109 protein-coding genes, 1 tRNA gene and 3 pseudogenes are annotated in these 112,845 nt (G+C 39.0%); 61 read left to right on the top strand and 52 right to left on the bottom strand.

All coding sequences use genetic code 11. From position 1 onward, the window contains the following. Positions 1–93: 93 nt before the first annotated feature. Positions 94–789, top strand: coding sequence for a TrkA family potassium uptake protein (locus A9Y75_RS22915; protein WP_071191833.1), 696 nt, complete (start codon positions 94–96; stop codon positions 787–789). A 135-nt stretch (positions 790–924) separates the two neighbouring features. On the opposite strand, the gene A9Y75_RS22910 is transcribed toward A9Y75_RS22915, so the two are convergent. The 3 genes from A9Y75_RS22910 to A9Y75_RS30290 all read right to left on the bottom strand — a co-directional run bounded on the left by A9Y75_RS22910 (position 925) and on the right by A9Y75_RS30290 (position 3,712). Next, the gene (locus tag A9Y75_RS22910) at positions 925–2,028 is read right to left on the bottom strand and encodes a tetratricopeptide repeat protein (protein ID WP_071191847.1); all 1,104 of its coding nucleotides are present in this window, start codon (positions 2,026–2,028) and stop codon (positions 925–927) included. A gap of 255 nt (positions 2,029–2,283) precedes the next feature. Beyond that, entirely contained in the window at positions 2,284–3,402 is a 1,119-nt protein-coding gene (queA, locus tag A9Y75_RS22905; protein WP_071191846.1) for a tRNA preQ1(34) S-adenosylmethionine ribosyltransferase-isomerase QueA, read from the bottom strand. 184 nt (positions 3,403–3,586) lie between these two features. Beyond that, positions 3,587–3,712, bottom strand: a complete 126-nt coding sequence (locus A9Y75_RS30290; RefSeq protein ID WP_269086329.1) for a hypothetical protein — start codon at positions 3,710–3,712, stop codon at positions 3,587–3,589. 143 nt (positions 3,713–3,855) lie between these two features. On the opposite strand from A9Y75_RS30290, the gene A9Y75_RS22900 reads away from it, so the two are divergent. Both A9Y75_RS22900 and A9Y75_RS22895 read left to right on the top strand, forming a co-directional pair. Next, positions 3,856–5,079 carry a bifunctional sterol desaturase/short chain dehydrogenase gene (locus A9Y75_RS22900; protein WP_071191832.1) on the top strand — a complete coding sequence of 408 codons (1,224 nt, stop codon included), beginning with the start codon at positions 3,856–3,858 and terminating at the stop codon, positions 5,077–5,079. A 266-nt stretch (positions 5,080–5,345) separates the two neighbouring features. Then, the gene (locus A9Y75_RS22895) at positions 5,346–5,750 is read left to right on the top strand and encodes a hypothetical protein (protein WP_071191831.1); all 405 of its coding nucleotides are present in this window, start codon (positions 5,346–5,348) and stop codon (positions 5,748–5,750) included. Between the two features lie 261 nt (positions 5,751–6,011). Here the strand turns inward: A9Y75_RS22895 and A9Y75_RS22890 are convergent, their stop codons facing one another. Further along, entirely contained in the window at positions 6,012–6,287 is a 276-nt protein-coding gene (locus tag A9Y75_RS22890) for a hypothetical protein (RefSeq protein WP_071191830.1), read from the bottom strand. Positions 6,288–6,390: 103 nt separating this feature from the next. On the opposite strand from A9Y75_RS22890, the gene A9Y75_RS22885 reads away from it, so the two are divergent. Next, positions 6,391–7,164, top strand: coding sequence for a hypothetical protein (locus A9Y75_RS22885; protein WP_071191829.1), 774 nt, complete (start codon positions 6,391–6,393; stop codon positions 7,162–7,164). A 7-nt stretch (positions 7,165–7,171) separates the two neighbouring features. Here the strand turns inward: A9Y75_RS22885 and A9Y75_RS22880 are convergent, their stop codons facing one another. Then, positions 7,172–8,524, bottom strand: a complete 1,353-nt coding sequence (locus A9Y75_RS22880; protein WP_071191828.1) for an N-acetylmuramoyl-L-alanine amidase — start codon at positions 8,522–8,524, stop codon at positions 7,172–7,174. Between the two features lie 15 nt (positions 8,525–8,539). Between A9Y75_RS22880 and A9Y75_RS29885 the strand changes: the two genes are divergently transcribed. Next, the gene (locus A9Y75_RS29885) at positions 8,540–9,205 is read left to right on the top strand and encodes a hypothetical protein (RefSeq protein ID WP_236721501.1); all 666 of its coding nucleotides are present in this window, start codon (positions 8,540–8,542) and stop codon (positions 9,203–9,205) included. Between the two features lie 3 nt (positions 9,206–9,208). Continuing rightward, positions 9,209–11,116, top strand: a complete 1,908-nt coding sequence (dnaG, locus tag A9Y75_RS22870) for a DNA primase (RefSeq protein ID WP_071191827.1) — start codon at positions 9,209–9,211, stop codon at positions 11,114–11,116. 272 nt (positions 11,117–11,388) lie between these two features. On the opposite strand, the gene ureG is transcribed toward dnaG, so the two are convergent. From ureG to A9Y75_RS22835, 7 genes are all read right to left on the bottom strand, one after another. After that, complete coding sequence (gene ureG, locus A9Y75_RS22865) at positions 11,389–11,985, bottom strand: urease accessory protein UreG (RefSeq protein WP_071191844.1); 597 nt, start codon at positions 11,983–11,985, stop codon at positions 11,389–11,391. Between the two features lie 116 nt (positions 11,986–12,101). Next, the gene (locus A9Y75_RS22860; RefSeq protein WP_071191826.1) at positions 12,102–12,785 is read right to left on the bottom strand and encodes an urease accessory protein UreF; all 684 of its coding nucleotides are present in this window, start codon (positions 12,783–12,785) and stop codon (positions 12,102–12,104) included. Continuing rightward, complete coding sequence (gene ureE / locus A9Y75_RS22855) at positions 12,766–13,203, bottom strand: urease accessory protein UreE (RefSeq protein ID WP_071191825.1); 438 nt, start codon at positions 13,201–13,203, stop codon at positions 12,766–12,768. The genes A9Y75_RS22860 and ureE overlap by 20 nt, the downstream gene beginning before the upstream one ends. A 240-nt stretch (positions 13,204–13,443) precedes the next feature. Beyond that, entirely contained in the window at positions 13,444–13,785 is a 342-nt protein-coding gene (locus tag A9Y75_RS22850; protein WP_071191824.1) for a cupin domain-containing protein, read from the bottom strand. 214 nt (positions 13,786–13,999) lie between these two features. Then, positions 14,000–14,392: a hypothetical protein gene (locus A9Y75_RS22845; RefSeq protein ID WP_071191823.1), complete on the bottom strand. Its 393-nt coding sequence runs from the start codon at positions 14,390–14,392 to the stop codon at positions 14,000–14,002. A gap of 94 nt (positions 14,393–14,486) precedes the next feature. Continuing rightward, a complete protein-coding gene (locus A9Y75_RS22840) occupies positions 14,487–15,593 on the bottom strand; it encodes a DJ-1/PfpI/YhbO family deglycase/protease (RefSeq protein ID WP_071191822.1) in 1,107 nt (368 codons plus the stop codon). 101 nt (positions 15,594–15,694) lie between these two features. After that, positions 15,695–16,072 (bottom strand): DUF2267 domain-containing protein, encoded by a 378-nt coding sequence (locus A9Y75_RS22835; RefSeq protein ID WP_071191821.1) that lies wholly within the window; start codon positions 16,070–16,072, stop codon positions 15,695–15,697. An 852-nt stretch (positions 16,073–16,924) separates the two neighbouring features. Between A9Y75_RS22835 and A9Y75_RS22830 the strand changes: the two genes are divergently transcribed. Continuing rightward, positions 16,925–17,146: a hypothetical protein gene (locus tag A9Y75_RS22830; RefSeq protein WP_071191820.1), complete on the top strand. Its 222-nt coding sequence runs from the start codon at positions 16,925–16,927 to the stop codon at positions 17,144–17,146. A gap of 320 nt (positions 17,147–17,466) precedes the next feature. On the opposite strand, the gene shc is transcribed toward A9Y75_RS22830, so the two are convergent. Then, entirely contained in the window at positions 17,467–19,377 is a 1,911-nt protein-coding gene (gene shc / locus A9Y75_RS22825) for a squalene--hopene cyclase (protein ID WP_071191819.1), read from the bottom strand. Between the two features lie 143 nt (positions 19,378–19,520). Between shc and A9Y75_RS22820 the strand changes: the two genes are divergently transcribed. Then, positions 19,521–20,702 (top strand): glycosyltransferase, encoded by a 1,182-nt coding sequence (locus A9Y75_RS22820; protein WP_071191818.1) that lies wholly within the window; start codon positions 19,521–19,523, stop codon positions 20,700–20,702. Here the strand turns inward: A9Y75_RS22820 and A9Y75_RS30285 are convergent. The 3 genes from A9Y75_RS30285 to A9Y75_RS22810 all read right to left on the bottom strand — a co-directional run bounded on the left by A9Y75_RS30285 (position 20,693) and on the right by A9Y75_RS22810 (position 21,847). After that, complete coding sequence (locus tag A9Y75_RS30285; protein WP_269086328.1) at positions 20,693–20,818, bottom strand: hypothetical protein; 126 nt, start codon at positions 20,816–20,818, stop codon at positions 20,693–20,695. The two genes, A9Y75_RS22820 and A9Y75_RS30285, sit on opposite strands and share 10 nt — an antisense overlap. A 63-nt stretch (positions 20,819–20,881) precedes the next feature. After that, positions 20,882–21,574 carry a phosphorylase gene (locus tag A9Y75_RS22815; RefSeq protein WP_071191817.1) on the bottom strand — a complete coding sequence of 231 codons (693 nt, stop codon included), beginning with the start codon at positions 21,572–21,574 and terminating at the stop codon, positions 20,882–20,884. Between the two features lie 39 nt (positions 21,575–21,613). Next, complete coding sequence (locus A9Y75_RS22810; RefSeq protein WP_071191816.1) at positions 21,614–21,847, bottom strand: hypothetical protein; 234 nt, start codon at positions 21,845–21,847, stop codon at positions 21,614–21,616. Positions 21,848–22,267: 420 nt separating this feature from the next. Here A9Y75_RS22810 and A9Y75_RS22805 point away from each other — a divergent pair, with 420 nt between their 5' ends. The 4 genes from A9Y75_RS22805 to A9Y75_RS22785 all read left to right on the top strand — a co-directional run bounded on the left by A9Y75_RS22805 (position 22,268) and on the right by A9Y75_RS22785 (position 28,402). Next, positions 22,268–25,066, top strand: a complete 2,799-nt coding sequence (locus A9Y75_RS22805; RefSeq protein WP_071191815.1) for an efflux RND transporter permease subunit — start codon at positions 22,268–22,270, stop codon at positions 25,064–25,066. Between the two features lie 549 nt (positions 25,067–25,615). After that, on the top strand, positions 25,616–26,599 hold the full coding sequence (hpnA, locus tag A9Y75_RS22795; RefSeq protein ID WP_071191813.1) for a hopanoid-associated sugar epimerase: 984 nt from the start codon (positions 25,616–25,618) through the stop codon (positions 26,597–26,599). 124 nt (positions 26,600–26,723) lie between these two features. Next, positions 26,724–27,743 (top strand): adenosyl-hopene transferase HpnH, encoded by a 1,020-nt coding sequence (gene hpnH / locus A9Y75_RS22790; RefSeq protein WP_071191812.1) that lies wholly within the window; start codon positions 26,724–26,726, stop codon positions 27,741–27,743. A 221-nt stretch (positions 27,744–27,964) separates the two neighbouring features. Then, positions 27,965–28,402, top strand: a complete 438-nt coding sequence (locus tag A9Y75_RS22785) for a DUF29 domain-containing protein (protein ID WP_071191811.1) — start codon at positions 27,965–27,967, stop codon at positions 28,400–28,402. 46 nt (positions 28,403–28,448) lie between these two features. Here the strand turns inward: A9Y75_RS22785 and A9Y75_RS22780 are convergent, their stop codons facing one another. Then, complete coding sequence (locus A9Y75_RS22780) at positions 28,449–30,932, bottom strand: DEAD/DEAH box helicase family protein (RefSeq protein WP_071191810.1); 2,484 nt, start codon at positions 30,930–30,932, stop codon at positions 28,449–28,451. A gap of 217 nt (positions 30,933–31,149) precedes the next feature. On the opposite strand from A9Y75_RS22780, the gene A9Y75_RS22775 reads away from it, so the two are divergent. Continuing rightward, positions 31,150–31,368 carry a hypothetical protein gene (locus A9Y75_RS22775; protein WP_071191809.1) on the top strand — a complete coding sequence of 73 codons (219 nt, stop codon included), beginning with the start codon at positions 31,150–31,152 and terminating at the stop codon, positions 31,366–31,368. Next, a complete protein-coding gene (locus tag A9Y75_RS22770; protein WP_083389713.1) occupies positions 31,361–31,630 on the top strand; it encodes a type II toxin-antitoxin system mRNA interferase toxin, RelE/StbE family in 270 nt (89 codons plus the stop codon). Before A9Y75_RS22775 ends, A9Y75_RS22770 begins: the two co-directional genes overlap by 8 nt. Before the next feature lie 12 nt (positions 31,631–31,642). Here A9Y75_RS22770 and A9Y75_RS22765 read toward each other — a convergent pair whose 3' ends face one another. Further along, the gene (locus A9Y75_RS22765) at positions 31,643–32,119 is read right to left on the bottom strand and encodes a GNAT family N-acetyltransferase (protein WP_071191808.1); all 477 of its coding nucleotides are present in this window, start codon (positions 32,117–32,119) and stop codon (positions 31,643–31,645) included. Next, the gene (locus A9Y75_RS22760) at positions 32,116–32,940 is read right to left on the bottom strand and encodes an FAD-binding domain-containing protein (protein ID WP_071191807.1); all 825 of its coding nucleotides are present in this window, start codon (positions 32,938–32,940) and stop codon (positions 32,116–32,118) included. Before A9Y75_RS22760 ends, A9Y75_RS22765 begins: the two co-directional genes overlap by 4 nt. Before the next feature lie 177 nt (positions 32,941–33,117). On the opposite strand from A9Y75_RS22760, the gene bcp reads away from it, so the two are divergent. Beyond that, entirely contained in the window at positions 33,118–33,594 is a 477-nt protein-coding gene (gene bcp / locus A9Y75_RS22755) for a thioredoxin-dependent thiol peroxidase (RefSeq protein ID WP_071191806.1), read from the top strand. Positions 33,595–33,696: 102 nt separating this feature from the next. Here the strand turns inward: bcp and A9Y75_RS22750 are convergent, their stop codons facing one another. Next, positions 33,697–33,933, bottom strand: a complete 237-nt coding sequence (locus A9Y75_RS22750) for an SPOR domain-containing protein (protein WP_071191805.1) — start codon at positions 33,931–33,933, stop codon at positions 33,697–33,699. 325 nt (positions 33,934–34,258) lie between these two features. Between A9Y75_RS22750 and A9Y75_RS22745 the strand changes: the two genes are divergently transcribed. Further along, complete coding sequence (locus tag A9Y75_RS22745; RefSeq protein ID WP_071191804.1) at positions 34,259–35,245, top strand: cyanophycin synthetase; 987 nt, start codon at positions 34,259–34,261, stop codon at positions 35,243–35,245. A gap of 128 nt (positions 35,246–35,373) precedes the next feature. Here A9Y75_RS22745 and A9Y75_RS22740 read toward each other — a convergent pair whose 3' ends face one another. Both A9Y75_RS22740 and glsA read right to left on the bottom strand, forming a co-directional pair. Further along, a complete protein-coding gene (locus tag A9Y75_RS22740) occupies positions 35,374–35,724 on the bottom strand; it encodes a hypothetical protein (RefSeq protein WP_071191803.1) in 351 nt (116 codons plus the stop codon). A gap of 412 nt (positions 35,725–36,136) precedes the next feature. Continuing rightward, positions 36,137–37,105 (bottom strand): glutaminase A, encoded by a 969-nt coding sequence (gene glsA / locus A9Y75_RS22735; RefSeq protein ID WP_071191802.1) that lies wholly within the window; start codon positions 37,103–37,105, stop codon positions 36,137–36,139. 823 nt (positions 37,106–37,928) lie between these two features. Between glsA and A9Y75_RS22730 the strand changes: the two genes are divergently transcribed. The 8 genes from A9Y75_RS22730 (at position 37,929) to A9Y75_RS29880 (ending at position 45,745) form a co-directional block, all read left to right on the top strand. Then, the gene (locus A9Y75_RS22730; protein ID WP_071191801.1) at positions 37,929–39,026 is read left to right on the top strand and encodes a septal ring lytic transglycosylase RlpA family protein; all 1,098 of its coding nucleotides are present in this window, start codon (positions 37,929–37,931) and stop codon (positions 39,024–39,026) included. A gap of 129 nt (positions 39,027–39,155) precedes the next feature. Then, entirely contained in the window at positions 39,156–40,832 is a 1,677-nt protein-coding gene (locus A9Y75_RS22725) for a bifunctional pantoate--beta-alanine ligase/(d)CMP kinase (RefSeq protein WP_071191800.1), read from the top strand. Between the two features lie 222 nt (positions 40,833–41,054). Further along, positions 41,055–41,216 (top strand): hypothetical protein, encoded by a 162-nt coding sequence (locus tag A9Y75_RS28810; protein WP_177176274.1) that lies wholly within the window; start codon positions 41,055–41,057, stop codon positions 41,214–41,216. A 710-nt stretch (positions 41,217–41,926) separates the two neighbouring features. Next, positions 41,927–42,526: a superoxide dismutase gene (locus tag A9Y75_RS22720; RefSeq protein WP_071191799.1), complete on the top strand. Its 600-nt coding sequence runs from the start codon at positions 41,927–41,929 to the stop codon at positions 42,524–42,526. Positions 42,527–42,874: 348 nt separating this feature from the next. Next, positions 42,875–43,081: a hypothetical protein gene (locus A9Y75_RS22715; RefSeq protein WP_071191798.1), complete on the top strand. Its 207-nt coding sequence runs from the start codon at positions 42,875–42,877 to the stop codon at positions 43,079–43,081. Between the two features lie 72 nt (positions 43,082–43,153). Next, positions 43,154–44,188, top strand: coding sequence for a phosphoribosylformylglycinamidine cyclo-ligase (purM, locus tag A9Y75_RS22710; RefSeq protein ID WP_071191797.1), 1,035 nt, complete (start codon positions 43,154–43,156; stop codon positions 44,186–44,188). A 348-nt stretch (positions 44,189–44,536) separates the two neighbouring features. Then, a complete protein-coding gene (locus A9Y75_RS22705; RefSeq protein ID WP_071191796.1) occupies positions 44,537–45,223 on the top strand; it encodes a PHP domain-containing protein in 687 nt (228 codons plus the stop codon). Between the two features lie 135 nt (positions 45,224–45,358). Next, positions 45,359–45,745 (top strand): hypothetical protein, encoded by a 387-nt coding sequence (locus A9Y75_RS29880; protein ID WP_236721500.1) that lies wholly within the window; start codon positions 45,359–45,361, stop codon positions 45,743–45,745. Here A9Y75_RS29880 and A9Y75_RS22700 read toward each other — a convergent pair. Beyond that, positions 45,713–46,252, bottom strand: coding sequence for a retropepsin-like aspartic protease (locus A9Y75_RS22700; RefSeq protein ID WP_071191795.1), 540 nt, complete (start codon positions 46,250–46,252; stop codon positions 45,713–45,715). The two genes, A9Y75_RS29880 and A9Y75_RS22700, sit on opposite strands and share 33 nt — an antisense overlap. 459 nt (positions 46,253–46,711) lie before the next feature. Continuing rightward, positions 46,712–47,101: a hypothetical protein gene (locus A9Y75_RS22695; RefSeq protein WP_071191794.1), complete on the bottom strand. Its 390-nt coding sequence runs from the start codon at positions 47,099–47,101 to the stop codon at positions 46,712–46,714. 257 nt (positions 47,102–47,358) lie between these two features. Here A9Y75_RS22695 and A9Y75_RS28805 point away from each other — a divergent pair, with 257 nt between their 5' ends. Further along, the gene (locus A9Y75_RS28805) at positions 47,359–47,532 is read left to right on the top strand and encodes a hypothetical protein (RefSeq protein WP_177176273.1); all 174 of its coding nucleotides are present in this window, start codon (positions 47,359–47,361) and stop codon (positions 47,530–47,532) included. A gap of 211 nt (positions 47,533–47,743) precedes the next feature. Next, positions 47,744–48,706: a diguanylate cyclase gene (locus A9Y75_RS22690; protein WP_071191793.1), complete on the top strand. Its 963-nt coding sequence runs from the start codon at positions 47,744–47,746 to the stop codon at positions 48,704–48,706. Between the two features lie 172 nt (positions 48,707–48,878). On the opposite strand, the gene A9Y75_RS22685 is transcribed toward A9Y75_RS22690, so the two are convergent. From A9Y75_RS22685 to A9Y75_RS22670, 4 genes are all read right to left on the bottom strand, one after another. Then, a complete protein-coding gene (locus A9Y75_RS22685) occupies positions 48,879–52,178 on the bottom strand; it encodes a PAS domain S-box protein (RefSeq protein WP_071191792.1) in 3,300 nt (1,099 codons plus the stop codon). Positions 52,179–52,406: 228 nt separating this feature from the next. Beyond that, positions 52,407–54,131, bottom strand: a complete 1,725-nt coding sequence (locus tag A9Y75_RS22680; protein ID WP_071191791.1) for an ABC transporter ATP-binding protein — start codon at positions 54,129–54,131, stop codon at positions 52,407–52,409. Beyond that, a complete protein-coding gene (locus tag A9Y75_RS22675) occupies positions 54,115–54,366 on the bottom strand; it encodes a hypothetical protein (RefSeq protein WP_071191790.1) in 252 nt (83 codons plus the stop codon). The genes A9Y75_RS22680 and A9Y75_RS22675 overlap by 17 nt, the downstream gene beginning before the upstream one ends. Next, entirely contained in the window at positions 54,338–54,961 is a 624-nt protein-coding gene (locus A9Y75_RS22670) for an exopolysaccharide biosynthesis protein (protein WP_071191789.1), read from the bottom strand. Before A9Y75_RS22670 ends, A9Y75_RS22675 begins: the two co-directional genes overlap by 29 nt. Before the next feature lie 250 nt (positions 54,962–55,211). Between A9Y75_RS22670 and A9Y75_RS22665 the strand changes: the two genes are divergently transcribed. Continuing rightward, a complete protein-coding gene (locus A9Y75_RS22665) occupies positions 55,212–55,994 on the top strand; it encodes an ABC transporter permease (protein ID WP_071191788.1) in 783 nt (260 codons plus the stop codon). A 110-nt stretch (positions 55,995–56,104) separates the two neighbouring features. Here the strand turns inward: A9Y75_RS22665 and A9Y75_RS22660 are convergent, their stop codons facing one another. Beyond that, positions 56,105–56,902 (bottom strand): Uma2 family endonuclease, encoded by a 798-nt coding sequence (locus A9Y75_RS22660; protein ID WP_236721499.1) that lies wholly within the window; start codon positions 56,900–56,902, stop codon positions 56,105–56,107. A gap of 257 nt (positions 56,903–57,159) precedes the next feature. Between A9Y75_RS22660 and A9Y75_RS22655 the strand changes: the two genes are divergently transcribed. From A9Y75_RS22655 to A9Y75_RS22645, 3 genes are all read left to right on the top strand, one after another. Continuing rightward, the gene (locus A9Y75_RS22655; protein ID WP_071191787.1) at positions 57,160–58,089 is read left to right on the top strand and encodes a hypothetical protein; all 930 of its coding nucleotides are present in this window, start codon (positions 57,160–57,162) and stop codon (positions 58,087–58,089) included. A 461-nt stretch (positions 58,090–58,550) separates the two neighbouring features. Then, positions 58,551–58,844: a hypothetical protein gene (locus A9Y75_RS22650; RefSeq protein WP_071191786.1), complete on the top strand. Its 294-nt coding sequence runs from the start codon at positions 58,551–58,553 to the stop codon at positions 58,842–58,844. Between the two features lie 287 nt (positions 58,845–59,131). Then, on the top strand, positions 59,132–59,374 hold the full coding sequence (locus A9Y75_RS22645; RefSeq protein WP_071191785.1) for a hypothetical protein: 243 nt from the start codon (positions 59,132–59,134) through the stop codon (positions 59,372–59,374). Positions 59,375–59,398: 24 nt separating this feature from the next. On the opposite strand, the gene A9Y75_RS22640 is transcribed toward A9Y75_RS22645, so the two are convergent. Beyond that, entirely contained in the window at positions 59,399–60,037 is a 639-nt protein-coding gene (locus A9Y75_RS22640) for a Uma2 family endonuclease (protein WP_071191784.1), read from the bottom strand. Positions 60,038–60,179: 142 nt separating this feature from the next. Here A9Y75_RS22640 and A9Y75_RS22635 point away from each other — a divergent pair, with 142 nt between their 5' ends. The 4 genes from A9Y75_RS22635 to A9Y75_RS22620 all read left to right on the top strand — a co-directional run bounded on the left by A9Y75_RS22635 (position 60,180) and on the right by A9Y75_RS22620 (position 63,201). Continuing rightward, on the top strand, positions 60,180–60,905 hold the full coding sequence (locus tag A9Y75_RS22635; RefSeq protein WP_071191783.1) for a pyridoxine 5'-phosphate synthase: 726 nt from the start codon (positions 60,180–60,182) through the stop codon (positions 60,903–60,905). Positions 60,906–60,998: 93 nt separating this feature from the next. After that, a complete protein-coding gene (locus A9Y75_RS22630) occupies positions 60,999–61,718 on the top strand; it encodes a SnoaL-like polyketide cyclase (RefSeq protein WP_071191782.1) in 720 nt (239 codons plus the stop codon). 64 nt (positions 61,719–61,782) lie between these two features. Then, positions 61,783–62,112, top strand: coding sequence for an MgPME-cyclase complex family protein (locus tag A9Y75_RS22625; protein WP_071191781.1), 330 nt, complete (start codon positions 61,783–61,785; stop codon positions 62,110–62,112). Positions 62,113–62,502: 390 nt separating this feature from the next. Further along, positions 62,503–63,201 (top strand): hypothetical protein, encoded by a 699-nt coding sequence (locus A9Y75_RS22620; protein WP_071191780.1) that lies wholly within the window; start codon positions 62,503–62,505, stop codon positions 63,199–63,201. A 79-nt stretch (positions 63,202–63,280) separates the two neighbouring features. Here A9Y75_RS22620 and A9Y75_RS22615 read toward each other — a convergent pair whose 3' ends face one another. From A9Y75_RS22615 to folD, 3 genes are all read right to left on the bottom strand, one after another. Further along, on the bottom strand, positions 63,281–63,736 hold the full coding sequence (locus A9Y75_RS22615) for a divergent PAP2 family protein (protein ID WP_071191779.1): 456 nt from the start codon (positions 63,734–63,736) through the stop codon (positions 63,281–63,283). Between the two features lie 173 nt (positions 63,737–63,909). Then, entirely contained in the window at positions 63,910–64,839 is a 930-nt protein-coding gene (gene crtE, locus A9Y75_RS22610; protein ID WP_071191778.1) for a geranylgeranyl diphosphate synthase CrtE, read from the bottom strand. Positions 64,840–65,027: 188 nt separating this feature from the next. Next, positions 65,028–65,906: a bifunctional methylenetetrahydrofolate dehydrogenase/methenyltetrahydrofolate cyclohydrolase FolD gene (gene folD, locus A9Y75_RS22605; RefSeq protein ID WP_071191777.1), complete on the bottom strand. Its 879-nt coding sequence runs from the start codon at positions 65,904–65,906 to the stop codon at positions 65,028–65,030. Between the two features lie 139 nt (positions 65,907–66,045). Here folD and A9Y75_RS22600 point away from each other — a divergent pair, with 139 nt between their 5' ends. From A9Y75_RS22600 to A9Y75_RS22580, 5 genes are all read left to right on the top strand, one after another. After that, complete coding sequence (locus tag A9Y75_RS22600) at positions 66,046–66,465, top strand: hypothetical protein (RefSeq protein WP_071191776.1); 420 nt, start codon at positions 66,046–66,048, stop codon at positions 66,463–66,465. Positions 66,466–66,467: 2 nt separating this feature from the next. After that, on the top strand, positions 66,468–66,911 hold the full coding sequence (locus A9Y75_RS22595) for an NUDIX hydrolase (RefSeq protein ID WP_071191775.1): 444 nt from the start codon (positions 66,468–66,470) through the stop codon (positions 66,909–66,911). Between the two features lie 107 nt (positions 66,912–67,018). Continuing rightward, entirely contained in the window at positions 67,019–68,113 is a 1,095-nt protein-coding gene (locus tag A9Y75_RS22590; protein ID WP_071191774.1) for an AI-2E family transporter, read from the top strand. A gap of 66 nt (positions 68,114–68,179) precedes the next feature. Continuing rightward, positions 68,180–69,451: an ATP-binding protein gene (locus A9Y75_RS22585; protein ID WP_071191773.1), complete on the top strand. Its 1,272-nt coding sequence runs from the start codon at positions 68,180–68,182 to the stop codon at positions 69,449–69,451. A gap of 8 nt (positions 69,452–69,459) precedes the next feature. Beyond that, complete coding sequence (locus A9Y75_RS22580; RefSeq protein ID WP_071191772.1) at positions 69,460–69,972, top strand: hypothetical protein; 513 nt, start codon at positions 69,460–69,462, stop codon at positions 69,970–69,972. A gap of 91 nt (positions 69,973–70,063) precedes the next feature. On the opposite strand, the gene A9Y75_RS29875 is transcribed toward A9Y75_RS22580, so the two are convergent. Next, complete coding sequence (locus tag A9Y75_RS29875) at positions 70,064–70,213, bottom strand: hypothetical protein (protein WP_236721498.1); 150 nt, start codon at positions 70,211–70,213, stop codon at positions 70,064–70,066. 10 nt (positions 70,214–70,223) lie between these two features. Between A9Y75_RS29875 and mutS the strand changes: the two genes are divergently transcribed. The 4 genes from mutS (at position 70,224) to A9Y75_RS22555 (ending at position 81,054) form a co-directional block, all read left to right on the top strand. After that, on the top strand, positions 70,224–72,713 hold the full coding sequence (gene mutS, locus A9Y75_RS22575; RefSeq protein ID WP_236721497.1) for a DNA mismatch repair protein MutS: 2,490 nt from the start codon (positions 70,224–70,226) through the stop codon (positions 72,711–72,713). A 944-nt stretch (positions 72,714–73,657) separates the two neighbouring features. Further along, positions 73,658–77,779 (top strand): non-ribosomal peptide synthetase, encoded by a 4,122-nt coding sequence (locus A9Y75_RS22565; protein ID WP_071191769.1) that lies wholly within the window; start codon positions 73,658–73,660, stop codon positions 77,777–77,779. Positions 77,780–78,032: 253 nt separating this feature from the next. After that, on the top strand, positions 78,033–79,505 hold the full coding sequence (locus A9Y75_RS22560; protein ID WP_071191768.1) for a TldD/PmbA family protein: 1,473 nt from the start codon (positions 78,033–78,035) through the stop codon (positions 79,503–79,505). A gap of 208 nt (positions 79,506–79,713) precedes the next feature. After that, positions 79,714–81,054, top strand: a complete 1,341-nt coding sequence (locus A9Y75_RS22555) for a TldD/PmbA family protein (RefSeq protein WP_071191767.1) — start codon at positions 79,714–79,716, stop codon at positions 81,052–81,054. A gap of 159 nt (positions 81,055–81,213) precedes the next feature. Here the strand turns inward: A9Y75_RS22555 and A9Y75_RS22550 are convergent, their stop codons facing one another. The 4 genes and pseudogenes from A9Y75_RS22550 to A9Y75_RS22535 form a co-directional block, all read right to left on the bottom strand. Continuing rightward, positions 81,214–82,206: a pentapeptide repeat-containing protein gene (locus A9Y75_RS22550; protein WP_071191766.1), complete on the bottom strand. Its 993-nt coding sequence runs from the start codon at positions 82,204–82,206 to the stop codon at positions 81,214–81,216. Positions 82,207–82,262: 56 nt separating this feature from the next. Continuing rightward, positions 82,263–83,174, bottom strand: coding sequence for a hypothetical protein (locus tag A9Y75_RS22545; RefSeq protein WP_071191765.1), 912 nt, complete (start codon positions 83,172–83,174; stop codon positions 82,263–82,265). A 327-nt stretch (positions 83,175–83,501) separates the two neighbouring features. Then, positions 83,502–83,795: pseudogene (locus A9Y75_RS27915) on the bottom strand (poly(A) polymerase); the annotation flags it as partial. Between the two features lie 188 nt (positions 83,796–83,983). Next, a complete protein-coding gene (locus A9Y75_RS22535) occupies positions 83,984–86,677 on the bottom strand; it encodes a CBS domain-containing protein (RefSeq protein ID WP_071191763.1) in 2,694 nt (897 codons plus the stop codon). A gap of 290 nt (positions 86,678–86,967) precedes the next feature. On the opposite strand from A9Y75_RS22535, the gene psbZ reads away from it, so the two are divergent. The 7 genes from psbZ to A9Y75_RS22500 all read left to right on the top strand — a co-directional run bounded on the left by psbZ (position 86,968) and on the right by A9Y75_RS22500 (position 92,965). After that, positions 86,968–87,156 (top strand): photosystem II reaction center protein PsbZ, encoded by a 189-nt coding sequence (psbZ, locus tag A9Y75_RS22530; protein WP_071191762.1) that lies wholly within the window; start codon positions 86,968–86,970, stop codon positions 87,154–87,156. A 198-nt stretch (positions 87,157–87,354) separates the two neighbouring features. Continuing rightward, positions 87,355–87,912, top strand: a complete 558-nt coding sequence (gene ribH / locus A9Y75_RS22525; RefSeq protein ID WP_071191761.1) for a 6,7-dimethyl-8-ribityllumazine synthase — start codon at positions 87,355–87,357, stop codon at positions 87,910–87,912. 476 nt (positions 87,913–88,388) lie between these two features. Further along, positions 88,389–88,460 (top strand) — tRNA-Gly (locus A9Y75_RS22520). Positions 88,461–88,980: 520 nt separating this feature from the next. After that, positions 88,981–89,388: a hypothetical protein gene (locus A9Y75_RS22515; protein ID WP_071191760.1), complete on the top strand. Its 408-nt coding sequence runs from the start codon at positions 88,981–88,983 to the stop codon at positions 89,386–89,388. A gap of 4 nt (positions 89,389–89,392) precedes the next feature. Beyond that, positions 89,393–90,658 carry a glutamate-5-semialdehyde dehydrogenase gene (locus A9Y75_RS22510; RefSeq protein ID WP_071191759.1) on the top strand — a complete coding sequence of 422 codons (1,266 nt, stop codon included), beginning with the start codon at positions 89,393–89,395 and terminating at the stop codon, positions 90,656–90,658. Between the two features lie 109 nt (positions 90,659–90,767). Beyond that, a complete protein-coding gene (locus tag A9Y75_RS22505; protein ID WP_071191758.1) occupies positions 90,768–90,950 on the top strand; it encodes a hypothetical protein in 183 nt (60 codons plus the stop codon). Positions 90,951–91,174: 224 nt separating this feature from the next. Then, positions 91,175–92,965 (top strand): DUF262 domain-containing protein, encoded by a 1,791-nt coding sequence (locus A9Y75_RS22500; RefSeq protein ID WP_071191757.1) that lies wholly within the window; start codon positions 91,175–91,177, stop codon positions 92,963–92,965. Positions 92,966–93,075: 110 nt separating this feature from the next. On the opposite strand, the gene A9Y75_RS22495 is transcribed toward A9Y75_RS22500, so the two are convergent. The 7 genes and pseudogenes from A9Y75_RS22495 to A9Y75_RS22465 all read right to left on the bottom strand — a co-directional run bounded on the left by A9Y75_RS22495 (position 93,076) and on the right by A9Y75_RS22465 (position 97,730). Then, a complete protein-coding gene (locus A9Y75_RS22495) occupies positions 93,076–93,990 on the bottom strand; it encodes a methylenetetrahydrofolate reductase (RefSeq protein WP_071191841.1) in 915 nt (304 codons plus the stop codon). A gap of 59 nt (positions 93,991–94,049) precedes the next feature. Then, positions 94,050–95,057 (bottom strand): tryptophan--tRNA ligase, encoded by a 1,008-nt coding sequence (gene trpS, locus A9Y75_RS22490; RefSeq protein ID WP_071191756.1) that lies wholly within the window; start codon positions 95,055–95,057, stop codon positions 94,050–94,052. Positions 95,058–95,254: 197 nt separating this feature from the next. After that, positions 95,255–95,428 (bottom strand): annotated as a pseudogene (locus A9Y75_RS22485) (tryptophan--tRNA ligase); the annotation flags it as partial. Positions 95,429–95,731: 303 nt separating this feature from the next. Beyond that, positions 95,732–96,088 carry a tetratricopeptide repeat protein gene (locus tag A9Y75_RS22480; protein WP_071191754.1) on the bottom strand — a complete coding sequence of 119 codons (357 nt, stop codon included), beginning with the start codon at positions 96,086–96,088 and terminating at the stop codon, positions 95,732–95,734. A gap of 220 nt (positions 96,089–96,308) precedes the next feature. Beyond that, positions 96,309–96,920: a tetratricopeptide repeat protein gene (locus tag A9Y75_RS22475; RefSeq protein ID WP_071191753.1), complete on the bottom strand. Its 612-nt coding sequence runs from the start codon at positions 96,918–96,920 to the stop codon at positions 96,309–96,311. Positions 96,921–96,927: 7 nt separating this feature from the next. Next, positions 96,928–97,329, bottom strand: a complete 402-nt coding sequence (locus tag A9Y75_RS22470; RefSeq protein WP_071191752.1) for a serine protease — start codon at positions 97,327–97,329, stop codon at positions 96,928–96,930. A 5-nt stretch (positions 97,330–97,334) separates the two neighbouring features. Further along, a complete protein-coding gene (locus A9Y75_RS22465; protein ID WP_143046482.1) occupies positions 97,335–97,730 on the bottom strand; it encodes a hypothetical protein in 396 nt (131 codons plus the stop codon). Between the two features lie 102 nt (positions 97,731–97,832). Here A9Y75_RS22465 and A9Y75_RS22460 point away from each other — a divergent pair, with 102 nt between their 5' ends. After that, a complete protein-coding gene (locus tag A9Y75_RS22460) occupies positions 97,833–98,417 on the top strand; it encodes a molybdenum cofactor guanylyltransferase (RefSeq protein ID WP_071191750.1) in 585 nt (194 codons plus the stop codon). Positions 98,418–98,506: 89 nt separating this feature from the next. Further along, positions 98,507–99,370 carry an ABC transporter substrate-binding protein gene (locus A9Y75_RS22455; RefSeq protein WP_071191749.1) on the top strand — a complete coding sequence of 288 codons (864 nt, stop codon included), beginning with the start codon at positions 98,507–98,509 and terminating at the stop codon, positions 99,368–99,370. 78 nt (positions 99,371–99,448) lie between these two features. Here A9Y75_RS22455 and A9Y75_RS22450 read toward each other — a convergent pair whose 3' ends face one another. Next, complete coding sequence (locus A9Y75_RS22450) at positions 99,449–99,883, bottom strand: ferritin-like domain-containing protein (RefSeq protein WP_071191748.1); 435 nt, start codon at positions 99,881–99,883, stop codon at positions 99,449–99,451. Positions 99,884–100,063: 180 nt separating this feature from the next. Continuing rightward, a pseudogene (locus A9Y75_RS29870) lies at positions 100,064–100,402 on the bottom strand (helix-hairpin-helix domain-containing protein); the annotation flags it as partial. Between the two features lie 345 nt (positions 100,403–100,747). On the opposite strand from A9Y75_RS29870, the gene A9Y75_RS22445 reads away from it, so the two are divergent. The 4 genes from A9Y75_RS22445 to A9Y75_RS22430 all read left to right on the top strand — a co-directional run bounded on the left by A9Y75_RS22445 (position 100,748) and on the right by A9Y75_RS22430 (position 103,499). Further along, the gene (locus tag A9Y75_RS22445) at positions 100,748–101,521 is read left to right on the top strand and encodes an energy-coupling factor ABC transporter permease (protein ID WP_177176271.1); all 774 of its coding nucleotides are present in this window, start codon (positions 100,748–100,750) and stop codon (positions 101,519–101,521) included. Then, a complete protein-coding gene (locus A9Y75_RS22440; protein WP_071191747.1) occupies positions 101,508–101,810 on the top strand; it encodes an energy-coupling factor ABC transporter substrate-binding protein in 303 nt (100 codons plus the stop codon). The genes A9Y75_RS22445 and A9Y75_RS22440 overlap by 14 nt, the downstream gene beginning before the upstream one ends. A gap of 64 nt (positions 101,811–101,874) precedes the next feature. Further along, a complete protein-coding gene (gene cbiQ / locus A9Y75_RS22435) occupies positions 101,875–102,660 on the top strand; it encodes a cobalt ECF transporter T component CbiQ (RefSeq protein WP_071191746.1) in 786 nt (261 codons plus the stop codon). Further along, positions 102,657–103,499, top strand: coding sequence for an energy-coupling factor ABC transporter ATP-binding protein (locus A9Y75_RS22430; RefSeq protein ID WP_236721496.1), 843 nt, complete (start codon positions 102,657–102,659; stop codon positions 103,497–103,499). The genes cbiQ and A9Y75_RS22430 overlap by 4 nt, the downstream gene beginning before the upstream one ends. Before the next feature lie 44 nt (positions 103,500–103,543). On the opposite strand, the gene A9Y75_RS22425 is transcribed toward A9Y75_RS22430, so the two are convergent. Further along, on the bottom strand, positions 103,544–105,190 hold the full coding sequence (locus A9Y75_RS22425) for a glycosyltransferase family 39 protein (protein WP_071191744.1): 1,647 nt from the start codon (positions 105,188–105,190) through the stop codon (positions 103,544–103,546). Positions 105,191–105,515: 325 nt separating this feature from the next. Between A9Y75_RS22425 and A9Y75_RS22420 the strand changes: the two genes are divergently transcribed. From A9Y75_RS22420 to A9Y75_RS22410, 3 genes are all read left to right on the top strand, one after another. Further along, complete coding sequence (locus A9Y75_RS22420) at positions 105,516–106,202, top strand: class I SAM-dependent methyltransferase (RefSeq protein ID WP_071191743.1); 687 nt, start codon at positions 105,516–105,518, stop codon at positions 106,200–106,202. A gap of 182 nt (positions 106,203–106,384) precedes the next feature. Beyond that, entirely contained in the window at positions 106,385–106,894 is a 510-nt protein-coding gene (locus A9Y75_RS22415) for a hypothetical protein (protein WP_071191742.1), read from the top strand. A gap of 47 nt (positions 106,895–106,941) precedes the next feature. Continuing rightward, positions 106,942–107,829: a hypothetical protein gene (locus tag A9Y75_RS22410; protein ID WP_071191741.1), complete on the top strand. Its 888-nt coding sequence runs from the start codon at positions 106,942–106,944 to the stop codon at positions 107,827–107,829. Positions 107,830–108,025: 196 nt separating this feature from the next. On the opposite strand, the gene rpsU is transcribed toward A9Y75_RS22410, so the two are convergent. The 3 genes from rpsU to A9Y75_RS22395 all read right to left on the bottom strand — a co-directional run bounded on the left by rpsU (position 108,026) and on the right by A9Y75_RS22395 (position 110,306). Further along, the gene (gene rpsU, locus A9Y75_RS22405; RefSeq protein WP_013192888.1) at positions 108,026–108,220 is read right to left on the bottom strand and encodes a 30S ribosomal protein S21; all 195 of its coding nucleotides are present in this window, start codon (positions 108,218–108,220) and stop codon (positions 108,026–108,028) included. Between the two features lie 582 nt (positions 108,221–108,802). Then, positions 108,803–109,072, bottom strand: coding sequence for an RNA-binding protein (locus A9Y75_RS22400; protein WP_071191740.1), 270 nt, complete (start codon positions 109,070–109,072; stop codon positions 108,803–108,805). 388 nt (positions 109,073–109,460) lie between these two features. Continuing rightward, positions 109,461–110,306 (bottom strand): 3'(2'),5'-bisphosphate nucleotidase CysQ, encoded by an 846-nt coding sequence (locus A9Y75_RS22395; RefSeq protein WP_071191739.1) that lies wholly within the window; start codon positions 110,304–110,306, stop codon positions 109,461–109,463. 29 nt (positions 110,307–110,335) lie between these two features. On the opposite strand from A9Y75_RS22395, the gene A9Y75_RS22390 reads away from it, so the two are divergent. Then, a complete protein-coding gene (locus tag A9Y75_RS22390) occupies positions 110,336–110,971 on the top strand; it encodes a YdcF family protein (protein ID WP_071191738.1) in 636 nt (211 codons plus the stop codon). A gap of 106 nt (positions 110,972–111,077) precedes the next feature. Here the strand turns inward: A9Y75_RS22390 and A9Y75_RS22385 are convergent, their stop codons facing one another. Continuing rightward, a complete protein-coding gene (locus A9Y75_RS22385) occupies positions 111,078–111,935 on the bottom strand; it encodes a sugar kinase (RefSeq protein WP_071191737.1) in 858 nt (285 codons plus the stop codon). Positions 111,936–112,161: 226 nt separating this feature from the next. Here A9Y75_RS22385 and rsmI point away from each other — a divergent pair. Further along, positions 112,162–112,845, top strand: a 684-nt coding sequence (gene rsmI, locus A9Y75_RS22380) for a 16S rRNA (cytidine(1402)-2'-O)-methyltransferase (RefSeq protein ID WP_071191736.1), incomplete at its 3' end; no start/stop codon positions are given.

Here is a 112,845-nt window from a genome sequence, read left to right as displayed (position 1 = left end):
GACGCGGAGAAAATGAAGAATAACTTAATTATCTATTCCCAATGACCAATTACCAATTACCAATTACCAATTACCAATTACCAATCACCAATTATGAATCTTTCATCATTAAAGTTTTTTCGCAGTTTACGTCAAGATAACCACCAATTTGCGGTAATTGGGTTAGGTCGTTTTGGTCGTTCTGTATGTTCAACATTACATAATTTAGGTTATCAAGTTCTGGCTACAGATATCGATGAGAAGCGGGTTTCAGAAGCATTAACTGAGGAAATAGTTAGCCATGCTGTGCAATTAGACTCAACTGAATCTGCCGCACTCAAAGAAGCTGGTATTCTTGAATTTGATACAGTAATTGTGGCAATTGGTAACTATATCCAGGAAAGTATTATCACGACTCTCAATGTCAAAGAAGCTGGTGTACCTCATGTAGTTGCTAAAGCTTCTAGTGAAGTTCACCGCAAGCTGTTAAAGCGAGTGGGAGCAGATCATGTAGTTTTCCCAGAATATGAAGCAGGTTGTGCTTTAGCAAGGACACTGACTAAACCATCTATTCTAGACCGATTTGATCTCGACCCAGATCATAGTATTGTTGAGTTGATTGTCCCTGATGAATTTCACGGCAAAACTGTTGCAGAAATCCAACTTCGTAATCGTTATGGTTTAAATTTGTTGGCAGTGAGTCAGGATGGTAAATTTAAGATTAATCCTGACACCACCAAGCGTTTAGAACGTGGTTCCGCAATGGTAGTTATTGGCTGCAATAAAGATATTAACCGCTTGCCAATTTGAGGAAGCAGGGTGCAGGGGGCAGGTTGCAGGGGGCAGGTTGCAGGGTGCAGTAGATCATTATTTCTCCGCGTCACCCCATCTCCCCATCTCCCCATCTCCCCATCTCTTCATCTCCCCATCCCCGCGTCCCCGTCATCACCTCGGCTGTTGTTCAACAGTCTTAGGCACTTCAGTGGGGTTTACTGGCATTGCTTGCTCAGGTGCTGGTAGTACTACATCACTGTTAGAAGTAGGAGTTGGGGTTGCTGTTTGACTAACTTCAGGTTTTTTTGTTGTTAAATATTGGGCAATTTGCTGTGTCATCTGGTCAATTTTTGCGAATTGCTCAGTATTGCCTTGTTGAGAATATTCTTGACGAGCGCGTTTTAATGCTTGATAAGCTTGTTTGAAATTGCCTTGATTATATAAAGTTACCCCTAAGTTATAGTAAGCTAAAGCATTTTTGGGATTTTGGCGAATAGCTTGTTGGTAAATGGTAATAGCTTGGGAGGGTTGACCCTGAATTACCATGAGACTACCCAAATTGTTGTAAGCTACGGTATTGTTGGGATTTAGCTTTAAGGCTTGACGATAGGCTGTGATGGCTTGTTCTACTTGACCTTCTTGTTGAGATGCGATCGCTAAATTAAAGTAAGCATTAGAATTGCTACCATCTAAATTAATTGCTTGTTGAAAAGCTGCGATCGCTTCTTGTCGCCGTTCTTGTTCGTATAATACTAAACCTAAATTATACTGTGCCGCCGCCATTGTCGGACTTGTTACCAACGCTTGACGGTAAGCTGTAATTGCTGCTTCTTTTTGTCCTTGTTTTTGTAAAGCTAACCCCAAATTGTAATAAGCATCACCTAAATTGGGATTCAGTCTAATCGCTTCTCCATATTCTTGGACAGCTAAATCTAGGCGATTTTGCTCCAAAAATATATTACCTAAATAATTTCGCGCCATGCCAATGTTAGGATCTCGCTGCAAAGCTTGACGAAATGCAGATTCTGCACCTTGTAAATCTTGGCGCTGATAACGTGTCACTCCCAGTTGATACAAGATAGCTGCGTCTAAATCCTGAGAAACGGCCTTTTGTGCCAACAACTTACTACCAGGTAAATCAGTAATTGTCGGTAATCCCAACAACAGAAATGCCGAAGAAGCTAATACGATTCCTAATTGCTGTGCATAATTTTTGGAAAATGATGCTTTAAACAGCCTGTGTAAGCACGGTGTACTCTGAATTGTTTTAGACATGAATTGTAACCCTGTATTCATATATTCTCACTCAATCAGAGTACCCATAACTAAATCAAAAATTCACAATTCACAATTCGTAATTCGTAAACAGGGAACAGGGAACAGGGAACAGGGAACAGGGTGCAGGGAACAGGGAACAGGGAACAGGGTGCAGTAGGTAATTATTTCTCCGCGTCCCCGCGTCTCCCTATCTCCGCGTCTCCCTATCTCCGCGTCAGTCTAAATGATCGTGCGATTCAACTGGACATGATATTACTCAGCACTCAGAGTTCCTTCAGGCAAAATCAGCATGGCATCACCAAAAGAATAAAAACGATATTGAGAGGCGATCGCTTGTTGATAAATCTTCAATAACCTCTGTCTACCAATTAAAGCACTTACCAACATCAATAAACTCGAACGCGGCAGGTGAAAATTAGTAATTAGACCTTCTACTACCCGCCATTGATAGCCAGGATAAATAAACAAGTTTATTTTGCCTACATAGGGTTGCAAATCCCCAAATTGAGCCAAACCCTCTAAAGTACGAACTACCGTGGTGCCGACGGCAATAATGCGCCCCCCAGCGGCTTTAGTAGCCCGGATTTGCTCAATTGTCGTAGCACTGACTTCAATCCATTCTTCATGCATTTGGTGAGTAGTTACATCTTCGACTTCCACAGGACGAAAAGTCCCGACACCAACGTGCAGCGTGACAAAAGCTTGATTAATGCCGCGATCGCGCAATTTATCCAACAGTTCTGGTGTAAAGTGTAATCCTGCCGTTGGGGCTGCGATCGCTCCTTGTTGTTGAGCATACACCGTTTGATACTGTTCATCAGCAGCCGTAGAAGCCGTGATATAAGGAGGCAGCGGTATTTCCCCAAATTGCTCTAACACTTGCACCAAAGAAATATTCTCTGGTAAATCAAATTGTAATAACCGTCCTCCTGTTGCCGCATCCGTCTCCAAAACTGTTGCCGTGAGTTCAGTGCTGAGTGATAATTTGTTTCCATCAAAAATAATTTGAGTTCCAATTTTAAAGTGTTTTCCTGGCTTCACCAAAGCCAACCAACAATTATGCTGTCTTTCTTCCAACAGCAAAACTTCCACTTTGGCCCCCGTTGACTTGCGTCCATACAAACGTGCTGGCATGACTTTAGTATTATTCATCACCAACAAATCACCAGGTTGTAGTAGTTCAGGCAAATCCCGGAAAATGTGATTTAGGGCTAACGTTTCCTGTCCCGCACTGGGAGAATTAACCACCAGTAAACGCGAACTATCCCTTGGAACAGCCGGATTTTGGGCAATCAGTTCACTTGGTAGTTCATAGTCATACCCAGACAATGAACGGTCTAAATTAATATTTTGTATCTCTAAGTCAGACATTTCCTTAAAAGGTCGGTTAGAAACCGCATATACAAAGCAAAAACCCACCTATATATTTTGAAATCGTTAATTTTCCATGTTTGTTCAATAAATAAGGGTTTAGCAATACTAAACCCTTACTTGATTATAGTTAATCATGTTTATTTTATGATAGTTCTTCCTTATCAGTTTCATGATAACAAATCTAAAATCCGTTGTCAACCCCCCAATACTCATTCGCCAGTTTTACTCCTGAATTCTGACTCCTGACTCCTGACTCCTGACTCCTGACTCCTGCTGTATATAGGACTCCTATTTGATTATTGAACAAGACTCAGTACATACTGAAACCGATGAAGTTGATTAGAATGCGTGTGGCGGTTAAAGCGGTGAAGCTACTGTTCAAGGAACTGGTTTTGGCAAGAAAAGTTCTAGACTGAATAATTAAGAATAAATGGTGTCAACAAAAACGTGATGAGACTGGCTGAAAGCTTAACAATTGATTGGGTTTTAGTAAACACCTGCGTGCAGTTTGCAGCTTGGGGGTTATTCTCCCTATTACTCGCAGAAATATTAAGGGACAGCTACCATGCTTTGTGTCACCAGGTTACTTGGCTGGCTAAATGGCACAATAAGCACCATGTGGCTTATCGTCGGGATTTATCGTTAGTTTCCCAGAAAGCTTATCTAGATTCCCAGCTTTACCACGACATATTAGAGTCGAGTTTACTGGTAGTCATATTAACAGCACTTGCCTTACTCGCCCAGCAATGGGGGTTATGGTTGGGAGTCGTCTATGCTGTAACTTTTTTGTATGGTGCATCTGGGCGCTATTTCCAAGGGACAATTGATACAGACTACAACCACCTACCTGGACCTTTAGAGACAATTCCTTCCGTTTGGTTCGTGAATAGAACTTATCATTGGCGACATCATTTTGATGATGTTAACGCTTATTACAGTGGTGTCTTTCCTTTAGTAGATAAAATTTTGGGAACAGGACTTTCTGTCAAAGGTAAAACCGTGGCTTTAACGGGTGCGTCTGGTGCTTTAGGACAAGCATTAGTGGCGGAGTTACTGAAGCACAATGCTACAGTTGTGGCATTAAGCACCAATCCCGACAAAATACAGCCGCAAGCTGGAGTGAAAGTGCTGGCTTGGGAATTGGGTAATGAAGCGAAACTACAAGCCAGATTAGAGAAAGTGGATATTCTAATTATCAATCATGGCGTGAATGTTTATAGCGATCGCACTTCGGCAGCAATTCAAAATTCCTATGAAGTGAACACTTTTTCGGCGTTGCGGTTGATAGATATATTTTCTGCAACTGTTAGAGGCCCATTCGCTAAAGCTACCAAGGAAATTTGGGTTAACACTTCGGAAGCGGAGGTTTCCCCAGCCTTGAGTCCCCTTTATGAACTTAGTAAAAGAGCCTTAGGGGATATTATTACTCTCAAGCAACTAGATCGAGTTTGTGTAATTCGCAAGTTAATCTTGGGACCTTTTAAAAGTCAACTAAATCCTTATGGTGTGATGTCAGCAACCCAAGTAGCGCGAGGGATTTTGTTTTTAGCCAAGCGGGATTTTAGGAATATTATTGTCACGGTAAATCCGCTGACATATGTGCTGTTTCCCATCAAGGAATTTACAACTTGGTTATATTATCGCCTTTTTAGTAAAGCCTTAAAAACTGACTGATTTTACAGCAATTAGGATTTTAATCAGCCATCTTGTAGAGACATTTACTAATAGACATCTGGTGGTAAATATTGTAGAGACGTTCCATGGAACGTCTCTACAAGGGTTTTAGGTCACGCATATTTAAAGAAAGGTCGATGTCTAATTTCTACATGGTGGTATGGCGATTCTCAATGAGTCATGAACACATATTTTATAGTGGATGTTGGGTTACGACGCGGTTTTTTATCGTCTTGATCATCAAATTTTACAATTCTTAGAAGAATATGGTGCGCTTGTTTTTGACAGTGATTTTAGTTTTTTTAACTTCATGTAGTAGTATTGTATTGCTACCGACTTATGATTTAGTCCAAAAAGCGATCGCACTCCAGGTAGAACAAACCCAACAACAACTTAGCCAAAAGCTAGATTTAGACTTCCAAGCATTTGACATCCAGGGACTTTCAATTACTCAACAAAAACCCCTAACGATTGAAAATTTACCCGCTTACCGTGTGCGGGGAACCTATAATCTCATAGTCAAATTACCAAAACGCAGCTTTACCCAAGCGCAAAAACCCTTTGAACTTTATTTGCAAATTCAGAAAGAAGGTAAAAGCTGGAGGTTGCTGCTTCCAGACAAAAATAGTCAAAATACTCACCCAATTTGGCGTAGTTATCTGATTCTTTAGATCAATTCACTTAATTAAAGCTACAAATGAATCTCCGCGTCTCTCCGTCCCCGCGTCCCCGCGTCTGTCCATTTGTATCAACCTTAAAGTGAAACGGTATTAGTTGGTGTGTGCTACTGCAAAAACTATCACAAGTCAACAAGCTAAAAACTCAAGTTCAAAATCCCAAATTTTTATACAGCAGGAGTCAGGAGGGGCGAACGGCCGTTCGCCCGTACAGTAGTCAGGAGTCAGTAGTGAAACTGGCTTGGTGTCTAGGTTTCAAGTTTGATTTTGTACCTCATTGATCTGCAATCTGCTGTAACTAAGTACCCACGCAAAATTAATTGTACATATTGATTGAAAATAAAAATGTCTGTATTCCTTACCTGTTCCCTGTTCCCTGTTCCCTGTTCCCTGTTCCCTGTTCCCTGTTCCCTGTTCCCTGTTCCCTGTTCCCTGTTCCCTGTTCCCTGTTCCCTGTTCCCTGTTCCCTGTTCCCTGTTCCCTGTTCCCTGTTCCCTGTTCCCTCTCGTAACTATAAAATTTATTTTGCACGACTACTTACCATGTGCTATTAGAAAAACCAGCACATAGACAGAAGTATAACAGCTAACCTATAGCCATGATGGGGATAACTGTTTTACCGAAGATAAAAAATATGTATTTCAACTTTTTTATCAGTTCTATTGTGGGAATTGTTGTCACAGTATTACTAGCTTTTGGGGTTTTGCAATGGTTACATATCCCTGCTGGTAATTTTCTCGATTGGGTGATTGGTGGTGCAAGTTTTTGGTGGTTATTAGTAATTGTCACAGTTCCTTGGAATGTGCATTTTCAAGCTAAAGAAGTTTTAGCAGAAGCCGCAGAATCAATTGAAAAAAACATTCCTGTAGATGAAAAACAAATTAATTATGTAAAAGCTTTAGCCAAGCGCTCCTTCTGGCTGGCAATTGGTTTACACTTAATCTCAGCCGTTGGTCTTTATATCTTAGCGGCTACTGGTATTAGTGCTGTAGGATATATCAGTTCTGGTGCAGCTTTGTTATTAACTTTACTGCGTCCAGCTATCAGCGCTTATGAATATTTATATGCTCGGTTGAGAATGATTCGCCAAGCATTTACTTATCCTCGTGAAGATATTTTGGAACTTCGTAACCGCTTTTATGAACTTGAACAAAAAATCCAATCTTTAGAAGATCAACTCAATCCAGAACAGTCTTATTCTTTAGTAGCTAATCAACAACGTTTTTCTGAAGAAACCCGCCGAGAACTAGCGCGAATTATGGCTAATTTAGAGGAATTGCGGGCTACAAATCAATCAGAACATGAACGTCTATCGAGAGAAGCTAGAAATGCGATCGCCCAACTTTCTAGTGATGGACAATTTCTCGATAATGTTCGGGAAATTATCAGATTCTTTAAATCAGCATAATCATAAATCAAAGTAATCCGGCTGATTCATAAAGTCGTTTAAATAAGGCTTTAATTTTTGTACCATAATCTAAATCTGCTGACCATCTTCCTGATAGTTTATCAACTGATGGAGCAATACCCCTGGTAACAAATCTAAACCGAGGATCTACTTCTTGTTGTACTAAAGGTTCTAAACTGGCGTAGGCTTTCAAATGTTGAATATGCGCTCTGACACCAATTCTGGCACTAGGAAAAGATGCTGCTTGTGCGCCACCACCTATTGCTCCTAAACCAGCAAAGTTATTTTGCTGAGGTTTAACATCGCCACCAAAACGTAAGAATCCAGTTTCTAAACACATTTGACAAAAGGCAATATCATGGTTTACTCCTTCGAGAGCAGCTTCTTCTCGATAAAGTTTCGGCACATCAGGAAACTGGATTAGGGCGTTTTCATTGTTGTTCTTTAAAAAGATTTGTAGCTGTATTTCTGAGGTATTGCCATTGGAAATAATTTTGTCAATTTGTCCTGGACAAACTGTTAAAATCGAGCGTAACTTGAGAGTACTAGTTGCACCATCCCAGGCAATAGAAATATTAAAATCCCGAAGTTCGATGGCTTTGATGTAAACTATGCGGCGATAGGTAACACGGTTAACATTAGGTGATTTTGATAAATCAAGCCCTAGCCGATCTACTAAATCAATGGGGATGTAAGAGTTGCCATTAATCAGTACTCCTTGCTCTGCGTAATTTTGGCCATTGATATTGATATTAATTGGTGGATAATTGGGTTCTACGGGACTTCCAGGATTCGGATCAATTACTCGACTCCAAGCTATTAATCCATCAACAATTCCTAAAGCAAAATCACGGCGACGAGTTTGTAGTAAAGTTCGATCATCTGGACTGCTAATAAAACCTACTTGTAGTAATAATGCTGCGATCGCAGTCTGACGACAAAATCTTAAACTACCTAAGCCACTATCTGTATCAGGTTTAACGCCACGATTCGGTAATTGAGGCACACGGCGCAACAATCCCATCAGCAACATCTCTGCATTTTGCTTACGGATATTGTTGTTGGCAATATAGAAAACACTAGCTCCCCGGACACTAGGACTACTAGCCGCATCAGAATGAATTTCTACCGTCACATCAGTGGAACGAGCGCGAGAATTAATCCAGGTGATAGTTTGAGCAGCACTCAAATCATCAGGAACAGCTAACACTTCCACAGTCCGGGATCTCAGTTCTGTAACAATCAAATCCCGTAAAAGAATCATTTCTTTCGCTTCAGTAGTACCACCTGCGATCGCACCAGAATCAATTCCGCCCGCTTCTTTGCCCCCATGCGCCGCCGAAATAAATATACGTCCCATTTTTGATGTTTCCCGTTGTTAAGCTTCAGCTTATGCAATTTTATCGATTATTCGGGTTCTGGGAACAAGAATTATAATAGTCATTGGTCATTAGTCATTGGTCATTGGTCATTAGTCATTGGTCATTGGTCATTAGTCATTGGTCATTGGTCATTAGTCATTGGTCATTGGTCATTAGTCATTGGTCATTGGTCATTAGTCATTGGTCATTGGTCATTAGTCATTGGTCATTGGTCATTAGTCATTGGTCATTGGTCATTAGTCATTGGTCATTGGTCATTAGTCATTGGTCATTGGTCATTAGTCATTGGTCATTGGTCATTAGTCATTGGTCATTGGTCATTAGTCATTGGTCATTGGTCATTAGTCATTGGTCATTGGTCATTAGTCATTGGTCATTGGTCATTAGTCATTGGTCATTGGTCATTAGTCATTGGTCATTGGTCATTAGTCATTGGTCATTGGTCATTAGTCATTGGTCATTGGTCATTAGTCATTGGTCATTGGTCATTAGTCATTGGTCATTGGTCATTAGTCATTGGTCATTGGTCATTAGTCATTGGTCATTGGTCATTAGTCATTGGTCATTGGTCATTAGTCATTGGTCATTCCTCCCCGTCTCCATCTCCATCTCCGTCTCCCTCTCCGCGTCCCCGCGTCCCCATTCCCCCCATTACCTAAAAAATGCAAATCCCCCGCTTACATCCAGACACAGTTGAAGAAGTCAAACTCCGGGCTGATATTGTTGATGTTGTTTCGGAGTATGTAGTCTTACGGAAGCGCGGAAAAGATTTTGTTGGTTTATGCCCTTTTCATGATGAGAAAAGCCCCAGTTTCACCGTCAGCCCAAACAAGCAAATGTATTATTGCTTCGGTTGTCAAGCTGGAGGTAACGCCATTAAGTTTGTGATGGATTTGAGTAAACGCCACTTTACGGAAGTGGTACTAGACTTAGCACGGCGTTACCAAGTCCCTGTACAAACCTTAGAACCAGAGCAAAGGCAAGAATTACAGCGCCAGTTATCTCTGCGTGAGCAGTTGTATGAGGTTTTGGCTTCCACAGCCCAATTTTATCAACACGCCCTCAGACACACGCAGCAACAAAAGGTAATGCAGTATTTACAGGAGAGTCGCCAACTTAAAGAAGAGACAATTCAACAATTTGGTTTAGGTTATGCGCCTTCTGGTTGGGAAACCCTGCATCGGTATTTGGTGGAAGATAAACGCTACCCAGTGCAATTGGTGGAAAAGGCGGGTTTGATTAAACCGAGGAAAGAAGGAGGTGGATATTATGATGTATTTCGGGATAGGTTGATGATTCCTATTCGTGACGTACAAGGGCGAGTAATTGCTTTTGGTGGGAGAACTTTGACAGATGAACAACCCAAATATTTAAATTCCCCAGAAACAGAACTTTTTAGTAAAGGTAAAACCTTATTTGCTCTAGATCAAGCTAAAGACGGAATTGCTAAACTAGATCAAGCTGTGGTAGTTGAGGGATACTTTGATGCGATCGCTCTCCATGCTGCGGGAATTAATAACGCCGTCGCTTCTCTGGGAACAGCTTTAAGCATAGAACAAGTCCGTCTACTCTTGCGTTACACCGATTCTAAACAACTAGTACTCAACTTTGATGCTGATAAAGCTGGAACCAACGCGGCCGAAAGAGCGATTGGTGAAATTGCAACTTTAGCATATCAAGGCGAAGTGCAATTAAAAATTCTTAACTTACCCAACGGTAAAGATGCTGATGAATACTTGCATAGTCATACAGCCGCAGATTATCAGCAACTATTAACCAACGCTCCATTATGGTTAAATTGGCAGATTCAGCAAATTATTAAAGATAGAGATTTAAGACAAGCTACCGATTTTCAGCAAGTCACGCAACAAATAGTAAAACTCTTGCAAAATATAGTTAATAGTGATACTCTTAATTACTACATTTCCTACTGTGCAGAAATACTCAGCTTAGGGGACGCTAGACTTACTCCTCTAAGAACTGAGAACTTACTAACTCAAATTGCTCCTACTAAGGTACAAAGCCCAAGTGCAAGAGTACGCAAACAGGAGCCTAAAACGCCAAAGCTATCTCTAGTAAATACTGAACGTAGTCTACTAGAACGAGCCGAGGCGTTATTATTACAAATTTATCTCCATTGTCCAGAACAACGTCAAGTAATAATTAACGAATTAGAAGAGCGAAATTTAGAATTGAGCCTTTCTCATCACCGGTTTTTATGGTTACAGATTTCCGAATTAACAGACGAAGCTGATTTAATTTCCAGTTTGCAAAATCGATATTTAGAATTATCAGAAGAATTAGTATTAGTTGCTCATTTATTCCATTTAAATGAGAAAACCAATAAAGAAATATTGCGTACTCCCCAAGTAGTTCAAGCAACGCTGGCTTGTATGGAAATAGTCTTGAGAGAAAAGCGTTGTCGTCACTTTATGGAACTATGGGAGAACATAGATATCCAAGCAGAACCTGAGAAATATAAATATTATGCAGACGCTATGTATGCTGAAAAAACGCGACTACAAGAACTAGACAAACTACGACAATTTTCGATTACAGAATTATTGTAATATCACAGAGAATAGGGTTGAAACTATAAACGGTGTTAGTCGTATAGCTCACCAAAACCCGCTTACGGTGGGCAATGCCCACCCTACTTATATTTCAAAAATCGAATAGGATTGCTATATGAAATATGGTTCGTTAAAAAAACTTTAACAAAGAGTAATACAGCACTTCCCGATGTTATGAGGTACAAGAACCCCACCCCCAACCCCCTCCCCGCAAGCGATGAGGGGGCTAAGATGTACCTCATAAGAGCGGAAACCGCTGTAGCCTTATTTTAGCAAATGTGTTTGGTAACAAATTTAATAACATCTGCTAAACCGGCTTGAGTTTTCAAATTCGTAAAAATGAAAGGTTTTTGATCGCGCATTTTTTTTGCATCTCGTTCCATCACACCTAAATCAGCACCAACATAGGGTGCAAGGTCAGTTTTATTAATAACTAATAAATCAGATTTAGTAATACCTGGGCCACCTTTGCGGGGAATTTTATCACCAGCAGCCACATCAATCACATAGATTGTTAAATCAACTAATTCAGGACTAAAAGTAGCAGCTAAATTATCACCACCACTTTCTAAAAAGACCAAATCTAAATCTGTAAATTTTTCTTCTAATTGTTCAATTGCGGCTAAATTCATCGAAGCATCTTCGCGGATAGCAGTATGGGGACAACCTCCTGTTTCTACACCCAAAATGCGATCGCTCTCCAACGCCTGAGAACGCACCAAAAACTGGGCATCCTCTTGAGTATATATATCATTCGTCACTACTGCTAAGTTATATTGTGCGCGTAAAGCCTTACACAAAGCATCAACTAAAGCCGTTTTCCCCGAACCCACTGGCCCTGCTACCCCAACTCGAAATGTATTCATAAAATTAGTCATTAGTTATTAGTCATTAGTCATTGGTCATTGGTTATTTGTGAAATTATCAAATATTCCCTATTCCCTATTCCCTATTCCCTGTCACCTGTCACCTGTTCCCTGATTTAACTTCTAAACAACCTAGTATACTGGATTTCATGCTGCATACTAGCCAAAGATAACCCCCAACTACAACAAGCCAAATCATCATCCTCCAAAGCCAGAATTTCCACCATTGCAGCAATTAATAATTCTTGTAACCCAAGTAATAATTCTTGTCCAGCAGTTTGACCTAGGGGAATAAGTTTAACTCCCGCAGTAATTAAATTATTTGCCCAACTATGGAGATATGCTAATGATGCAGCGTCTGTGCTGATTTGCCAATGAGCGCCAGCAATCCCAAAAGCGATCGCATAATTGCAAGGATAACCCACAGATGTAGCTAATGGTAAAGTTGCCGGTGCGAGTTTACCTAATAATTGTAAGAGCGATCGCCCCATTTGCCAACTAGAAGCGCGTAACTCTTCGGTATCTCTCACCGCAGATAACCACAAATTCCATCGACGTAAAGCTTCTACATCATCCAGATTAGCAGCATTTAACGCTCTTACCATTACAGCGGTATCTAGCCGAATTGACCCATAACGTAACTCAGCTTCTAACCAATGTTTGAGATTTTCCACATTAGTAATAGTGCCATTTTCCACCAACATTTCCAAACCTTCTGAATAGCTATAAGCTCCCACCGGTAAAGCTGGACTAGCTAATTGTAAAATAGATAAAAAATTACTATGAGTGAGAATGTCCATAAGCTCCTAATTCTGGTTGAAAAGGTACAACCTCTTCCTTAATTTCTAAACCCAATTGTGTCAACATAGCCTGTAAAACTGCATCTGGCGACAAGCGTAAATAAGTTGGAGTAATTTCTACAGGTACATGACGATTTCCCAAATGATATGCAGCCCTTAATAGTAAAGGTGTGGCGGCAAACACAGTCAAAACAGGTTCAGGTTTAGCAATAATTCTGATTAAATTACTTTGACTTTCATCAGCGAGAATGTCACCATCATGTAAAACTGTACCTCTTGGTAAACGCAAAAACACAACTTTACCATCCTCCAATGTAAATCGGTGACGGCTGCGGGCGCGTTCTTCTGCGGTGAGTGCGAGAGTTAAATTAACTACAACATTGGAGTCAGTTCGTTGATATTGCGTCAAAGTTAGCATAATTGATTCATCAATACATATCTTGATGAATTTTAAACCTTTCTTGTCCCACAAAACTATAAATCCATAAAAGCCCCCTTACTTATTAAGTAAAGAGGCTAGTAATTAGATATTTAAACTATTTACAGCAGATTGCAGATCAATGAGGTACAGAATCAAAATTGAAACCTAGATACCAAGCCAGTTTTACTCCTGACTCCTGACTCCTGACTCCTGCTATATTTAAACTATTTAAACAGTTTAATGTTCATCTCTTGCATGAATGTGAGCCGGCGGACTAGTCGCCTCAATTGCTGTAAATGGTTCCAGAATGTTATAAGAATGCATCGCACCCTTTGGTACTACCCAGGAACTTCCCCTTTCCAACAAAATTTTTTGTCCCTCAATATCCAATTCCGCGCGACCATTAATAACAAAACCAACAGTTTCATATTCTCTTTGAGTTGGCTGCTTATCATTTTCTGGTTGTTCGTCTTCCCACAAACGCATGGAAACATTTTTACCAGATGCAAGATATTTTTGTCCGAGTTGACCTTTTGGAGAGTAGGCAGAATCTACTTTTTTAACACTGGTATCACTCATATTTTTACCGCCAAAATTATTAAATGTGAATTCATAAATATGCCAGAAAGTTGTTAGCCAATACTGTTCGGTTAAGAGTTTTCGTAGGTTGGGTTAAGCGATAGCGCAACTCAACAAAAGCCTATCAATGTTGGGTTTCCTAACGTCAAACCAACCTACATAATTATATTTTTTGGGCTTAACAGAAAAGTATTGAGTTGTTAGCTACTTATTGTTATTTTGATTTTTCCGGAATAGTTTCTTGATAAAAACCGCGTCGAGTACCCGTAATTGGCTCTACAGTTTTTTCAACATTTGTTTTTACATCTTCTAAAAACTCTTTGGTCGCATCAGGAACTGGTTCATCAAGATTTAGTTTTTCTTTGATGTTTTCTGCTGTCTCTTTCAGTATTTTCGGAGCGTTTTCTACTGGCTTGTCATTTCTGATTTTTGCCGTGTCGGGAGTACCTTTGTAATAGATACCTTCTGGAGTTTTCACAGTCTCAGCTTGCGCCAGAGAATTACTATAATTCAAAGCAGGGAAACCGAAAAAAGTAAAAGCCATCAGAGAAATTATTACAATTGGACGGAAAATTTTTCTTTGGAGAAAATTCAAAATCTGATTCATAAAAAACCTCAAATGTATGCTATTTTGACTCAACATTTAACTTGACCACATATCGAAATTTTGGATGTTTTTATTACTATCCAAAATCTCAAATCTAAGCTTGAGTAACAGCCGCCCCAGAAGTGGGTTTAGGAGGCTTAATACCAGCAGCAATCCGCGCCCGATAAAGTTCTATTAATTGCTGTTCATCTTTACCTAAATCGTTGTGAATTTCTTTGAAAATTGCTGTGGCTACGGGGTCAGTATACATTGCCGACAAATTGCTAAGATCACCAATACCTGTTTGGATATCACCTAATGCACAACGTATTTGATAGATATCATCACTACCAGTTAAGGCTGTTTTTAATTGGGCATATTGATTAGCGATATTAGCAGCCAAAGATGGTTTTTCGTGCAATCTATTCAGATAGGTTTCCAGCTTTTTAATGTGGTGCTGTTTATTCAAAATCATTTCTTGAAACAGAGCGCTTACTTCCTGATCAGATTCTTTTTCTAAATAATGTTCTAAAGCTTCCATCGAATAACGTTCACCAGCTAAAGCCGTATTCAAACCTTTCAGAATTTCATTCTTTGTTGAACCACCCCAAGCATCAGCTAATTTCCACCATTCAGCACTTGTGTCTTTTTCATCAGGTAATCCAGCATCTTTCCCACCATAACCCAAACGATTTAATAGTGCTGTTGTAAAAATTGCCAAGTCACCAGGTTCACGGGATGTAATTAAATTACCGTCTACAACTACTGGTTCATCTATATAATTTGCTCCAGCATTGCTGATGTCTTTGCGAATAGCAGTAAATCCTGTTATTTGTTTACCTTTGAGTAAATCACCTTCAATTAAAACTTGTGGTCCATGACATACAGCAGCTATCAATTTACCTTGCTTCATCGCTTCTCTGACAAAGCAAACTGTATTACAATTAAGCCGCATTTTATCAGGAGCCATACCACCAGGAATTACTACCGCCGCGAATTCATCAACTATGGCTTCTGTTGTGGTTGCATCAGCTTGTTTGCTCAGTTTTCCTCGTTTACCTTTATATTTTTCATTCATCCGAGAACCAAGGACTACTACCTCGATTCCGGCTTGTTTTAATCCATTATAAGGTACTATAAATTCTAGATCTTCTACTCCTTGTTCAATGAGAATAGCGACTTTCTTATTAGCAGAATTACTCGAATTATTATTGTGTGTCATGGATTTATCCCTGGTTATTTGTAAGGATGAGTTGAAAAAATGGTTATTGAATACCAACAATATTTGATAATCTTTGATGAAATTTATTGCTATCTACGTAGTTAAATAGCAAATAATTCTTCGTAATCATGTGAGAAAGAAGTATGAAATTTCAGGAAATTTTCCGGTGTAATAGCATTTTGTAGCACTGCAAAAACCGCACGTACATGAATAGCAGCTGTAGTGGGGTCTATATTTTCTTTTTGACTTGCACGCTCAATAAATTCTTGCAAATGAAATGATTGATTAGCTTCTGTCTCGCTCTCACGTAAATATTGACCTAATGCTTCTGGTAGTTGTGCCGCTAATTCTTGTATTTCATCATTAGGAATAAGTTCCTTAATGGTTGCTAATGTAGCTTGAGTAGCACGTTCAGCCTCTTCACGAGAATTAGATTGGGTTAGACTTTGTACATGAGTAATAAACTCTGTATATTCCATTTTTCACCTCCGTTGATAAAAACTAATCATCTAAATGACGTAAGTTGCTCGTTAGGGAAAAGATGACTTTTCACAGAAAACAAAGGATTTAAATAATCTTCTTACCCACTTAGCAATTACTAACTGAATTAAAAACAAATTTAACTAAGAGATAAACACAGAGTAAACACTATGCTTGTTACTCTGTGGTTGCGGTTGTGATGATTGGGGCAGCTGCACCCTTAAATCCTTACGCCACGCCCTTTGCTTCTTATTGATTAGTTTACGTTTATTTATATTTATCTTCATCTGTCTTACGACTGGTTTAAATATGCTAGTTTGTAAATGACAAATCTATCTTTTTATAGTGTTTTTATAATCTACTACTTACTAATAGTAATGAAGTAATGGAGACATTTGTAAGTGTTGATTTTTGGACATGGCAAATTCTCAAATTACCACTGCTGCTGGGGGGTTTAAATTTCCGTTACAACCATTCATTACCAATAATTTGAAGTAATATGGCGTAATTCAACTTTAGATAGAGCTAATTCCCAACCAATTCCCTACTACGAGAGAGGTTTTATATTTAAGGCTCTACCGTATTTGTTATTTAATGGGTATTAATTTAAAAATACTCTCCTCTGCTATAGGACTAATATAGGACTCCTATATCTGGGCTTACTAAGACTTAAACTATATCTCGATGAAAATCCCTGTCTAAATAATAGCTAAGTTTTGAGAGTATTTATAATTATATAAAACTGTGTTGCTTCTAGTTGCATATCATATTGACTTACTGTGATGAGTTTTTCTACTATTTAAATTAAACGCGGCTTTAGCAGTTCTAATAAAAGTAAGGATACTTCTACAATGTCTAATCTATTATTCACCAATTTACCTGTTGAACAACAAGAAATTATAGTGGGTGGTTCTGATTCTGATAGCGGTATAAACTCTGTTACGGGCAATACCAACACAATTCCTGATGCTGTGAACAGCAGCTTATCCAACTTGTTTGACGTGAACAATTTTTTAGGTAGTATGGATGGATTATTAACTAATTTTATCCCAAATTCAGTTCCGTTGGTTTAACGCAAAGAAACCCAAAATTAGAATTATTAAAGCTGTTGTTGGGTTGCGCTGTCGCTTAACCCAACCTACATTGCTAGACAGCTTTTTGTTGAGATACAATATACAGCGGATTCCTTTGTTATAAGGTACATCATAGCCCCCTCATCGCTTGCTCTTAGGGGGTTGGGGGTGGGGTTCTTGTACCTCATGACACTGGGAAGTGCTGTATATAGTTAGCAGTTTTATGAATCAATGAGAACGAAGAAAATGTAAAGACTTTTCATGAAAAATCTCTACAGTTTTCCTCTTTTCTGTCACCTGTTAACTCTATTTCTTAATAGTTAACTCATAATTGCTTGATATCGCCCCAACGCAATTAAAGGAAAATACTGTTGATAGAGGTGATACTTCAAATAAAAATGACAAGGAAAACCCGTTCCTGTAAAGTATGATTCATCCCAAGTACCATCAGATTTTTGAGTTGTTAATAGGTAGTTAATTCCTTTTTCAAGGCTATCAGTAGCTAATTTACCCGTTGCTTCACCTGCGGCTATTAAACCAATTAACGCCCAAGCTGTTTGGGAAGCTGTGCTGTCTCCTTTTCCTTTCAGGTGGGAATTGTTGTAACTAAAACAAGTTTCCCCCCAACCACCATCATTATTTTGAACTTTGACTAACCAAGCTGCACCTCTTTCTATATTGTCTTCATATTTTTGAGGATTTATCAAAGCTAAAGCTGATAAAACGCCACTAGTTCCATAAATGTAATTTACTCCCCAACGTCCAAACCAACAACCTTCTGATTCTTGTTCATCTAATAGATAAGTTAGGGACTTTTCCAAGTTATCTGGTTTAATTGATAAATTACAAGCCCCCAACATTTCTAATACTCTAGCAGTGACATCTGCTGTATTGGGATCAATCATGGCTTTCAAATCACCATAAGGAACAGAATTAAGCCAATCTTGATTATTATCTACATCAAAAGCCGCCCAACCTCCTGGTTGACATTGCATTGATACTATCCAATTTAAAGCACGATTAATAGCTTGTTTTTTCAGTTCTTCATTTGGCAATTTTGTCTGATGTAAAGCCATGACTACCACAGCCGAATCATCAACATCGGGATAGAAGCGATTGTCAAATTCAAACGCCCATGCGCCGGGTTTTCCTTGATGATTTTTTACCGCCCAATCACCATAATCTAAAATTTGTTTTTCTATTAACCATTCTCCAGCTTTCACGATGGTAGGATGATCTGGTGCAAAACCTGAATCAATTAAGGCGCGAATCGCCCAAGCTGTATCCCATACAGGTGAAACACAAGGCTGAACGCAATAATTATTTTCTGTTTCTATGACAAAATTATCAACTGCTTTTAAACCCCGATATATAATTGGGTCGTTAGCATCGTAATCTAAACACTTTAAAGCTAATAAGGAATTCAACATGGCGGGAATAATTCCTCCCCAATCTCCTGTAGCTTCTTGACGTTCTAAAATCCATTTTTCTGCGGCTTTAATTCCTTCATTTCTAAAAGGTACAAAATTCAAGCTTTCTGCTAATTTAAAACCATCATCGAGGATGTTGAATATATCTGACCAATCGCCATTTTGGGGTAATTCCCATTTGACGTTATTCACACCTTCTGTATATAATTCATCTAAATTGATTGGGTTGTCAATTTGAAAGATAGGTTTACGATCAAAGACAATTAATAATGGTACTGTACTAGAACGCGCCCAACTAGAAAGTTCATAAATATTAAATGGGAAATTATTTGGTAACAACATTACCCAAGAAGGTAAAGAAGGAAGTCCGCGCCAATTGTAACAGCCAATTAATGCCAGATGTAACTTGGTAAAAATGCGAGTTTTGCTGATTCCACCTTTTTCTAGAATCAGAGATTTCGCTTTCACCATTGCGGGATCATTTGCGGGTACACCTAACAACCTCAACGCCATATAAGCTTCTACGGTTGTACTGAGTTCCCCACCATCACCATAAAACAGTTCCCAACCGCCATGTTCTCGTTGTTGCGATCGCAGATATGATTCAACTTTGTGTAAAGGTCTGGTTTTGTCTGTTCCCCAAATCTTGTGCAGCAGAACGGTTTCAGAGGTAATGGTAACATTAGATTCTAATTCCGCCCACCAGTAACCATCTGGATTTTGAATTGAAAGCAGATGTTTTTGACTCGCTGCTATCGCTTCAGTAACTTGCTTGACTTTCACCCTGTCTTGTGTATACATAAAATACTCGCCTCAGCACCAAATAATAATAACGTAACCCTGTAGGGGCGTATTGCAATACGCCCCTACCAATACCAAACATTCTTTCCTAAAATCATTAGACATAGTATTCTGTCTGAGTCACTGAGAATTTGCAATAGGTCATGGCGGCAATTGTATTGGGGTTGATGCTTTTATCCTTGGCAATTTGGTTATTTTTACTGTTGTTTTGGGGGCAGTTTTGGCGAGTAGATCAACAGTTAGAGACAAGAAAAGAGGTTACACAAACAGCCTTACCGACGGTGTGTGTGGTAATTCCAGCGCGGAATGAAGCTGATGTCATCCCGATTAGTTTGCGATCGCTCCTCCTCCAAGACTATGGTGGTAATTTCCAGATATTTTTGGTAGATGATCAGAGTACAGATGGTACAGCCAACTTTGCCCAAGGAGTAGTCTATGCCGTCAACAAACCCCAGCAATTGCATATTGTCTCTAGTCAAGATTTACCTCCTGGTTGGACTGGTAAACTCTGGGCTATGGAACAAGGTGTACAAGCCGCTATAAAGACTTTTCAGGAAACATCCCTACAATTACCCGATTATTTTTTACTTACTGATGCAGATATAGAACATGATCCTAGCAACCTGCGGCGATTAATTACCAAAGCCGAACAAGACAACTTAGACTTAGTATCTGTCATGGTGCGACTGCGTTGTCAAAGCTTTTGGGAACAATTGTTAATTCCTGCTTTCGTCTTCTTCTTCCAAAAACTCTACCCATTTCGCTGGGTAAATAACCCCAAAAAAGCGATCGCAGCCGCTGCGGGAGGATGTATATTAATTCGTCCAGAAGCTTTAAACAGAATTGGTGGGTTGCAAATAATTCGCCAAGCCTTAATAGATGATTGTTCTTTAGCACAAGCCGTCAAATCCAGTCAAGGGCGCATTTGGCTAGGATTGAGTGCTGTAACTCACAGCTTACGCCCTTATGATTCCCTGAAAACGATTTGGGATATGGTAGCCCGTAGTGCCTATACTCAACTCAATTATTCTCCCTTTCTGCTCATTGGCAGTGTGTTGGGAATGATTTTAGTTTATTTATTGCCACCTCTAGGAATTATCCTTGGTTTAATATTAGGCAATTGGGCTATTACCCTCACCGCCTTCACAGTATATTTATTGATGACTTTTGCTTATTTCCCGATTATCCGCTTTTATAAATGTATCCCTTGGTTCGCCTTCAGCTTACCAATAATTGCCCTTTTCTATACCTTAATGACCGTAGATTCCGCCATCCGTCACTGGCAAGGGCGAGGTGGTGCTTGGAAAGGCAGAGTTTATCCGTAATTCGTAAACAGGGAACAGGGAACAGGGAACAGGGAATAGGGAACAGGGAACAGGGAATTCTTATTTTTCCCCGCGTCTCCGCGTCTCCCCATCTCCGCGTCTCCCCATCTCCCCATCTCCCCATCTCCGCGTCACTGCGTCACCGCGTCACTGCGTTACCGCGTCACCGCGTCACTGCGTCACCGCGTCCCCTCATCTCCGCGTCCCCTCAGGGCTGAATCAGCAAAAAGTAATTGAGTAATTTTCGTTAAAACTTTGAGTCCTTTTAAAGATCCACGAATGAGTCGAGTAGCAGCTATAGGTTGACACAGTAGCTGCCAAGCTAGAGGTAAAACTCGCAATGAACCATCAGGACTAATAGCTGATGTCAGATTAGGTATATCGTCAGCAGCATCATCACTAACTACACGCAGTATAGCCACAGATACCCCAATTTGCTGGAAAAATTCCAAGGCTGTAAATCCTTCCATATCTACGACATCAGCCCCTGATATTTTACCCAAATCACGCTTTTCTGCTGCTGACCAAATCACGCGATCGCTCGTTAAGCCTTTGACAAAAGACACATGATCCCCTATTTGGGTATGTATATCTGCGGTGAACGAGCGATCGCACTCTTGCAGATTTTCTTGAAAAAGGCATTTTTGATATAAAACAATATCTCCAACCGTGTAGCGCTGATTTAAACTGCCACACAAACCCATCATCAGCACTCGATTTTCTGGATCATGGGGAATATTTTCTAAGTATTGTCGCAGTGGCTGCATACCCACGGGAATTGCTAAGACTTGTGGTTGGGAACGAGTGACGCGACTTAAACCACGACACACAGCTTTGTATTCTGCACCCTGTGGGACTAAAATTGTGTGCATAAGCACTAATCACATTAAAAAGTTTTAAACTTCGGGCAATTATTGTAGCATGACCCTAGCTCGTGTTCCTGCTCCCCGACTATTGGCGCAAGCAGAACCAGGACAACTACCAGAACCAGGAAAGCTACCGGGACCAGGAGGAACGAACATAAAAGACCAAAGTAATTTCTCCTCTGCTGTGGCTTGAGCCGCTTTAGCTGCTTCATCATCTTCAATTCCTATTCCCAATCCGTTAAATGATTCGCGGGATGTCGCTAAGAAACTGGAAGCCATCGAGAGAAAGTGTCTACAGTAGAAACTGTGTTTACTGCTGTGGCTTCTCGTGAAGGTGAGCCGAATCAGGTACGCTGTATATCAAGCTGAAAAAAGAACGACAAATTACAACATCTGCACTCCCAGATCAACTGCGTTCTGATTTGCCTCTCGTTACCTGGTGTTACTACAAGTGTAGAGGATAGTTAAATTTATTGAACATCGGTTTTACGAACACTAGTACATAACGGCGTAAATTAACCAACCATTAAAAATTCTCAAAAAGCTTGTGTCGTCTGCTTTTTTAATTTTTAATTATTAATTTTTAATTCCGCCCTGCGGTACTAGAATGTAGCCATTGGGAAAACTGACCAAAATGTGGGTCATTAATGTAGCATGACTAAATGATTGTGTCAGCGGTAGAATGATTGATTTTCCAAGATGGTACAGACTAATAACTCAAAATCCGCACGCGAAGTTTTTAATATCTCCAGATGGGCAATTAAATTTTCGTGGTTGACGGTATGTTTTTGGATAGCGGTGACAGTAGCGGGTATTCTCGCTTTCGGTTCTCTCAAATACGCTTTGTTTCCAGATATTACTTTTCCCGTGGTGGTGGTAAATGCTCAAGCACCCCTAACTTCTGCGTTAGAAACAGAAGCTAAGTTAACAAAACCACTGGAAGAAAGCCTCAAGTCCCTAGAAGGAATTGATAATATCCGTTCCTCAACTTATCCGGGGCAAAGTGCGGTAAGCCTGTTGTTTGCAGTTGGTACAGATTTAGAAACTTCTACTAACAAAACGAAGAGCGCACTGAAGGAGTTAAAACTCCCGGAAGGAGCTAATTATAAGATTATTCCTTTAAACCTGAATGAGTCATCAGTCATTAGTTATGCCATTGAGAGTCAGTCAGGAAATTTGGGTGATTTGCAGAAATTAGCCAATGAGAAGATTTTACCAGCGATCGCTAAATTGCCAGGAGTTCTCAAAGTCTCACTTTTGGGCGCTCCACCAAAATCACCTCCTCTCAATCCTAGCAATGCCACTGCGGCTTTAACAGGGGGAGCAAATTTAGTCAGATTTAATGGTCAAGATGTACTAGCATTTCAAGTTATCAAACGTGGTGATGCTAACACTTTAGAAGTAGTCAGTCGAGTCGAACAGGAAGTACAAAACCTGCGTTCTACCCTGAAAGATGTCAAACTCACCCTAGCCGCTACCCAAGCTGAATATATCCGCCAAGCCACCCAGTCAACTATAGATGCGTTGATAGAAGCTATCATTTTGGCAGTTGTCGTAATTTTCCCATTTTTATGGAATTGGCGAGCCACTTTGATTTCTGCTTTGGCAATTCCCACATCTTTGTTAGCGACGTTTATCGTCATGGCAATTTTCGGCTTCAACCTAGAAACGATTACGTTGTTGGCTTTGGCTTTAGTGATTGGTAGTGTCATTGATGATGCCATCATTGATGTAGAAAACATCTTGCGGCACATCGAAGAAGGGCAAAGTCCCCGCGAAGCTGCACACTTAGCTACCGATGAAATTGGTTTAACAGTCGTCGCTACAACTGCCACAGCCGTAGCCGTATTCTTACCTATTGGTTTAATGGGTGGAGTAGTCGGGCAGTTTTTCGAGCCATTCGGAATCACGGTTTCTGCTTCCTATATTGCTTCTACATTGGTAGCTCGGACTTTATCACCGGTTTTATCTATTTACTGGCTCAAACCTGTTAAGAAAAATTCCCAGAACGGAGAATTGAACCACGTTCTGCGAAGCAGTTCCCGAAGGGTAGAACACGAAGAACGCGAAGACAAGAGTGTATCCAAGAGTTCTTGGGTAAGTCTTGCAAATATTGGAGTTTATTTTACCGATGCTTATCGCAATTTACTCTCTTGGTCTTTAAACCACCGCAAAATAGTTATTGCCTTAGCTGTACTCAGTTTTATTGCTGGAATTGCCCTAGTTCCTTTTATTCCCAAGGGTTTTATTCCCAAATTAGATCGCGGTGAATTTAACATTACTTACACTGCACCTCTGCCTAAAATACCTGATTTAGCAGCTTTGCAGCAATTAGGAGATAGGAGGCAGGGAGAAAGAACTTTTTCCCAGTCCCCAATCCCCAATCCCCAATCCCAAATACCTATTCCTAACCCTCTGAATGACTCTTTAGAGGTGGCGAAAAAACTAGAAGCAGAGGTGAGAAAATCCCCAGATGTGGAAACAGTTTTTACTACTGTCGGTTCTCGTGGAGGTGAGCCAAATAAGGGAACTCTCTATGTCAAGCTGAAGGAAGATCGCACGATTAAAACGGCAGAGTTACAAGATCAATTACGGCAAACTTTGCCTAAACTTCCTGGTGTAAATACCAGTGTAGAAGATATTCAATTTGTGGATACTGGTGGAGAAAAACCTTTACAGATAGCACTTCGCGGTAATGATCTCAAAGCTTTGAATCAAGCGGCTAAGTCTATTAAAGACCGCATTACCAAAATCCCAGGATTTGCTGATGTCACAGTTACAGGAGACACAAATAATGCAGATCAGGTTTTTCAAATTGAACGACTGAATCAGGAACGGGTTGCATATATCAGTGCTAATTTGGGTCAGGGTTTAACTTTGGGTGATGCTACAGATAAAATTGTTGCAGAAGCAAAAGGAGTTTTACCTGCTGATATCACTTTAGGTTTAGGTGGAGATTCTGCCCGACAAAATGAAGTTTTTGGTAGTTTTATTTCAACTTTGATTTTATCGGCTTTGTGTATCATTGTTGTGTTAATTTTACTGTTCAAAAGCTGGGTAGATCCGTTAGTGATTGGCGTTTCTTTACCTTTAGCTGTGGTGGGAGCGATGTTAGCTTTACTCTTTACCAAAAGTGATTTTGGCATGATTTCTTTGATTGGTTTTGTGTTTTTATTAGGACTGGCAAATAAAAACGCTATTGTTTTGGTAGATTACATTAATCAGTTACGCCGATCAGGTTTGGAACGCACGGAAGCTATTCTCAAAGCTGGACCAGTCAGACTTAGACCAATTATGATGACTACTGTCTCTACTCTTTTAGGGATGTTACCTATTGCTTTGGGTTTTGGTGCGGGTTCAGAATTGCGATCGCCTATGGCTGTAGCTATTGCTGGCGGTTTGGTAAGTTCTACTATCCTTAGTTTAATTGTTGTCCCGGTTGTCTATACAATTTTAGATGATTGGTTTCCCAGGAAGAAGATGACAGTTGACAGGTGACAGTTTGAGATCCCCGACTTCTAAAACTTCCATCTTGGTAAATGAGAAGATTGATCACAGAAGTCGGGGATCTGATATCGTCTGAATCAGGATTTATAGGATGTTTGTTTGTGTTATAATTTTTTTGTCTGATAGCGTAGCCATATCAGGATGTCCAGGATTAAAGGATTTACAAGATTTTAGTTCCTTCAATTTCTTAAAACATCAAAAAAATTCAAAAATTCAAAAAAAAATTTCGTTTTTTTGGGGTTTAACCCCGTTGACTTTTTCCGCTGGAAGTGATATTTTTATAATGGGAATGCGTGCCTAAATAAAAATTTTACTTACACTCCATTATATTAATAAGACTATCTTACCACATTGACCCCGACTGCGACCCCTAAAAAAAGGAATTTTTTTGAAGAAAAACTTATTTTAAATTTATTATTTAATAATAAAAACTTATTAATAGTGTAAAAGCTCAGTTTTTTGATAAATCCTGTAAATCCTTTAATCCTGTAAATCCTGATTCTGACAATAATGAAATATTGAGGAGTGAGAGGTCATTGAATGCGGGCTTTTGTGACTGGTGGTACAGGATTTGTAGGTTCTCATGTAGTGCGATCGCTGTTGGAGTCAGGATACAAAGTTACAGCTTCGGTGCGTGGGAGTAGTAACTTGGGCAATTTACAGGGTTTAGCAGTAGATATCGTCAAAAGTGATTTAAATGATCCGCATATCTGGAAACAGATGCAGGGTTGTAACTACCTGTTTCATGTCGCTGCTCATTATTCTCTCTGGCAAAAAGACCGCGATTTACTGTATCGTCATAATGTGGAAGGAACGCGCAATCTTTTAGCAGCAGCGCAAAAAGCGGGAATTGAACGCACAGTTTATACCAGTTCTGTCGCAGCTATTGGTGTGGGGAAATCTGGTCAAGTGGTTGATGAAACCTATCAGAGTCCTGTAGAGAAGTTGGTAGGAGACTATAAAAAGTCTAAATTCCTAGCTGAACAAGTGGCGATCGCAGCAGCAAAACAAGGTCAAGATATTGTGATAGTTAATCCTAGCAGTCCGATTGGATCTATGGATATTAAACCCACACCCACCGGAGATATTATCCTGCGGTTTTTGCGACGACAAATGCCGGCTTATGTAGATACTGGTTTGAACTTTATTGACGTAAGAGACGTTGCTAGAGGACATTTGCTGGCTTTAGAAAAAGGAAAAGGGGGCGATCGCTATATCTTAGGACATCAAAATCTTAGCCTCAAACAACTGCTAGAAATACTATCTGACATCACAGGATTAAAAGCACCGCAAATATCCGTCCCAGCTTTTTTACCATTAAGCGTTGCTTGGATAGAAGAAAAAATACTCGCACCTTTAGGAAAAACACCCACAGTTCCCATAGATGGAGTCCGCATGGCAATGCAACCAATGTATTATGATGCTTCCAAGGCCGTCCGCGAACTAGGTCTACCTCAGTCCCCTCTGAATGTAGCACTCAAGGATGCTGTTGACTGGTTTACTGCTAATGGTTATGTGAAATGAAAAACCTCACCCCTCACCCCTCTCCTACAAGGAGAGGGGAAAAAGCCCCCTTCCATCTTAGGGAAGGGGGTTGGGGGTTAGGTCTTCAACTTAAGTGGTGTTATCAAGAGAGGAGAATAGTTAAATGGCGATTAATCTACAACAAGCAATTGATATCGGAAAGTATTTAGTTACACAACGTCTGTTAGGGCGTAAACGCTTTCCTCTCGTATTGATGTTAGAACCTTTGTTTCGGTGCAACTTAGCTTGTACCGGATGTGGAAAAATCCAACATCCCACAGAAGTTCTCAAACAAAATCTCACCCCAGAACAGTGTTTTGCGGCTGTGGAAGAATGCGGCGCACCTGTTGTTTCTATTCCTGGAGGAGAACCCTTATTACACCCGCAAATTGATGAAATTGTTAAAGGTTTAGTAGAACGCAAGAAATATGTTTACTTGTGTACCAATGGTTTGTTATTAGAAAAGAGTCTCCATAAATTTCAACCTTCTCCTTATCTGAGTTTTAGCGTTCACCTCGATGGAATGCGGGAATGGCATGATAAATGTGTGGACAGAAAAGGCGTTTTTGATACTGCTGTTCAAGCAATTCGCGCTGCTAAAGCTAAAGGTTTTCGTGTCACTACTAACACGACTATTTTTGAAGGTTGCGATGTCAAAGAAATGCAGGAGTTTTTCGACTTTCTGGAAACTCTAGGAACTGATGGAATGATGATTTCTCCTGGTTACGGTTACGCATGGGCCCCAGATCAGGATCATTTTCTGCAAAGAGAACAAACCCGCGCTTTATTCCGAGAAATTCTCACACCTTACACTTCTGGTAAGAAAAATTGGAATTTTAATCACAACCCGCTATTTTTAGATTTTCTCATTGGTGAGAAAGACTATGAATGTACTCCTTGGGGTAGTCCTAGTTATAGTGTTCTTGGTTGGCAAAAACCTTGTTATCTCTTGAATGAAGGATACTATACAAGTTTCAAACAGTTGTTGGATGAGACTGATTGGAGTCAATACGGACGCGCTAGTGGTAATCCTAAATGTGCTGATTGTATGGTTCATTGTGGTTATGAACCAACCGCAGCGATGGATGCTATGCAACCGCAAAATATAGTCCGTTCTATGGGGACTGTGTTTGGTAGAGGGTAATCTGAAAAGTGTCTGAATCAGGATTACCAGGATTAATGGATGTACAGGATAAAATAATAGTTGAATCACATTTAATCATGTTTATCCTCAAATCTAGTAAATTCTGATTCAGATTATGAAAAATTTTTGAATCAAAAGGATAAAAATGATAAAATAGTAGTTGAGAGATGGATTCTTAGTAATAATTCCTAGTCTGCTTTATAAAATAGGAGATGAGAATGATGACATCAAAACTTTATGAAACAGATTTTTATGCTTGGACATTAGAACAAGCAAAATTATTAAAACAAGGTCAACTAAATCAACTTGATATTTTAAATTTAATAGAGGAAATTGAATCTTTGGGTAAGCGAGAAAAGCAAGAGTTGAGAAATAGACTTGGGATTTTGATTGGACATCTTCTGAAATGGCAGTATCAAAGCAATAAACGCAGTAATAGTTGGAAAGCAACAATTAGAGAACAACGTCGTCGCATTAAAGAACTTCTTGAAGAAAACCCCAGTCTGAAATCTTATTTATCGGCAGCAATTGTTTCTGCTTACCAAGATGGTATAGATTTAGCAATTCAGGAAACTAATTTACCTGATACGACTTTTCCTGTTAATAATCCCTATAGTATTAACCAAATTCTCGATCCAGATTTTTTGGTTAATGAATAGGAATAATAAGCGTCGTTTTGAACTACTTATTTCATGTAATCGCCGTTCATTTAAAGCTAGTAGTATAATGCTCGCAAAATTTATCAGCTGTCAGATTGTATTGTACCAATCTCTCCCTAATAGCTTTATCGTCATTAATTTTGTTTTCTACACATAATGACTTGATGAAATCAGATGTATTTTTACACAATAGAGCTAACTTTTCTCTATTAATAATTCTTGTTTTCTCTGTAAGTCTGGCAGCATACCCAAGTTTAACTGATGGATGAACCATTATCGGAGTAAATTTGCAAGTTTTATCATAATTATTAGTAAACCAAACGCCTGATCCATTTAGTTGATCGCAGTCACCTTTACTAATAGTATCCGTAATCGCTCCATTTTTGCACTCAATCACAAAGTATGATAGGTTTCCGAGTTCCCAAAAGACATCTGAACCTTCCCCATATTGTGCTTCTGGACGCTGACTATTAAACCCAATATACTGAGCAATCGTTTTAAATGATTCTTCAAATATATCTGCTGTCTCTGGTTTAAATATCAATGATTCTAACAATCCATTCATCTCAACAATGATTTTATTTGGATTATCAAATTTTTGTTTTAAATAATCCCCACATATTCTTGCTTGATCCATAGCTTTCGATTCTAGCTTATGATATGCAATGCCTCCCATTGGCTTAGTTACTCTTGAGTTATCACTGGCGGCTGACATCAAAGCTTTTTGTGCCTCTGCCGGATCATACAAGTTAATGTATTCTGCCAAGCATTGTTTTAGGTACGATTTAAGAGGTTTCTCATCTACTTTATTTACAACTTCTCTAAGCTCATTCACTGCGGCATTATAGTTTTTTATAGAAGCAAAATCATACGCTTTCCTTTGTGCAATTGTTATCAAATCAGGTGTACTAATTTCCTCGTATGAAAGTGCTGCCAAAGCTCCTTTGCTTTTAGATACCCAATCTTGGTTTCTATGTAAGCAATACATAGTCGCTTCTCGTATCGCAGACAAGTCTTCTCCTTTAATCTGCTCAGAAATCTTTTCCGACAAGTCTATTTGTGCCTTAGTTGCTGGAGAAAATCTATTTATTGCATCTTCAGCATATAATTGGCTAGTAAGATTACGCCCCATTAAAAATACAACACAGTAATCGTCGCTGGATCTAACCCCGCGCCCCATTCCTTGCTCTATTTTTTGAACTAGTTGAGTAGCTTTTCTTGAACTTCCCATTAGGATGACTTGTTCAACTTTATCAATTAGCCGTCGAGCAACTGGCAATCCATCAATGACAAGAAATCTACAAGCATCCTTCGGTAAGTCTATTCCATCGTAGCGATTAACTAATATAGTCAGACCAACTTTTTCCTTTTTTAAGCGAGTTATTCCTTCATACAGATTATCCTTATTCAAAATTTGATCGGCCTGATCTTGCCAGTATTTAGAGCGTTCCTCTGACGGAACGATAACCACAACATTCACATCTTGTGAAATCGACTTACAAAACTGCTTGATTTCATCATCAGTTAGTTTAGTGTTAATTACTTGTGGAAGGAGAATCATCCTATCACCAATATCACCTGCTGTGTCAGGTATAACAGCTTTATTGATAGACTCCTCTGTAATACCAAAATGGCTGGACAAAATACTATCATCTACTAAAGTCGCTGTCATAAATATCTTTCTACGAGCATTAGTAATACTCGGAATCATATCAATTGGTATACAGTGCGGTGATATCTCTATTTTATCCGAGCTAACAACGCACCTTGATATAGCTAGTGATTCCTTTATCAATGGCCATACAAACTTTAGCCATTCAGCTTCTTTGTTTTTAATTAATATTTGTGATATTTCTGGTATCTTACTTTGCCAACTCCAAAAAGGAACTTGCATAAAAACATCACGTTCACGATTATTAATCTCAGATTCCTTTACTAAACATTGATCACGAAGTGATTCTTTAAAGCATCTATAAATTTCTTTATATGCAGTATTTCGGCTATCAATTGTTAACATAAATTGGTCTTCTACTGTGTCAAGACAAGCGTGTGCATCATCAATAATAATGCTACCAATGCTGATTTTGATACCTTCATCACCAACACCAAAAACTGATTTTCCATTAACTAGCTTGTATATATTAACAACTAAAATAGCTTTGCCTGAACGAAATCTATGAGAATTAGTGTCGTCGGTAACTTCAATTCCTAGGTCTTGTGCTTCACAAGTAACTTGTTTTACTAAATAGTTGTCAGGAACTACATAAACTGCCGGACCTTTACCTTCATTTAAGCAACTCTTGAGGATAAGTAATCCGACTACGGTTTTGCCGCTACCAGTATTCATTTTGACAACTAAATCCTTTTCATTCCTCCTTGAAAACCAATGATCCCAAACCTGTGTTTGAACGTCTCTACGATATTCAAACTTGCCTTCTTTCTTACCTGGAAGAGCAGTAAATATTTCTCTAGGATGGAGAGATGTATCACTTGTATTTCCGGTATTAATTTTCCCCAAGTCAATAGGCATAATATCTCCTGTATTATTCAAGCGGAGCTATATAGACTGAATAGCGTAGCCTATAATTTATTTTATACCATAAATACCTGTCGAGAGAATTCCACCTGCTTATCCAGCGCTTGTAAGGCTCCGCGATCGCACTATCCTACCCGAAAAGCTGGTTAGGAAGGTTATGGATGTGATCGTGTTAATCTAAAAATACTGCAACTTTATAACTTACCCAGCCATGAAAACATCAACTCAGGTAAATGATATTTTGCAAGCTATATCTGATCTAGCTTTTGAAGATCAATCATTTATCGCTGAAATTCTCGCCAAAAGGATGATCGAATTGAGAAGAAGTCAAATTGCCTCAAGAGCTAAAGAAGCTGAGGAGAATTATAGATTGGGTAATGTTCATACTGGTACTGTTGAAGATTTGATGATGGCTTCGAGTGATGATTGAGATTATTTGGGATGAGCCATTCCTACGAATATTGAAAAAATGGCGCAAGAAGCATCCTGAACTCGTTGAAAGATTTCAGCAAAAAATCTCTCTTTTTATCAACGATCCATTTCATTCATCATTGAAAACACATAGTTTAAGCGGAAATCTGGAAGGTTATTGGGAGTTGAGTATCACCTATGAATATCGGCTTGTTTTCCAATTTATCTCTGACAGCAAAGTTTTACTAATTGATATTGGAACTCACGATGAGGTTTATTAGCACTTCCTCTTTTCATCCTTCATTTAAATTCATCATCATCTCGTAAGTTGCCACATTAAATCCATTAGCTTCAAATAACTGCTTTGCAAATTCATTTTGTGCAGCGACTTGAAGTATCAATACTTGTGAACCTAACTTTTTTGCTGCATCTATTGAAGCATTTAACAGCAATTTTCCTGCTCCCATTCCCCGCACCGATTCATCAATGTAAATGTCATGAAGCCATACTGCTTCTGGTGCAATATCAACCAAACTGCTTTCTTCTAACCTTGTAAATGAATAACCAACAATTTCATTTTCTACTTCCACAACTAACACAACTGCTTTTGGGTTAACAATCTCTTCGGCAAAAAAATCAAAAAGCTGTTGTTCATGATTTTCAAATTCAACAAATCTTAAAGGATTGAAATTGTGATGTTGATGAACAAGTTTGAGGGCGTACTTCAGCACAGCTTGATGATCATTTATGGTTGCTTGTCTAATTATCATTTCTGCCAAGTTCGACTATTTGTTTGTTTACTAAATTGTCCTTTCGGAAAAAGTCGCTGTTCTAATTCTTCATAACTGCCTTCAAAATCACATTTTCCATAAAGTGGACATTGACGACAATAAATGCCTTTAGTGTAACGTTCTAAATTCTCACGATTGAAGAAATAGGGTTTGTGGCTAAATGTACTTGCTACCCACTGCCATGACATATTATTACTGGCTGGATCACCATCAAGCAAGTGCTGTAAAAACCATTTTGCGCCAGCTTGCCATTGAATACGTCGCCAATGGACAATATAAGCGGCTAACCACATTCTGATGTGATTGTGCAGGTAGCCAGTTTCCTGTAACTCTCGGCTAAAGCTGTCAATGCAAACGCTACCAGTAGTTCCTGTTGTAATATCTTGGGGTAAGGCTTCTGCGTAGTCTGCTAATTTGTAGCCGGTTTTGTATTCTTCTTGATTTTGCCAAATACCTTTTCCTAGTTTGATGTATAATCTTTGCCAATAATCACGCCAAGCTAATTCCGTAATTAGTTTAGTTGCTTCGTCGGAATTCTGGACTTTATCAAGAATGTAATCTCGAATTTCCCGCAAACTCAAAACGCCATAACGAATATAAGGTGATAGTCTTGTGACTGCACCCGTTAAAAAATTACGTGTTTTTGCGTATGATACTGGGTCTATTTTATCTAATATTTGTTTGGCAGCTTTCCGTCCCCCCACAGTCATGCTGATGTGATCATCTCGCTCGGCGGCTTGGGGAAATTGTTCGCGCAGATACGCTACTAATTCTTCACGACTGGTAAAATCACGTAACATAAAATTATTAGTTTAGACTTAATTGTAGTGCCAATCTCGATTAGCAACGGTTTAAATGTTAATACCCATTTTAAACATGATTGCGTCAAGTGGAACGTCTCTAGCGTTGACAATCTAAAATCTAAAATCTCATCAAAAATTTCAATCCTGATTTTTGCAATTTATCTAAATCCCATCATGACCAACATTCCCCAAACTGGACAACTAGCACCCGACTTCACCACTCCAGATCAAAACGACAAACCAGTTAGCCTTGCTGACTTCAGTGAATGGATAGTCCTTTATTTCTACCCCAAAGACGACACTCCAGGATGCACCACAGAAGCAAAAGACTTCACCGATTTATCTCCACAATTCACTGCACTGGGAGCTAAAATCATCGGTGTCAGTCCAGATTCAGGTAAAGCACATTGCAAATTTATCGACAAACATCAATTATCAATTACCCTATTAAGTGACCCAGAACATCAATTAATAGAAGCCTATGGTGCTTGGAGATTAAAGAAGTTTATGGGTAAAGAATATATGGGTGTGGCTCGGTCAACTTTTTTGATTTCACCTGATAAAACCATCGCCTATGCTTGGCCAAATGTCAAAACTAAAGGTCATGCTCTAGCAGTGTTAACAAAATTGCAGGAATTAGCAGCCGTTTAAGAGGATGTTTGTTAAGTATCAGGTTTGAGGTTTTGATACATCAGTGATGACTTTGAAAACATCCTCTCAATTAACTCAACTGCGATCGCCTAGTCTCAAAGCTTAAATCACCACTTCTTCCCGCTGACAATCAAAAACAAGCTCAAAAGAAGCATCCGGTGTCAGCTGGCGTAAGTGTTGCATATAACCATCAGCGTTGGAACGGCTGCGGAATCGCCCGACAATCACCCGTTCCTGATTTGCAACCACACGAGCGATCGCCCAACCATTCAGGCGATTTCTGTAAGCAAGTGCTTGATTTTCTGACTTTGTATCTTTGTAATCAGTATTTTGTGGCATGATTATATTAACCGTATGAAATTTAGTGAACAGCGTTAGTGTGTCTCTAAGGGGGGATACACTAGCGCCTTTAATTGATGATGCCACCTTGTTATTACATAATTTTAAAATTGTCAATACTTAGTGTGACAATATAGCTTCTACTCAGCACAAAAACTGAGGTGAATTGAGTTTGCATATTTTTAAAGATACACAAACCAAGTTCACAAAAATACTGCTGAATGCTGAGTCAAGTCGCTTCGCTCCAATTAAAAAAAGTCAATAAAGCACCACCTTTTTTGCTAAAATGTTGACAACATACCTAAGTATCAATTAATCAAGAGATATGAGATTCATGACATCAATATTCAAAAAAGTAGCTACAGAAATGGGAGCTACTGTTTTAATCGAACCTGAATATGAATTAATTGGACATATTACCTTTAAAAACGGTAAAAAATCAGTTTTTGATAATACTAGACTAAATGTTAATGGTTTTGGTTCTGCATATTTAGCTAAAGATAAAGCTTTCTCTAATTATTTTTTGCAACAGTTTGGTTATAAAGTTACAGAGGGAAAAACATTTTTTAATGAAAAAATTTGTGCAACAATACCCAATCCTAGAAATATACATGATGGCTGGAATTATGTTCAAGAATTAGGATTACCAGTAATTGTCAAACCCTTAAATTTGAGTTTAGGAATCTTAGTCACGAAGGTTTACGAAAAATCAGAGTACTATGATGTCGCCGAGAAAATTTTTAATATTCACCCAGGATTAATTGTTGAAAGATTCTATACAGGAAATGACTATAGAATTCTCGCTTTTAATGATGAAGTACTTGCTGCTTATCAAAGAATTCCTTTATCCGTAACTGGTGATGGTAATTCTACTATTTTGCAATTAATCCAAATCAAACGGGAAAAGTTGATACAAACTGGCGAAAAAATATTAATTGATCTAGAAGATTTTCGCATAATTAAAAAATTGCAACAACAAAATCTCACACTTGAAAGTGTAATTGCCAAAGATAATATAGTCTATCTTTTAGATAATGCCAATTTATCTACTGGTGGTGATTCAGTAGATTTTACCGATAGTATTCATCCTGATTTCCAGCAACTAGCGATTAATATAACTAAAGATATGGGGCTGAAATTAGCAGGTGTAGATATACTAACCAGTGATATTACTAAACCACTAGTAGATTATACCCTCTTGGAAGTTAATGCCGCTCCAGGTTTAGCTCACTATGCATCTCTTGGTAAGAGGCAAACCCAGAAAGTAGAAGATTTATGTTACAAAATTATGCAAGCACTAGAAACAGAATAAATTAGACATCGACCGAATTTCAATGTATATCTTCTAGAATCCTTGTAGAGACATTTCTCCTCTAGGTATTTTCAGATATACATTATTTATCGGTGATGCCTATTAGATCCTGTTCAATAAAAATGAATTCACCAATTTTTACGAAGTAGTGATTCAAATTCAGCTTGCAAAGCTTGTATTTCTGCCACTCTTGCTACTAGTAAATTATCTCTTCCGGCATCTTGTAACCTGGATTTCCAATATTGAATACTCTCCGAGTTATTCCACCAAAATTGAATCACCGTATCTACAACTTGATCTAGATTCCAATCCAACTTTGGTAGAACAGATTCCACAGATTCTAGAAACCCATCGAGTGTACAAGTATGGGTTCCCAGATATTCCACACCAGGAGGCTGAGGTTTTTGCCAACTCTGCTGTTGGTGATTAAAAAAGTACAAAACTGGAGATACTCCTACAATATCGAAAGTAAATCTCATTCCAGTCCTCCCAATCTATTTAATCAATTCCAAATCAACCTAGTGTTTTGGCAAAAAATGGCTGAAAAAATAGTCAACTCCAGCTAGAAAAAGTAGGATTTTTGCCTAGTCCATAGGTTTGAAAATTTAGTCGAGAATTAGCACTTGTTAGCCGAGAGTGCTAATTTTTATTCAATTGTCTAATGTCTTATTAAAGAGTTTCCAGCATTAATTAAGGAATACATGTTATTTTTAATAATTTCTTAATTATTGCTGCCACTCAGGGACTTCCAGATCAAAAATATCCCATCTTTTTTAGGGCTGGGAGCTGCGGAGGAAAAGTCGTTTTGATGCTGTGAAATGGGATAATTTATTGTTTGGAGTTCCCTAATGAGGTGGATTATCAGTAGTTGGACAAAATTAAATAAAAAAATTAAATTGATTCCTGGCGCGAACAATCAAACAGATGTAAACCCAACCGTTGAGACAGTTGCTCACACACCTTCACCCCACGCACACTGTTACCCCGAACATCTAGCAGAGGTGAAAACACTCCAATTCCCATTTGGTTAGGAACAACGGCGATAATTCCCCCACAAACGCCGCTTTTTGCCGGAATTCCCACATTATAAGCCCATTCACCCGCAAAGTTATACATCCCGCAGGTGTACATCACGCTCAATATATCTTTGATATAGCGGTTATCTACCGCTTTTTCCTTGGTAATGGGGTTAATACCTTTGTTAGCCAGAGTTGCTGCCATCACCGCCAAGTCTCGACAATTAACCATTACAGAACATTGTTGAAAATATAAATCCAACGCTTCCTCAATATTTTGGTCAATCATGCCAAAATTTAGCATCAGGTGTGCTGTAGCGCGGTTGCGATGTCCCGTACTGCGTTCTGAGGTAAACACAGAAATATCCACAAATACATCCCGCCCAATATAGCGCCGATACATATCTAGCAATCGATTTAGGCGTTCAGTTGGACCAGAACCCTTGATTAAGCTGGTGGTAGCGATAGCCCCGGCGTTCACCATAGGATTATAAGGTCGCTTTGATTGCTCATCCAGAATAATTGCATTAAATGCTTCTCCTGTCGGTTCCACTCCTACCCTAGTCAAAATATAATCCCGTCCATGATCTTCTAACGCCTGTCCATAGACAAAGACCTTAGAAATCGACTGAATAGTAAATAGTTGTTGATAATCACCGACTTCATAAATCTGGCCATCTACAGTAGCAATGCAGATACTAAATAAGTTGGGGTTGACTTTTGCCAGTTCGGGAATGTAGTTAGCTACCACACCTTCTTGCAGAGATTTGTACTGAGAATGCAAATCTTTAAGCACTTCTGGAAATGGTGATGGCACTATTTCTAAATTTTCTGGGTTTCCCATGTGGCTAATAGCTTGTTATTAAGCGTTAAATTGGATTTACTAGTTTGGGTATGCAAGAGTTTGCGTAAATGACGAGTAATTTTTGCTACACTTAAAATTTATCTCCACAAGCTCACACCCCTTTTTTCATTGTCTCATTATTACTTTTTTTTGCATGAGAAAAATACTTACTGGAGTAGTAACTGATTTTTTATCAGTATATTTTTTTGAGAAATTTTATTTAATTTATACTAGTTAATATAAAATCATTACGTATATAAACTTAAAATTTTTGTATTATATGTATCTGGATTTTTGCTAAATTTAAATTTTTCTAATAGGTAATTATTAGGTTTTTCTGCTTGCTCAATGATAGTTTTATCTAACTTTAAGCAAATAAACTATGTAAGTATTTAACATGAGTTTTTGAATTTAAAGACAGAAATCTTGACAAAAATCAAATTTTCTAGTTGGTTAAATATAATACAAAAATCTGAAAAAGAGCTTTTAACAGATTCAAGATCCTACTTGCTTCATTTAAGAACAACCTAATATTAACTTTTCATAAGAAATTCTTGACGATCAGAAAAAAAAGGTTACATAGCCAAAATCCGCAGTTGAACAAGGTTCTGCCCTAGAAACCAGAATTTAAATTTGGCTAAATGACCAAAACCTACGCTAAATCCCTGATCCCCAAGCCAAAAGGTTCATGTTAATGTGTTGCAGTTATAAACAAAAAGTGAAATCGGAACGAGTTCGAGTTTTAGGGAGTATCACTATTCACTGGTGAAAAACCAAAGAAATTATAAGACTTAAGTTCTACAGTCGCTTTAAAATCGGACGCATGAATCAAAGACATTTGTTGACTATTGTCGCCCTGTTTCTGGGTGTTTTGGGTTTACCCTCAGTCGGTAGTACTCAAACCATCAAGGGAACCTCTCCAGTGAACCAAGCATTACCAACAGGTGATGTGGTGAAAGTAGGAGAGTACCAATCCTCTGGGCAGAAACCTACTTCTAATACTGTGAATGCAGAAATTCATCCTCACAGCATTGGAGGCCGTCAGGCGGCAACTCTTTACATCAAGAATATTCCCGTTCTCACCTTTTTGAGTTCTGCCCCAATTGCTAGTACGGAAACAAAAATCGGCGCAATTGGAAATAGTGAGGGACTAAAATATTCTGCCCTTGTATCTACTAACTCCAAAAAGGTCGCTAGTTTCGGGAATGTGATAGATGTGAGCAACCAAATTAGCTCCATTGACAATGACCCCGTGAAGAGAGCTAGTGTAGTAGCTTCTAGAATCAACCAACTGATTCAGGAGAACGTGGACGCGAGTCAAATTACCGTCAGTTGGAAAACAGAAGACCAATCTCTAGTCAATAATAAAGCCCAAAACAAAGGCAACTCTGTTCGACAGGCAGATCGTTACTCGATCAAAGTAAATGATCAAGAATTGGTAGAAATTAATCAAGGCATCCAATTAGCAGACAGCACCAAGAATCTAGCTAAAGATGCTTTACAAGCGACCAATCGCCTACGCAGACTCATCGGCAATGCATCTCCCATCACTGAGATTGCTAACTTACCAGTAACGCCAGTATCCCTACAAAAGCTACCACAACAGATTGCCATTGGTGGATTAAAAATCAACTTCAAGGGCATAGCTTCTTGGTACGGCTATGATTGGTCTGGTAATAAAACTGCCAGTGGGGAAAGATTTAATCCCGAAGCATTCACAGCTGCCCATCGCAGTTTACCCATGGGTACAAAAGTTCGTGTTACTAACACCCGCAATGGTCGCTCTGTGGTTGTGCGAATTAATGACCGGGGTCCCTACATCGGGGGTCGAATTATTGACCTTTCTGTCGGTGCTGCTCGAATTTTAGGCATGATTAGCAGTGGCATTGCTCCAGTGCAAATTGAGGTTTTGGGAAGATAACCAACTTCCTACTCTCTACTCTTTTCTCGCTCTTCACTATTGCTGAATTCCCCTAGTTGATTCATCCCTGACTCCGTTTTCAGATATAAACTAACGGGGGAGAGGATCGAGAAGAACTAGGGGTATTTTGTGCGCTTGCTGACAACAGTTGCAGCTTTACGCTGCTATTTAAATCAACGTCGCTGCCTAGCGGCAAGGCTTGCGTCTACAGAAAGCAATCTCATGCTTTCTGAGGAGCTATTATTTGATGATCAGACTATTTGGGATCAGACAGAAATCGGGTTGGTGCCAACGATGGGAGGGCTGCATAAAGGTCATCTCAGCCTCATTGAACGAGCGCGGCAGGAAAATTCTACGGTTGTTGTGAGTATTTTTGTCAATCCCCTGCAATTTGGACCTAATGAGGATTTTCAACGCTATCCCCGAACGTTGGAGCTAGACCGAGAATTTTGTGAACAAGCAGGAGTAGATGCGATTTTTGCCCCTACTCCGGAAGAAATTGGAGTACCGCAGAATAGTATACAGGAATCTCAGGTTACACAAGTGATCCCTCCATCTGCTATGATATCAGGCTTGTGTAGTCTTTCTCGGCCAGGACACTTTCAAGGTGTGGCAACGATTGTGACCAAGCTTTTCAACTTGGTCCAACCTGACCGAGCCTACTTCGGTCAAAAAGATGGTCAGCAACTGGCAATTATTAAACGGCTAGTGGCTGATTTAAATTTGCCGATAGAGATTGTTGCTTGTCCAACGGTGCGGGAAGTGTCGGGCTTGGCCTTGAGTTCTCGCAATCAATATTTGACTGCAACGGAAAAAGAGCAAGCTACAGTGTTATTTAAAGGTTTGCGCCAAGCTGAAGCGGCATTTCGTGCTGGGGTTCGTAACAGCAGCGAACTGATAGCGTTGGCGCGGCAAGAAATAGCAAAAGTCAACACTATCTTCGTGGAATATATTGAATTGGTTGAACCGAGTACGTTGATGTTTTTAGAAAAAGTTGAGGAGGAAGGAATGCTGGCGATCGCAGCACGTCTAGGTTCTACACGGTTGATCGACAATACTATCTTGTGCGATGTCTACGACGGGCTACGTCAACGCCAAGCGATCATCGCCATTGATGGCCCAGCTGGTGCTGGTAAATCTACAGTAGCTCGCCAAGTGGCAAACCAGCTAGGTCTAGTGTATTTAGATACGGGAGCTATGTACCGAGCTATCACTTGGCTAGTGCTGAAAAATGGCATTGTTTTAGATGATGAATGTGCGATCGCAGAAGATGCGCGTTGCGCTATCGCTGAATTAGCTCATCAGTGTAAAATTGAACTTACTCCCAGCCCTAACCTCCAATCTCCCGTAGGTGTATCGATTAATGGTACTGATGTTACCCAAGAAATTCGCACAATTGAGGTAACTTCAAAAGTATCTGCGATCGCAGCCCAAAGCGAAGTGCGAAAAGCACTGGTAAAACAACAGCAAAGCTGGGGTAAACGCGGTGGCTTAGTGGCTGAAGGCCGGGACATTGGTACTCATGTGTTCCCCGATGCTGAAGTGAAAATCTTCTTAACTGCTTCTGTTGGTGAACGCGCCCGTCGCCGTCTGCAAGACTTTAGAAAACAAGGTCAACCCGAAGTTACTTTAGAGCAGCTGGAACGGGATATTGCTGAACGAGACCAAAAAGATAGCACTCGCAAGGTTTCTCCCTTGAAAAAAGCAGCGGATGCAGTGGAAGTTCAAACTGATGGTTTAAGCGCCTCTGAAGTGGCTGCACAAATTGTTGACTGCTATCAAAAGCGGTTATCTGATGAGTGGTAATCACTGTGGCTTCTGATGAGTGGTAATCACTGTGGCTTGTCTTATATCTTGTAGTTAAAAATGGTGGTGGGTGATTATCAACTCACCATCAACAAAAATCAAAAATCGTCTTATATATAGCGGTTCCCATATTCGTGAGGTACAGCTTTTAAATATTTAACCGCAGATAGAAGAGAATGTATACATCCGTAGGGTGGCTTCTCGAACTCGAAAATTACGCAAATGGAAGCAGATAATTTTCTACATCAACAGACTAGTACCGCAGGGCGGAAGTCAAAAGTCAAAAGTCAAAAGTCAAAACGAAGACAGCATAAGATTGTTGGAGATTTAGAATGGTTGGTTTATTTACGCCGTGCTGTACTAGTACCGCTTTCTTGGAATTAAAAATTCAAATTAAAAATGAAAAAAGCAGATCACACAAACTTTTCAATAATTGTTCGTGGTCTGCTTGCTTATTTGCGCCTTTCTGTACAAAGCAGATTACATAAACTTTTCGAGAGTTTTTCATGGTCTGCTTATTTGCGCCTTGCTGTACTAGGAAACACTAAATCTTTATTTACAAGCCGAGTATTATAAACAATAAATTAAAGTAATATTAGGGTTTGTTCATCTATCCATAGGTAGACTTTTAAAAGTTTCGTTAGCAAGAAAAACTCAAGACCATTTGCACAGACTGCTTTTTGAATTTGCCATTATCTAGAGAGATTGACAGAAGAGTAGATAATTGCTTTGTGGAGGAAGAATATTTCCATGAAAAAAGAATGCGATCCATAGACAGAAACAAAGACTCACAAAAGTGATGATTGATGTGTAGAATGAATTTATGAAATCCTTATGAGACATATTTCCTGTAAATTGCTCATTGGACTTTGGCGATGAAGTATTAGCCATTTTTATTCATAGTTCAAAATCCATAGAGATTTGCCTTATAGGAAAACTACTTGGTCTGAATGTTCACTTTGGTAGTAAAATAAAATTGTTAAGTTTTATATCCTAGAATTAAGGATATAAAACATTTAAACACAAAACCTATAATTTCCTAAGCTCCTGCAATAGCTTTCCACGGAAAACCGATCAAGAGAGGATTTCACAAAATGGCATTTACACAAGCTCCCCTACCCTTCGACTTTAATGCACTAGAGCCATATGGCATGAAAGGTGAAACTTTCGAGTATCACTATGGCAAGCATCACAAAGCTTATGCAGACAACCTGAATAAGCTCACTGACGGGACAGAACTTGCTGATAAGTCCCTGGAAGAGGTAATCCAAATCTCCTTCAAAGACTCCTCTAAAGTTGGCATCTTTAACAACGCCGCGCAAGTTTGGAACCACACCTTCTTCTGGAATTCTTTAAAACCAGCAGGCGGTGGCGCACCTACAGGCGCATTAGCTGCTAAGATTGACCAAGATTTTGGTAGCTTTGACAAATTCAAAGAAGAATTTTCTAACGCGGCTGCTACTCAGTTCGGTAGTGGCTGGGCTTGGTTGATTGATGATGGTGGTACACTCAAGGTAATCAAAACCCCAAACGCAGAAAACCCTCTAGCACATGGCAAAAAGGCACTTCTCACTTTAGATGTTTGGGAACACGCTTACTACATTGATTACAGAAATGCTCGTCCTGCATTCATCAAGAATTTCTTAGATCAATTGGTTAACTGGGAATTTGCAGCAGCAAATTTTGCTGCTTAATCAACTGCAAAAAATAATTAGTTAATTTACAAGAATTTTGCAGTCATGATTATGATCGTGACTGCTTTTTGATTTATCAGTCTTTCCCATATTATCAACTATACCCTTCATGCTATTTAAGTTTTTAGAAAGTCCTAAATCTCCTATTGCCCAGAAAAGAGTAACTCCTAGTTGGTGTATGACTTATGGAAAATTAAATAAGTGCGCTGGTTTTGTCTGTGTGGCCGTGACCGAAGAGGACGCTCCAGAGTGGGAGACGCGGTGACGCGGAGAGATTATCCCCGTGTCCCCGTGTCCCCGCGTCTTCTTCAATTGCAGCCGCTTGGTACTATAAAAATCTCAAATCCTATGGATAGCAAAACACTCGCTCAATACCTAGAAGCTACAGATGGCATCTCCAAACCTTGGCTACTGGTACAACTACGCCTGAAAAAACTACAAGAACGGCGAGATACCATCTCATCAACAGCCTACGCCGAAGAACTCGCAGATATTCATCAAGATTTGATGAATTTGGGCGAATGGTGGCGAGGAATTGAAGATCAAGTTTTTTAATGCAGATAGCGCCTAAATTGTGTGATGATAATAGCCTATATTTGTAGCGGATTGATAACGGTGTAACTAGGCATGGATTATCGGGATGCAGGCGTTGATGTTGAAGCGGGTAGAGCTTTTGTAGACCAAATTCGCAATTTGGTTCACAGCACCTTTAGACCGGAAGTTTTAGGTGGACTGGGTGGCTTTGGTGGCTGCTTTCAACTACCCACAGGTTACAAAGAACCCGTTTTGGTTTCTGGGACAGATGGTGTAGGTACAAAGCTGAAAATAGCCCAAATTCTCAACCGCCATGACACCGTTGGTATTGATTTGGTGGGGATGTGTGTTAACGATGTGTTGACATCCGGCGCAGAACCGTTGTTTTTTCTAGATTATGTAGCTACAGGTAAGCTAGATAAAGACCAGTTAACTCAAGTTGTGGCAGGAATAGCTACTGGTTGTAAGTTGGCTGGTTCTGCTTTATTGGGGGGAGAAACGGCGGAAATGCCAGGTTTTTACCAAGTTGGTGAATATGACTTGGCTGGTTTTTGTGTGGGAATTGTGGAAAAAAGCCTCATGTTGAATGGTTCCCAGGTACAAGTTGGAGATGTGGCTGTAGGTTTAGCTAGTGCTGGTGTTCACAGTAATGGTTTAAGTTTAGTGAGAAAGATTGTTAGTGATGGTGGTTTTTCCTGGAATGACACCCCAGCATTATTAAATGGAGAATCTATCGGCGAAACTTTCCTTACACCTACCCGCATTTATGTTAAACCTGTTTTGGCAGCGTTGAAAGCAGGGTTAGAAATTCATGGAATGGCGCATATCACTGGTGGAGGTTTACCAGAGAATTTACCTAGAAGTTTAGGAAAAGATCAGTCAATCAAAATTAACCCCAGTAGTTGGAATATTCCCCCCGTGTTTCAGTGGTTAGCTGAGGCTGGTTCTGTCGGTGCTGAAGCTATGTATAATACCTTCAATATGGGGATTGGATTTGTAGTGCTGGTTCCACCCCATCAAGCAGAAGAAGTTATTACCCATTTTCAGTTGCAAGATATTCCCGCTTATGCGATTGGTGAAGTCGTGACAGGTGCAGGTAAATTAGAGGGTTTATGGAAGATGGGGTGATGGGGTGACGCGGGGACGCGGAGATAGGGAGAAATAATGATCTACTGCACCCTGCACCCTACCTATTTATTCCCTATTTCCCATTCCTTATCGTCTTCAGCAAACCATAAATATCAGTATTTATGGCAACTTAGGCAAAATTTTAGACTCTCTTTATAGAAGTAATCAAAAATACTCATGACCATCAGCGTTTAGATTTGCTAACGTAGTCGTAACAAATCTAAAAAAATCATTGAAGTAGCCGAGAGAGTAGCAGACAAAACTAGTTTGCTGTATTAGCGATTTCTAGTTTCTCAATCTAGTGTGTGATTGTATTAAAAATTACGTATTTTCTGTTCAGAGGGGGTTATGGTTATAGATTTTGCCCGGACTACTGCTTCTACAGAACTTTTAAAACAAGTATTCCAGAGCATTGATGCCCAAAGTTGTCCAAGTTTATACAACTTTCATATGCACACAGTCCACTCAGATGGAAGGTTGCAGCCGATTGGGTTAATGGAACAAGCGATCGCTATTGGCTTAAAAGGAATGGCGATTACAGATCATCATACAATTACTGGCTATCAAGCCGCACACGCTTGGTTAGAAGATTGGAAGTGGAATCATCCAGATATATACAGTCCTTATCTATGGAGTGGTGTAGAAATTAATGCCAATCTGTTGGATGTAGAAGTTCACATTTTGGCTTATGGTTTTGAGCCAGAAAACTCTAGTCTAAAACCGTATTTGCAAAGAAAAGCGACTACAGGCCAAGACTATGAAATAGCCAATGTCATTACCGCTATTCATGACGCTGGAGGAATAGCAGTACTGGCTCATCCAGCACGTTACAAGCGATCGCTCTTTGACTTGATTCCCGCTGCGGTAGAACAAGGTATTGATGGTGTTGAAGCTTTCTATGCTTACAAAAATCCCAACCCCTGGAAACCCTGCGCGGTGGAATCAGAACAAGTGCAGAATTTAGCTGATGAATTCGGTTTATTTAACACCTGTGGGACAGATACCCACGGTTTAAATCTACTACAACGCTTGTAAAGCACAAGTAAATCGCTTAGGCGCAAATTAAAAAAATCTCAATTTTAACTAAATTCTGGGGTTTTAAGTCCTCCGCTTCTACAAGCGACAAGTATATTAGGCGAAATCTAAATCTCCATCACAATACTTAATTACGTGTCCCTAGCGGGACCGGAGGCATTATTACGAATTACGAATTACGAATTACGAATTACGAATTACGAATTACGAATTACGAATTACGAATTACGAATTACGAATTACGAATTACGAATTACGAATTACGAATTACGAATTACGAATTACGAATTACGAATTACGAATTACGAATTACGAATTACGAATTACGAATTACGAATTACGAATTACGAATTACGAATTACGAATTACGAATTACGAATTACGAATTACGAATTACGAATTACGAATTACGAATTACGAATTACGAATTACGAATTACGAATTACGAATTACGAATTACGAATTACGAATTACGAATTACGAATTATTTTAACGCTGTTGAAATTCAACTTCTTTTTCTAAAATTTTGACATCATAGTTGCCAAAAAAATCGTGTCCAAGTAGCCCAATTCTCGCTTTGGGAGCGATCGCCACTGTGGCATTATTAACTACAGCACCACTAACGGCAATTGTTGGCATTTTACCAGTTTTGAACTCTACCACGCTACCATCTGCGATCATGGCGTTTATCTTTCCCGAAGGTTGAACTTTCAGGGCTGTGGCCATTCCTTGAGTAATGAGAATACCACTCGCACCAGTATCAACAATCATCTCAAACACTTGATTACCATTAAAATTAACATCTATAATCGGAGTCCTGCCGCTACGACGCTTAATGGGGACTCGAAACACTCTGGTACTTGGTTGATTTAGTTGATTTACCCCGCATAGTTGCCCTAAACTCACAGTTTTACCTGATGATGTCACCATAAAACAAGCACCAGGATCATTAGCTTTTGCTACGTAGGGTACTGTTAAAAACGTCATCCCAAATATAGATGCAATTCCTATCCTCTCAACTGCTTTCATTGTTTATGGTTTCTGTAAACTGCTTAAAAATCCTCTAAATCTAGAATAATCGAAAATCTTGACTATACCTACAACAAAGATTTTCCGAGTCACTGATCGAGTCACTGAAATTCCCAGAGGATATCTGAAAGCTCAAAAAAGCCACCGTCTTGACAAGAAGTTGTGCGAATAATCACCACTCTCAGCGGCTTTCTTTCTAGCAGTTAAATGTTGAGTTGATCAGAAATTAAAGGATTTAATACCTCATACCCTACAGAAACACAAGAGGTTCGGTCTACACCTAGCTTGCATTACCCTTGTCTAAGCAAGCTACAGATTCTTATTTAAACCTCGGCTGTATGTCTTACGTAGGCCTTTGGCTCTATTTTGTAGGCGTAAGCCTCACCGTTAGGCTATTTGGAATTTTGAATTGTTTTATCATCTTGTAAAAACTTGATCATAATTGATCATAAATCGAGATTAAGCTAGTGTTTCTGGACAATAGCCCAAACCCCGGACAAACTGTTGCCGGAAAGCCTCAATTTCTTCTCTCTCCGGATTACCATGAGAGACAATTGCTACTTGATAACGGCGCATCACATCCACAGGAAACTGTCCCGCTTCTAAACTCCAAAGTGCCATTTGCACTCTCATGGGTGGTTCGTAGCTGATTCCTAATTCATTGAGAAAAGCTCGAAAATCACCATCGTCTTGAGGTGAAAGTGGATCTCTGAGTTTGATCCTCACTACCCAACCATCAATCTGATGAATTACGGTGATGAAGGAAATTGGGTTTTGGGGTCTGCCATGCAGATGTTGAACAACCCTAAGAGTTAAACTGGCATTTGCTAGGTAATATAAATATTCCATGATGGCGCTTGGGATCGAAGCTAATCCTACTTCTCTATCTTCGTAAATAAAGCATAGTTCCCGGTAGGGTAAAAGCACCCGTTTTTATATGGGGAGGTTTACCCAATTTTGGGAAATTGTCATTAGTCATTAGCAATAGGTGTAGCGAACAGCTAATCAGGCAAGAGGTGGTAGCTGCTAACCAAATCCAGGATTATAGGTTAGGTAAACTAGAGGCATCATGGAATCCTATTGATAAATAATCTTAATAGAGATGGATGGACTTTCATCAAGCTGGTACAGTAGATTTTCAAAAAGCTAGATTTACAGCAGAATTCAGGAGTCAGGAGTCAGGAGTCAGGATTGAAGAAGACACTCTTAGACGGGGATACCCCATGTCTAAAGCCAGGGGATTCCAGCAAGGAATGTCTTTTTTATTCTCCACGACTTAAGTCGGGGGCTTGAAACCATTTGCGTCGAACGTCGGACACAGACGACTCTCCGCGTCGCCGCGTCTCCCACTCTCCGCGTCCTCTTCGGTTCAGGAGTCAGGAGTAAAACTGGCGAGTGTGTCTAGGTTTCAATTTTGATTTTGTACCTCATTGATCTGCAATCTGCTGTATTATCTGCTTTTCAAGCTTATTTTCACACTATCAGAATATTATGACATTATTTAATCCAGAAGATTGTTTAATTTTAGTAGTCGATGATGTCAAACTAAATTTGCGAATTATAGCCAATATTTTAGATAAAGTTGGTTATGAATATACGTTAGTTTCCAATGGAAATCAGGCTTTAGAACGGGTCAACTCTGCTCGTCCAGACTTAATTTTATTAGACTTGATGATGCCAGAGATGGATGGTTTAGAGGTATGTGAAAAAATTCAAACTAATCCCGAATTATCAGAAATTCCGATTATTTTTATTTCTGCTAGTAAAGAGCAAGATCATTTACTTAAAGCTTTTGAAAAAGGAGCAGTTGATTATATTATAAAACCGTTCTATGCAGCGGAACTTTTAGCTCGTGTGAGAATGCATTTAGAACTAAAATATTCACGGCAAGAATTGAAAAAATTATTACATGAACAAGGAGAATTAGTCAAAAAATTAGAAACATTAGCCAATACAGATTCATTAACTGGAGTTTGGAACCGCCGTTATCTTTTAATGATAGCAGAACAAGAAATAAAGCGTAGTCAAAGATATTATCTTCCTTTTGCTGTGCTTTTAATAGACATTGACTTTTTTAAACGAATTAATGATACATTTGGACATAATATAGGAGATGAAGTCATTATATTTATGACCAAAACCGTCCTAAGTTATTTGCGTCAAGTAGATTCTTTTGGTAGATTTGGGGGTGAAGAATTTGTCGTATTATTACCAGAAACAGATATCAATGCAGCGATAACAGTAGCTGAACGTATTCGAGAAAAAATTGAAACTCAATATATTTTTGTTGGGAGTAAAAAAGTATCAATTACGGTGAGTATTGGGGTGTCTAGCTATAAATTTGGAGATAAAACTATTGATCCTATTATTCAACGAGCCGATAAGGCACTTTATCAAGCCAAAAATCAAGGACGCAACCGCGTAATTGCTGATACAGCAGGGAATAAGGAATAGAATAAGATTATAGAGATTTTTATTTATTAGAAAAAATGTCTAATTAATTTTGTTGAGGTACTTAATTAGAGTTTGCTGAAAATTATTTATGGGGATGTTAATTTTTAATTTTTAATTTTTAATTCTTAATTCTTAATTCTTAATTCTTAATTCCTCCTAGGGGTTGACTTCTTTAAATCAAAGTTTCTAGTGCTTGTCGTATAGATGGAAATTGCTCAATTATTAAAGGTAGTTGATCCATATTAAAAGCATCCAAGTTACTGTGTAGAGAATTAGCATAATCCACTAATAATTGACAGTCATACTCTTGTCCCCATGCCTCTAATCGTTGAATAAACTGCTTTATTTGCCGAATTTTAAGAGTTTTACGTAAAGTATTCCAGACCATTTGTTCTTCTTGTTCTAATTTGATTAATAATTCTGATAAATTTATTGGAACTGTTAATAAATTAAAACTCGGAATATTGGTAAAAAAGCTATCTAATTGATTCTGATTTTCAACTATACTCAGCGGTTGTAAATGTTTTCTAAGTTCTGTGACAAGTTGGATGCGACTAACAGGTTTGGATAAAAATCCCTGACAGATTTGCTCAAGTTCATACTGCTCTTGGGGCTGAGATGAAGCAGTGATTATCACTATAGGAATTTCTTGCGTTTGTTCATCCTGTTTGAGATATTTTGCGGTTTCTTTTCCATCCCTGTTGGGCATTTTTATATCCAGCAAAATCAAATCAGGTTGGTGTAATTGAGCTAAATCAATGGCTTGTTGTCCATCTTCTGCAAGCAGAACCTGATGATGAGTTTTATCAAAATATTCCTTGATTAATTCCCGATTTGAATCTACATCATCCACAACTAAAATTGTACTAGGCTTAAATTGGTTCAAATGTTCATCTTGGTAAGATTCTGTAACTATTTGTGTCAACTCAATCGCAGGTGAAACTGTGGGAAAAACGAAAGTGAAAATACTACCTATTCCCAATTCACTTTGGACTGTCACCATGCCCCCCATCATGTTAATTAATCGTTGAGTGATTGCTAGTCCTAAACCTGTACCTCCATATTTGCGGTTGCTTTGTCCGACACTTTGAACAAACGCCTCAAAAATACTTTGTTGTTGATGACGGTCAATACCAATACCTGTATCTTCAACAGAAATTTCTAACCAGATTTTTTCTTCATTATTTGTAAAATAGGAATGAGCGCGAATAGATATTTGAATTTCTCCTTTTTCTGTGAACTTCAAAGCATTGCCGACAACATTAAAAAGTATTTGACGCAAACGAATTTCATCAATATAAATAGATTGAGGTAATGTGTCCTCAATAGTTGAGCGAATAATTAAATTTTTTGCGGTAGCAGTTGGGTTAAATATTTGGATTATTTCGCGAATTAATGAGCGTAAATCTATAGGTTCATAGTGGAGTTCAAGTTTGCCGGCTTCAATTTTAGAAAGGTCAAGAATATCATTAATCAAGGCCAGTAGAGTTCTACTACTAGTAGTAATTGCTTGAACATAAGAGGCTATAGGAGTTTCTGTGACAGCAGATTGTAATAAGTCGGCAAAACCCAAAATGGCATTCATCGGGGTACGAATTTCGTGACTCATATTCGCAAGAAATTCGCTTTTTGCTTGGTTAGCAGTTTCTGCTTGGCGTTTTGCTTCCTCTAGTGCCAAGTTTTTCAGCGTCAGTTCTTCTTCAGCTTGTTTGCGAGCCGTTATGTCCATAACAGTTCCAAAGTAGCGAATAATTTCACCTGCTTCATTGGATAAAGCTACCGCTTGGCCAGATACCCAAATGATCTCTCCATGAGGCTTACAGTAACGATATTCCATCGAGAAAGTACGCCCTTGTTGGATAGCGTTATTCCATTCAGTCAAAATGTTTTCTTGGTCATCAGGATGAAGTGCCTCAATCCAGCCCTTACCTAGAGCCTCTAGCATGGACATTCCGGTCAATTCTGAGTAACGGGGATTGATATACGAGCAGTTACCTTGGTGATCAATTTGAAAAATACCAACGGGTGCATGGGTGACTAAAATTCTATAGCGTTGCTCACTTTCTCTGAGTGCTGCTTCGGCTTGTTTGCGATGGCTGATGTCAGTTTCTAAGCCCACCATTCGCATCAAATTACCTGTTGTTTGATCCCACAGTGCTTGCCCTCGGTCAAGAATCCACATATAGCTGCCATCTCTGCGCTGCACACGGTACTCAACGCTGAAAAATGGTGTTTTTCGGTTGAGGTGATCATTAAGCCTCTGCCTGACCTTTTCTATATCCTCTGGATGAATGCGCCTAGACCACTTCTCCATAAAGTCAGTTAACTCATGGGTTTGAAAACCGCGCATTTCTTTCCAACGGTCTGATAAGAAAACTGCGTTGGTTTGCAGATTCCAATCCCAAATTCCGTCATTACTGCCACGCAGAGCCAGTTGCCACCGTTCTTCACTGTCTCGGAGGGCTGATTCTGTATGTTTGCGCTCGCTGACATCATCGAGAACATAAGAAAAACGAGGGCGATCGCTATTACCAAGGCCAATATAACAAACTGTGCCAGACATCCATTTTACTTTTCCATCTATGGTGTGTTGATATTCAAACCGAACTGGTTGACCTGTGCGTTGACTCTCTCGATAATGAGTTATCCAGAGGCGAAGATATTCTGGAGGTATACTCATTTGACTGGCAAGTTGATTTTGCAGTAGCTCTGGGGTAGTCTTGAAAAACTGAGCAGATGCAGAGTTATCAGATAGATGTAAGATGTCATCATCTAGTAGTTCCACCACACCCATCATTATCGGTGCAGAATCATAAAAGCTCCGCACTGTTGCCTCTCTTTCTCTGAGTGCGGCTTCGGCTTGTTGAGCGCGGACTAATTCTTGTTGCAAACGTTGATTTGCGGCTTGTAATTCAGTAGTCCTTTCTGCTACCTTCGCTTCCAGTTCTATATTCGCTCTTTGGACTTGCTCTAGTAAAGTTCCTTGTTGAATAGCATTGGCTACTTGTATTGATAGGTGTTCTAGAAACTCTATTTCATCACATTGCAACATGGCGTGAATGCTACTCAGTGTTACTAATCCCACCAGTTGTCCCTGTTCGTTGAGAACTGGTAAATGGCGAATTCTATGCTGTCGAAGTAATTCTATGACTGTCATTGGCTCTCGTGCTTGCCATTCTTGACAGGTAATCAATTCCCTTGTCATGACTTCCGCAACTGTGGTTTTTCTTAAGTTGCGCTCTTGTGCAGCTAGTTTCACCAAATCTCGCTCTGTTAGTAAGCCAACTAATTGCCCGTTATCTAAGACAAAAAGGCAACTGGTGTACGGAGAATCTGACCTAGAGACTTGATTCCCTATTTGACTCATCATTTGTACTGCTTCCAGTAAAAATGCATCTGGATTGACAACAACAAAGTGGCGTTGAATACAATCCTGAGTGAGATAATGTAGTGAAGGTGTTGTAGATTCCATAATCAACCCCTGAGAAGATATTCCTACAACCTGACTTGAAAATAAGACCCCACCCCTAACCCCTCCCCCTTCGGGTGAATGCCTCCGGCTCCCGTAAGGGATACACCAGTCGCCTACGGTGGGAAACCCGCCTACAGCGCTAGTTCACCGCAAGCAAGGAGGGGAATAAGAAGTTGTTCATGTGTCCTGGTGTACGCAGTTAATGATGGCTACTTAGATGGTGCATGACTAAGAAAATTGTTGAGCATAATACCGCGCATATCTCCCTTCTAAAGCTAACAATTCTTCATGATTTCCCGATTCGACAATTTGCCCTTTTTCTAACACTAAAATGCGATCGCACTTCCGCACTGTCGATAACCTGTGAGCTATAATCAGAACTGTGCGGTTTTTCATCAATCTTTCTAAAGCTTGCTGTACCAAAGCTTCGGATTCTGAATCTAAGGCAGATGTCGCTTCATCTAGTATCAATATTTGCGGGTTTAACAGTACAGCACGTGCGATCGCAATTCTCTGTTTTTGTCCCCCAGATAAATTCACACCTCGCTCACCTACCCAAGTATTATAACCTTCTGGTAGTTGCTGAATAAATTGATGAGCATTAGCAATTTTTGCGGCTTCTTCTACTGCACTGAGTTCAAAAGCTTTTTGTCCAAAAGCGATATTTTGGGCAATTGTTCCCGAAAACATAATGGTTTCTTGGGGAACTATGCCAATTTGTTTTCTTAAACTATTGAGGGTGACATCTTGAATATTTACACCATCTATGAAAATTTCCCCAACTTCAGGCTCATAAAATCGGGGTAAAAGATTGACAAAGGTGGTTTTTCCAGCACCAGACGCACCGACAAGAGCGATCGCTTGACCTGGCATTACCAATAAACTAATCTTATTTAATACAGTTTCTCCAGGTTTATAAGCAAAAGTCACATCACGATATTCAACTTTGCCCTTTACAGTTGGTAGAGTAATTGCATTTGGCTTTTCTACCACTGTTGGTTGAATTGCTAACAAATCAAAAACCCGATCAACTGATGCCTCTCCTTGTTTAAATTCGTTATAGTTATTAGTAGTATGTCCGATGGGATCAATTAACAAAGCTGCTGCTGCTAAATAGCTAAAAAATGCGCCTACTGTTAAATTGTTTTGAGAAATTTGCCAAGTTCCCACCATCAGCAAAGATAAAGCACTCAAAGCTTCCAAAAATCCGACAATAGGAATTTGAATTGCTTTTAATCTTTCTGCTGAATATTTAGCTCTTAAACTGCGTTCGGCTTCATGACTAAATCTAGCAATTTCATAGTCTTCGGCAGCAAAAGCTTGAATTAAACGAATACCGCTAAAAACTTCGGTGAGAATAGCCGATAAATCCGAAACCCGATTTTGACTTTTAAGAGAATATTTACGTAAACGTTCCCCAAACCAACCGATTAAAATTCCCATAATTGGTGCAACAATCACTGTAGCCAAAGTGAGTTGCCAATTCAAGTAAATCATGTAAATGGGAATTGCTACCAACTGCAAAATGCAGGGAACAAAATCATGAAAAACCTTATTAATGACTTCCCCAACTCTGTCAACATCTTCGGTGAGACGATAAGATAAATCACCAGCTTTTGCAGTTTCAAAATAGCTGAGATTTAGCTTTTGCAAATGTGTGTAAACTTGTTGACGGAGATGAAAAGCCACCCTTAAAGCTGCGCGTGCCATGTATAAATCTTGCAGGGACTGAAAAAATCCACGCACCAGAAATACTAAAGCACAGATTCCTGTTAATTGAGCGATCGCTATGATATTACCCTGCCCAAAGGGAACTGCCAATTTACCCGCTAAATTAATTAACGTTAAAGTTGCCAGCACATATCCCAAAATACCCACAAATCCCTTAGCGATAGTTTCCCATTGGGTGCGGATATAGGGTAGCAGTATCCAATAATTAGAGCGTGTTTTCAAGTTGTAACTTCCAAAAATAATATTTTCCTTGTTTGAAGCTACCAGTTTTTGGTAATTCGTAAACAGGGAACAGGGAATAGGGAATAGGGAATAGGGAATAGGGAACAGGGAACAGGGAACAGGGAACAGGTAATAAATAGGCAGGGAACAGGGTGCAGTAGATCATTATTTCTCCCCAACTCCCCAACTCCCCAACTCCCCAATCCCTACCTTCCCAACCAAGTTTTGATGACATCTAACAAACTAGAACCACCCCACATCAAAGCAAATAGAATTGAGGTAGTTAAAATTGCTCCCATCACACAGAGGACTAAACCACCTAAACTAATAGCACCATCATCTTCTGATAAACCAAAGGCTGTCACAAAAATGCCCATTGCTGGTAAGGTATTGGTTCCAGGGATGGGAATCATCATCGAAATGGCCATGAGAGCGATCGCAATACCAATAGTCACTCTTCCTGGTAATGTAGTACAAATATAAGATAGACGCGGACGTGCGATCGCTTCAATTCTTCGCAACCAAGGCAATCCCGCTTTGAGAAAACCCTGAACTGTAGATAGTTGCAGAGGATGATTAAACATCTTTTGAGGTAGCCAAGGGGTTTTCGCACCTGCAATTAACTGTACTGCTAACAGAAAAATCAGCACACCAAAAGGAGTTGAATAACCAGGTGCAGGAACTGGTAAAGCTGAAGGTAGAGACAAAATCACCAGCAAAAACCCGAAAATTCTTTCTCCAGCTAATAGCAAAATATCTGCCAAAGTTACTTTTTCCGGTCTTTCTTCTTCAAAAAAATAGCGTTGTAATTCGTTAGAAAGTTTAGCCATATAATCTTGTCAGAATCTTGTTAGAAATTATTACAATTCAGTTCTTGTTATACATCAACAAAAATCTTACCTGAAGCCAGATTCAGCAAAGATAATTCCCTATACCTCAAAGTAACCCAGTGCATAGAATCTAACTCGCTAAAAAGTGGCATCCAACATCTTAACGCTATGTATATGTAATTTTTCAGAATAATATTAAGTTTAGATGAAGTTATCTTATATTCAGCATACACGGGGTTAGACAAGCAAGATGCAAAGATATTTGAAAGTGCTACGGCTTTTTTGGAGTGCAGCGATCGCAGCCGAATTGGAATATCGCCTTAACTTTATATTAGCCGCCCTCAGCAGCATAGGCAATCTAGCGGGTAGTGTATTTGGGTTATTCTTGTTTTACCGCACTGGCTACACTTTTACTGGCTGGTCATGGGAAGCAGCTTTGATAGTCTTGGGAATTTTTACATTACTCCAAGGCTTTTCTGCGACTTTCCTAGCTCCCAACTTAAACCGCATTGTCCGTCATGTCCAGGAAGGGACATTAGACTTTGTATTATTAAAACCTATCCGCAGTCAGTTTTGGCTTTCCACTCACACTCTATCACCGTGGGGACTACCAGATTTAATCTTTGGCTGTATCATTATTGGCTATGCAGGTAAACGCCTCGGTTTAGGAATCGATAAGTACCTGAGTAGTATATTGCCTTTATTTTGCAGTTTAGTGATTCTCTACAGCTTGTGGTTTATGCTGGGAGCGACTACGATCTGGTTTGTTAAACTATACAACGTCACTGAGGTATTACGAGGTTTTTTAGAAGCTGGCAGGTATCCTACTGTAGCATATCCCGCCGCTTATCGCGTATTTTTTACCTTTGTAGTTCCAGTAGCATTTTTAACAACAGTTCCTGCTCAAGCGATGTTAGGTCAAGGTCAATCTACCTGGTTGATAGGTTCGGTATTTTTATCTGTAGTTTTGTTTTCTATTTCTACTTGGTTTTGGCGGTTTGCATTACGATTTTATACTAGTGCTTCCAGTTAATTTGACAGCAGGAGTGATTAGGCAAGAATTAAGATCCCCGACTTCTGCTGTCATCATCTCCAGAAATTGTGATTTGTCTTGAGAAGTCGGGGATTTGGGAAACCTGACGATTACAACATATCTGGATCTTCACCCAATTCTCGTAATCTGGCAGCTAACCTAGCTGCTTTTGCCTTAGCTGCTTCCGCTTGAGATTTAGCTACTTCCGCTTGTGATTTAGCGGCTTCCGCTTGTGACTTAGCTGCTTCCTCTGGTAATAGAACTAGATTACCAGCAGCATCATAAAACCGCGCCCAAATTGTAGTTTCCCTTTCTACCGTTCCTTCCCAAGTTCCCAACCATAAACCTAAACGTCTACTCCATAGCCAACCATGTTCATTTGGTATCAACGGCTGATACTTTTGGTTATCATCTAAATGCCATCCTTGTAAAGAATGAGGATTAAATGGATCATAGACAAAATAATCCGAGGTACGAAAAGTCTGTTCATAAAGGTCCTTTTTAATACCTTTATCTATTGCTGCCGTAGAAGGTGACATTAATTCCACAATTACATCAGGATAGCGACCATTTTCGTCCCAAACCACCCAACCTTGTCGAGTGTTAGTACCATCAATATTGAGAACAGCGAAGAAATCGGGTCCGCGAAAATCACGATTGCGAACCTGGGTGCTGCTGTAATAAATAAACATATTGCCCCCAGTAAAATAATCATTGCGATCGCACCAAAGCTGCTGCAATGATCGGATAAGGACATTCATTCCAGTCCGGTGTCTATTTGATTCCAAGGGTTCACCATCATCAAATATTAAATCTGTTGGCGGGTTATGGGTTTCACCATCGTCAAACACGAAATATGTGGATGAGTCATCCCTGTCAACAATGGCTAGATTCTTCTCGGTAGTCATGAGTGATTATCGCCTTTTTCATCAAGCCTAAACTTCTATAATAATCTGCCCAGAGTTTTCTCAAAGCCTTTGACTATAGCGGTAATTGCTTAAAATTTATTAAAATTCCCGATTTTATCCAGTAAAATTACAGAAAAGCATATATTATATAGTTGAGTCGCTACGATTCCCAGTTTTATAGCGATCTTGCCCCTGGTAATAGCTTCGCTAGATTTACCCTAATTAGTCACAGATCATTTTTGATAGGAATGAAGTCTATGTTTATCAAAGAACAGGTTTCAATAGTGCCTTTTACTGTTGATACCTTTAATAGTTTGTTTAATAGTCAAATAAATGATGCAAATATTGAAGCGACGGTTGATCTGGCAGCGTCAAATCCTTTGAAATTGTACTATTTCATGCAGAGATATGCTTATTTTAATAGCTTTGCTGGTAGTTTAGTTGCCAGATTAGCCTCTGCCATTGGTCTTTCATATGATTTGTTTCGCTATCCAGAAGAACCAGTTTTAGATCAATCCGATCGCGGATTGGAGATTGCTGCTAAAGTATTTGCAGCGACAATTGATGAACATGCTGATGGTAAGGCGTACAAAGTGCCACATCGCACTTTAGCTCAAACTACTTTGAAAGCAATTAGTGATTATGCAAAGTTGAGTAATGTTGAGTGCAATCAAATTGCTCAGACACCCAGCTATATGCAAAGAATTGTTGCTGACTTCATATTTGGGTATCAAGGTAAAATTGGTGATGTTGAAGCTTTAGTTACTGCTATAGGCTATCATATCGGTTCAGAATTGCTGGCTGATCGGGAATACAGTTTAATTGATAAAGTTATTCGCTATAATCATCGTGGAGTAGCTTTTGACACTTGGTTGCAAGGAAAAAAAATAGATGTTGGCAGCAAGCGTATAAATCCTTGGTACTGGATTGTAGTTCATGGTAAACATAATGATTTGGGTGTAGAAGCCGAACATCGTGACTTGGCATTAGAGGCACTAAATCTAGTAGCACAGTATCGTCCCGAATCAAATGAGGAAATCTTAAAATGGGCATCAAAAGGTTTCCTTGATTTTGTTGCCTTACAAAGCAGACTTTTTTCGGAAATTGAAACTGAACTAAGAACTATAAAAACATTCCAAATAGTTCCTAACTTGAGTGAATTTAATATCGCAGTAACATCTCAATAGCTGCTGATGCTGACAATTTTTATCATCTAATTTAGTAGAATTGGTATCCAGGAAAAAATAGGAAGGGGAATGGGAACATAAAAACCTTTTCCCCAAGTCTTATTTTGAGTTCAAAACGCTTAACTCAGTAGTATAGTGCTGTTCACTCAAATGCTTTCGGAAGATTGTTTGATATGATTGTGGTAACATTTTTTGCGTTGGGGGCTTTCTTGACCTTATTTTTTACCCCCTTATTTTCTCAAATTATTGCCACATCTCATCTTCAACCTTCTTGTCACCCGCTAAGGTTTTTGGCGTTGCATAATGGCGGTATGAATTAGGTTTCGCGCAAAGTCGCAAAGGAGCAAAGCCGCAAAGGTTGAGATTTAAAATTTTTCAATTTCATACTCCAATTCAGCAACGCCAGGTTTTTCATATTAAGTCTGTGAAACTAGAAACTCAGATAATTTATTGGTGTTAAGATGGCAAAAAAGATCCCAAGTTATAAATTTAGCAAGAATTCTTACTTCAAATACACAAAGCATCAATCTAGTGAAATTTTAAAGATTTCCAGTAGTTTTTTTGCTCTTATCGGAGGAGTCATTCTAGCATCAAATACTGAAATCAGTGGTTATGGCTTTATTCTCTTAGCCATGAGTTCTAGTCAGATGTTGATTGCTAACTTACAAACTGGAGATAAAATAATGATATTATATGCAAGTTCTGTATTTATCTTTGTGGACTGCTTAGGAGTGTATAGATGGCTTTTGAATTAACTAATAGTTTTCAAAGCAGTGTTAAACTATTAACACTGCAATAAGTATACAAGTAGGTGGGCAGGGAAAAACTAAAATGTGTAAGGTTATACTAAAAACGGTTGAGATATGGACTTTTGTAAAAGCACAAAAACCCCAGATTTGTAGGGGTTTAGCACTGCTAAACCCCTACCCATAAAATCAAGTAATTAAGCCGTGTTGAGTATAATATTAAGAAGAAAGATTGTTGTTAAATTTGAAACGTTCTGTACGGTAATTATTTCGTTCTCCTCTGGCATCTTGCAACTGTGAATTGGCGAACAGCAACTAGTTATGATGCGACTCTGGCAATTGTTGCCGGTTTAAAAATAAGTAATAATCGCTATGAGTTACAAAATAAACTGCATGATTCAAGTTTTTCAGTTGATGGTGCAACAGGAAAAATTCAGTTTTCAAAATCAGGCGATCGCATAAACAATAACATCTTCTTAATCAAAGTTCAACAAAAACCTGGAACTGACAAATACGAGTTCGTGCCAATTCAACCTTAATTTTACAACTTTACTAAATTTCCATCATAAATTATCCTTAACCCAACTCCTAAAATTCCGCATAGCCTGACTTCTCCCAATAGTTAAACACTGCTGCACATACTCGTTAACTAATTCCACAATAGGGATATTAGGAAAATTAGGACTAGATTGAGATTTTACATATTTCCCTTCCTGTAACAAGAAAATCTCCAAACCTTGATGTTTATATCGCCAAAGTTCAGGAACTCCTAAGATTTTATAATTATCCAATTCAGTACGGCAAGTAATATCAATTTCGATAGCTAAATCTGGTGGTGGATCTATATTTAAATCAATCCGATTTTTCCCAATCACCGCAGCTTGATTTTGAATATAAAAACTGGTATCTGGTTCTACAGCTTGTCGCATTCTCTCATTTTTAAGTGTTGTAGAACCAAAAGGCTCAAAATCAATTTCGAGTTTATCTAATAAGATTTTGACTAAATCACCAAGCAATTCTTTATCTTTTTCGTGTTCAGGTAAAGGAACCATAATTTCTAACCAACCATCACTATAGGAAATACGCGCTGCACGTCTTTCTCCCATTTCTTCCAAAATATTTTCTAATTGCTGCCAACTAATATCTTTTAGTAACATCTGTTGGCCTGGGTTGACAATAATTTGTTGCAGTTCTAAAAGCATATTGCCTCAGAGATTGTCAATTATTTGAGAATTGTCTTTCTTTATAATATGACCAAAAGTTATAATCTAACTTCATTCACCTCTCAATTGGTATTTCCTGTAAAATCAACATCTGAAGATAGTGCAACAGGAGAAAACAGGCGTGCCTACACTAGGTGTAAATATTGACCATATCGCTACCATTCGTCAAGCCAGACGCACAGTAGAACCAGACCCAGTAGCGGCTGCGGTGTTGGCAGAATTAGCAGGTGCAGATGGAATTACCGTACATTTACGGGAAGACAGAAGACATATTCAAGACAGAGATGTAAGAATTTTAAGGCAAACAGTGCGATCGCACCTAAACTTAGAAATGGCTGCAACTGATGAAATGTTGGCGATCGCTCTCGACATCAAACCCGATTATGTAACATTAGTACCCGAAAAACGCGAAGAAGTAACCACAGAAGGCGGTTTGGATATTGTCGGGCAAATTGCTAGAATAGGAGAGATAGTTGATAAACTGCAAAATGCTGGCATTCCCGTGAGTCTGTTTATTGATGCCGAATCAGCACAAATTGAAGCTTCTGTCAAGGTGCAAGCTAAGTTTATTGAACTGCACACAGGGCAGTATGCGGAGGCTAAAGACGAAACAACCCGCCAGCGGGAATTAGCCTTATTGGCTCAAGGCTGTGAAAAAGCGATTAAAGCTGGGTTACGAGTAAATGCCGGACACGGACTCACATACTGGAATGTTTACCCCGTGGCGGCGCTTCTAGGTATGGAAGAACTCAACATTGGTCATACCATCATCAGTCGAGCAGCTTTAGTAGGAATAGAAAGAGCCGTCCGCGAAATGAAACAAGCAATATTGGGAATTAGTCATTAGTCATTAGTCATTAGCAACTGATAACTGAACTAGAGGGGTTGTAGCTGCGTAATCCTAAAAAATCTAGAGTCACATTTGTAAATTCAGACCTCTATGACTTCCACACAGCCTAACAACCTACCTCTTTGGGTACAAGATCGGGATACAGTGATTGCATACAGTACCCATGCGGAATGGCGTTATCAGACACCACCGGATTATAGCCGTTCCAAAGAAAATCTGGCTAAAGAAAGTACCCGCAATCACGTTGAAGGTACACTAGAAGCGATCGTTCAAAACTTGGTCAGAACCTTTGAAATGGAGGTATCTTTTAAAAGTAACCCTCAACAATGGTTATCTGTGGTGAATGATCAGCTTCGTGTCAGTACCAACGGAGGTAAGGAGTATACAGCAGCAGATTTATCTGCCCAAGGTACTTACAATCTCTTCATGGCTGATTCCCAATATTACAAAGCTTCAGAAGAAAGTTTTGAATCATCAGCTAAACTGTTCCACAGTACATTTCCGCAAGGCTTTCCCTGGGAAGTGCTGGAAGTTTACTCTGGTCCACCTAATGTTACATTCAAGTGGAGACACTGGGGACATTTTCAGGGTGCATATAAAGACTTTGCACCGACTGGAGAAACCGTAGAAATTATTGGTATGAGTGTAGCTCATGTAACCGATGATTTAAAGGTTCTTTCCTTAGAACACTATTTTGACAACAACCTGTTCTTAGAAAAGCTGACAGCAGGTGGTAAACAGGTAAGTAGTGAAAATAAGGGTGGTGGTTGTCCTTTTAGTTCTTGGTTTAAGGGATTAAAGAAAAGTTAACTTATTAGGGTACAGTCAGACTCCTGTACCCTATAAATTATTAAATAGTAACCAAGGGATGAAGATGCAAACATACTATTACGTTTTAGCTAGTCAACACTTTCTGCTCGAAGAAGAACCAATACACGAAGTTTTGAAGGAACGCACCCGTCATTACCACGAACAAGAAAAACAAATTGATTTTTGGTTAGTCAAGCAACCAGCTTTTCTGGAAGCACCGGAATTTGCCAAGATCAAAGCGAAGTGTCCTAAGCCTTATGTAGCGATTATTTCTACCAACTCGCAATTTATTACTTGGTTGAAATTGCGCCTAGAATATGTGATCACCGGTGAATTTAAAGCGCCTTCAGCAACGATTCCTGATGCTTTAGCTGCTTTAACTACAGTTTCATAATAGTATAGCAGGAGTCAGAAGGGGCGTATTGCAATACGCCCGTACAGGAGTCAGGAGTAAAACCCTCTTTTAGTGGGAGTTTCATTATCAATTGATGTCCTAACCACCCTGTCCACGGCTATATATTGTGTTCTGGGCGCTGACGTAAGTAGAGGAGATCAATTAAAAATATTCATTTAATTGATTTCCTACTGCTACTGCAAATCTAGAGATATTGAACCCAGAAAAACTGATATAATGTCCGGTTAAAGACTTATCATTAGGGAACCGCGCGGGGACGGGTCGAGTTTTTTTGATCAGCAATTAGCCGGACTTGATATGAAGATTTTTGATTTGGAAGTTCTCTAGAGAACAGAGATTTTGAGAAATATTTTGAGAACCTACAATTTTATGTATATACCTTTTGTGCCAAGATTTCCGACTTTACCCAGTATTTTATTATTAGCGAGCGCTTCCTTAGTTGGTAGCATTAGTCCAGTTATTGCTCAACAAACCCTTCCTACTTGTCAACCTCCCAGTGCAGGAGAATATCTTTTATTAGTAGTCAGTCCCACAGCGAATAATCAAAAGCAGTTGCGTAGCGCCTTACCATCTGATCTCAAGACCGTTACCTGCAAATATCTTAACGAGACAGTAACGCGGATTGGTGGGTTTAACAAAATTGATGATGCCAACCGCTGGGCTAAGTATGTTAACAATATTGTGGGCTTGTCTGCCATTATTACTACTAGACCAACAACAGCAACAACAAGAACAGCAACAGCAACAACAATACCAACAGCACCAATACCAAGAGCAACAATATCATCTCAGACAGTCAGCTATAATCCCAAAGTCTTAGGAGATGGTTTTGCAATATTGGTAGATTATTTCAACCGCCCAGAAATAGCAAGTAATGTGCAGAAGACAGTAGGAGGGAATGTAGGTCTTGTTTCCTATGGACAGCGCCCTTACTTATTAGCTGTTTATACGACCAACCAACAAGAAGCATACAAGACATTACAAAAACTGAGCGAAAATGGTTTTTTTGCCCTCTTAGCAGATGGAAAAAAAGTGATGTTGCTGCGCTCAGTGGTAAATGTCAAATAATCAGTTGACCAATGACCAATGACTAATGACCAATGACCAATGACTAATAATCAGTTGACCAATGACTAATGACCAATGACTAATAAGCAGTCCTAGCCAACCAAAAAATAGTTATACCCAAAGCAGAACCAGCTATGACTTGAACGGGAGTATGTCCAAGTAGTTCCTTGAGCCTGTCTTGGCTAAAGTCTGGTTTTTCATCAAATAACTCATCAATCATTTGATTGAGTATTCGAGCTTGCTTACCTGCGGCTTGGCGAACTCCAGCTGCATCATACATGACGATGATGGCAAAAATAGTAGCTAAAGCAAATTCAGCAGATGCCCAACCGATAGTTTGTCCAACACCAGCTGCGAGGGCTGTCACCAAAGCTGAATGGGCGCTGGGCATTCCGCCGGTTGTCACTAAAACACGCACATTCAGTTTGCGATTTTTGACTAACTCAACAATGAGTTTTAATGCTTGAGCAACAAAACAAGCTACAAGGGCAACCAGCAGCACCCGGTTGTTGAAAATGTCGCCTATGTCCTGCATGGTATTTTGGTTAGGTGATTAAATTATGAGCAGTGGTTGTGTGTTGAGGAACGATGTTTGGTAGAACTCAAAATCCCAAATCTACCTAGCAAAGCAGAAATCACGCTTACAGATAGATATTTTGGAAATCATTCAGCATAGCGGCCTTCTGCCTTTTGCCTTTTGACAGACTACTAGTGATTGCGACTAACTATATAATGAGCGATCGCTTGGAGAGGTAGGGCTTTTTCTCCAAAGGATGCCAATTCTGTACAAGCTGCCTCAACCAGTTGTTGTGCTTGAGAACGTGATTCCTCAATTCCCCACAGGCTGGGATAGGTGACTTTTTCGGCTGTTAAGTCTTTACCTGCGGTTTTGCCTAATTGCTCTTGGGTAGCAGTGATATCCAGAATATCATCGATAATTTGGAAAGCCAGGCCAATATTTTGAGAATAACGAGTTAATTTTTGGATATTTTCAGCTGATGCCCCGGCCAAAATTCCGCCACAAACGACACAAGCTTCTAACAGGGCAGCGGTTTTATGGTTATGAATAAAATTCAGAGTTTCCAGGGAAATATCTGACTTACCTTCTGAATCTAAATCTACCACTTGACCGCCCACCAATCCAGCCGCTCCTAGCGCCCGGCCGAGACGAGCAATCACCTGCAAAACTTGGTCTCTAGGGACATTGTGGGGTGTTTGGGTAGCGACAAATTCAAAAGCCAAGGCTAATAAGCCATCCCCTGCCAAAATCGCAATATCTTCGCCGTAGACCTTGTGATTTGTCAATTTACCGCGACGATAGTCGTCATTATCCATTGCTGGCAAATCGTCATGAATCAGCGACATAGTGTGGATCATTTCCACAGCGCAAGCTGTAGGCATAGCCATTTCGATTGTACCGCCGATCATTTCACAGGTAGCCAGACAAAGAATGGGACGCACGCGCTTACCACCTGCTAAGAGGGAGTAGCGCATTGCTTCGTAAATCTTTTCTGGGTAAACGACAGGAATCGCCAAATCTAGGGCAGTTTCACACAGCTTTTGTCGTTCTTTGAGATAAGCTGCGAGGTTAAACCTGGCGGCTTCTGCTGTTTTTTGAAAGTTATCCGTTGCTACCATTCTTCAGATCCTAAAATTTTCGGTTGCTTGAGATATGTGTGATAATTTTACGGTGTGCTGGGGCAGAAACACTCACTTATGATGCAATTTTGGATTTTAGATTTTCGATTTATTCCATAGTGGAAACTAGGGAAATTTACCAAAAAAATCTCAAATCGGCACAGTTAGTTAGGAATAATTATCACTCCTTAATGGTTTGTGGCTCGTAAATAGCTAGATACTGTATTTTGCAATAACATAGCGACTGTCATCGGTCCAATGCCACCAGGGACTGGGGTGAGATATTCTGCCACCCTAGCAGTTGCGGCAAAGTCGATATCACCGACTAAATGACTTTTGCCACTGCTATCAGTGAGACGATTTATCCCCACATCTACCACAACAGCGCCCGGTTTCACCATATCAGCAGTGATTAGTCCGGGAAGGCCTGCTGCTGCAATGAGAATATCAGCATTTTGGGTGATAGTTTTTAAGTCCTGCGATCGCGAATGAGCGATAGTAACTGTAGCATTAGCCTCTAATAGCATCAAGGCCATCGGCTTACCTACCAAAATACTCCGTCCTACCACTACTGCCTGTTTTCCCTCCAGAGAAATTTTATATTCTTCCAGTAGTCGCATGACACCAGCTGGGGTACAACTGCGTAAACCTGCTTCTCCCCGCACCAGTCGTCCTAAGTTAACCGGGTGTAGTCCGTCTGCGTCTTTGTCGGGTTCTATTTGATGTAAAAGAGCGATGCTATCTAAATGACCAGGTAAAGGTAACTGTACCAGAATTCCATCCACCTGTTCATCTTGGTTAAGTTGTGCTATTACCGCTTCTAGTTCTGTGAGGGTAGTGTCGGTAGGGAAATGCTTACCAAAGGAGGTAATACCCACTTTCGCACAGGCTTTTTCTTTGTTGCGGACATAAGCTGCTGAGGCTGGATTATCACCAACCATTAGCACTGCTAAACCTGGGGGACGACCGATTTTGGGTTTTAATTCTGCAATAGTCGCAGCTAGTTGTTTGTGAATTTTTTCCGCTAATGCTTTACCATCGAGCATTTTGGCAGTTTTTGTTTCCATGACAATTGCAGAGAGGATCGGCCTTTATTTTAAATCCCTAGCAGCCCCCAAGTGAAGCTTGCGGAAAAGTTCAATTTGTCAGCCCAACAGCTTATTCTATGGCTAGGATGAATGGAACCTGGCGATAAGGTAAGCATCAATGGAAAAATTATTAAAATGGCTTGGTTTGAGGCCACAAGCAAAAATTTCTTCTCTAAGGTTCTTTCATCTAGTATTGACTTTTTTACTGGTATTTGAACTTTATGGTTGTAGTAATTCGAGAAATCCGGGTAATACCAGTAACCTGATACTTAGTGCTAATGCCACGCCCATTCGAGAAATTAAACCAGCACCAAAGAATCAGGCTACAGTTTACATCCAAGGTAAGGTAGAGAAGGAAGCTCCCCTAATCAAGCAGAAAGCTTATCAAATTAACGACTCAACAGGCAAAATCTGGGTTCTCACTCATCAAAACAATCTCCAAGTGGGACAACAGGTAATATTTAAGGGTAAGGTAAGATACAAAAGTATCCCTTTAGCCGGCAAAGAGTACGGGGAAGTTTACCTAGAAGAAGAATAATTATGAGCAATCAAGTACCTCATGTAGCACTCGCTATTCTCTACCAAAATGGCAAATGTCTGATGCAATTGCGAGACGACATTCCCGGTATTAACTATCCTGGATCTTGGGGGCTGTTTGGCGGACATCTCGAACCCGGTGAAACCCCAGAGATAGCACTTGTACGAGAAATTATCGAAGAAATCGGTTATGAGTTACCTTCTTTTACCAAATTCGCCGTTTATCCCAATGAAAAAGCAATTTGCCATATTTTTCAAGCACCATTATTAGTGGGATTAGAGCAATTAGTGCTAAACGAAGGCTGGGATATGGGTTTATTGACACCTGACGATATTCGTCAGGGTAGTTGTTATTCATCCATAGCAGGTGAAGTGCGGCCATTTGGAGATATGCACCAACGCATTATGCTGGATTTTATTAGCAAAAGTTTTCCCGAAAGCAATTAAGAATCTGCTGCAATAGGGAGAGGCTAAGTTAATAAAACAATGATATTACACAGGGAAGCAGTCATCTGATACCCCAATCAACTTATAACTGTGGTGGAGTGAACCGAATGCAAACAGTCAACAAACTACCCCGCTGGTTAAGTGTGGGATTAGCCTTTCCCGTTGCCATTCTTAACGGTTGGTTATTAATTCAGGTTGTACAGTATTTTCAACCTTTGGTAAGTTTAGTTGCTAGTGCTATTTTACTAGCTTTTGTTTTGGATTATCCGATTAATTTTTTTCATAAACGGGGAGTACCGCGTAACTTAGCAATTGTCGGAGTATTACTATTAGCCGTAGTTATTTTAGGGGCTGTAGGAGTTATCTTGCTGCCGCTAATTTTCGCACAACTAAATGAATTTGTTAATATTCTTCCGGCTTGGATTGATTCAGGGAATCAACAATTAGATGCTTTCCTCAATTGGGCAGCTACACAACAGTTACCTGTAAATGTCAGTGGTTTAGCTACTCAAATTCTCGAAAGAATTTCTAATCAATTTCAGTCTTTTACTGGAAAAATTCTGGGTTTTGCTTTTGATACTATTGGCGTTTTAGTTAATATTTTGCTCGCGGTAGTATTAACTATTTACCTGATATTAAATGGTGAACGTTTGTGGGATGGAATTTATCAATGGTTTTCGCCCCATATCGGTACAAAAGTCAGGGAATTACTCCGGGAAGATTTCCAAAATTATTTCATCGGACAAGCAACATTAGGCGCTGTTTTAGCGGTGACAGTGACATTAGCATTTGTGGCGCTGCGAGTTCCTTTAGCTTTACTTTTTGGAATTGCTATTGGCTTTTTCTCTCTTTTCCCTTTTGGTACAGGTATTGGTATTGGTATTGTTAGTTTGTTGGTAGCTTTAGAAAATTTTTGGGAAGGGGTAGAAGTTGCGGCTATTGCTGTGGCTATTGATCAAGTAAATTCTAATATTGTCGCACCACGTCTTTTAGGAAGTTTGACTGGTTTAAATCCAGTTTGGGTGGTGATTTCTTTGTTGTTGGGTGCGAAGTTGGGCGGTGTTTTGGGTTTGTTGGTGGCTATTCCTATCGCTAGTTTTATTAAGGATCTTGCTGATAGTTGGCGCGTGGGTGAGTTGAGGAAGGTTGAGGAGGTAATTGAAACGCAGAGGGGCGCTGAGGTTAACGCAGAGGTTCGCTGAGGTTTGTTTTATTTTTTGGGTGGGGTTAATTTTTTCTAGAGAAAGGACATATTTGGGAGTTTGATTATGCTGAAAAAACTCATTCTCGAAAATTGGAAAAGTTTCCGTTATGCTGAACTTCCACTTGACCCTTTAACTGTGCTGATTGGAACTAATGCAAGTGGTAAGTCTAATGTGGTGGAAGCTTTGGAATTTTTACAAAGAATAGCAAACGGTGAAAATATTGAAACAGCTTTAGCAGGAGATAAAACACTTCCTTCTATTCGTGGTGGTGTAGAATGGGCTGCAAGAAAAGGTGAAAATGAGTTTACTTTAAAGGTATTAGTTGGAGGTAAAGATGAGGAAACAGATTATTGTTATAGTATTAAATTAAAAACAAAACCAACTATTAATAGTTTGATAGAAAAAATCATCATCTACAATGAGAAAAATAATAAATATTATCCTATTAAATTTGGGTTAGCAGCACATAATAAATTTTTTCTAAAAAGTCGTTTGCTTAATCGTAGTTCAGACGATAGAATGACACTGGATTTTATAGATTTAGAAAATATTTATGGTGAGAATGGTTCTGGAAGTGGACAACTCAGCGAAAAAAACTCATATCAAATGAAAATAGTTCAAGAACAATCTCTAGATTTAATTAATAAATTTATTTTACCAACAATTCAAAATATCCATATTCTAAATCCCATTTCATATACAATGCGTGATTATTCACGACTTTCTGAGAATATAGAAGGTGATGGTTCAAATATTGCTGGAGTTTTAGCAGCATTACCAGATGACAAAAAAGCAGAAGTTGAGAATACCCTATCTGAATATTTAAAAGATTTACCAGAAGGTGATATTAAAAAAGTATGGGCTGAACCAGTAGGAAGACTGAAAACAGATGCTATGCTTTACTGTCAGGAAGAATGGAAACCAGGAGAAATAACAGAAATTGATGCTAGAAGTATGTCAGATGGAACATTACGCTTTCTAGCAATTCTCACAGCATTGCTTACACGCCCAGAAGGTAGTCAAATTGTCATAGAAGAAATAGATAATGGTTTACATCCTTCCCGTGCAGCATTACTGGTGAAAATATTAAAAGAAATTGGCACTAAACGCAATATTGATATTTTACTCACTACCCATAATCCAGCTTTACTAGATGCGTTTGGTTCGGAAATAGTTCCATTTGTAGTTGTTGCACATCGAGATTCAGAAACCGGAGAAAGTAAACTTACCCTTTTAGAAGATATTGAAAATCTGCCTCTTTTACTAGCATCAGGTACTTTAGGAAGATTAGCCACTAAAGGCGCAATTGAAAAGAGTCTTTCTAATCAAAAGTAAAGCATATTATGAGAAAGATTCTGATTATTGATACATCAATACTTTGTGTTTATCTTGGTGTTCCTGGTAAAGAAACCTGTGGTAATGATAATGAAAAATGGGATCAAAAACTAGTTAAATTTCGTTTTGAAGAAGAAGAAAAACAAGGAACGAAGTTTATACTGCCATTAGCAACTATTATGGAAACTGGTAATCATATTGCCCAAGCCAAATCTAACCGATATGAAATTGCTCAAACTTTCTCTACTATTTTAATGAAAGTAGCAGATGGCGTTATACCTTGGGAAATTTTTACAACTCAAGTGGGTGAACTTTGGAACACCGAACAATTAAAACAGTTAGCTGCTGAATGGCCTACTCTAGCAGCTAGAAAGATTTCTATTGGAGACGCGACAATTAAGACTGTAGCTGAATTTTACGCTAAAACTAGTAGTACATTCCAAGTGGAAATTTTTACGGGTGATGGTGGGCTTAAAGCTTATGAACCAGCTACACCCCCACGAAAACGCCGCACGCAGTAGTTGCAGAAAATCATAATCTCTCTCTTCCTCTTTGCGCCTTTGCGCCTTTGCGTGAGACTTCCTAAAATCTACACCAAAAAATAAATAAACCTTAAGCGATCGCACCCCACATCAAGCTATGATCGCATAGAGTGCCTAATCTGTGCCTTCTAACAGCATCTACCATGACGACTTCCACACCAGAACCCAATCCCCCAAACACACCACTTACCGATACAAATCTGGTAGAAGACCGTAGCAAACTGAGTAAAATGTATCAGCACTACGTAGAAGTCAAGGATAAATATCCTCATGCGTTGCTGCTGTATAGAGTAGGTGATTTTTTTGAAACTTTCTTCCAAGATGCTGTCACCATCTCCAGAGAATTAGAATTAGTTTTAACCAGTAAACACGGTGGTGAAGTCGGTCGCGTCGCTATGACTGGTGTACCTCATCACGCTTGGGAACGCTACACAACCCTGCTGGTGGAAAAAGGTTTCGCTGTGGTAATTTGCGACCAAGTGGAAGACTCGGCTGATGCTATTGGTTTAGTAAAGCGAGAAGTAACGCGCATCCTCACACCAGGGACTTTATTAGAAGAGGGAATGCTGAAAGCCAGTCGTAATAATTACCTTGCGGCTGTGGTAATTGCTGTCAATCATTGGGGTTTAGCTTATGCAGACATCTCAACTGGGGAATTTCTCACATCTCAAGGTAGTGATTTAGAACACCTGACGCAAGAGTTAATGCGTTTACAACCTTCCGAAGTGCTGTTTCCCACTAACGCCCCCGATTTAGGTAGTTTACTGCGTCCAGGGGAAACTTCGCCCTCTCTTCCCCAATGTTTACCACCTACATTTTGTTATAGCTTGCGATCGCAAGTTCCCTTTTCCCAAGCTGAAGCTAGAAGTAAATTATTGCAGAAATTCAAAGTGCGATCGCTAGAAGGTTTAGGTTGTGAACATCTTCCCCTCGCAGTTCGCGCCGCTGGTGGTCTTTTGGAATACATCGAAGATACTCAAAAAGCCAATCCAGTCTCCCTGCAATTATTACGCACCTATACTCTTACTGATTATTTAATAGTCGATCATCAAACCCGCCGTAACCTGGAAATTACCCAAACCGTCCGCGATAGCACATTTCACGGTTCTCTATTATGGGCGTTAGATAGAACTCGCACCGCAATGGGTAGCAGGGCTTTAAGAAGATGGTTGTTACAACCGCTACTTGATCTTAAAGGAATTAAATCCCGCCAAGATACAATTCAAGAATTAGTAGAAAATACGCCTTTGCGTCAGGATTTGCGGAATTTATTAAGGCAAATTTACGATTTAGAACGTTTAACAGTCAGAGCAGCTTCTGGTAGAGCTAATGCACGGGATTTAGTAGCTTTAGCTGATTCTTTCTCCCGTTTACCTGAATTATCTCGCTTAGTTGAAGATGCTCATTCCCCTTTCTTGAAAGCTTTGCAAAAAGTCCCGCCCATCTTAGAAGAACTAGCAGAAAAGTTACACGCTCACATCGTAGAATCACCACCTATACATCTCAAAGAAGGTGGTTTAATTCGGGCAGGAATTAATGCGCTTTTGGATGAAAGAAAAGCTACTGTAGAAAGTGATCAACAGTGGATTGCAAATTTAGAAGTTGATGAAAGAGTGAGAACGGGAATCCCGACTTTGAAGGTAGGATTTAATAAGAGTTTTGGTTATTATATCAGTATTTCCCGCAGTAAATCTGACCAAGTTCCCGATAATTACATTCGCAAACAAACTCTGACAAATGAGGAACGTTACATTACTCCTGATTTGAAAGAACGAGAAGCGCGAATTCTCACAGCGCGAGATGATTTAAATCAGTTGGAATATGAGATTTTTGACGCATTACGGGATGAAGTGGGTAATCATGCCGAAATAATCCGCAATATTTCCCGCGCTGTCGCCGCAGCAGATGTATTATGTGGTTTGGCTGATTTGGCTGTACATCAAGGTTACTGTCGTCCGGAAATGCTGACAGGACGGGAGATTGCGGTTATTGATGGTCGTCACCCGGTGGTGGAACAGTCTTTACCTGCTGGGTTTTTTGTCCCTAATTCTACTTGGTTAGGGGAAACGAACCGCAGAGGCACAGAGGACACGGAGGAGGAGAAGCCTGATTTGGTGATTCTCACGGGGCCCAATGCTAGTGGGAAGAGTTGTTATTTAAGACAGGTGGGTTTAATTCAATTAATGGCGCAAGTAGGAAGTTTTGTGCCAGCGCGGTCTGCTAGATTGGGAGTGTGCGATCGCATTTTTACTCGTGTTGGGGCTGTAGATGATTTAGCAACTGGTCAATCTACGTTTATGGTAGAAATGAATGAAACTGCAAATATCCTCAATCATGCAACTGCTCAATCTTTGGTTTTATTAGATGAAATTGGGCGTGGGACAGCAACATTTGACGGTTTATCAATAGCTTGGGCTGTGGCTGAATATTTAGCCGTTGATATTAAATCTCGGACAATTTTTGCTACCCATTATCATGAGTTAAATGAATTGGCTACTATTATTTCTAATGTGGCAAATTATCAAGTTACGGTAAAAGAGTTACCTGACCAAATTATCTTTTTACATCAAGTTCAACCCGGTGGTGCTGATAAATCCTATGGGATAGAAGCAGGAAGATTAGCAGGTTTACCGGCGGTGGTAATCAAGCGTGCAAAACAGGTAATGGGACAAATAGAGAAACACAGTAAAATAGCAATGGGTTTGCGAGAAGGACTGTAATTATCTCAGCAGAAATGTTGGGTTTTGTTCCACCCCTTTGGGGAAAAAAGCTACAACCCAGCCTGGGTCAGAAAATAGCGATTTGTTTAGCCAATCAGGTCTATGACTTACGCATTGACAAAATTTATCACATAATATGGATTTTATCTCTTGTAGGGTGCGTCAGACCCGATAATTTAGCAAAAAACAGATGTTTTCTATCTGACGCACCGCACTAATAATAAAATGTAAGAGACTAAATCAATGTACCCTTCGGGAAGCAAGCTACAATTATTCTTGATATTTTATTCTATGCAGCTTCATATTAATTTGGTATAAAGCAAAAATTTTTTTTAGTTTTCCACATCTCTAATTAAGGTAGCTTCACCACCTAATTTTACTAAGCGAATATTAGGAACGCAGACTAAGATGATGAAATCCGTAACGCACCAAACCCTTGATCATGGTGCGTTACGCTATCATTCTAAGCGTAGCCATGCCCAATAACAGATGGTACAGCCTGTTACAAAAAATTGCCAATAGTGCCTATTATGTTTCATCAAATCTTTATTTATACTTTATTTTTCATAAATGTATCCCTATTTACTAAATAGATGCTAAAAATCAAACAAAGTATTTACCGGAAATTGCATAACATTTATACCAAGAAAAATAATTCATCAAAAATATACAAAAACAATACAAAAAATACAAAAAAATAACTTAAAGTTACAAGTGACAGGCAGAACTTTCTTAAGTGCTGTATGAATGAGTTAGTGTTAATCATGGCAAAACTTATCTACCATAACTAAAATAGTAGTTCGTCAAATAAGTTTGATGTAGTTGACATTGAGGTTGGTAATAAGTTAAATAACTCTTCATCTCATTATAAAAACATCTGGTATTATCGAGCGAATACTAATCAAATCAACTTTTGGTTGCCAGTATTTATCAATTAACCTAAAATGAAATTAACAAATCTAGAAGATTCATACCAACTTTCACCTCTACAGGAAGGAATGTTGTTTAATAGCCTAATTGCTCAACAGTCTGGAGTTGATATTGAGCAGGTTATTTGTTTAGTGCCAGAAAAAATTGATGTGAAAATATTTCAAAAAGCATGGATTAAAGTTTTAGAAAGACACGCAATTTTAAGAAGTAGCTTTGATTGGTCAAACGAAAATGAACCACTACAACTAGTACATAAACAAGTAATTCTTTCTCTGGAAGAACAAGATTGGAGTAGCTTATCTGACACCGAACAAAAGCATAAATTGCGGACTTATCTTCAGAGCGATCGCACACTAGGTTTTCAGCTAAATACAGCACCATTAATGCGTTTAGCATTATTTCAGTTAAGTGAATCTGTGTACCAATTTGTTTGGACTTTTCATCATGCTTTGCTAGATGGTCGGTCTTTACTCATCATTCTCAAAGAAGTTTTTACCTTTTATCAAGCTTTTTACCAAGGAAAGGATGTAGAAATCATGCAACCGCATTCTTATAAAAATCATATTCAATGGTTACAGCAACAAGACTGGTCAAAAAATGCAAGTTTTTGGCAGCAATTACTTCAAGGTTTTACTGCACCAACTCCTTTATTATTAGACCAAAATCCTCATAAAAAAAGCGGTTTTGGAGAGCAAAAAATTAGATTATCAGCAAAAAATACTCGGATATTAGAAGATTTAGCACAACAACATCAACTCACTCTCAATACCTTAATACAGGCAGCTTGGGCTATATTATTGAGTCGCTATAGTGGTGAAAATGACGTTGTTTTTGGTGCAACTAGAGCTTGTCGTTATTCATCTGTACCTGGTTCAGAATCAATGGTAGGACAATTAACTAATACCCTACCAATACGAGTAAAAATATCAGGAGAAATACCTGTACTTCCTTGGTTAAAAGAATTGCGATCGCAGTGGGTAACTTTGAGAGAATATGAACATACACCCCTGGTAAAAATTCAGAGTTGGAGTAATGTTCCTGGTGAAAGTTCATTATTTAATAGTCTTGTCGTCTTTGAAAATTACGAATTAAATCAGGCTTTATATTCTCATGATCAAAAATGGAAAAACTGGGAAGTGCAGCTAGAAGAACAAACAAATTGTCCTCTGACATTAGTTGGTTATGCAGGAACAGAACTTTTACTAAAAATAAAATATGACAAACGCAGTTTTAACGACGATAAAATTCTGCGAATGCTGGGACATCTGCAAACCTTATTATCCAGCATAGCCACAAATCCCCACCAAACTCTAGGAGAATTACCCCTATTAACAGCAGATGAACAACATCAAATGTTAATAGAGTGGAATCATACAGCCGCAGATTTTAACCAGCAAATCTGTATTCATCAACTATTTGAATCACAGGTAGAAAAAACACCAGAAGCTGTTGCTGTTGTCTTTGGAAATGAGCAATTAACCTACCAAGAACTTAATTTTCAAGCAAATCAATTAGCTTATCAACTCAAAGAACTAGGAGTGAAACCAGGAGTACTGGTTGCAGTTTACCTAGAACGTTCCTTAGAGATGATTCCCGCAGTTTTGGGAATTTTAAAAGCTGGAGGTGCTTATGTACCCTTAGAACCCAATTTTCCCCAAGCACGTATTCAATTACTCCTGTCTTCACTGCAAATTAATTGTTTAGTTACCCAAACTAAGTTATTACCTAAGATTCAGGAATTAGAAACACAGCTTCCCGCACTACAACACTTAATTTGTTTAGATAAATGTGCAGCGAAACAATGGGGAAATCAGCAAATATGGAATCGTTCCTATCTAGATCAATTACCCACAGAAACTTTAACCACATCTGTTAATTCTGATGATATTGCCTACATAATTTTTACATCTGGCTCTACAGGAACACCAAAAGGTGTAGTTGTCCGTCATCAACCTGTTATCAATCTGATTTCCTGGGTTAACAAAACATTTAATGTTAATTCCTCTGACAGAATTTTGTTTATCACATCTTTGTGTTTTGATCTATCAGTTTATGACATTTTTGGACTTCTAGCCGCAGGTGGTTCTATTCGGGTTGTGTCTAATCAAGATGTTAGAGATCCAGAAGCTTTATTAAACATTCTTTGCCATGAGCCGATTACTTTTTGGGATTCAGCACCCCCAGCATTACAACAGTTAGCTTCCTTATTCACCACAGTTAAATCTAGTAATTTTCATCCCTTGTTGCGGTTGGTATTTATGAGTGGTGATTGGATACCAGTCACATTACCAGACTTACTAAAAACTACATTTCCAGAAGTGGAAGTAATTAGTTTAGGAGGAGCAACCGAAGCCACAGTTTGGTCTAATTATTATCCAATTGGTAAAGTAGAAGCACATTGGAAGAGTATTCCCTATGGTAAACCTATCCAAAATGCACAATATTATATTCTGGATTCTTACCTTAATCCTTGTCCCATTGGTGTAGCGGGGGATTTGTATATTGGTGGAGTTTGTTTAGCTTCTGGTTATTTAAATCAACCAGAACTGACAGCACAAAAATTTCTTCCTAATCCCTTTAGTAAAAATCCCGAATCACGACTTTATAAAACTGGAGATTTAGCCCGCTATTTCCCAGATGGTAATATTGAATTCTTGGGAAGAATTGACCATCAAGTAAAAATTCGTGGTTTCCGCATTGAATTGGGAGAAATTGAAAGTATACTCGCACAACACCCTGGAGTAGAAGAAACAGTAGTTATCGCCAGGGAAGATGAACCAGGATATAAGCGACTGGTGGCTTATATGGTGCTAAATCAACAATATGCACCCAAAAATATCAACGAATTACGGCAGTTTCTACAAAAGAAATTACCAGAGTACATGATTCCTTCTACCTTGATACCTATTAACTACATTCCACTAACAGCTAATGGTAAGGTAAACCGTTCGGCTTTACCCATACCTGACCAAACACGACCCAATTTAGAAAAAGCCTTTATTGCTCCTAGCAACGCGATAGAATTCCAATTAACTGAGATTTGGAAACAAGTATTAGGTATTAACTCAATTGGAGTTAAAGATAATTTCTTTGAGTTGGGGGGACATTCCGTATTGGCTGTGAAATTGTTCACCCAAATCGAACAGAAACTTGGTAAAAAACTGCCGCTCGCTACCTTATTTCATTCACCAACAATAGAAGAGTTAGCGAACATTCTCAGTCAAGAAAACGATCCCGTTTCTTGGTCTTCTCTAGTACCTATTCAGTCGGTTAGGAGTAGTAAACCTCCTTTATTCCTGGTTCATGCTCTTGGTGGAAATATCATTGGCTACCAAACCCTAGTTCGTTACTTAGATTCAGAACAACCGATTTATGGACTACAAGCACAAGGACTAGATGGTAAACAGCCTCCTCACACCAGAGTTGAAGACATGGCTGCTCATTACATTCAAGAAATTCGCACTGTCCAACCTCATGGACCCTATCTATTAGCTGGTTTCTCTAGTGGTGGTATAGTTGCTTTTGAGATGGGTCAGCAGTTGGTAGCCCAAGGTGAGCAGGTGGCTCTATTAGCAATGTTCGATACCTATAACCCCAGGCTGTATATCGAAAATCCCTCCCTCAGCCATACCATGTATGCTTACGGGCGTACCTTGTTACAACTATCGCTACGAGCTAAATGGTACTATTTTCTAGCTAAGATGGACTGGTTGCGGGTACTCTTAACTGGGAATCCTCATAGCAAGTATGACCTGTGGAATAATTACACTTTTTCTGAAGATAGCAACCCTGACAATATGGAGTTCATAGAAACTCTAAAACGGGCAACAATGGCAGATTATGTTCCGGAGGCTTATCCTGGTCGAGTAACTCTATTTACTACTAAGGAAATGTTGAGATGGTGTCGCTATGAAACAGATAGAGGCTGGAAAAATCTGGCTCAGAAAGGTTTAGATATCTATGATGTACCAGGTACACATTTAGGTATGTTAGATGAACCCAATGTGCAGGTTTTAGCAGAAAAATTGCAGGTTTGCTTAGAGCAAGCACAAGAAAATTACTGGGAAGAAAACGCGATTATCCTATCAAATCGGATGATTAAAACCCATAGCGCTGGCGAAGTGGTAAATCGGTAAAATCATTGATAAATAACCCAAAATGAGCAAACAGGAAATCGCCCCTCCCAGACAAAGCCAAGGTGCAAACAAAAGATGACAAAGCTCTTTTAGTGTGAAAAGTTACATTATTTCCTCACTTCATTTCTGGTGTTGAAAGATAAGATGTGGGGAAACCACTACAGCCTAACTGCCAACAGCCGCTTGCATGGATTTGTTAGACTGATAACACACCAGGATTTTTCAGTCACAACGCCAGCAGACGAGGCAATTCATGCTTACAAATACCCTACTTCTCTCAAACCAACTCCCCTCCCTCCAATATTCATCCACCTCAGAACGGTTTGATGAAACCTGGGAAGCCCCACTGGCAACCCTTTTGGGACTAGGACGCGCCGCTGGTGCTAACTTTATCGAATTCTATTTAGAACGTCGTAACTACATCAGTTGTTTAGCAGAAGACGACACCATCACCAGTATTTCACCCAGTTTAGCGACAGGTGCAGGAGTTAGAGTATTTCGTGGCAAAGCTGACTGCTACGTCAGCACCAATAACCTGACATTTTCCGGGTTAAAAGCAGCTTTAGAAAAAGGTCTTTCTATCTTAGGATTACAACTACCTGCACCTAGTGCTTTCATTCCCGAAATTAACCTCGAATTACTGAGAGACTACGCCACCAAACGCGGCAAAGATGGCTGGCTACCTCTATGTAGTTCTATCCGTGAAATGGGAGAAGTTCTCCTTGATGGTACTGCCCAACTCCACAAAAAAGCTACCCACGTTCAATCACGCCGTGCTTCCTATTTCCGCGACTGGCAAGAAGTTTTAGTTGCTGCTAGTGATGGTACCTTTGCCCGTGATATCCGCCTCACCCAGTCTGTAGGATTTAATATTCTCTGTGCTGACGGTGCTAACCGTGCCTCAATTGCTGAACGTGCAGGTAACACCAGTGATGCTAACTTCCTGAGAACCTGGGATTATCAACAAGCATCTGAACAAATCGCCGAATCAGCAGGTAAAATGCTTTATGCAGATTACGTAGAATCAGGAACTTACCCCATCATTATGGCCAATCACTTTGGCGGCGTAATTTTCCACGAAGCCTGCGGACACCTGTTAGAAACAACCCAAATTGAACGCAACACCACACCATTTGCTGATAAAAAAGGTGAAAAAATTGCCCATGAAAGTTTAACAGCTTGGGATGAAGGACGCGCTGATAATGCCTTCGGGACAATTGATATGGATGACGAAGGAATGCCAGCACAAAGAACATTATTAATTGAAAAAGGTGTTCTCAAAAACTTCCTAGCTGACAGAACCGGTTCCATTCGTACCGGACATCCAAGAACAGGCAGTGGCCGCCGTCAAAATTACACTTTTGCTGCCGCTAGTCGGATGCGAAATACTTATATTGATACTGGCGAATACACCAACGAAGATTTATTTGCCTCTGTTGATAAAGGTATTTACTGTAAAAAAATGGGTGGCGGTAGTGTAGGCGCTACAGGTCAATTTAACTTTAGTGTTGATGAAGCTTATTTAATAGAAAATGGCAAACTTACCAAACCATTAAAAGGCGCTACTCTGATTGGTGAAGCTAAGGAAATTATGAACAAAATTTCCATGTGTTCCCAAGATTTAGAACTTGCACCTGGTTTCTGTGGTTCTGTGAGTGGCAGCATTTACACCACAGTTGGACAACCTCATATTAAGGTTGATTCTATTACTGTTGGCGGAAGATAGATAATTTTAGATTTTGGATTGTGAATGATCAAAAATTTACGTAGGTTGGGTTAAGCGACAGCGCAACCCAACAAAAGAGTTCGTTTTGTTGAATTATTTGTGTTGGGTTTCCTTGCGTCAAACGCCACTCGTCTCAAGCCGGGAAACCCGTCCACAACGGTGGCTTCCCAACCTACCATGTTCATAGATTTTCATTGTGAATTGAAATATGACAAAAATACAAGAAATTGCAACTTACGCTCAAGAAAATGCCGCTAAACTTGGCATTAAAAAGTTTGATATTTACGGCTCAACTGTAGATGATACGAGCGTTCAGGTTGACCAAGGTGAACCGAAACAAGTTAAGGCTTCTAATCGTTCTGGGGTGACTGTTAGAGTCTGGAATGAAGAAAATACAATGGGTGTGACTAGCACTACAGATGTAGATCCTCTGGGATTAGAATTAGCTTTGAAAACTGCTTATGAAGCTAGTTTTTTTGGTGTTAAGGAAAATATCCCTGATTTTAGTCCAGAAGCGACTGTTCCTATTCCTAATACACGTCATGAGAAAGCACCCCAAGCCCCAGTTTCTGAACTGATAGAAAAATTATTAGTAGCAGAAAAAGAACTGATATCTACTCATCCTGCCATTACAAGTGTGCCTTATAATGGTTTGGCACAAAGGGATATTGACAGGTTTTATGTCAATAGTGATGGTGCTGTAAGAACAGAATCTCATTCTTTAGCTACGGTTTATCTTTACACCAAAACTGAGGAAGAAAATAAGAAACCACGCAGTGCAGGTGCTTATCGAGTTAAGGAAAGTTTGGCTGAGTTAGATATTGCTGGTTGTATTAAGGAAACGGCACAGAAAACTATCAGTCATTTGAATTATGAAAAAATCAAAACTGGTAAATATCGAGTTGTTTTTTCACCGGAAGCTTTCTTGAGTTTATTGGGTGCTTTTTCTAATTTATTCAACGCTCAAAGTATTCTGGACAATCAAAGTTTATCTAAAGCTGAAGATATCGGTAAACAACTTGCTTCACCGTTACTTTCAGTTTATGATGATGCTTTACATCCAGCTAATATTGGTGCAGAAACTTTTGATGGTGAAGGTACTCCTACCCGTCAAATCAAGTTGATAGAAAATGGTGTTTTAACCAGCTTTCTCCACAGTGCAGGAACTGCTAAAAGGTTTAATACTACACCTACAGGTAATGCTAGTATTGGCGCAAAAGTAAGCGTAAGTCCCAATTTTTATCACGTTTTTGCAGCAGGAAACCCTGAGTCAGAATTGAGTTTGGAAACTGCGGAAAATGTGATTTTAATTGATGATTTGCAAGCTCTCCATGCAGGTGTTAAATCTTTACAAGGTTCGTTTTCTTTACCTTTTGATGGTTGGCTTATTAACAAAGGTGAAAAAACTAGTATTGAGTCTGCAACCGTAGCTGGTGATTTCTTGGAACTTTTGAAGTCTATTGTTTATGTAGAGAAAGAGGTGGAGTTAACACCAGGTGGAGTTTCTCCTAGGGTTTGGGTGAATGAACTTTCGATTACTGGTGAGTAAGATATTTTCACCAAATAGTCAGTAAGTCAGCCGCATTTATTAGTGCTGAACTAATGTTTCGTAGGGTGGGTTAGCAGCAGCGTAACCCACCATTGTCCTAAGTTAACGGTATGTTGGGGAACACAAAACAATAAATTACCGAAAAACTGTCTGATGTTGTTAATAGTTAATTGTGCCATCAGGCATTACCGTTTCACGCAAATCTACACCTGTCAGATTTGTAGTACTCATTTCTGCTCTGATTAGATTTGCCTTACTTAAATTAGCACCAGTCAAGTCTGTTCTGGCAAGATAGGCATCAACCAAGTCTACTTCAGTTAGATTAGCCTGACGCAGGTTAGCCCGACTTAAATCTGCTCTACTTAGTCTGGCAAAACTCAGGTTTGCTTGACTTAATTTGGCTCCAGTCAGTTTAGTATCTGGCATAGTTGCACCATACAAGTTAACACCTGTAAGTTCAGCATCAATTAGATTTGAGCGCTCTAGCCTAGAATTTATCATGTTAGCACCTTTCAAATTAGCACCAGCCAGATTGGTGTCGCTCAGAGATGCATTATTCAAAATCGCTCCACTCAGGTTAGCACCACTCAAATCGGCATAACGCAGCATTGCTTCACTTAAGTTAGCACCACTCAAATCTACTTTAGCTAAGTCTGCACCAGTTAAATTAGCGCCTCGTAGATCAGCTTTATGCAGGTTAGCACCTCGGAGAATAGCAGAATAGATTCTCTTTTCTTCTCGCAGGTTAGCACCACGCAAACACGCGCCTGTTAAGTTAGCACCACTTAAATCAGCACCACGCAAGTCGGCATCCATTAAGTTAGCATCCAGCATATCCGCCAAAGTTAAATTGGCATTACGCAAATCAGCACCCTGCAAACTTGCACCATGCAAATCAGCATCATGCAAGTTGGCACTTATTAAACTAGCCTGATTGAGGTTTGCACCACTTAGCTGGGTAGAAATTAAATTTGCTTTATTCAGGATTGCCCGATTTAGATAGGTAAAAATTAGAATAGCATTCCGCAAATCCGCCTTATTTAAGGCTATACCAATCAAATCTGCACCAAACAGATTTACTCCATTTAAATTTGCCTCAATAAATTTTTTTTCTCCATCTGCATATCGCTTCAGAAGTTCATTAGCATCCATATTTTTACCCTGTCAATTACCAAAATATTTCCAAATTTTCCTAGTACTAATAATGCTCAAAAATTGCCATCATTGTTTTTTTTGAACATATCTTTATTAGGGGGTACTATAAATTGACAGGTATTATCGTCAGCGATATTATTCTCATAGATATAATCAACGTTAGTTAATGTGATTTCATGATGAGGATTACTTAGAGGTCTAGTTGCTTGAGATGAATAGCTGTTGATTGGTTGATATTGGTTGGTGCTGGATGAAATATCTTTATATAAACCGCGCATAGATTGGATAATTGCACTGGCAGCTTGAGTATTGTCATCCGGGTGGCCTAGATATCTAACGGTATTGTTTAGTTTAGATTCAAGCTCTTTGATAGTTGAACAAGAATCAAACAATTTCTGCAATAAACTATCAAGTTCTTCAGATCTAAGTTTGAACCAGTCTTCTTCCTTGAAACTAAATTTGTGGTACAGTGCAGAAAACAGAACTATCTTAGCCCTAAGCGGGTTAGTATACTTCATAATATTTTGCCTTAAATTAAACTGATCATATTGAGATTCTTTTTTACTGTTTGGAGATTGAGATATTACATTTGATGATATTTCTTCAGAGTTATAAAAGATGTATTCCTCTTGATTAGGTTGATTTACGAGTATTCCTGATGATTCCTCATTTCTCACATATAGCTTCTGCACTTCATTAAAAATGACACTGGCAACTAGGGCATATTCAGCTTGTTTGTTAAGGCTTTTTACAACTTTAGATAAAGATACTTTCAACTTATATAAAGTTGGGTTCAATGTACATAATTCTTGAATCAATTCTTGTAGTTTACAGCTATTTAGCTGATATTGATCATTTTCCCACCTATTTTTACAAGTACAGAAGACTAATTTTTTAATTCGCGTTGAGTTTTCATGCTGTTCTAAATATTTTGCTACTTCGTCAAGACTAGATAGAGTTTTCATCGGTAGTTCTCCGGCACAGGTATCCGATAGGAATAAATTATAACCGCACTAGCGCTCTAGTGGGTAGTAAAAGTTTTCAACCAGTTTAGAACAAGGGGAACACGGGTAAAAGAAACTGATGGCAAAAAAGTATATAGTAATAACCGTACTCTTAGCTTTGTATGGTTTCTCAACAAAACGCGCTCTTATATATAAGAGTATATTGTATAAAATTTTAAATCGCTATATCAAAGCTCATAAAATTTATCTCGTGTTCGGTTAAAGACTTATCATTAGGGAACAGCACGGTGATAATTTTTGACAATTCAGAGGGAACAGGGAAAACGTCAACCACGCCAACGCTAAAGCATCTCTGGGTGTAGATTGGTCATAAGTTAATGAACCTGTATCGACATGAATACCCAAAGCCATGACAGTTGCTTGGGCAGAATTTAAAGAAATATGACGTTTTTGTAATTCTTCCGCCATTAAGGTCGTCGTAGCGCCCACTCGGTCAAGATACAATTGTGTGGCAGGAATATCAGTATCTTGTCCGAGGTGATGGTCATAAACTACAACTTCTTGGATATTGGGTAAATCGAACCATTCAGCAGCTTTACCCAAGCGATCGCGCTGTTGAGTAGATTGAAATAATGACACTGTTTTTTTTCGTTGCTCGTCATCTGGTAAAAACATCCTTTTTTTTGACTGAGCTTTAAACTCAGAACTAAAGTTTCTTATCTGTTCCCTATTCCCTGTTCCCTTATTTTGTAATTCAGGGAAAATGATCATGTTTATTTTGCGTATAACCCACATACATCCAATCTAAATTACCGAGGATAATGCTCGGCTAAAAATTCTCTTGCTTCTCCTTTATCCTTAATAATACCATCCAAGGTAGCAGTCAATAAATCATCAAGCATTTGCTTATATTCTGGACTAGGTTTGTAACCTAATTCTTTTAAATCATTTCCAGTTAATAGCGGTTGTACATTTGCCCATGTTGTTAAATATTGCCAAATCTTTCTTCTGATTTTTCGGGAACTTTGTAAAGCAATTAAAATTAAAGTTGGTAAATCATGCTTTTTGAGTAAATCTACAGTTTGACTAGGATAATCGCAAGTAGGTAATAATGTGATTATCTCTGCTTGAATGTGGGATAAATTCTTTAATCTGGCAATACTATCATCAGCTAATTGCAGATTTTTGGCTACCTTTGCTCGATATTCTGGTTTTAAATAACTGATTAAAGCTTCTAGACGAATTTGCCAATTGCTCAAGGTTTGTTTTCTGTCAAATCTTCCTAAACAACGTTCTAATAAATTTAATTGTCGGCAGAGTTCTGAATCTAATTTTAGGGTAGGATGGATACACTGCAAAGCACCTAAATTATCCAGCAATTTTAAAGCTGATTGCCAATAATGAGCTAATAAGATATATTTTAATTCTGTTTTGAGGCGAGTTTGTAAAGCAGGTGTTTTGCTGTTTTCTTGGGAAGTGCGGTCATATACTCCGCTATTTATGGCATAACGAATATATGTTTCTGTTTGCTTTTCTATTTCAAATCCAAACCGCACAGCAAAACGGACACCGCGATAAATTCGAGTTGGATCTTCAATAAAGCTATTAGCGTGTAAAATCCGAATTTGCTTGGCTTGTAAATCTAAGAAACCACCAAAAAAATCCAGTAATTCCCCAGCACGAGGAGAAGTTAACCTTAAGGCCATAGCATTAATAGTAAAATCCCGTCGATATAAATCTTGACGAATTGAACTCGCTTCAACTTCAGGATTGGCTGCGGGATAAGGATAAAATTCAGTTCTAGAAGTGGCAATATCTACCCATAATGAATCTAATTCTGGGTCTTTGTGCCATAATAAGGCGGCAGTTTGAAATGCACCATGAATTTCTAAACGGGCATTTTTATAAATTTCCTGGAGTGCTTTTGCTAATTCTACACCTGCACCTACAGATGCTGTTTTATGAAAACCATCAACTACTAAATCAATATCATTAATCATTAAAGTGCCGGGTTCAGTTTCTGCTAATAGCAAATCCCGCACTGCACCACCTACTAAATAAAGATGCCAACCGCGTTTTTCTGCTTCTTGAGATGCGGTGGTGAGTAGTTGCCAAAGTTGGGGATTTAATTTATTTTGCAATTGTGGCAAATTAATATTAATTTCACCATCTTTTTGTATTTCTCCATCAAATATATCTGCTTGATGTAATTCCCTTAACACATCGGTGCGGGTGACAATACCAACTAGATTATTATTTTCTAATACTGGTAAACGTCCAATATCATAAGTCACCATTAAGGACTCAATTTGTGGCAAAGTGGTATCTGGGGTAATGGTCTTTAAATTGGTTGTCATGTATCCTTTAACTGGTGCATGACTAAATCCGTGATGTAAGGCTATATCTAAATCACGTCGTGAAATTATACCAACTAATTGCCCTTGGGGATTGACGACAGATAAACCAGAATGGCCGTAACGTAGTAAAATGCGTTGTGCTTCGGCTATTGTGGTTTCTGGTCGAATGGTGCGGACTGGGGAAGACATTAAATCCCTAGCTGTGGGAGGGTGGGGAATTTGGGCTTTTAACCCATTCAGGAGTTGCTGCAAGATAGGCTGTGAGTCTTGTGTGCGAAGATTCAAGGAAGCGGCTTGAGAATGTCCACCACCGTCAAATACTTGAAAGAGAAGATTCAGATTTGTACCGGAAATGTGCGATCGCCCAATCACAGTTAATCGCCAATCATCATCACCTAAAGCATATTCATTTGCCAACAGGATGGCATCAATTTCTGTTAATTCGACCAGTTCTGTAGCTAAACCAGATAACCCCGGCACAAAACCATCTGTTCTTAATGTCACCCAACCTATCGTATATCCCCTGAGACAGATATACTCTAAAGTTTCCAAAGCCTGACTTAATAATTGTTGCAATTGTGGCGATAAACCGGGATCACGGTAAGTGGAAATTACTGATAAACTCGCTCCCTGTTGCATCAACCACGCCAACGCTAAAGCATCTCTGGGTGTAGATTGGTCATAAGTTAATGAACCTGTATCGACATGAATACCCAAAGCCATGACAGTTGCTTGGGCAGAATTTAAAGAAATATGACGTTTTTGTAATTCTTCCGCCATTAAGGTCGTCGTAGCGCCCACTCGGTCAAGATACAATTGTGTGGCAGGAATATCAGTATCTTGTCCGAGGTGATGGTCATAAACTACAACTTCTTGGATATTGGGTAAATCGAACCATTCAGCAGCTTTACCCAAGCGATCGCGCTGTTGAGTATCCACAACCGTTAAAGAGCGAATCTTTTCTGGATTTACCGAACGTCTTTCAATTAGCGCATACTCATCTCGATGCAGCGCTAAAAAGTCACGCACAGGCGGATGCGCTCCCCCAGTTAGCACAATTTTACTCCCTGGTAGCAGACAAGTTAAGCCAACAGCCGCCCCCAAAGCGTCAAAATCAGCAGTTGTGTGACAAAGAATTAAATCCATAGGGAATAGGGAATAGGGAATAGGGAATAGGGAATAGGGAATAGGTGACAGTAAAGAGAGCAGAGGGAGGAGGGTACAGCGAGCAGGGAGAAGAAGCAAGAGAGATAATGACTAATGACTAATGACTAATGACTAATGACAATTGATCATCTGTTACAAACCGGACGTAAAATATTAATGGTTCAGAAGACCAAGTGAGTTCACAGGGGTCACTGAACAACCCAGTCTGTCCATCATACAGCGACAGTCTTGGGACAATTTACGATATCGCTGTGTTGGGAAAAGTAAAAATGACCTTAGTATTCCAATTTGCTTTAGTATCTCTAGTTCTAATGTCTTTTGTCTTGGTTATTGGCGTTCCTGTCGCTTATGCAACTCCTCAAAATTGGGTTGAATCGAAAAAGCTGCTGTGGGTTGGTTCTGGAGTTTGGACTGTTTTAGTGCTTTTAGTTGGGATATTAAACTTTTTTGTGGTGTAGGGTACGGCTACAAACAGTCTCAAGCACATAACATAAAATTTTAGAGGAGCAGAAAAGCTAAGGTAATAAGGTCAAAGAAGAAAAAGAGAGATTTTCTTTTTCCTGATGACTTTTTCCTGAACTTGCTTTCCTGCTCCTCTATATTGACGGCAGAAAAGTGTATTGGCTAAGAATTTATAGTTAATTTAAGAGGCAGTCATGGCAGTTTTTGAGGGAAATTTTACTCAAACAGAGCCTTTGCGGTTTGCAATGGTGATTGGTCGATTCAATGACTTAGTTACTCTCAAACTTGTAGAAGGATGTCAAGATTGTCTAAAACGTCATGGTATAAATCCCGATCCTCAAGGCAATCAAGTAGACTATGTTTGGGTTCCAGGCAGTTTTGAAGTTCCTACCGTCGCTCGGCAGTTGGCACTCTCCCATCGTTATGATGCCATAATTTGCCTGGGTGCGGTGATTAAAGGACAAACGCCCCATTTTGATTATGTATCATCTGAAGTAGCTAAGGGTATTGCTGCTGCCAGCTTTCAAACAGGTGTACCCGTGATTTTTGGCATTTTGACAACGGACACGATGCAACAAGCATTAGAGCGAGCCGGAATTAAAAGTAATCATGGCTGGGATTATGCCATGAATGCCATAGAAATGGCCAGCCTGATGCGTAATTTACGCTCTAGCCTAGCAGAACCTTATGCTCGGAATGCTCAAACCTTACCAGCTGCAATCCAAAACCCTGTGGAGTCAGAGGTGGTTTAGGGAGCAGGGGAAGGGAGAGACGCGGGGACGCGGAGAAGGGGAGAGGGGGAGACGCGGAGATTGGGTACTGGTTTTTCTCCAATGACTAATGACTAATGACTAATGACCAATGACCAATGACTAATGACCAATGACTAATGACCAATGACTAATGACCAATGACTAATGACCAATGACTAATGACCAATGACTAATGACCAATGACTAATGACCAATGACTAATGACCAATGACTAATGACCAATGACTAATGACCAATGACTAATGACCAATGACTAATGACCAATGACTAATGACCAATGACTAATGACCAATGACTAATGACCAATGACTAATGACCAATGACTAATGACCAATGACTAATGACCAATGACTAATGACCAATGACTAATGACCAATGACTAATGACCAAAAAAAATAAATTTAGGGGTTGACAAACCAGGAAAAATCTGAGATAGTTATATTAATGTGAAAGTTGCGGGTATAGCTCAGTGGTAGAGCGCAACCTTGCCAAGGTTGATGTCGCGCGTTCGAATCGCGTTACCCGCTTTTCAGTTAATATCAAAATGCTCAGACGATTAAATCCCTGATGTCATGTGTTTGTGTAACAACAAAGGCAAGAGCAAGTTAAATCTGAGCCATTATGCCGTAAAACAAGCATCTTCCAACTTAACAGAAAAATCAGTGTAGTGCCATAACTTCAGGCTAGTACCGCTGCTCTTAATTAAAAATTACAAATTAAAAAAGCAAACTGTACAAGCTTTTTAGGGATTTTTAATGGCCTGTTATTTCTGCCAGTTTGTACTCAGTATTTTGTCAAATTTAAAATGGCAACTACAATGCAGCCAGAAATATACTAGAAATAGTCCTGACTGTGGCGATATCCGCCATGACTAAAACTGCCGAAAGCAGCGTTTAACAAGTGTGAAATTTTCCTCCTGTCAGCAACTGCTGTTGAAGAATTCTGCTTGGTGAGGCTGACTTTTAGAAATAGCAGTCCAAGAAGTAATTCTTGGAGTCTCCAGCTAGAACCGTTCAGAAAAACACGCTCAAGTTATTTATATCGCTTGTGCCATCTAAAAAACCTGAAAAAATAGACTTCAATACGGAATATATTTGTCCTTGCCGTCGCCGTGGGCAATTAATCCCGATTACGCTAACAGAAGCATTTGGATGCGATCGCTGTCAGCAAATTTTTGTTGTAGAAGATAATGGTCACGTGCTAGAAAAACTTTCTCCCACCTATCCGTATAAGCAAGCTTGGCGCTGGACGGGAAATAGTTGGAGTCTGATCCAACCTCGATGGGGAGAAAATTATTGGCCGATAGCACTGGGGATTATTTTCGTGTTAGTGATTATATGGCTACCATTAGCACTGCGATTAGCCAATGCTTCAAGCATTCTTGTTTGGGCAATAGTAGCACTGCTGTTGGCTATCCCGCCAGCAATCATGGTCTGGCTTACCTACAGACGTTAACTCAATGACCGTTGAAGTTTTTGATGATTTTCCTGAACCTGTAAAAAGTGCTAAACGCGCTTATCAAGCTTCCCTGAAGTTAGGTATCACAAAGGGAGTAGATCGGAGTCGCGCTGTGCTGGCAATGGCACAAGCGCTAAAACATTCATTCGACGACATTCTAGAAGCCAATACATTGGATCTAGAAGCCAGTCGAGAAATGGCAGTATCAGAGTTGATTTTAGATTGGTTGAAGCTAACTCCCTCAAGGTTAGAGAATACAGTGGTGATTCTCCAACGGTTGGGGGAATTATCAGATCCACTGCGACGGGTGAGAACTGCCCATTATCAACAGGAAGACTCCCAAAGTTATACCCAGTTGATGCCTTTGGGAGTGATTGGCTTTATTTATGAGGCTTTTCCTGATTTGGGTGCGATCGCATCTGGTTTTTGTATTAAAACTGGTAATAGTGTGATTCTCAAAGGCAGTACGGAAGCTAGTCATTCTAACGCTGCGATCGCAGAAGTACTGCAAAATGCTATTACTGGAGTTGGTTTACCAGCGGGTTGTATAGAATTAGTTACAGCCGAACATGGTGCTTCTATTCGAGATTTAGTTACTCAAGACCAGTATTTAAATTTAGTCATTCCCTATGGACGTTCTAGCTTAATCCAGCAGGTGGTAAGACAAGCAACTTGTCCGGTTTTAAAGTCAGCGATGGGTAATTGTTACCTGTACTGGTCGCTCAATAGTAGCTTGGAAATGGTGCGCTGGATGATTCTCGATAGTCATGAGAGTGAACCAGATCCGGTAAACGCCATTGAAAAGGTTCTTATTCATCGTCAAGCTTTACCATCTTCCTTGTCTGTGTTGTGGAATAGCTTAAAGGACAAAGGCTTTGAACTCAAAGCAGATGAGGAATTAGTAGAAGCTTTTCCCCAGTTGCAGTTAGCGAAAGAGGGAGAATGGGGAACGCCCTATTTAACGAAAACAGTAGCTTTTAAATTGGTGGATAGCTTAGAAAGTGCGATCGCTTGGATTAATCAATATAGTAGCGGCCATGCTGATTGCATTGTTACAGAATCTTACCAGGAAAGTCGGCAATTTGCTTTAGGAGTCAACAGCGCCTCTACCTATATCAATGCTTCCCCTCGGTTTTCCCGCAACTCTTCACGGGGAGATGCTGTATTTTTAGGAATGTCGAATCAAAGAGGACATCGCAGGGGATTTATTAGTTTGGAGACTTTGACGACTGTGAAGCATATTGTCCAGGGGAATGGACGGTTTTAGGAGTTACAGCAGCGGTTAGCAGTTAATAGTAAAAAGCACCTCAATTTGTAGCAGAATTGCCAAGCCGCTGCTTTTCCTCATGTGCCACTGGTGGCAGATATTGTTGAAGGTGGCAAAGCTCCTACCCTTTTCTACCACAGAATGGCCAAATTTGGGTTTTAAAATTGTCTTTTTTCCCCTAACTACACTCATGGCTGTAACTGAAGTCATGAGTGTTTGTTTGGGTCACTTAAAAGAACAGGGAATTACTGATAATTTACCGGGTTTGATGAACTTTCAGAATTTTCAATAACTCATGGATTTTTCGCAATATTTAGCGCTGGAAAAGCAGTATCAATTATGCTCTATGTCAGTATATTGAGTATAAAAAGCGTAAACAAGTGATGTTGCAAGAGAAAGAAGAAACGATCTCTCATACTGAAGCAGTGTATGTAGTATAATTTTATGATGGATCTTTACAGCCTCACTTCCCTAATCGAAATTCATTATTTAAGATAATTCAAAAAATAAAAACTTATGTCTACTATTCCTACTATTGAATCAAGAAACCTCAGTCTTTCAACAATTTTTCATGATTTCTATATTGTCCCAGATTTTCAACGTGAATATGTTTGGCAAAAAGATCAGGTTCAAAAATTACTTGAAGATTTATTTGAAGGATTAGGTTTAGACGAAGGAGATACAAATTTATCTGAATATTTTTTAGGCTCGATTGTTGTATATCCAGATTCTACTGATGATAAACAAACTTTTCAATTAATAGATGGTCAACAAAGACTCACTACTATATATCTAATTTTTTGTGTTATTAGAGACTCTATTAAAAAACTGGGTGATAATTCAAAAGCGATAGAAGGTTATTTACAAGGTACTACTCAAAATACAGAAACAGGTGAAGATATTGACAAACCTAGATTAAGTCTTCAATATGATAGCTTTGGACAAAAAGTTATTAATGATTATATTTTAGATGGAAAAGAACCTGAGAAGTTATTACTGCAATCTTCAGCATCTGCTGATAATATAGCGAAAGCATGGAAAGTGATTAAAAAATATTTTTCAGAAAATTTAGAAGAGGATATTAAACTATATAAAAAAGTTTCGACAGCTATTGCCAGCCGAACTAAATTAATTAGAATTGAAACCCCTAATTTAACAAATGCTTTAAAAGTTTTTGAAACAATTAATGAAAGAGGTATAGGATTAACTCCTGTTGATTTGTTGAAAAATTACCTATTCATTCATACGGCAAAAGAACAGGCAAGAGACCGCCATTGGCAAGCTTTAACGAAAAAATGGGAAGAACTTTTAAAATTACTATATGAGAATAAACAACAACCTTTGCAATTTTTACGCTATTATTTGATGTCTCATTACGAGGTTGACTTATCAAATAGTTTTCCAGAAGAAGAAATTTATGATTGGTTTCTTAAATATGGAGAAAAACGAGGTATTCAGAATAATCCTGTAAAATTTCTCGATGATCTTATTTTAGCTGCTGATCACTATTGCAAATTTAATCAAGGAAAAAATATTGATGGCTCAGATAATTTACATTTAAAAGCTATTGGTAAAATTCAAGGTAGAGTCAAAGCTCATTTACTATTATTATTAGGAGGACATTTATTAGAAAAAAATATTTTTGAAAAACTATCATATTATATTGAAAACTTATTTTTCATTATTTCCATTACTAGAAAAACTAGGCGAAAAGACTTTAATATTACTAGAGAATTTGCTCTTTGGTCAAGGGAGTTAAGATGTATAAAAACCATTGAAAATTTAGACGATTTTGTTTATAAACATTTTATCCCTCAAATCACAGAATTGAAAGAAGAATTTCACCAATCTGTAAGCCAAACTTCTGGCTCAAATTTAGCTAAGTATCGCTTACGTTATCTATTAGCTAAAATAACTCAATATGTTGAAAAAGAAGCCTTTGGTCACTCTGAATCTCTTGATTTTTACTTAGATAAATCAATCACTATTGAACATATTTTACCTCAGTCTAAACAAGATTCTTCTTCTAGTAAACTCGGTAATTTAACTTTATTAGAAAAAACTATAAATAGTTCTATCTCTGATAAAGACTATCAAGATAAACTATCAGGATATCAACAATCAAAAATATTGATTACTCGTTCCTTAGCTGAAAAACCTCATGTTGGTAATAATACACAAATAAATCGTGCAATGGTTAATCTTGGCCTAATTCATTTTGGAATGTGGGATTATGAAGCTATTAATAAACGTCAAGAAATTTTAGTTAATATCGCTATGAAAGTTTGGGGACTAGACATCTTTTAGATGTGAAAACTTGAAGTTGATATCAGGATGGAACATTTATCACCCATCAAATCTATTTCTTATATCTAGATACCCGACTTCTTTATGAAATCAGGTATCAGACTTCCAGCTTAACTAACCTTTCCCACTCCCGCTAAATCCAAAATCGGCGCAATCAAATCTTCCCGCTTCACCGCCATCATATGCACACCTTGGCACAATTCCCGCGCAATCTGCACCTGTTCCGCCGCAATTTTCATTCCTTCTTGTAACGGCTGTTTCGCTTTTGCTAATCTATCAATAATGTGTTCAGGAATATTTACACCAGGAACCATGCGATTAATAAACTGGGCATTTTTTGCTGATTTCAACAGAAAAATTCCCGCTAAAATTGGTTTATTGTAACCTGCGGCAATTTTATCCATGAACTTTTCTAATCTTTCAAAATCAGTAATTAATTGACTTTGAAAAAATTGCGCCCCGGCTTCTATCTTCTTTTCAAAACGACTTTGCAAACCTGACCAACTTTGAGATTGAGGATCTACCGCTGCACCTGCAAATAAATCTAATGCACCATCATTCAGGGCTTTATTATTAAAATCAACACCCTGATTCATCTTCCTAATTAACTGCAATAACCGCACAGCTTCTAAATCAAAAACGGCTTTTGCTTCAGGATGATCACCGGCTTTTACAGGGTCGCCAGTTAAAGCTAAAATGTTGCGGATACCCAAAGCATGAGCGCCCATTAAATCTGCTTGTATTCCAATTCTATTGCGATCGCGGCAAGCAACTTGGCAAATCGGCTCAATTCCATTCTGCAACAAAATCACCGACGCTGCCAACGAAGACATTCCCAACACAGCGCGGCTACCATCAGTAATATTGACAGCATGAACCCTTCCCTTAAGAGTCGCCGCCATTTCGATTGTATGGGTGGGATTTCCGCCCTTGGGAGGTGCAACTTCGGCGGTAATTAAAAATTCACCCGCAAGGGCTGCTTTACGGAAGTTATTAAAAGCACTGGAGCTATGGGTATCCGGCATAACATTAAATTTTCGGTTTTCTAATAGGGTAAAACACATTACACCTAAAAGCCTAAACCTTAGAGAGGAACAGAGAAACCCAAAGCAGCTTTGACTTGCATTAAAGTTTGATTAGCTATAGCCTCCGCTTTCTCCCTACCATCTCGCAAAACTGACTCTAAATAACCTTTATCCGCCATTACTTCCTGATATTTATCTTGAATTGGTTTTAAAGCATTAATTGCCGTTTCTGTCAACAAAGGTTTGAATTGTCCCCAACCCATATCTGCACATTCAACCGCCACCTCTTCCTTGGTTTTTCCAACCAGTAGGGTATAGAGAGTTAATAAATTATGACATTCTGGGCGTTCTGGATCATCAAAAGTTAAACCCCTCACCAAATCAGTTTTACAGCGTTTAATTTTCTTGGTAATCTCTTCTGGAGAATCTAAAACATTAATTCGGCTTAATTCCGAAGGATCTGATTTTGACATTTTCCGTGTTCCATCTGTCAAACTCATCACCCTTGCACCTTCCTTTCTAATCAAAGGATCTGGTAATTTTAATACAGGTGCTTTTTTCGCAAATTGGTGATTAAACCGATTGACGATATCCCGCGTCAGTTCCAAATGTTGCTTTTGGTCTTCACCCACCGGCACTTTATCCGCTTGATAAAGCAGAATATCCGCAGCCATAAGTACAGGATAATCTAACAAACCCACACCGACATTTTCCCCTTGTTTAACGGCTTTTTCCTTAAACTGGATCATATCTTGCAACCAGTTAAGGGGGGTAATGCAATTTAGCAACCAGGTGAGTTCACTGTGGGCGGAAACGTGAGATTGGACAAAAATGCTAGAATGACTCAAATCGATACCACAGGCTAAATATAAAGCAGCAATGGTGTAAGTATCAGCCGCTAAAGTGGCGGGGGTGTGCGGTACGGTAATGGCGTGTAAATCCACCACACAAAAGAAATTTTCATACTGGTCTTGAATTTCTACCCAGTTACGAATCGCACCTAAATAGTTACCCAAGTGTAAGTTACCAGTTGGTTGAACTCCCGACAGAACGCGCTGCTTACCCATAATTTTTCAGTTAATGAAGCTAATACCCCGACTATGTTACAGCTATTTTCAGGTAAATAAACCACATTTTTTTTCTCACGCAGAGGAGGACACTTGCGTGGGCGGGTTTCCCGACTTGAGCAAAGTGTCCGTCGCGCAGAGGCACAGAGAGAAATCAACAGTGTGGTCTAAATACATGAAAATTGCTGTATGAACCCAGCCGCTAAAGTGGCGGGGTTGTGCGGTACGGTAATGGCGTGTAAATCCACCACACAAAAGAAATTTTCATACTGGTCTTGAATTTCTACCCAGTTACGAATCGCACCTAAATAGTTACCCAAGTGTAAGTTACCAGTTGGTTGAACTCCCGACAGAACGCGCTGCTTACCCATAATTTTTCAGTTAATGAAGCTAATACCCCGACTATGTTACAGCTATTTTCAGGTAAATAAACCACATTTTTTTTCTCACGCAGAGGAGGACACTTGCGTGGGCGGGTTTCCCGACTTGAGCAAAGTGTCCGTCGCGCAGAGGCACAGAGAGAAATCAACAGTGTGGTCTAAATACATGAAAATTGCTGTATGAAACCTAGATACCAAGAGACTTTTTACACTGTCACCTGTCACCTGTCACCTTCTATATAGAGGCGTTGCAGGCAAAATCTCCACATTCTTGTTAAGGGGTATTTATTGATATTAACGCAACTGTGATAACAAGGTTTTTATCTTGGGAGTAGATAGCAATTTCTGAGCATCAGTAATTATGCTTTGACCCCAAAGATTCTTTCTCATACAATGAAAGTCAGCAAAGTTTTTATCTAACTTTAATGCAGTTTCTGCTAATTTATAGGCCTGTTGTTGTTCTCCTTTAACATACAAAGCTACAGCTAAAGCTAAGGTGGCTTCAGCAGATTGATTGTTAATTTTTATGGCTTGTTGCCATTGTTTAATCGCTGTTTCTATGTCTCCCTGTTCATATTTAATGAAGGCTATATTATTGATAGCTGCTAAGTGATTGACATCTTGAGCAACTGCTTGATTATAATTGGACATAGCATTTATACCGTTTCCTAGTGGATAATAGTTAATACATCTACTGGGGTAAGCATCCGTAAAATATTGATAATTTTTTTGTCAGATATGGCTTACGCCTCCCGTAAGGGATACAGGATATCCAGGATTTGAGGATTTACAGGATGTTTGATAGTTTGTCCTGATGTTTTAGATCCCCGATTTCTTTAAGAAGTCGGGGATCTGATCGTTGCTGTTGCTATTAACGCAACTGTGATAACAAGGTTTTTATCTGGGGAGTTGATAGCAATTTCTGAGCATCGCTTATTATTTTATTACCCCAAATATTCTTTTTCATAAAGTTGACATCAGCAAAGTTTTTATCTAACTTTAATGCCGTTTCTGCTAACTGATAAGCTTGTTGTTGTTCCCCTTTACGATACAAAGCCACAGCTAAAGCTAAGATTGGTTCGGCAGATTGATTATTAATTTTTATGGATTCTTGCCATTGTTTAATCGCTGTTTCTATGTCTCCCTGTTCATATTTGATTAAACCTATATTATTAACAGCAGCTAAACTGTTAGCATCTTTAGAAACTGCTTGATTATAATCAGACATGGCGGCTGTGTAGTTTCCTTGTTGATGATAAACAACCCCTCGTCCAGCATAAGCATCAGCATAATTTGGATTAATAGCAATAGCTTTGTTATAATCAATTAAGGCTAAATCAAATTTTTTCTGTTCAGCGTAAAGAACCCCGCGATTGTTGTAAAACGACGCACGGGGGCTGAGTTTAATTGCCTCATTTATCGCTATTTCTGCTTCTGCATACCTTTTTAAACCTTTTAAAGCTCCCCACTTCTCGTTATACAAATTTGGATTATTTGGCTGGAGATGTAAATTGCAAAACAGCTAAATCTAATTTACCAAAATTGGTATTAGGTAGAATTTGGGCTTGATAGGGTTTACCGTCAGGTGTTTGAATTTTAATCTTCTTAAGATTAACTCCCAGGAGTACATGAGAGTTAGTCACAACTAAATAAGAGTTTCCCTTTTTAGCAAGAATTGTTCCTGAACCTCCGTTATTATCACCAATAACTTTAACTGTAATTTGTTTAGCGATGGTTTGTAGTTGTTTTTGTGAATAAAATTCACCATTTTCTGGTTCTAGGTTGCAGCTTTGATTAATTATTTGAGCTTGAGATCGCACGGGAATTGTTAAAACTAATGTAGGGAAAAATAGGAAGAATAAAGAGTAAAAAATGGTGATGTTTCGTTTCATGTTAGTTAATGATGATTTGTTACTTTGTAGGGTGGGTTAGCGATAGCGTTAAAATCACCTGCTCTTATATCATCATTTTCAGCGATTTTTTCATAATTTTTTTCCTGATCAGATTCCACTATTTGATACAAAGTTAAAAATGAATTCATCTTTTGACTATTCATTTGAATTACAACTTTTTGACCTGTTTCTCCTGGAAATGTATAAACATCAAGATTACTATTTAAACTACCTTTACCATCTTTAACGGTGATAACAGCAGCACTTCCTTTAGTACAAACACGATTAGCTTCTTTATCAGCCGTTAATGCTAATATACTGTTCAAGCTAGTCATACCCATAAGGGTAAACATAGAAAACAGCGTTAAAGTTCCAAATCGGCACAATATATGGTTGATCATTCCCTGAGATTCCCTGGTGACTGCTGAAAATAAGAGGTATTGTGACAATATCATTGTGATAGCGATTTTGTCATTAGACGTAGCAAAAAATATTTTGTTTCTATGACTACTTTAACCACCATAGTCTTAGCAGGAGGCAAAAGTTCTCGTATGGGAGAAGATAAAGCCTTAATTTCCATTCAGGGAATACCCTTATTGCCAAGAGTTTGCAATGTCGCTAAAAATTGTACCGATACCATATATATAGTCACACCTTGGCCAGAACGATATCAACACCTGCCATTGCCTCGATGTGAATTTATACAAGAAAACCCCAGCGACACACAAGGACCCCTAGTAGGTTTTGCACAAGGACTGGGGAGAGTAAAAACAGAATGGGTATTATTATTAGCTTGCGACTTACCGAACTTGCGAGTTGAAGTGTTGCAAGATTGGGTGAAAAGACTAGATACTGTAGAAGAAGAAAATATTGCCTTTTTGGTAAAAAATACTAAAGGTTGGGAACCACTTTGTGGTTTTTATCGCAGTTGTTGTTTACCCCTACTATTAGATTTTATCAACCAAGGAGGACGCTCATTTCAAAAGTGGCTGAAACAATATCCAGTAAAAGTGTTACCCTTATCAGAACCAGATATCCTCTTTAACTGCAACACCCCAGAAGATGTACAGCAACTTTTAGTTAATTAAGCCATAATAAAAACAAACTCATCTCCTCTTAACCTCCGCGTTACCTCTGCGTTACCTCCGCGTTCCTCTGCGTTAAAAAAAAATTAATTATGCCTTGGAAATCATCTGTAATAACACTCATCTTAACCCTCTTCTTATTCTCCTGTACCACAGCAACAACTCAAATACCGCCACAAAAATCAAACATAACATCAGCAACAAGAGTTGTTTCCCTTTCCTCTCTTGCAGCTGATATTATCTTGCAGTTAGATAAAAGTAAACTTGTTGGAATTACTGGTACTAGCTTATTTAAAAATGACTCCAAATTTGAAAATATTCCCCGTGTTAGCGAAGGTCAAAGTCCGCCGAATTTAGAAAAAATTGTTTCTTTAAAACCAGATTTAGTTATTGGTACAACTGGGTTTTCTGACGTACCCATGCAAAAACTTAAACAGCTAGGAATACCGACTTTATCCACTCAAATAAATAGCTGGAAATCTCTAGAAGAATTAACTAAAACACTTGCTCAAGCAATTGATGTAGATCCGCAACCGTTATTAAATCGCTACAAAACTCTTTTACCTAATAACCCAACTCAAAATCCTTCTACTTTAGTTTTAGTTAGTCGCCAACCGATTTTAACACCAAATAAAAATAGTTGGGCTGGTGATTTAGTTGCCAGATTTGGAGCTAAAAATATAGCTGCTGAATTACAAGGTAACAGTCCCATTGGTGGGTATGTGACACTTTCAGCGGAGAAAGTCTTAGAGTCAAATCCAGAAGTTTTAATTGTCGTTAATGCCGAACCAACCTTATTAGATTCCTTAAAAAAGGAACCGTTTTGGCAGAAACTACAAGCTACTAAAAATAATCGAGTTTATGTTTTTGATTATTATGGACTGGTAAATCCAGGTAGCCTAAATGCGATTGAGAAAGCTTCTGAGCAGTTGAATAAAGCTTTATTAGTAAAATAATTAGTTCTTTTTTATTTTTTATGATTCATTGGTCATTAGTTCAAAAATGTTTAAATTTTGACTAATGACCAGAGAATATTAGCTGAAATCGCGTAACATTTTCTTCAGTTCGAGATTGTGCATCTCTTCTTGTCCTATCATGCCACGGGCGAATTCTTCTAGGTAAATACTGGCATTAGTGACAGTTTCTAGAAGACTTTTGTACATATCCAAAGCGTTCTTTTCATGAGATAAACTTTCTGTCAAGATATCCTTGACTGTATGTTTAAAAGTTTCTTCCATTGGGGTGATTCTCAAGGTAGGATGTCCCTCTAAACCTGTGAGAATTTCTCCTACTTGTTGGGCATGAAGTAAAGATTCTGCGGCTTGGGCTTTGAAGAATGCCACAATAGGTATGCGATTAGGGCCTGTTACCATCAAGGAATAATGGGTGTAGCGAACTACCCCAGCTAGTTCAAATTCCATAATGGCGTTGAGGATATCAATGGTCTTTTGGTGGTCGAGTTCTTGCATCAGTTGTTAAGTTCAGAAAAATTACAAATGGAGAGTCTTTCGCTACCAATTATGAGTGAGAAGTTATACTTTTTTCAGGTTTTGAAAAACCAAACTATCCTCACTCTTAGTTTTTAACTATTTTCTCTCTTATTCACCATTTTAAACTTCTTATTCTGTACTTCCAATGGTGTGAAAATACTAATTTTGTGCTTTAGTGTTAGTTTTTGCTATCATTTTTTGAGTATTTTCCTTTATGCTTTTCACCAACTTGGTGACATTTTCTGGGGTTTTGAGTGCTGGCGCGGGTGGGATAGCAGTCGGCCAAACTTTCACCAGTTCAGCCAAAGCTGTCTCTATGGCTTTATGTGTTTTCGGATTTTCTTGTGCCGTTTGGCTAGAAATGGTTTTATATAGTTCATTAGAGTAGACTAGAAAGCCACGGGAGTCCTGATATTATATTGGGGCGCTAATTTTGCCATTTGCGACTGCTGCGCCATATTCTGCGTTAGCTGCATCTAACAACCCGTTGATTAGTTGAAAGTTGCAAAAGATTCGCAATTAATTTGCATAGTATACTGAATTAGAAATTCTTGTCAATACAGCAGTTTGCGTAGTTAGGAGGTACAAAATCTAAATTGAACCCTATACACAAAGCCAGTTTTACTCCTGACTCCTGAACCGATAGCGCAGCGTGGCGTAAGCCATAGGTCTGCGAAGCGTCTCCTGACTCCTGAATTCTGCTGTAAGTCTCAATTACTTTGAAAGTGCAATTTACTTTCCTTGAGTTAAGCTTGTTGTCAAAAGTCCAACGATAATAATAATCGTATTAGATTCAGACAACCCATAAAATACATTTGCGAGGTATGGAACTTGCCAAAAGTTATGATTAAATCAAAACGTGTATCCCTGATTTTGATTGGGATTCTCAGCTTTTATCTAGTTGTGGGAGCATCTGCACCAGCCTATGGGATGCATATTATGGAAGGTTACTTACCACCTGGTTGGGCGATTTTTTGGTGGGTGGTAGCTTTGCCATTTTTTGGGTTAGGATTGCGATCGCTCACCCGCATCACCCAAGCTAACCCCGAACTAAAATTACTCCTAGCATTATCGGGAGCCTTTACCTTTGTATTATCAGCCCTAAAAATGCCTTCAGTCACAGGTAGTTGTTCCCATCCTACAGGAACAGGGTTAGGCGCGGTGCTATTTGGACCATTGGCGATGTCGGTTTTAGGAACTTTAGTATTATTATTTCAAGCACTACTTTTAGCTCATGGTGGTTTGACGACATTAGGAGCGAATGCTTTTTCAATGGCTATTGCAGGTCCATTTGCTGCTTACTGGATATATCATCTAACAATACGGCTAACTGGTAAACAAAAAATCGCTATTTTTATAGCCGCAGCTTTAGCAGATTTACTTACCTATATCATTACTTCTGCACAACTCGCCTTGGCTTTTCCTGCTCCCGTCGGTGGATTTATCGCTTCATTCGCTAAGTTTGCGGGAATTTTTGCCATTACTCAAATTCCTCTAGCAATTAGTGAAGGATTATTAACAGTATTGGTGTGGAACTGGTTACAATCCTATTCTTCTCCAGAACTAGAATTATTGAAATTAATCAAACAGGAACCTCAAATCAATGAATCAATCTAAAAACGGATTGAATAACTGGCTGTTAGTAATAGCAGTGATTACCTTAGCAATCATACCTTTAGTATTCGTGCGCGAAGGTGAATTTTCTGGTTCAGATGAAAAAGCCCAAAAAGCAATTAGTGAAGTTCAGCCAGGATATAAACCCTGGTTTACACCCGTATTTGAACCGCCAAGCGGGGAAATAGAAAGCCTATTATTTTGCTCTCAAGCTGCTTTAGGTGCTGGGGTAGTTGGTTACGCAATCGGATTATATAAGGGGCGTTCCCAGCAGCAAAAAAATAAAGAATGACCGAATTGAAATAATTCGTAATTTGTAATTCGTAATTCGTAATTCGTAATTAATCCAAAATTGATTGACTCTACAAATAGATACCCTTGCTTACACAAATAGGTTGCGTTGGTTAGCACCTCAACAAAAATTACTCTTAGCAATTGCACTCTTAATTATCGCTGCTTTTGCCCATCCCCAAGTACAAATTTTAATTACCATTTGGATAAGTATTTGGACAGTTGTTTATGCTGGTATTCCCGCTAAAATTTACCTCAAATTAGTTTATATCGGCTCTTTATTTTGTTTAACCAGTTTACCAGCTTTACTAATCAATGGAGTAGAAACTAGTCACATAAATTTGGTGCAGAACGACTCAGTTACAGGACTGACTTTAGGTAATTTTTATGTATATGTCAGTAGACATGGAATTGAGCAAGGATTCACCATTTTAACAAGAGCAATTTCCTCACTTTCCTGCCTATATTTCATAATTCTCACCACCCCATTTACTGAAATTCTCCAAACTATGCGCCGTGTGGGATTTCCGGTGCTTTTAACAGACCTGTTATTATTGATGTACCGCTTTATTTTTGTCTTGTTAAACACAGCATCTGAGTTATGGACAGCGCAACAGTCTCGTGGTGGCTACCGCACTTTTAAAACTGGCATAAAAAGTTTATCTTTGCTCATTAGTCAATTACTCAAACGCACTTTCATCAATTATCGTCAAATTTCTTTAACTTTAGCATCACGTGGTTTTAATGGAGAGTTTAAATTTTGGCATCCGCAACGTTATTTTGTATCTAACCGCTATGGTATTGAGGCAATGATTGGATGTGTGATCTTAATAATATTAGAATTTAGATGAATATGGATAATCATGAATATTTAATAGAGTTTGAAGAAGTTTATTATATTTATTCTGGAGCCAAACAATCAGCTTTAAACGGGTTAAATTTGAAAATTCCTGCTCATAAAAAATGCGCGTTAATTGGTCAAAATGGTTGTGGTAAAACTACCTTATTTTTATTGGCTAATGGTTTATATAAGCCGCACAAAGGTAAGGTATATTGGAGAGGTAATACCATAAAATATGACCGTCAATCACTAACAGATTTACGTCAAAAAGTTGGGTTAATTTTTCAAGATCCAGAACAGCAATTAGTTGCTTCCACCGTAGAAGAAGATATTTCCTATGGTTTGTGTAATTTGGGTTTACCAGTTGCAGAAATTAAAGCGCGAGTTGAACAAGCTTTAGATGAATTTGCTTTACATGAATTTGCCGAAAGACCAGTACATCATCTCAGTTTAGGACAGAAAAAACGCGTTTCTATAGCAGATGTAATGGTATTAAAACCAGAATTGTTGTTGTTAGATGAACCTACAGCATATTTAGATAAACTGCATACTCGTAATTTAATGAAAACCTTGAAAAAAATTCATACAGATAAAACTACAATATTAATGGCAACTCATGATCTTGATTTAGTTTATCTTTGGTCTGATTGGATATTTGTCATGGATAAGGGAAAGTTAATATTAGAGGGAACACCTCAAGATGTGTTTAGCCAGACTGATATTATGGAAGAATTACAGTTAGGTGTGCCATTGATATATGAGATGCTTTTTAACGATGTAACTTCTGAAGAAAAGCCAATTTTAGAAAAGCTAAGTCAGAAAATATTGAAATCACATCGTTATTTTTAGCCAAACCAAATCTCAATAAAATAGTCTAGATTCGCAATTATTGCTCACAAAACTTGAATTAATTGATAATTTTTAATCGTACCAATAATACGATGAGTTCTAGATAAATCACCAGGTTCAGGTGTATAAATCCAAGCATAACTAAAAGCTGGTAATTGAGAAATTGAGTCTACCGTTTTACCATGAATAGGGGTGTAGAAGTTAATCAATACAGCTTCTTTGCCTTCTAATTTGGCAAAAAATATAGGATTGTTTTTAAGAATTGAGGCTATTTCTTGCCGTTGAAAAAAGACTCTAAAACTAGGGTTAAAATCACTTAACAACCCTAAATTACCAGCAGTAGCTATAGATAACCAACAAGCAATTAACCAACTTGCCACCCAATATCGAGAAGTAAGTAAATTGTTACCAAAATAGTAACGACTAATCCAAACTAAAGGCACAATTAAGCAAGCCAAACCCAAAATCAAAGCGAGAATTGCATATTTGCGAATATCAATACTACCTGCTACCAAAGCTACTATACCAGCTACAATAGCTATACTACCTAACACACCAAAACCATAACTAAGATTCCGAGGAAGATATCTCATATTCCTAGAAAAAAGCAATGTTTTTATTTCTTCCTGTGTTGGTGTAAATTCTCTATTGTAAATTTCCCCCAGCCAATCTAAACCTACAGCCGCAAGTATAGCAATAAAGGGATAAAGGTAAAGACTGTAGTGAGATAAACGAGTAGAAAATAGACTAATTTCTGTAAATAACGTCAGAGGAAAACCCACTAATAGCAATTGGTAGCGAGGAATTGGGTAACGAATGACTAAAGCTAATCCTAAAAGGCTAAAAAAGAACCAAGGAAAAGATTTTAAAGGCACATTCCAGAAATAGAAAATTATGCCATTTCCCTGACGTTCATTACTACCTAGTTCTACCACAAACCCCAATAATTTTCCAAAACTATCACTTCCGTAACGCAGCCAATTAAACCATAACCAAACTAAAGTAGGAATTAAACCGACTAAAACTCCTAAATACAACATGGGGTTAAAAAGATGACGATGACGACGATGTTCCCCAATTAAATAAGGTAATAATGCAGTTATTGGTACAACAATCATCAAACTTCTCATTAAGAAGCCTAACCCAAAACTTAACCCAGTTATAAAAACATAAATATAGCGACTTTGCGGATATAATTCAGCTTTGAGTAATGCCAAAATAGCTACGCTTACTAATAAAATTGTTGGTAAATCTGGTGTAGATAACCGACAATATTGCAGCCAGAGAAATTCTACACTCAAAATACCCCCGGCAAGATATGCTATCTTTTGATCAAGTAAGATTTTCGCTATTTCATATATAACTAATAAGCTGAAAATTCCCGCAATCATACTAGGCAGTCGCGCACTAGTATCACTGACACCAAATAGTTTATAACAAAGAGCAATTAACCAATAAAAACCAGGAGTTTTATGATGAGCATTACCCCAAGGAGCTATCCAGTCACCAGAATCAAACATCTGACGCGCTCTCCTCGCATACAGTGCTTCATCATGTGCCATGAGGCTATTTTCTCCAGAAGTAAATAACAATAAAGGAATTAGCCAAATTAATAAATTAAAATAAGGAAATATCCTCAGCAAAAGAAGACGCTGCCAAATAGCAAGAAACAATGATGATTTGTACAACATTTGTGGAATACGAGTTGAATTGAATATTATTAGCTCTCAGGGCTTGAATTTAGTGTGTTGATGAAAATGAGTTCAGAGGGAACTCTTAACGGGCAACTCTTAACAGAAAAAACTCATGTTTTTAAACATGAGATTGAAATAATGACACTGTTTTTTTTCGTGCTACGTATCTCAAAAAACATCTTTTTTTTAACTGAGCTTTAAACTCAGAACTAAAGTTTCTTATCTGTTAAGAGTTCCCTGTTCCCTTTTTTTGTAAGTTAATATACAAAATTAGCACAATCTAGTGAAAGACTTTTCCAAAATAGACCCAAAATAGACATTTATGCTACTTAGACCAAATCAACGCCTTAAGTTAGATGACACCGATGATAAGTTATTTTATGACTATCCGCGCTTTGTCACCCATGTAGATGAAGGCTTTATTCAACAATTGACAGATTTATATCGTCAGCGACTTAAACCCAACACAAGAATTTTTGATATGATGAGCAGCTGGGTGTCTCATCTACCAACAGAAATAGAGTTTGATCATGTGGAAGGACATGGACTCAACGCTGAAGAGCTTGCACGTAATCCTCGCTTAAACCATTACTTCGTGCAGAATATCAACGAAAAGCCTCAGCTACCTTTACCTGATCAAGATTTCGATGCTGTTATCAACTGTGTTTCTGTGCAGTATATGCAGTATCCAGAAGCAGTATTTACGGAAATTCACCGCATCCTCAAACCTGGTGGTGTCGCCATTATCAGCTTTTCTAACCGAATGTTCCATCAAAAGGCGATTCAAGCGTGGCGGGATGTGTCGGAAGCGTCTAGACTCGAATTAGTTAAGCGTTACTTTGCCTCAGCACCCGGATTTACTACTCCAGAAGTGATTGTCAATCAATCAACAGCGCCAAACTTCTTACAATGGTTGGGTATACCAGGAGGAGATCCCTTCTATGCTGCGATCGCTTATCGTCATGAAGACGCGGGGCTAGGAGGACGCGGTGACACGGTGACACGGTGACGCGGGGATAAGAGGACGCGGTGACACGGTGACACAGTGACGTGGGGAGTTCATCACAAAGCTGCCGGAAAATTGGTAATTCTCAATACAAATAATGATCAAAAAGTAAATTTTCCGGTAAAAAACCTACGGAAGCGCAGATAATTGCTTCAAACCTCTCACATTTTAAGGAGAAACCAAACGTGATTTTATCCCGTGGGCGCAGGATTTTAGCTAGTTTGTTACTGTGTGTCTTACTACTGACTACAGCTTGTGCTACAAAAGCACCTAACCGCTTTGACCAGGTACAACAGGAAAGCACCAAGCAAAAAAGTGGTCAGTCCGTTGCTGAAAATGCTACACAGGGTAGTCAATTAAACGCTTTTTTCCCTGATGGGGAAGATGGCTATGATCGAGTTTATACCCAAGAGAAAAAAGGCTTTTCGGAAGCGAATTTGAAAAAAGACGGCAAGGTTGTTGCTCAATTGGCTATTTCTGACACCACCAGCTTACCTGGAGTAGCTTCCAAATATGCCAATAGCACCAAGAAAATTGACGGCTATCCCGCAGTAGAACAGGGCAAAACCCAAACTTCTGTTTTGGTGGGTAAGTACCAAGTCAAGGTGATTTCTAAAGATCCATTATTCACTGCAAGCGATCGCGCTGACTGGATTGAGAAATTTGATCTTGATGATCTAGCTAAATTGAAATAACCCTGACTCTCAACTTCAGATAACAAACCCTCAAATAGGAGATTTTTGTGAGCAAATCTATCTTCGAGTTAGTTGATGAACTACCAACTAGTAACTTGACTGTATCTATGCTGAGAGCCTTAGATTTTGTCGCTCCCGGTGAGTGGCAAAATACTGTCGGCTTTGTCAACACGATTAAAACCGTCACTGGTGAAGATGACGAGAGTTTAATTCAGCAAATTGGTGAACGCGCAATTTATCTATTCAACGACAAATCCCAAGGATATCAAACAGCTTTGTGGCTTTATCAAACTGTTGATGGTACAGATAAAGCTTTAGGTGCAGCCGCTTTAGCTAATAAAGTAGGTCAATCAATTCCCCTATTAGGTTTTTTAAACTCTATCACTCCCAAACCAGATCAAGCTCAAACTATCGACTTAACCTTAAAAGTAGTTGCTGAATTAGTAGCTTTTTGCCAAATAAACGGCATTCCCGGTGATAGCATTGGCGATTTTGTCGCTTCTTTAGGTGAGTATAGTGGTGAATCACTCATCCGCATGGTGGCTTTAATTTGCGTTGATGGTTTGATCCCCCTGGGACCAGACTTCATCGACAAAGCCCTATCAGGTATTAGTCGGATGAGTCCCCAGGACTTAGGACAAAACTCAACTTTCCAAAACATCAAAAATACTATTCCTGGCAACAATGATGCTGGTAAACTCAACTTTATCGGCGAAAGTTTTGATTCCGTTAAAGGTTGGATGAGTGGTATTGTGGCAGCCAATAATTTAACACCACAAAAGGTTGTTGGTAACTTGCAAAATTTTGTCCAACTCGCTGATGACAAATTAGACTACCTAGCGGCGTTCCTGGATGTAGCTACAAATTACTATGAACACACTGGTACGCAAACTTTAGCTCGGCGTTTAATTGAACGCGCAGTGGCGGAAATTTAGGCTCAATAATTCTGCCTAAATACAACTTGTAGTAGTGCCGCCCATAAATACAGCACTACTACAAATAGCTTTTTATTAACTTGTGCGTGCTATTTGCGGCTGTTAAGAAACATCACCACAAATAACAGAAGTGAAGCGGAATAATGAAGAGATGCAGACTGGATTTACAGCCGCAATAGACATTACTCTAAAGTTCTTACTTGAAGCGAGAACGTTGTTGACGACGTTGCTTGTGTCTAGCGATTGCTTTACGCTTCTCTTTTTCTAAAGGTGTTTCAAAATGGCGATTCTTCCGCATATCTTGGAAAATTCCGGCTTTAGAAACTTCACGTTTAAATCTCCGCAAAGCTGATTCAATACCTTCATTTTCCCCCAAAACTACTTGCGTCATTCTCATTCCTCCTATTGTGGGTGAATATATAGTTCCAAAAAACATAGACAAATATCTCATGCCTTTTGTTTGCCGGGAATAACCCCGACGGGGCGAACTACAACGCCCCCTATCCCTAGACTAAACGCTGTCGGGACTACTTTACGTAAAATACTTTTTTCTGGCTTCTCGTTTTTCGGTTCTGATTTGATTAGCTACTCTTGAGAATGTTTTATTTCGTCTGATTTATAGGATTTTCTGTCACACAGGAGCTATGGTCGGCTCAATTTTGACTCTGGTGCAGTCTCAGATCAGGACTTTCACCACTTCTCAAGGATCTACGCTTCTTGAACTCAAGACTAATATATCACATTCACATCTTGCATCACATAATATAGGCAAAAATTAATGATATTTTTGTGCCACAGATGTTAATATTTAACTAGATCTGACTAGATTTTTGTTATTTAAATCTAATACTATACTAGAGTTAAAAAAATATATCAGCAGAGTTGACTCTTGGGATTTATCTATTGGCGACTCTAGGGTGATAAATTTTTCAGAACAGGATTAATAACGGCGATTATCACGATCATTATTACCCTAGCTACCACGGGAAGGACTTCTTTCTTCACGAGGTTTAGCCTTATTTACCTTTAAAGCACGACCCATCCATTCAGCGCCATCAAGTGCTTCAATGGCTTTAGTTTCTTGGTCATCACCTTCCATTTCCACGAAAGCAAAACCACGTGGTCGTCCTGTTTCCCTATCAGTGGGTAACTGCACACGATTAACCGTTCCGTACTGAGAAAAAGCCATTTTTAGGTCTTCTTCTGTAACCTGATAGGACAGATTTCCAACGTAAATCGACATAATAACTGCTGGTCTCCCAAATCAACATATTGTAGAAAGTTAGATTCGGAGAGACTCATTTATAAAGAAATTAAAACGACTTACTCAACCGAAAATAATCCTTACATCCTACACTATAGCATAGCCTTTGTATATGAACTCGTTACGAGTAACATTTCTAGAAAAACTCATACACTTATTCAAGGCACATCTGAGGCAAACTCTGCTAAGAGGATGTTTTGTTTTGGGCGAATATAATAGAGCCTCCGGCACGCTCCGCGAACGCTACTACACAGGCAAAGTCCACCTCCGTGGACTAATGAAAAAATGAGATTTTTAACCCGCGCAGGCGGGTTTAGTTTGTATAGCCGCGACTTCTAGTCGCCAGGGCTGTAATAATTTAGACTTTTCAAACAACCTCTAAGGATTGTGCTGATTTCTGACACAATATCTGATGATGTTGAGAACTACTAGCCAGCAAACCGCCCCATTGACTAATATCACCCGTGTTATACTTTAACGGACTACCATCAAAGTGCGTAAATTTACCACCAGCTTCTGTTAAAATTAGTTCGGGTGCAGCTATATCCCAATCTTTGGGTGCAGATTTACCAGAAAGAGAAATGTAAATATCTGCTTCTTGTTCAAGAATAGCAGCGATTTTACAACCCACACTACCAATGGCTTTTTGATTTTGACAGGGTAGATTTTTGAGGAGATGTTCTAATCTTTCATTGCGGTGAGAACGACTGACAACTAAGGTTAAATCTTCGATGGGTTTATTGTCAGCTACTTTTACGGGAACAGAACCATTAACGGTTTCCACAAAAGTACCGCCACCTTTAGTAGCATAATATAACTTTTCCGCTTCTGGTATGGCCACCACTGCTAAAACTGGACTTGTTCCTTGAACTAAAGCAATGTGAATTGCATATTCACCAGTTTTGTTGATAAAGTCCCGTGTTCCATCTAAAGGATCAATTATCCAAACCCATTCACAGGGATTTTTACCCTGTTGAGATTTATAGGTTTCTTCACTGATATAACCAAATTCTTCATTACCTAAAGCTGCTTGAAGCTTGTCTAAAATATATTGACTAACAGCCACATCTGCAACAGTTACAGGCTCATTTTGTTTATATTGTACGTCTAAGTTTCCGTCTTCGACAGTTCCGTGATAATAAGAACGCAGTAATTTAGCTGCACCCCAACCTATTTCACGAGTAATTTTTAGTATTTCTTCTAAGTTTGGCATTCTTTTGATTTTGGTAAAGTAGAGATTTTATGAAAAGATCACGTAAAGGTGTAAAGGCGCAAAGGTATAATCAGTTTACAAAAAATAAGTTAGTTGTGGTAATTTTATCCTTAATCTCTGCCTTATTGATGGCGATTGCCTCTACAGCTACTAGTATATATTTTTATGGTAACAATTATACTCCTATTCGGGCAGATGCCGCAATTGTTTTAGGTGCAGCAGTTTGGGGAAAACAACCATCTCCTGTGTTTCGAGAACGGATTAACCACGCTATTAATTTATATGAAACCGGTTATGTCCGCACTCTCATTTTTACAGGTGGAGTTGGTAATGGTGATGAACTAGCAGAAGCGCTAGTTGGTAAACTCTATGCTGTCAGCAAAGGTGTAAAATCATCTGATATTCTCATAGAAACTACGTCTCGAACTACTTCCCAAAATCTACAAAATGCTTCAGAATTAGTGGCAAATTACCAATTCAAGAAAATTCTCATTGTTAGCGATCCATTACATTTAAAACGTGCTGTTTTAATGGCTAGAAATTTAGGTTTAGATGCCCAACCATCTCCCACACCGACTACCCGCTATCAAAGTTTAAATAGTCAGTTGCCTTTTTTGATGAGAGAAACTTATTTCTACTTTGTTTATTTATTATTTAAAATCTAATTTTTCAATCTACAGCAGTCCTAAATGAGTTGTAAAAAAATCTATTCCCTATTCCCTATTCCCTGCCTCTACGAGTAGTTTATAAATCAAATATGATTGCTATAATTTAAATTTCTATCCAACGGCGTGTACCAAAATATTTACAAGCTTCAGCCGCAATATTACTAGCTAATTCTAGAGATTGCTGGAAATTTGATTGTAAAATGTAATGACAGAAAGCACCATGAAAAATATCTCCTGCACCTAATGTATCAACGGTTTTAATTTTCGGTACATTGATTAAACCTCTTTTTTGATAACTTAAATATTCTATCGGTTTTTCTCCTTGAGTAATGGCAATATGAGGAATGTTAAAATTCTGAAGATAGGTAAAAACATCTTTTTGATTTTTGCATCCTGGAGGAGAAAAGTTAGCGGAACAAATTGCATAATCTACAAAAGGCAAGATTTCCTCAAATCCAGTTTTCCAACTTCCACCGTCAATCACAACGGGGATAGTTTGGTTTTTAGCTGTTTCGGCAATGATTTTACTAACTGCCATTTGATGTCCATCGATAAGTATGATATCAATGTTTTGTAAAATATTTGTTGGAGTCGAGGTAATATTAGCCTGAGTTTTCACTGCATTAATAGAAATTACTGCCCTTTCCCCAGTACTTTGGGTGACAATAATAGAAGAAACTGGTGGTGGTGTATCTTTGCTGGAGTCTAAGTCAATAATTGCAACTTGATAATTTCCTAAATCGGTGCGAATTAGCTGCGTCATTGGGTGAGAACCCAGCACAGTCAAGAGTTGAGCTTGATTACCTAAATGACTAAAAGTAACAGCCGCATTTGTTGCTGGGCCACCTGCTGCTACAGTATAGTCAGTAGCAACAAGCTTTTGATTATTTAGGGGGGGAGAGTCGGCCAGATAAATTAAATCTACGGTGACTAAACCTACAAATAAGGCAGAATTGGTCATTTGTAATTGGTAACGTGATCTAATAATTTGTAGTTGTATGGTAACTTAATTTTCAAGGTGTAATTTGAATTTCTTTTTTCTGTGTCTCGACTGTTTCAGTTTTTATTTTGCCATAGGTAAATTGTAGTTGGATACAATACAATCGAATAGTTGCTGTTGGAAGTTCTTCTGCTCAACTCAACTTACAAATGAGAATTATTGTCTTTTTTTTCATGTAAAATATTTTATGCAAACTGATCCAAAACCATCAACACTTTATATTGTCGGTACACCGATTGGCAATTTAGAAGATATCACTTTTCGGGCGGTGCGAATTTTGCAAACTGTGGATATTATTGCGGCGGAAGATACACGCCACACCGGGAAACTACTGCAACATTTCCAGGTGAAAACGGACCAAATGAGTTATCATGAACATAACCAGAATAGCCGCATTCCTGAGTTATTAGAGCATTTGACGAATGGGAAAGCGATCGCACTGGTTAGTGATGCGGGAATGCCCGGAATTTCTGATCCAGGATATGAATTGGTAAAAGCGTGTATTGAAGCAGGAATCACAGTTGTACCTATTCCTGGTGCAAGTGCAGCAATTACAGCTTTGAGTGCTGGGGGATTACCAACAGATAGGTTTATTTTTGAAGGCTTTTTAGCAGCGAAGAGTCAACAACGACGACAACAATTAGAATATTTGCAAGCTGAACCCCGAACGTTGATTTTTTACGAGTCTCCTCACCGCTTACGGGATAGTTTAGAGGATTTAGGGGCAGTGTTGGGGAGCGATCGCTTTATAGTCATAGCACGAGAACTAACTAAATTATACGAAGAATTTTGGCGAGGGACAATAGGGGAAGCGATCGCACATTACCAGCAAAAAGAACCCCAAGGCGAATATACCCTGTTAGTGGCAGGG

The sequence above is a fragment of the Trichormus sp. NMC-1 genome (assembly GCF_001858025.1).
Classification (GTDB): Bacteria; Cyanobacteriota; Cyanobacteriia; order Cyanobacteriales; family Nostocaceae; genus Anabaena.
The sequence above is the reverse complement of the archived record's forward strand: the minus strand, read 5'-3'. Positions and strand labels throughout refer to the sequence as shown.

Bases quoted from the DNA above. Each gene is read 5' to 3' on its own strand.
- A9Y75_RS22915 (WP_071191833.1), top strand. From the start codon at position 94: ATGAATCTTTCATCATTAAAGTTTTTTCGCAGTTTACGTCAAGATAAC.
- A9Y75_RS22910 (WP_071191847.1), bottom strand. From the start codon at position 2,028: ATGTCTAAAACAATTCAGAGTACACCGTGCTTACACAGGCTGTTTAAA.
- queA (WP_071191846.1), bottom strand. From the start codon at position 3,402: ATGTCTGACTTAGAGATACAAAATATTAATTTAGACCGTTCATTGTCT.
- A9Y75_RS22900 (WP_071191832.1), top strand. From the start codon at position 3,856: ATGAGACTGGCTGAAAGCTTAACAATTGATTGGGTTTTAGTAAACACC.
- A9Y75_RS22895 (WP_071191831.1), top strand. From the start codon at position 5,346: ATGGTGCGCTTGTTTTTGACAGTGATTTTAGTTTTTTTAACTTCATGT.
- A9Y75_RS22885 (WP_071191829.1), top strand. From the start codon at position 6,391: ATGTATTTCAACTTTTTTATCAGTTCTATTGTGGGAATTGTTGTCACA.
- A9Y75_RS22880 (WP_071191828.1), bottom strand. From the start codon at position 8,524: ATGGGACGTATATTTATTTCGGCGGCGCATGGGGGCAAAGAAGCGGGC.
- dnaG (WP_071191827.1), top strand. From the start codon at position 9,209: ATGCAAATCCCCCGCTTACATCCAGACACAGTTGAAGAAGTCAAACTC.
- ureG (WP_071191844.1), bottom strand. From the start codon at position 11,985: ATGAATACATTTCGAGTTGGGGTAGCAGGGCCAGTGGGTTCGGGGAAA.
- A9Y75_RS22860 (WP_071191826.1), bottom strand. From the start codon at position 12,785: ATGGACATTCTCACTCATAGTAATTTTTTATCTATTTTACAATTAGCT.
- ureE (WP_071191825.1), bottom strand. From the start codon at position 13,203: ATGCTAACTTTGACGCAATATCAACGAACTGACTCCAATGTTGTAGTT.
- A9Y75_RS22850 (WP_071191824.1), bottom strand. From the start codon at position 13,785: ATGAGTGATACCAGTGTTAAAAAAGTAGATTCTGCCTACTCTCCAAAA.
- A9Y75_RS22845 (WP_071191823.1), bottom strand. From the start codon at position 14,392: ATGAATCAGATTTTGAATTTTCTCCAAAGAAAAATTTTCCGTCCAATT.
- A9Y75_RS22840 (WP_071191822.1), bottom strand. From the start codon at position 15,593: ATGACACACAATAATAATTCGAGTAATTCTGCTAATAAGAAAGTCGCT.
- A9Y75_RS22835 (WP_071191821.1), bottom strand. From the start codon at position 16,072: ATGGAATATACAGAGTTTATTACTCATGTACAAAGTCTAACCCAATCT.
- A9Y75_RS22830 (WP_071191820.1), top strand. From the start codon at position 16,925: ATGTCTAATCTATTATTCACCAATTTACCTGTTGAACAACAAGAAATT.
- shc (WP_071191819.1), bottom strand. From the start codon at position 19,377: ATGTATACACAAGACAGGGTGAAAGTCAAGCAAGTTACTGAAGCGATA.
- A9Y75_RS22820 (WP_071191818.1), top strand. From the start codon at position 19,521: ATGGCGGCAATTGTATTGGGGTTGATGCTTTTATCCTTGGCAATTTGG.
- A9Y75_RS30285 (WP_269086328.1), bottom strand. From the start codon at position 20,818: ATGGGGAGATGGGGAGACGCGGAGATGGGGAGACGCGGAGACGCGGGG.
- A9Y75_RS22815 (WP_071191817.1), bottom strand. From the start codon at position 21,574: ATGCACACAATTTTAGTCCCACAGGGTGCAGAATACAAAGCTGTGTGT.
- A9Y75_RS22810 (WP_071191816.1), bottom strand. From the start codon at position 21,847: ATGGCTTCCAGTTTCTTAGCGACATCCCGCGAATCATTTAACGGATTG.
- A9Y75_RS22805 (WP_071191815.1), top strand. From the start codon at position 22,268: ATGGTACAGACTAATAACTCAAAATCCGCACGCGAAGTTTTTAATATC.
- hpnA (WP_071191813.1), top strand. From the start codon at position 25,616: ATGCGGGCTTTTGTGACTGGTGGTACAGGATTTGTAGGTTCTCATGTA.
- hpnH (WP_071191812.1), top strand. From the start codon at position 26,724: ATGGCGATTAATCTACAACAAGCAATTGATATCGGAAAGTATTTAGTT.
- A9Y75_RS22785 (WP_071191811.1), top strand. From the start codon at position 27,965: ATGACATCAAAACTTTATGAAACAGATTTTTATGCTTGGACATTAGAA.
- A9Y75_RS22780 (WP_071191810.1), bottom strand. From the start codon at position 30,932: ATGCCTATTGACTTGGGGAAAATTAATACCGGAAATACAAGTGATACA.
- A9Y75_RS22775 (WP_071191809.1), top strand. From the start codon at position 31,150: ATGAAAACATCAACTCAGGTAAATGATATTTTGCAAGCTATATCTGAT.
- A9Y75_RS22770 (WP_083389713.1), top strand. From the start codon at position 31,361: ATGATTGAGATTATTTGGGATGAGCCATTCCTACGAATATTGAAAAAA.
- A9Y75_RS22765 (WP_071191808.1), bottom strand. From the start codon at position 32,119: ATGATAATTAGACAAGCAACCATAAATGATCATCAAGCTGTGCTGAAG.
- A9Y75_RS22760 (WP_071191807.1), bottom strand. From the start codon at position 32,940: ATGTTACGTGATTTTACCAGTCGTGAAGAATTAGTAGCGTATCTGCGC.
- bcp (WP_071191806.1), top strand. From the start codon at position 33,118: ATGACCAACATTCCCCAAACTGGACAACTAGCACCCGACTTCACCACT.
- A9Y75_RS22750 (WP_071191805.1), bottom strand. From the start codon at position 33,933: ATGCCACAAAATACTGATTACAAAGATACAAAGTCAGAAAATCAAGCA.
- A9Y75_RS22745 (WP_071191804.1), top strand. From the start codon at position 34,259: ATGAGATTCATGACATCAATATTCAAAAAAGTAGCTACAGAAATGGGA.
- A9Y75_RS22740 (WP_071191803.1), bottom strand. From the start codon at position 35,724: ATGAGATTTACTTTCGATATTGTAGGAGTATCTCCAGTTTTGTACTTT.
- glsA (WP_071191802.1), bottom strand. From the start codon at position 37,105: ATGGGAAACCCAGAAAATTTAGAAATAGTGCCATCACCATTTCCAGAA.
- A9Y75_RS22730 (WP_071191801.1), top strand. From the start codon at position 37,929: ATGAATCAAAGACATTTGTTGACTATTGTCGCCCTGTTTCTGGGTGTT.
- A9Y75_RS28810 (WP_177176274.1), top strand. From the start codon at position 41,055: ATGGAAGCAGATAATTTTCTACATCAACAGACTAGTACCGCAGGGCGG.
- A9Y75_RS22720 (WP_071191799.1), top strand. From the start codon at position 41,927: ATGGCATTTACACAAGCTCCCCTACCCTTCGACTTTAATGCACTAGAG.
- A9Y75_RS22715 (WP_071191798.1), top strand. From the start codon at position 42,875: ATGGATAGCAAAACACTCGCTCAATACCTAGAAGCTACAGATGGCATC.
- purM (WP_071191797.1), top strand. From the start codon at position 43,154: ATGGATTATCGGGATGCAGGCGTTGATGTTGAAGCGGGTAGAGCTTTT.
- A9Y75_RS22705 (WP_071191796.1), top strand. From the start codon at position 44,537: ATGGTTATAGATTTTGCCCGGACTACTGCTTCTACAGAACTTTTAAAA.
- A9Y75_RS22700 (WP_071191795.1), bottom strand. From the start codon at position 46,252: ATGAAAGCAGTTGAGAGGATAGGAATTGCATCTATATTTGGGATGACG.
- A9Y75_RS22695 (WP_071191794.1), bottom strand. From the start codon at position 47,101: ATGGAATATTTATATTACCTAGCAAATGCCAGTTTAACTCTTAGGGTT.
- A9Y75_RS28805 (WP_177176273.1), top strand. From the start codon at position 47,359: ATGGACTTTCATCAAGCTGGTACAGTAGATTTTCAAAAAGCTAGATTT.
- A9Y75_RS22690 (WP_071191793.1), top strand. From the start codon at position 47,744: ATGACATTATTTAATCCAGAAGATTGTTTAATTTTAGTAGTCGATGAT.
- A9Y75_RS22685 (WP_071191792.1), bottom strand. From the start codon at position 52,178: ATGGAATCTACAACACCTTCACTACATTATCTCACTCAGGATTGTATT.
- A9Y75_RS22675 (WP_071191790.1), bottom strand. From the start codon at position 54,366: ATGTCATCAAAACTTGGTTGGGAAGGTAGGGATTGGGGAGTTGGGGAG.
- A9Y75_RS22670 (WP_071191789.1), bottom strand. From the start codon at position 54,961: ATGGCTAAACTTTCTAACGAATTACAACGCTATTTTTTTGAAGAAGAA.
- A9Y75_RS22665 (WP_071191788.1), top strand. From the start codon at position 55,212: ATGCAAAGATATTTGAAAGTGCTACGGCTTTTTTGGAGTGCAGCGATC.
- A9Y75_RS22660 (WP_236721499.1), bottom strand. From the start codon at position 56,902: ATGACTACCGAGAAGAATCTAGCCATTGTTGACAGGGATGACTCATCC.
- A9Y75_RS22655 (WP_071191787.1), top strand. From the start codon at position 57,160: ATGTTTATCAAAGAACAGGTTTCAATAGTGCCTTTTACTGTTGATACC.
- A9Y75_RS22650 (WP_071191786.1), top strand. From the start codon at position 58,551: ATGGCAAAAAAGATCCCAAGTTATAAATTTAGCAAGAATTCTTACTTC.
- A9Y75_RS22640 (WP_071191784.1), bottom strand. From the start codon at position 60,037: ATGCTTTTAGAACTGCAACAAATTATTGTCAACCCAGGCCAACAGATG.
- A9Y75_RS22630 (WP_071191782.1), top strand. From the start codon at position 60,999: ATGACTTCCACACAGCCTAACAACCTACCTCTTTGGGTACAAGATCGG.
- A9Y75_RS22625 (WP_071191781.1), top strand. From the start codon at position 61,783: ATGCAAACATACTATTACGTTTTAGCTAGTCAACACTTTCTGCTCGAA.
- A9Y75_RS22620 (WP_071191780.1), top strand. From the start codon at position 62,503: ATGTATATACCTTTTGTGCCAAGATTTCCGACTTTACCCAGTATTTTA.
- A9Y75_RS22615 (WP_071191779.1), bottom strand. From the start codon at position 63,736: ATGCAGGACATAGGCGACATTTTCAACAACCGGGTGCTGCTGGTTGCC.
- crtE (WP_071191778.1), bottom strand. From the start codon at position 64,839: ATGGTAGCAACGGATAACTTTCAAAAAACAGCAGAAGCCGCCAGGTTT.
- folD (WP_071191777.1), bottom strand. From the start codon at position 65,906: ATGGAAACAAAAACTGCCAAAATGCTCGATGGTAAAGCATTAGCGGAA.
- A9Y75_RS22600 (WP_071191776.1), top strand. From the start codon at position 66,046: ATGGAAAAATTATTAAAATGGCTTGGTTTGAGGCCACAAGCAAAAATT.
- A9Y75_RS22595 (WP_071191775.1), top strand. From the start codon at position 66,468: ATGAGCAATCAAGTACCTCATGTAGCACTCGCTATTCTCTACCAAAAT.
- A9Y75_RS22590 (WP_071191774.1), top strand. From the start codon at position 67,019: ATGCAAACAGTCAACAAACTACCCCGCTGGTTAAGTGTGGGATTAGCC.
- A9Y75_RS22585 (WP_071191773.1), top strand. From the start codon at position 68,180: ATGCTGAAAAAACTCATTCTCGAAAATTGGAAAAGTTTCCGTTATGCT.
- A9Y75_RS22580 (WP_071191772.1), top strand. From the start codon at position 69,460: ATGAGAAAGATTCTGATTATTGATACATCAATACTTTGTGTTTATCTT.
- mutS (WP_236721497.1), top strand. From the start codon at position 70,224: ATGTATCAGCACTACGTAGAAGTCAAGGATAAATATCCTCATGCGTTG.
- A9Y75_RS22565 (WP_071191769.1), top strand. From the start codon at position 73,658: ATGAAATTAACAAATCTAGAAGATTCATACCAACTTTCACCTCTACAG.
- A9Y75_RS22560 (WP_071191768.1), top strand. From the start codon at position 78,033: ATGCTTACAAATACCCTACTTCTCTCAAACCAACTCCCCTCCCTCCAA.
- A9Y75_RS22555 (WP_071191767.1), top strand. From the start codon at position 79,714: ATGACAAAAATACAAGAAATTGCAACTTACGCTCAAGAAAATGCCGCT.
- A9Y75_RS22550 (WP_071191766.1), bottom strand. From the start codon at position 82,206: ATGGATGCTAATGAACTTCTGAAGCGATATGCAGATGGAGAAAAAAAA.
- A9Y75_RS22545 (WP_071191765.1), bottom strand. From the start codon at position 83,174: ATGAAAACTCTATCTAGTCTTGACGAAGTAGCAAAATATTTAGAACAG.
- A9Y75_RS22535 (WP_071191763.1), bottom strand. From the start codon at position 86,677: ATGGATTTAATTCTTTGTCACACAACTGCTGATTTTGACGCTTTGGGG.
- psbZ (WP_071191762.1), top strand. From the start codon at position 86,968: ATGACCTTAGTATTCCAATTTGCTTTAGTATCTCTAGTTCTAATGTCT.
- ribH (WP_071191761.1), top strand. From the start codon at position 87,355: ATGGCAGTTTTTGAGGGAAATTTTACTCAAACAGAGCCTTTGCGGTTT.
- A9Y75_RS22510 (WP_071191759.1), top strand. From the start codon at position 89,393: ATGACCGTTGAAGTTTTTGATGATTTTCCTGAACCTGTAAAAAGTGCT.
- A9Y75_RS22500 (WP_071191757.1), top strand. From the start codon at position 91,175: ATGTCTACTATTCCTACTATTGAATCAAGAAACCTCAGTCTTTCAACA.
- A9Y75_RS22495 (WP_071191841.1), bottom strand. From the start codon at position 93,990: ATGCCGGATACCCATAGCTCCAGTGCTTTTAATAACTTCCGTAAAGCA.
- trpS (WP_071191756.1), bottom strand. From the start codon at position 95,057: ATGGGTAAGCAGCGCGTTCTGTCGGGAGTTCAACCAACTGGTAACTTA.
- A9Y75_RS22480 (WP_071191754.1), bottom strand. From the start codon at position 96,088: ATGTCCAATTATAATCAAGCAGTTGCTCAAGATGTCAATCACTTAGCA.
- A9Y75_RS22470 (WP_071191752.1), bottom strand. From the start codon at position 97,329: ATGAAACGAAACATCACCATTTTTTACTCTTTATTCTTCCTATTTTTC.
- A9Y75_RS22465 (WP_143046482.1), bottom strand. From the start codon at position 97,730: ATGATCAACCATATATTGTGCCGATTTGGAACTTTAACGCTGTTTTCT.
- A9Y75_RS22460 (WP_071191750.1), top strand. From the start codon at position 97,833: ATGACTACTTTAACCACCATAGTCTTAGCAGGAGGCAAAAGTTCTCGT.
- A9Y75_RS22455 (WP_071191749.1), top strand. From the start codon at position 98,507: ATGCCTTGGAAATCATCTGTAATAACACTCATCTTAACCCTCTTCTTA.
- A9Y75_RS22450 (WP_071191748.1), bottom strand. From the start codon at position 99,883: ATGCAAGAACTCGACCACCAAAAGACCATTGATATCCTCAACGCCATT.
- A9Y75_RS22445 (WP_177176271.1), top strand. From the start codon at position 100,748: ATGATTAAATCAAAACGTGTATCCCTGATTTTGATTGGGATTCTCAGC.
- A9Y75_RS22440 (WP_071191747.1), top strand. From the start codon at position 101,508: ATGAATCAATCTAAAAACGGATTGAATAACTGGCTGTTAGTAATAGCA.
- A9Y75_RS22430 (WP_236721496.1), top strand. From the start codon at position 102,657: ATGAATATGGATAATCATGAATATTTAATAGAGTTTGAAGAAGTTTAT.
- A9Y75_RS22425 (WP_071191744.1), bottom strand. From the start codon at position 105,190: ATGTTGTACAAATCATCATTGTTTCTTGCTATTTGGCAGCGTCTTCTT.
- A9Y75_RS22420 (WP_071191743.1), top strand. From the start codon at position 105,516: ATGCTACTTAGACCAAATCAACGCCTTAAGTTAGATGACACCGATGAT.
- rpsU (WP_013192888.1), bottom strand. From the start codon at position 108,220: ATGACGCAAGTAGTTTTGGGGGAAAATGAAGGTATTGAATCAGCTTTG.
- A9Y75_RS22400 (WP_071191740.1), bottom strand. From the start codon at position 109,072: ATGTCGATTTACGTTGGAAATCTGTCCTATCAGGTTACAGAAGAAGAC.
- A9Y75_RS22395 (WP_071191739.1), bottom strand. From the start codon at position 110,306: ATGCCAAACTTAGAAGAAATACTAAAAATTACTCGTGAAATAGGTTGG.
- A9Y75_RS22390 (WP_071191738.1), top strand. From the start codon at position 110,336: ATGAAAAGATCACGTAAAGGTGTAAAGGCGCAAAGGTATAATCAGTTT.
- A9Y75_RS22385 (WP_071191737.1), bottom strand. From the start codon at position 111,935: ATGACCAATTCTGCCTTATTTGTAGGTTTAGTCACCGTAGATTTAATT.